At 62.2% G+C, this 112,278-nt stretch carries 106 protein-coding genes and 9 pseudogenes (1 of these 115 only partly in view); 58 read left to right on the forward strand and 57 right to left on the reverse strand.

Going from position 1 to position 112,278, the window contains the following annotated elements; genetic code table 11:
- From BKK79_RS37635 to BKK79_RS37660, 6 genes are all read right to left on the reverse strand, one after another.
- Positions 1 to 3,079 carry the 5' portion of a CusA/CzcA family heavy metal efflux RND transporter gene (locus tag BKK79_RS37635; protein ID WP_024570393.1) on the reverse strand. It extends 152 nt beyond the left edge of the window, so the window shows 3,079 of its 3,231 coding nt (coding positions 1–3,079); it begins with the start codon at positions 3,077 to 3,079; its stop codon lies beyond the left edge, outside the window.
- Positions 3,076 to 4,263, reverse strand: a complete 1,188-nt coding sequence (gene czcB, locus BKK79_RS37640; RefSeq protein ID WP_024570394.1) for a CzcB/NccB family metal efflux transporter periplasmic adaptor subunit — start codon at positions 4,261 to 4,263, stop codon at positions 3,076 to 3,078. Before czcB ends, BKK79_RS37635 begins: the two co-directional genes overlap by 4 nt.
- Positions 4,260 to 5,516, reverse strand: a complete 1,257-nt coding sequence (locus BKK79_RS37645; RefSeq protein WP_024570395.1) for a TolC family protein — start codon at positions 5,514 to 5,516, stop codon at positions 4,260 to 4,262. The genes czcB and BKK79_RS37645 overlap by 4 nt, the downstream gene beginning before the upstream one ends.
- Before the next feature lie 73 nt (positions 5,517 to 5,589).
- On the reverse strand, positions 5,590 to 6,165 hold the full coding sequence (locus BKK79_RS37650) for an RNA polymerase sigma factor (RefSeq protein ID WP_017514986.1): 576 nt from the start codon (positions 6,163 to 6,165) through the stop codon (positions 5,590 to 5,592).
- Entirely contained in the window at positions 6,162 to 6,608 is a 447-nt protein-coding gene (locus tag BKK79_RS37655) for a periplasmic heavy metal sensor (RefSeq protein WP_024570396.1), read from the reverse strand. The genes BKK79_RS37650 and BKK79_RS37655 overlap by 4 nt, the downstream gene beginning before the upstream one ends.
- On the reverse strand, positions 6,605 to 6,892 hold the full coding sequence (locus tag BKK79_RS37660) for a CnrY/NccY family anti-sigma factor (protein WP_017514988.1): 288 nt from the start codon (positions 6,890 to 6,892) through the stop codon (positions 6,605 to 6,607). The genes BKK79_RS37655 and BKK79_RS37660 overlap by 4 nt, the downstream gene beginning before the upstream one ends.
- Positions 6,893 to 7,025: 133 nt before the next feature.
- Between BKK79_RS37660 and BKK79_RS37665 the strand changes: the two genes are divergently transcribed.
- From BKK79_RS37665 to BKK79_RS37685, 6 genes are read left to right on the forward strand one after another with little or no spacing between them, the layout of a single operon-like run.
- Complete coding sequence (locus BKK79_RS37665) at positions 7,026 to 8,000, forward strand: chromate resistance protein ChrB domain-containing protein (protein WP_017514989.1); 975 nt, start codon at positions 7,026 to 7,028, stop codon at positions 7,998 to 8,000.
- 39 nt (positions 8,001 to 8,039) lie between these two features.
- The gene (locus BKK79_RS37670; protein WP_024570397.1) at positions 8,040 to 9,245 is read left to right on the forward strand and encodes a chromate transporter; all 1,206 of its coding nucleotides are present in this window, start codon (positions 8,040 to 8,042) and stop codon (positions 9,243 to 9,245) included.
- An 18-nt stretch (positions 9,246 to 9,263) separates the two neighbouring features.
- A complete protein-coding gene (locus tag BKK79_RS37675; protein WP_017515809.1) occupies positions 9,264 to 9,857 on the forward strand; it encodes a superoxide dismutase in 594 nt (197 codons plus the stop codon).
- Between the two features lie 17 nt (positions 9,858 to 9,874).
- Positions 9,875 to 10,213: a rhodanese family chromate resistance protein ChrE gene (gene chrE / locus BKK79_RS39835; RefSeq protein ID WP_017515810.1), complete on the forward strand. Its 339-nt coding sequence runs from the start codon at positions 9,875 to 9,877 to the stop codon at positions 10,211 to 10,213.
- A complete protein-coding gene (locus tag BKK79_RS37680; RefSeq protein ID WP_024570398.1) occupies positions 10,210 to 10,671 on the forward strand; it encodes a chromate resistance protein ChrB domain-containing protein in 462 nt (153 codons plus the stop codon). The genes chrE and BKK79_RS37680 overlap by 4 nt, the downstream gene beginning before the upstream one ends.
- A gap of 17 nt (positions 10,672 to 10,688) precedes the next feature.
- Positions 10,689 to 11,315 carry a hypothetical protein gene (locus BKK79_RS37685; protein ID WP_017515956.1) on the forward strand — a complete coding sequence of 209 codons (627 nt, stop codon included), beginning with the start codon at positions 10,689 to 10,691 and terminating at the stop codon, positions 11,313 to 11,315.
- Positions 11,316 to 11,569: 254 nt separating this feature from the next.
- Here BKK79_RS37685 and BKK79_RS37690 read toward each other — a convergent pair whose 3' ends face one another.
- On the reverse strand, positions 11,570 to 11,854 hold the full coding sequence (locus tag BKK79_RS37690; protein ID WP_017515957.1) for an H-NS family nucleoid-associated regulatory protein: 285 nt from the start codon (positions 11,852 to 11,854) through the stop codon (positions 11,570 to 11,572).
- A gap of 232 nt (positions 11,855 to 12,086) precedes the next feature.
- Between BKK79_RS37690 and BKK79_RS37695 the strand changes: the two genes are divergently transcribed.
- Positions 12,087 to 13,760 (forward strand): site-specific integrase, encoded by a 1,674-nt coding sequence (locus BKK79_RS37695; protein ID WP_029306638.1) that lies wholly within the window; start codon positions 12,087 to 12,089, stop codon positions 13,758 to 13,760.
- Between the two features lie 521 nt (positions 13,761 to 14,281).
- Here BKK79_RS37695 and BKK79_RS37700 read toward each other — a convergent pair.
- The 7 genes and pseudogenes from BKK79_RS37700 to BKK79_RS37730 form a co-directional block, all read right to left on the reverse strand.
- Entirely contained in the window at positions 14,282 to 15,148 is an 867-nt protein-coding gene (locus BKK79_RS37700) for a LysR family transcriptional regulator (protein ID WP_071040760.1), read from the reverse strand.
- Positions 15,145 to 16,155, reverse strand: a complete 1,011-nt coding sequence (locus BKK79_RS37705) for a phosphonate dehydrogenase (protein ID WP_071040761.1) — start codon at positions 16,153 to 16,155, stop codon at positions 15,145 to 15,147. The genes BKK79_RS37700 and BKK79_RS37705 overlap by 4 nt, the downstream gene beginning before the upstream one ends.
- 38 nt (positions 16,156 to 16,193) lie before the next feature.
- Positions 16,194 to 16,994, reverse strand: a complete 801-nt coding sequence (locus BKK79_RS37710; RefSeq protein ID WP_137884915.1) for a phosphonate ABC transporter ATP-binding protein — start codon at positions 16,992 to 16,994, stop codon at positions 16,194 to 16,196.
- 30 nt (positions 16,995 to 17,024) lie between these two features.
- Positions 17,025 to 17,876 carry a phosphonate ABC transporter, permease protein PhnE gene (gene phnE / locus BKK79_RS37715; protein WP_232346502.1) on the reverse strand — a complete coding sequence of 284 codons (852 nt, stop codon included), beginning with the start codon at positions 17,874 to 17,876 and terminating at the stop codon, positions 17,025 to 17,027.
- Positions 17,877 to 17,997: 121 nt separating this feature from the next.
- Positions 17,998 to 18,888, reverse strand: coding sequence for a phosphate/phosphite/phosphonate ABC transporter substrate-binding protein (locus BKK79_RS37720; protein WP_071040763.1), 891 nt, complete (start codon positions 18,886 to 18,888; stop codon positions 17,998 to 18,000).
- 14 nt (positions 18,889 to 18,902) lie between these two features.
- Positions 18,903 to 19,763, reverse strand: a complete 861-nt coding sequence (locus tag BKK79_RS37725) for a phytanoyl-CoA dioxygenase family protein (protein WP_071040764.1) — start codon at positions 19,761 to 19,763, stop codon at positions 18,903 to 18,905.
- Between the two features lie 253 nt (positions 19,764 to 20,016).
- Positions 20,017 to 20,505, reverse strand: a pseudogene (locus tag BKK79_RS37730) (Tn3 family transposase); the annotation flags it as partial.
- Between BKK79_RS37730 and BKK79_RS37735 the strand changes: the two are divergent.
- Positions 20,487 to 21,086: pseudogene (locus tag BKK79_RS37735) on the forward strand (Tn3 family transposase); the annotation flags it as partial. The pseudogenes BKK79_RS37730 and BKK79_RS37735 sit on opposite strands and share 19 nt — an antisense overlap.
- Before the next feature lie 182 nt (positions 21,087 to 21,268).
- Here the strand turns inward: BKK79_RS37735 and BKK79_RS39845 are convergent.
- Positions 21,269 to 21,544, reverse strand: coding sequence for a type II toxin-antitoxin system RelE/ParE family toxin (locus BKK79_RS39845; RefSeq protein WP_084085819.1), 276 nt, complete (start codon positions 21,542 to 21,544; stop codon positions 21,269 to 21,271).
- The gene (locus BKK79_RS37740; RefSeq protein ID WP_071040767.1) at positions 21,534 to 22,199 is read right to left on the reverse strand and encodes a hypothetical protein; all 666 of its coding nucleotides are present in this window, start codon (positions 22,197 to 22,199) and stop codon (positions 21,534 to 21,536) included. The genes BKK79_RS39845 and BKK79_RS37740 overlap by 11 nt, the downstream gene beginning before the upstream one ends.
- Positions 22,200 to 22,362: 163 nt before the next feature.
- Between BKK79_RS37740 and BKK79_RS41850 the strand changes: the two are divergent.
- From BKK79_RS41850 to BKK79_RS37755, 6 genes and pseudogenes are all read left to right on the forward strand, one after another.
- Positions 22,363 to 22,512 (forward strand): annotated as a pseudogene (locus BKK79_RS41850) (site-specific integrase); the annotation flags it as partial.
- A 284-nt stretch (positions 22,513 to 22,796) separates the two neighbouring features.
- On the forward strand, positions 22,797 to 22,970 hold the full coding sequence (locus BKK79_RS39855; protein ID WP_232346527.1) for a DUF3330 domain-containing protein: 174 nt from the start codon (positions 22,797 to 22,799) through the stop codon (positions 22,968 to 22,970).
- 23 nt (positions 22,971 to 22,993) lie between these two features.
- Positions 22,994 to 23,215, forward strand: a pseudogene (locus BKK79_RS37745) (DNA-binding protein); the annotation flags it as partial.
- A 44-nt stretch (positions 23,216 to 23,259) separates the two neighbouring features.
- Positions 23,260 to 23,461 (forward strand): annotated as a pseudogene (locus BKK79_RS39860) (tyrosine-type recombinase/integrase); the annotation flags it as partial.
- A gap of 273 nt (positions 23,462 to 23,734) precedes the next feature.
- Positions 23,735 to 26,831 (forward strand): annotated as a pseudogene (locus tag BKK79_RS37750) (transglycosylase domain-containing protein).
- A gap of 327 nt (positions 26,832 to 27,158) precedes the next feature.
- Positions 27,159 to 28,067, forward strand: coding sequence for a LysR family transcriptional regulator (locus BKK79_RS37755; protein WP_071040768.1), 909 nt, complete (start codon positions 27,159 to 27,161; stop codon positions 28,065 to 28,067).
- Here the strand turns inward: BKK79_RS37755 and BKK79_RS37760 are convergent.
- Both BKK79_RS37760 and BKK79_RS37765 read right to left on the reverse strand, forming a co-directional pair.
- Positions 28,064 to 30,370, reverse strand: coding sequence for a xanthine dehydrogenase family protein molybdopterin-binding subunit (locus BKK79_RS37760; RefSeq protein WP_071040769.1), 2,307 nt, complete (start codon positions 30,368 to 30,370; stop codon positions 28,064 to 28,066). The genes BKK79_RS37755 and BKK79_RS37760 overlap by 4 nt on opposite strands.
- Complete coding sequence (locus tag BKK79_RS37765) at positions 30,367 to 30,849, reverse strand: (2Fe-2S)-binding protein (RefSeq protein ID WP_071040770.1); 483 nt, start codon at positions 30,847 to 30,849, stop codon at positions 30,367 to 30,369. Before BKK79_RS37765 ends, BKK79_RS37760 begins: the two co-directional genes overlap by 4 nt.
- A gap of 371 nt (positions 30,850 to 31,220) precedes the next feature.
- Here BKK79_RS37765 and BKK79_RS37770 point away from each other — a divergent pair, with 371 nt between their 5' ends.
- The 3 genes and pseudogenes from BKK79_RS37770 (at position 31,221) to BKK79_RS37775 (ending at position 34,523) form a co-directional block, all read left to right on the forward strand.
- Positions 31,221 to 32,354, forward strand: coding sequence for an MFS transporter (locus tag BKK79_RS37770; protein ID WP_071040771.1), 1,134 nt, complete (start codon positions 31,221 to 31,223; stop codon positions 32,352 to 32,354).
- Between the two features lie 50 nt (positions 32,355 to 32,404).
- Positions 32,405 to 32,875, forward strand: a pseudogene (locus BKK79_RS39865) (cupin domain-containing protein).
- A gap of 439 nt (positions 32,876 to 33,314) precedes the next feature.
- Entirely contained in the window at positions 33,315 to 34,523 is a 1,209-nt protein-coding gene (locus BKK79_RS37775; RefSeq protein ID WP_011517431.1) for an IS4-like element ISBvi1 family transposase, read from the forward strand.
- A gap of 269 nt (positions 34,524 to 34,792) precedes the next feature.
- Here BKK79_RS37775 and BKK79_RS37780 read toward each other — a convergent pair whose 3' ends face one another.
- The 4 genes from BKK79_RS37780 to BKK79_RS37795 form a co-directional block, all read right to left on the reverse strand.
- Positions 34,793 to 35,017 carry a hypothetical protein gene (locus tag BKK79_RS37780; protein WP_071040772.1) on the reverse strand — a complete coding sequence of 75 codons (225 nt, stop codon included), beginning with the start codon at positions 35,015 to 35,017 and terminating at the stop codon, positions 34,793 to 34,795.
- The gene (locus BKK79_RS37785) at positions 34,998 to 35,561 is read right to left on the reverse strand and encodes a hypothetical protein (protein WP_071040773.1); all 564 of its coding nucleotides are present in this window, start codon (positions 35,559 to 35,561) and stop codon (positions 34,998 to 35,000) included. Before BKK79_RS37785 ends, BKK79_RS37780 begins: the two co-directional genes overlap by 20 nt.
- A gap of 768 nt (positions 35,562 to 36,329) precedes the next feature.
- Positions 36,330 to 36,731, reverse strand: a complete 402-nt coding sequence (locus BKK79_RS37790) for a type II toxin-antitoxin system VapC family toxin (protein WP_071040774.1) — start codon at positions 36,729 to 36,731, stop codon at positions 36,330 to 36,332.
- Positions 36,728 to 36,970, reverse strand: a complete 243-nt coding sequence (locus BKK79_RS37795) for an antitoxin (protein ID WP_071040775.1) — start codon at positions 36,968 to 36,970, stop codon at positions 36,728 to 36,730. The genes BKK79_RS37790 and BKK79_RS37795 overlap by 4 nt, the downstream gene beginning before the upstream one ends.
- Before the next feature lie 534 nt (positions 36,971 to 37,504).
- On the opposite strand from BKK79_RS37795, the gene BKK79_RS37800 reads away from it, so the two are divergent.
- Both BKK79_RS37800 and BKK79_RS37805 read left to right on the forward strand, forming a co-directional pair.
- Positions 37,505 to 38,590, forward strand: a complete 1,086-nt coding sequence (locus tag BKK79_RS37800) for an HNH endonuclease (RefSeq protein WP_071040776.1) — start codon at positions 37,505 to 37,507, stop codon at positions 38,588 to 38,590.
- A 68-nt stretch (positions 38,591 to 38,658) separates the two neighbouring features.
- Positions 38,659 to 40,833: a phage integrase family protein gene (locus BKK79_RS37805; protein WP_071040777.1), complete on the forward strand. Its 2,175-nt coding sequence runs from the start codon at positions 38,659 to 38,661 to the stop codon at positions 40,831 to 40,833.
- Positions 40,834 to 41,124: 291 nt separating this feature from the next.
- Here the strand turns inward: BKK79_RS37805 and BKK79_RS37810 are convergent, their stop codons facing one another.
- From BKK79_RS37810 to BKK79_RS37830, 7 genes are all read right to left on the reverse strand, one after another.
- Positions 41,125 to 41,790: an RES family NAD+ phosphorylase gene (locus BKK79_RS37810; RefSeq protein WP_232346504.1), complete on the reverse strand. Its 666-nt coding sequence runs from the start codon at positions 41,788 to 41,790 to the stop codon at positions 41,125 to 41,127.
- Entirely contained in the window at positions 41,787 to 42,809 is a 1,023-nt protein-coding gene (locus BKK79_RS39870) for a hypothetical protein (RefSeq protein WP_157128706.1), read from the reverse strand. Before BKK79_RS39870 ends, BKK79_RS37810 begins: the two co-directional genes overlap by 4 nt.
- 207 nt (positions 42,810 to 43,016) lie before the next feature.
- On the reverse strand, positions 43,017 to 44,354 hold the full coding sequence (locus BKK79_RS40980) for a DNA-binding protein (protein WP_198173433.1): 1,338 nt from the start codon (positions 44,352 to 44,354) through the stop codon (positions 43,017 to 43,019).
- Between the two features lie 163 nt (positions 44,355 to 44,517).
- On the reverse strand, positions 44,518 to 45,069 hold the full coding sequence (locus tag BKK79_RS40985) for a hypothetical protein (RefSeq protein ID WP_157128708.1): 552 nt from the start codon (positions 45,067 to 45,069) through the stop codon (positions 44,518 to 44,520).
- Positions 45,069 to 45,959 carry a ParB/RepB/Spo0J family partition protein gene (locus BKK79_RS37820; RefSeq protein ID WP_071040778.1) on the reverse strand — a complete coding sequence of 297 codons (891 nt, stop codon included), beginning with the start codon at positions 45,957 to 45,959 and terminating at the stop codon, positions 45,069 to 45,071. Before BKK79_RS37820 ends, BKK79_RS40985 begins: the two co-directional genes overlap by 1 nt.
- Positions 45,960 to 46,210: 251 nt before the next feature.
- Complete coding sequence (locus tag BKK79_RS37825) at positions 46,211 to 47,350, reverse strand: AAA family ATPase (protein WP_232346505.1); 1,140 nt, start codon at positions 47,348 to 47,350, stop codon at positions 46,211 to 46,213.
- A gap of 193 nt (positions 47,351 to 47,543) precedes the next feature.
- Positions 47,544 to 50,192, reverse strand: coding sequence for a DEAD/DEAH box helicase (locus BKK79_RS37830; protein ID WP_071040779.1), 2,649 nt, complete (start codon positions 50,190 to 50,192; stop codon positions 47,544 to 47,546).
- Positions 50,193 to 50,317: 125 nt separating this feature from the next.
- On the opposite strand from BKK79_RS37830, the gene BKK79_RS37840 reads away from it, so the two are divergent.
- A protein-coding gene (locus BKK79_RS37840) for an IS3-like element ISRme13 family transposase (protein ID WP_085960481.1) occupies positions 50,318 to 51,504 on the forward strand; the annotation gives its coding sequence in 2 pieces (ribosomal slippage) (positions 50,318 to 50,573 and positions 50,573 to 51,504; 1,188 coding nt in all).
- A 37-nt stretch (positions 51,505 to 51,541) separates the two neighbouring features.
- Here BKK79_RS37840 and BKK79_RS37845 read toward each other — a convergent pair.
- From BKK79_RS37845 to BKK79_RS37905, 12 genes are all read right to left on the reverse strand, one after another.
- Positions 51,542 to 53,248, reverse strand: a complete 1,707-nt coding sequence (locus BKK79_RS37845; RefSeq protein WP_071040780.1) for an ATP-dependent helicase — start codon at positions 53,246 to 53,248, stop codon at positions 51,542 to 51,544.
- Positions 53,249 to 53,299: 51 nt separating this feature from the next.
- Positions 53,300 to 54,175 carry an ATPase gene (locus BKK79_RS37850; protein WP_071040781.1) on the reverse strand — a complete coding sequence of 292 codons (876 nt, stop codon included), beginning with the start codon at positions 54,173 to 54,175 and terminating at the stop codon, positions 53,300 to 53,302.
- Between the two features lie 29 nt (positions 54,176 to 54,204).
- Positions 54,205 to 54,822: a DUF4400 domain-containing protein gene (locus BKK79_RS37855; RefSeq protein ID WP_071040782.1), complete on the reverse strand. Its 618-nt coding sequence runs from the start codon at positions 54,820 to 54,822 to the stop codon at positions 54,205 to 54,207.
- Positions 54,823 to 55,041: 219 nt separating this feature from the next.
- Positions 55,042 to 55,554 carry a hypothetical protein gene (locus BKK79_RS37865; RefSeq protein ID WP_071040783.1) on the reverse strand — a complete coding sequence of 171 codons (513 nt, stop codon included), beginning with the start codon at positions 55,552 to 55,554 and terminating at the stop codon, positions 55,042 to 55,044.
- A gap of 6 nt (positions 55,555 to 55,560) precedes the next feature.
- On the reverse strand, positions 55,561 to 57,417 hold the full coding sequence (gene traD / locus BKK79_RS37870) for a conjugative transfer system coupling protein TraD (protein WP_071040784.1): 1,857 nt from the start codon (positions 57,415 to 57,417) through the stop codon (positions 55,561 to 55,563).
- Between the two features lie 3 nt (positions 57,418 to 57,420).
- Positions 57,421 to 58,704 carry a TraI domain-containing protein gene (locus BKK79_RS37875; protein ID WP_232346506.1) on the reverse strand — a complete coding sequence of 428 codons (1,284 nt, stop codon included), beginning with the start codon at positions 58,702 to 58,704 and terminating at the stop codon, positions 57,421 to 57,423.
- Complete coding sequence (locus BKK79_RS37880) at positions 58,701 to 59,750, reverse strand: type IV secretion system protein (protein ID WP_083384857.1); 1,050 nt, start codon at positions 59,748 to 59,750, stop codon at positions 58,701 to 58,703. The genes BKK79_RS37875 and BKK79_RS37880 overlap by 4 nt, the downstream gene beginning before the upstream one ends.
- A 12-nt stretch (positions 59,751 to 59,762) precedes the next feature.
- A complete protein-coding gene (locus BKK79_RS37885; RefSeq protein WP_071040785.1) occupies positions 59,763 to 60,515 on the reverse strand; it encodes a conjugal transfer protein TrbJ in 753 nt (250 codons plus the stop codon).
- Between the two features lie 45 nt (positions 60,516 to 60,560).
- Positions 60,561 to 63,011: a VirB4 family type IV secretion system protein gene (locus BKK79_RS37890; RefSeq protein ID WP_071023120.1), complete on the reverse strand. Its 2,451-nt coding sequence runs from the start codon at positions 63,009 to 63,011 to the stop codon at positions 60,561 to 60,563.
- Positions 63,005 to 63,334 carry a conjugal transfer protein gene (locus tag BKK79_RS37895; RefSeq protein ID WP_071023117.1) on the reverse strand — a complete coding sequence of 110 codons (330 nt, stop codon included), beginning with the start codon at positions 63,332 to 63,334 and terminating at the stop codon, positions 63,005 to 63,007. The genes BKK79_RS37890 and BKK79_RS37895 overlap by 7 nt, the downstream gene beginning before the upstream one ends.
- Before the next feature lie 5 nt (positions 63,335 to 63,339).
- Entirely contained in the window at positions 63,340 to 63,693 is a 354-nt protein-coding gene (locus BKK79_RS37900) for a hypothetical protein (protein WP_071023114.1), read from the reverse strand.
- A 17-nt stretch (positions 63,694 to 63,710) separates the two neighbouring features.
- On the reverse strand, positions 63,711 to 64,763 hold the full coding sequence (locus BKK79_RS37905; RefSeq protein ID WP_071040786.1) for a CpaF family protein: 1,053 nt from the start codon (positions 64,761 to 64,763) through the stop codon (positions 63,711 to 63,713).
- Between the two features lie 410 nt (positions 64,764 to 65,173).
- On the opposite strand from BKK79_RS37905, the gene BKK79_RS37910 reads away from it, so the two are divergent.
- The 14 genes from BKK79_RS37910 (at position 65,174) to BKK79_RS39880 (ending at position 80,280) form a co-directional block, all read left to right on the forward strand.
- Complete coding sequence (locus tag BKK79_RS37910) at positions 65,174 to 65,881, forward strand: type IV secretion system protein (RefSeq protein WP_071023109.1); 708 nt, start codon at positions 65,174 to 65,176, stop codon at positions 65,879 to 65,881.
- Between the two features lie 3 nt (positions 65,882 to 65,884).
- A complete protein-coding gene (locus tag BKK79_RS37915) occupies positions 65,885 to 66,781 on the forward strand; it encodes a TrbG/VirB9 family P-type conjugative transfer protein (protein WP_071040787.1) in 897 nt (298 codons plus the stop codon).
- A 12-nt stretch (positions 66,782 to 66,793) separates the two neighbouring features.
- Positions 66,794 to 67,996, forward strand: coding sequence for a TrbI/VirB10 family protein (locus BKK79_RS37920; RefSeq protein ID WP_071040788.1), 1,203 nt, complete (start codon positions 66,794 to 66,796; stop codon positions 67,994 to 67,996).
- Positions 67,986 to 68,798, forward strand: a complete 813-nt coding sequence (locus tag BKK79_RS37925; protein WP_071040789.1) for a transglycosylase SLT domain-containing protein — start codon at positions 67,986 to 67,988, stop codon at positions 68,796 to 68,798. The genes BKK79_RS37920 and BKK79_RS37925 overlap by 11 nt, the downstream gene beginning before the upstream one ends.
- Complete coding sequence (locus BKK79_RS37930) at positions 68,795 to 70,069, forward strand: pilus assembly protein PilL (RefSeq protein ID WP_071040790.1); 1,275 nt, start codon at positions 68,795 to 68,797, stop codon at positions 70,067 to 70,069. Before BKK79_RS37925 ends, BKK79_RS37930 begins: the two co-directional genes overlap by 4 nt.
- The gene (locus BKK79_RS37935) at positions 70,069 to 70,491 is read left to right on the forward strand and encodes a lytic transglycosylase domain-containing protein (protein WP_071040791.1); all 423 of its coding nucleotides are present in this window, start codon (positions 70,069 to 70,071) and stop codon (positions 70,489 to 70,491) included. The genes BKK79_RS37930 and BKK79_RS37935 overlap by 1 nt, the downstream gene beginning before the upstream one ends.
- A gap of 17 nt (positions 70,492 to 70,508) precedes the next feature.
- Positions 70,509 to 71,150 carry a TcpQ domain-containing protein gene (locus BKK79_RS39875; RefSeq protein ID WP_083384855.1) on the forward strand — a complete coding sequence of 214 codons (642 nt, stop codon included), beginning with the start codon at positions 70,509 to 70,511 and terminating at the stop codon, positions 71,148 to 71,150.
- Between the two features lie 10 nt (positions 71,151 to 71,160).
- On the forward strand, positions 71,161 to 72,960 hold the full coding sequence (locus BKK79_RS37945) for a protein PilN (protein WP_232346507.1): 1,800 nt from the start codon (positions 71,161 to 71,163) through the stop codon (positions 72,958 to 72,960).
- The gene (locus BKK79_RS37950) at positions 72,957 to 74,306 is read left to right on the forward strand and encodes a type 4b pilus protein PilO2 (RefSeq protein WP_071040794.1); all 1,350 of its coding nucleotides are present in this window, start codon (positions 72,957 to 72,959) and stop codon (positions 74,304 to 74,306) included. Before BKK79_RS37945 ends, BKK79_RS37950 begins: the two co-directional genes overlap by 4 nt.
- Before the next feature lie 15 nt (positions 74,307 to 74,321).
- Positions 74,322 to 75,017, forward strand: coding sequence for a hypothetical protein (locus BKK79_RS37955; RefSeq protein ID WP_071040795.1), 696 nt, complete (start codon positions 74,322 to 74,324; stop codon positions 75,015 to 75,017).
- An 8-nt stretch (positions 75,018 to 75,025) separates the two neighbouring features.
- Complete coding sequence (locus BKK79_RS37960; protein ID WP_071040796.1) at positions 75,026 to 76,840, forward strand: ATPase, T2SS/T4P/T4SS family; 1,815 nt, start codon at positions 75,026 to 75,028, stop codon at positions 76,838 to 76,840.
- Between the two features lie 157 nt (positions 76,841 to 76,997).
- Positions 76,998 to 78,206, forward strand: coding sequence for a pilus assembly protein TadE (locus BKK79_RS37965; RefSeq protein WP_157128709.1), 1,209 nt, complete (start codon positions 76,998 to 77,000; stop codon positions 78,204 to 78,206).
- 63 nt (positions 78,207 to 78,269) lie between these two features.
- Positions 78,270 to 78,932, forward strand: a complete 663-nt coding sequence (locus tag BKK79_RS37970; protein ID WP_071040798.1) for a type 4 pilus major pilin — start codon at positions 78,270 to 78,272, stop codon at positions 78,930 to 78,932.
- 127 nt (positions 78,933 to 79,059) lie between these two features.
- Entirely contained in the window at positions 79,060 to 80,280 is a 1,221-nt protein-coding gene (locus BKK79_RS39880; protein WP_084085828.1) for an adhesin, read from the forward strand.
- Between the two features lie 77 nt (positions 80,281 to 80,357).
- On the opposite strand, the gene BKK79_RS39885 is transcribed toward BKK79_RS39880, so the two are convergent.
- The 3 genes from BKK79_RS39885 to BKK79_RS37985 form a co-directional block, all read right to left on the reverse strand.
- Positions 80,358 to 81,191: a hypothetical protein gene (locus BKK79_RS39885; RefSeq protein WP_198173434.1), complete on the reverse strand. Its 834-nt coding sequence runs from the start codon at positions 81,189 to 81,191 to the stop codon at positions 80,358 to 80,360.
- A gap of 640 nt (positions 81,192 to 81,831) precedes the next feature.
- A complete protein-coding gene (locus tag BKK79_RS37980) occupies positions 81,832 to 83,100 on the reverse strand; it encodes a FlhC family transcriptional regulator (protein ID WP_198173435.1) in 1,269 nt (422 codons plus the stop codon).
- 175 nt (positions 83,101 to 83,275) lie between these two features.
- Positions 83,276 to 84,418, reverse strand: a complete 1,143-nt coding sequence (locus tag BKK79_RS37985; protein ID WP_157128710.1) for a hypothetical protein — start codon at positions 84,416 to 84,418, stop codon at positions 83,276 to 83,278.
- Between the two features lie 644 nt (positions 84,419 to 85,062).
- On the opposite strand from BKK79_RS37985, the gene BKK79_RS37990 reads away from it, so the two are divergent.
- The 8 genes from BKK79_RS37990 to BKK79_RS38025 all read left to right on the forward strand — a co-directional run bounded on the left by BKK79_RS37990 (position 85,063) and on the right by BKK79_RS38025 (position 89,692).
- Complete coding sequence (locus BKK79_RS37990; protein ID WP_071040802.1) at positions 85,063 to 85,404, forward strand: hypothetical protein; 342 nt, start codon at positions 85,063 to 85,065, stop codon at positions 85,402 to 85,404.
- Positions 85,405 to 85,510: 106 nt separating this feature from the next.
- Positions 85,511 to 85,939 carry a hypothetical protein gene (locus tag BKK79_RS37995; RefSeq protein ID WP_071023058.1) on the forward strand — a complete coding sequence of 143 codons (429 nt, stop codon included), beginning with the start codon at positions 85,511 to 85,513 and terminating at the stop codon, positions 85,937 to 85,939.
- A gap of 10 nt (positions 85,940 to 85,949) precedes the next feature.
- Positions 85,950 to 86,747, forward strand: coding sequence for a hypothetical protein (locus tag BKK79_RS38000; protein ID WP_071040803.1), 798 nt, complete (start codon positions 85,950 to 85,952; stop codon positions 86,745 to 86,747).
- A gap of 19 nt (positions 86,748 to 86,766) precedes the next feature.
- Entirely contained in the window at positions 86,767 to 87,297 is a 531-nt protein-coding gene (locus BKK79_RS38005) for a single-stranded DNA-binding protein (RefSeq protein WP_071023052.1), read from the forward strand.
- Between the two features lie 260 nt (positions 87,298 to 87,557).
- Positions 87,558 to 88,622: a primase-helicase zinc-binding domain-containing protein gene (locus tag BKK79_RS38010; protein WP_071023049.1), complete on the forward strand. Its 1,065-nt coding sequence runs from the start codon at positions 87,558 to 87,560 to the stop codon at positions 88,620 to 88,622.
- Between the two features lie 105 nt (positions 88,623 to 88,727).
- The gene (locus tag BKK79_RS38015) at positions 88,728 to 88,946 is read left to right on the forward strand and encodes a hypothetical protein (RefSeq protein ID WP_071023047.1); all 219 of its coding nucleotides are present in this window, start codon (positions 88,728 to 88,730) and stop codon (positions 88,944 to 88,946) included.
- A 72-nt stretch (positions 88,947 to 89,018) separates the two neighbouring features.
- Positions 89,019 to 89,360 (forward strand): type II toxin-antitoxin system RelE/ParE family toxin, encoded by a 342-nt coding sequence (locus tag BKK79_RS38020; RefSeq protein ID WP_071023044.1) that lies wholly within the window; start codon positions 89,019 to 89,021, stop codon positions 89,358 to 89,360.
- Entirely contained in the window at positions 89,357 to 89,692 is a 336-nt protein-coding gene (locus tag BKK79_RS38025; protein WP_071040804.1) for a helix-turn-helix domain-containing protein, read from the forward strand. The genes BKK79_RS38020 and BKK79_RS38025 overlap by 4 nt, the downstream gene beginning before the upstream one ends.
- Before the next feature lie 74 nt (positions 89,693 to 89,766).
- Here the strand turns inward: BKK79_RS38025 and BKK79_RS38030 are convergent, their stop codons facing one another.
- Together BKK79_RS38030 and BKK79_RS38035 are read right to left on the reverse strand one after the other, a co-directional pair.
- The gene (locus BKK79_RS38030; RefSeq protein WP_071040805.1) at positions 89,767 to 90,201 is read right to left on the reverse strand and encodes a hypothetical protein; all 435 of its coding nucleotides are present in this window, start codon (positions 90,199 to 90,201) and stop codon (positions 89,767 to 89,769) included.
- Between the two features lie 14 nt (positions 90,202 to 90,215).
- The gene (locus BKK79_RS38035; RefSeq protein ID WP_071040806.1) at positions 90,216 to 91,220 is read right to left on the reverse strand and encodes a PRTRC system protein D; all 1,005 of its coding nucleotides are present in this window, start codon (positions 91,218 to 91,220) and stop codon (positions 90,216 to 90,218) included.
- Positions 91,221 to 92,449: 1,229 nt separating this feature from the next.
- Here BKK79_RS38035 and BKK79_RS38040 point away from each other — a divergent pair.
- Both BKK79_RS38040 and BKK79_RS38045 read left to right on the forward strand, forming a co-directional pair.
- A complete protein-coding gene (locus BKK79_RS38040) occupies positions 92,450 to 93,583 on the forward strand; it encodes an integrase domain-containing protein (protein ID WP_071040807.1) in 1,134 nt (377 codons plus the stop codon).
- A gap of 13 nt (positions 93,584 to 93,596) precedes the next feature.
- Complete coding sequence (locus BKK79_RS38045; protein WP_157128711.1) at positions 93,597 to 94,271, forward strand: hypothetical protein; 675 nt, start codon at positions 93,597 to 93,599, stop codon at positions 94,269 to 94,271.
- Here the strand turns inward: BKK79_RS38045 and BKK79_RS38050 are convergent.
- Positions 94,248 to 95,156, reverse strand: a complete 909-nt coding sequence (locus BKK79_RS38050; RefSeq protein ID WP_084085852.1) for a DNA/RNA non-specific endonuclease — start codon at positions 95,154 to 95,156, stop codon at positions 94,248 to 94,250. The genes BKK79_RS38045 and BKK79_RS38050 overlap by 24 nt on opposite strands.
- A gap of 421 nt (positions 95,157 to 95,577) precedes the next feature.
- Between BKK79_RS38050 and BKK79_RS38055 the strand changes: the two genes are divergently transcribed.
- Both BKK79_RS38055 and BKK79_RS38060 read left to right on the forward strand, forming a co-directional pair.
- Positions 95,578 to 96,006: an antitoxin Xre/MbcA/ParS toxin-binding domain-containing protein gene (locus BKK79_RS38055; RefSeq protein WP_071040871.1), complete on the forward strand. Its 429-nt coding sequence runs from the start codon at positions 95,578 to 95,580 to the stop codon at positions 96,004 to 96,006.
- Positions 96,006 to 96,485, forward strand: coding sequence for an RES family NAD+ phosphorylase (locus BKK79_RS38060; RefSeq protein WP_071040810.1), 480 nt, complete (start codon positions 96,006 to 96,008; stop codon positions 96,483 to 96,485). Before BKK79_RS38055 ends, BKK79_RS38060 begins: the two co-directional genes overlap by 1 nt.
- Here BKK79_RS38060 and BKK79_RS39895 read toward each other — a convergent pair.
- From BKK79_RS39895 to BKK79_RS38100, 8 genes are all read right to left on the reverse strand, one after another.
- On the reverse strand, positions 96,482 to 96,739 hold the full coding sequence (locus tag BKK79_RS39895; RefSeq protein WP_083384843.1) for a hypothetical protein: 258 nt from the start codon (positions 96,737 to 96,739) through the stop codon (positions 96,482 to 96,484). The genes BKK79_RS38060 and BKK79_RS39895 overlap by 4 nt on opposite strands.
- Positions 96,740 to 96,741: 2 nt before the next feature.
- On the reverse strand, positions 96,742 to 97,065 hold the full coding sequence (locus tag BKK79_RS38065) for a hypothetical protein (RefSeq protein ID WP_071023004.1): 324 nt from the start codon (positions 97,063 to 97,065) through the stop codon (positions 96,742 to 96,744).
- Positions 97,066 to 97,080: 15 nt separating this feature from the next.
- Positions 97,081 to 97,620 carry a hypothetical protein gene (locus BKK79_RS38070; RefSeq protein ID WP_071023001.1) on the reverse strand — a complete coding sequence of 180 codons (540 nt, stop codon included), beginning with the start codon at positions 97,618 to 97,620 and terminating at the stop codon, positions 97,081 to 97,083.
- Positions 97,621 to 97,876: 256 nt separating this feature from the next.
- Positions 97,877 to 98,332: a hypothetical protein gene (locus tag BKK79_RS38080; protein WP_071040812.1), complete on the reverse strand. Its 456-nt coding sequence runs from the start codon at positions 98,330 to 98,332 to the stop codon at positions 97,877 to 97,879.
- Positions 98,333 to 98,518: 186 nt separating this feature from the next.
- Positions 98,519 to 99,289 (reverse strand): hypothetical protein, encoded by a 771-nt coding sequence (locus BKK79_RS38085; protein ID WP_157128712.1) that lies wholly within the window; start codon positions 99,287 to 99,289, stop codon positions 98,519 to 98,521.
- Positions 99,290 to 99,301: 12 nt separating this feature from the next.
- Positions 99,302 to 100,225 carry a hypothetical protein gene (locus tag BKK79_RS38090; protein WP_071040814.1) on the reverse strand — a complete coding sequence of 308 codons (924 nt, stop codon included), beginning with the start codon at positions 100,223 to 100,225 and terminating at the stop codon, positions 99,302 to 99,304.
- Positions 100,222 to 100,659 carry a hypothetical protein gene (locus BKK79_RS38095; RefSeq protein ID WP_071022989.1) on the reverse strand — a complete coding sequence of 146 codons (438 nt, stop codon included), beginning with the start codon at positions 100,657 to 100,659 and terminating at the stop codon, positions 100,222 to 100,224. The genes BKK79_RS38090 and BKK79_RS38095 overlap by 4 nt, the downstream gene beginning before the upstream one ends.
- Positions 100,660 to 101,034: 375 nt before the next feature.
- Positions 101,035 to 101,265, reverse strand: coding sequence for a hypothetical protein (locus tag BKK79_RS38100; RefSeq protein ID WP_071022987.1), 231 nt, complete (start codon positions 101,263 to 101,265; stop codon positions 101,035 to 101,037).
- A gap of 108 nt (positions 101,266 to 101,373) precedes the next feature.
- Between BKK79_RS38100 and BKK79_RS40990 the strand changes: the two genes are divergently transcribed.
- Positions 101,374 to 102,306, forward strand: coding sequence for a hypothetical protein (locus tag BKK79_RS40990; RefSeq protein WP_156811582.1), 933 nt, complete (start codon positions 101,374 to 101,376; stop codon positions 102,304 to 102,306).
- A gap of 80 nt (positions 102,307 to 102,386) precedes the next feature.
- Here the strand turns inward: BKK79_RS40990 and BKK79_RS38105 are convergent.
- Positions 102,387 to 102,904: pseudogene (locus BKK79_RS38105) on the reverse strand (IS5 family transposase); the annotation flags it as partial.
- Positions 102,905 to 103,254: 350 nt separating this feature from the next.
- Between BKK79_RS38105 and BKK79_RS40995 the strand changes: the two are divergent.
- Positions 103,255 to 103,953, forward strand: a complete 699-nt coding sequence (locus tag BKK79_RS40995) for a hypothetical protein (RefSeq protein WP_157128713.1) — start codon at positions 103,255 to 103,257, stop codon at positions 103,951 to 103,953.
- Here BKK79_RS40995 and BKK79_RS39900 read toward each other — a convergent pair.
- Positions 103,947 to 104,117: pseudogene (locus tag BKK79_RS39900) on the reverse strand (IS30 family transposase); the annotation flags it as partial. The gene BKK79_RS40995 and the pseudogene BKK79_RS39900 sit on opposite strands and share 7 nt — an antisense overlap.
- A gap of 31 nt (positions 104,118 to 104,148) precedes the next feature.
- On the opposite strand from BKK79_RS39900, the gene BKK79_RS41855 reads away from it, so the two are divergent.
- The 10 genes from BKK79_RS41855 (at position 104,149) to BKK79_RS39910 (ending at position 112,026) form a co-directional block, all read left to right on the forward strand.
- On the forward strand, positions 104,149 to 104,436 hold the full coding sequence (locus tag BKK79_RS41855) for a hypothetical protein (RefSeq protein WP_231908281.1): 288 nt from the start codon (positions 104,149 to 104,151) through the stop codon (positions 104,434 to 104,436).
- Positions 104,437 to 104,773: 337 nt separating this feature from the next.
- Positions 104,774 to 106,453, forward strand: coding sequence for a PRTRC system ParB family protein (locus BKK79_RS38115; RefSeq protein WP_071022984.1), 1,680 nt, complete (start codon positions 104,774 to 104,776; stop codon positions 106,451 to 106,453).
- A gap of 79 nt (positions 106,454 to 106,532) precedes the next feature.
- A complete protein-coding gene (locus BKK79_RS38120) occupies positions 106,533 to 106,988 on the forward strand; it encodes a PRTRC system protein E (protein ID WP_071022982.1) in 456 nt (151 codons plus the stop codon).
- A 10-nt stretch (positions 106,989 to 106,998) separates the two neighbouring features.
- Positions 106,999 to 107,208: a PRTRC system protein C gene (locus BKK79_RS38125; protein WP_071022979.1), complete on the forward strand. Its 210-nt coding sequence runs from the start codon at positions 106,999 to 107,001 to the stop codon at positions 107,206 to 107,208.
- Positions 107,209 to 107,316: 108 nt separating this feature from the next.
- Positions 107,317 to 108,450, forward strand: a complete 1,134-nt coding sequence (locus tag BKK79_RS38130; protein ID WP_071022978.1) for a PRTRC system protein F — start codon at positions 107,317 to 107,319, stop codon at positions 108,448 to 108,450.
- 10 nt (positions 108,451 to 108,460) lie between these two features.
- Entirely contained in the window at positions 108,461 to 109,183 is a 723-nt protein-coding gene (locus tag BKK79_RS38135) for a PRTRC system protein B (RefSeq protein ID WP_071040815.1), read from the forward strand.
- 2 nt (positions 109,184 to 109,185) lie between these two features.
- Positions 109,186 to 109,845: a PRTRC system protein A gene (locus BKK79_RS38140; RefSeq protein ID WP_071040816.1), complete on the forward strand. Its 660-nt coding sequence runs from the start codon at positions 109,186 to 109,188 to the stop codon at positions 109,843 to 109,845.
- Entirely contained in the window at positions 109,842 to 110,642 is an 801-nt protein-coding gene (locus BKK79_RS38145) for a PRTRC system ThiF family protein (RefSeq protein WP_071040817.1), read from the forward strand. Before BKK79_RS38140 ends, BKK79_RS38145 begins: the two co-directional genes overlap by 4 nt.
- Before the next feature lie 208 nt (positions 110,643 to 110,850).
- A complete protein-coding gene (locus tag BKK79_RS38150) occupies positions 110,851 to 111,147 on the forward strand; it encodes a hypothetical protein (RefSeq protein WP_071040818.1) in 297 nt (98 codons plus the stop codon).
- 67 nt (positions 111,148 to 111,214) lie between these two features.
- Positions 111,215 to 112,026, forward strand: a protein-coding gene (locus tag BKK79_RS39910) for an IS5 family transposase (RefSeq protein ID WP_198173305.1) whose coding sequence is annotated in 2 segments (ribosomal slippage) — positions 111,215 to 111,563 and positions 111,563 to 112,026 — 813 coding nt in all. Because the reading frame shifts where the segments join, the coding sequence is not laid out codon by codon here.
- Positions 112,027 to 112,278 lie beyond the last annotated feature (252 nt).

Consider the following 112,278-nt stretch of genomic DNA (forward strand, 5'->3'; position numbering starts at 1 on the left):
CACCGGTGCCGGTGGCAATGGCCATCGGAACAAAACCGAGCGATGCCACTGCGGCAGTCATCAGCACCGGCCGGACCCGTTCCATGGCACCGTCGATCACCGCACTGTGCGGTGTCATGCCATCTTCAAGCCGCTTCCGGATAGCTGAAATCAGTACCAGTCCGTTCAGCACAGCCACACCCGACACCGCAATGAAACCGACGGCCGCCGAGATCGAGAACGGGATGCCGCGCAGGAGCAGTGCGAACACGCCGCCAGCCAGCGCCAGGGGCACTGCCGTCAGTACGGTCGCCGTCAGTGCGGCGCTGCCGATCGCCATGTACAGTGTCGCGGCGATCAGGATGAAGCACAGCGGTACGATGATGGCCAGGCGCTTGGTTGCCGCCTGCAGATTCTGGAATTGGCCGCCCCACTCGATATACATGCCTGGCGGTAGCTTGACTTCCTTGGCGATGCGATCCGCGGCATCGTCCACGAAGCTGCCCAGATCGCGGCTGCCCACATTGGTTTCCACGTACACACGACGCTTGCCATTGTCGCGGCTGACTTCATTGAGACCCTGCGTGAACCGGAACTGCACGAGTTGGCGTAGCGGTACCGAGGCACGAGGCTGACCGTCAACCGCTGGCAGCATGACCGGAAGCGCGCCGAGGACGTCGAGGTTCCCACGCTGCTCGCCCGGCAGGCGAACCACGATGTCGAAACGGCGATCGCCATCGAAGATCTGCCCGGATTGCCGACCCGCCATAGCCGCGGACACCGTATCAGCCACTTCCTTGACCGTCAGGCCATAGCGGGCGATTGCGGCGCGATCGAAGACGATGTCGAAGGTCGGGAAACCGCTGGTTAGTGGCACGCGAACGTCGGTGGCTCCCGGGGTTTTTCTCAGCACGCCCGCGATGCGCTGAGCCGTGGCCGCCAGTTCGTCCAGGTTTTCGCCATAGACCTTCACGGCGACGTCGCTACGCACGCCGCCGATCAGTTCGTTGAACCGCATCTCGATCGGCTGCGTCACATCATAGTTATTGCCGACCATCGGCGCGGTCTTCTCGCGAATGCGCTCGATAACCTGTTCCTTGCTCGTGACCCCCTCCGGCCACTCGTCCTTCGGTTTCAGGATGATGTAGTTGTCCGAAGCGTTCGGCGGCATCGGGTCGGCCGCCAGGCTGGCCGTGCCCGCCTTCGAATACACCGTTTGGACTTCCGGCAGCGACAGCACAGCGCGTTCAAGTGGCAGATCGATGGCGACCGACTGGTCGATCGACGTCGACGGAATACGCACCGACGACAGGTTCAAGTTCTGCTCGTCGAGCGTCGGCATGAATTCGCGTCCGACAAACGTGAAGGCCGCCGCCGCGATCGCCAGCGTCGCAACACCGGTGCCAATGAACGGCATTGGGCGCGCCACGGCAAGCTCAAGCCACGGCCGGTAGCGCTGCTTGGTTGCCGCGATGATGCGCACCTCCTTCTCAGCCACCTTCTTGCGCAGCAGCACTGCCACCATGGCGGGCACGAAGGTCAGCGACAGCACAAAGGCCGACGCGAGTGCCAGCATCAGCGTAATCACCATCGGGGAGAACATCTTGCCTTCCACTCCCTGGAAGGTCAGGCATGGCAGGAAGACCATGAAGATCACGAGCTGGCCGTAGACCGTCGGACGGACCATTTCGCGGGAGGACTGGATAACTTCTTCCAGCCGCTCATTGAGTGTCAGCACACGCCCCTCGTGGTGCTGCCGCTCAGCCAGCCTCCTGAGCGAGTTCTCCACGATGATGACCGCCCCGTCAATGATCAGGCCGAAGTCCAACGCCCCCAGGCTCATCAGGTTGCCGGAAATATTGAGCTGATTCATGCCGATCGCGCTGACCAGCATGGACAGCGGAATGACCAGGGCGGCAATGGCCGCCGCACGCCAGTTGCCCAGCAGGGCGAACAGGATTGCCACCACCAGCAGCGCTCCTTCCACCAGGTTCTTCGCCACCGTTTCGATGGTCGCAATCACCAGTTGGGAGCGATTGAGAGTAGGAACGATCAGCACGCCTGGCGGCAGCGTCTTCGAGATCTGGTCCAGTTTGTCGCCCACGGCTTGCGCCACGGTGCGGCTGTTGGCCCCAACGAGCATCAGCGCGCTGCCCACCACGGTTTCGTTGCCATTGCGGCTGGCGGCACCGGACCGCAGTTCTCCGCCAATCTTGACCGCTGCGACGTGTCCCACCGTGATCGGCACACCCTGTCGTTGGGCAATCACAGCCCGGGATATTTCGTCGGCCGATTTGATCCGGGCATCGGCGCGCACCAGGTATGACTCTCCGGAGCGCCGGATAAAGTTCGCGCCGACTGACAGATTGGCATCCTCAAGTGCCTGCGCAAGCTCGCCATAGGAAATGCCGTAGGCTGCCAATTTGGCGGTGTCAGGCTCGACGACAAACTGCTTGACGTAACCGCCGAGTGAATCGACGTCGGCCACGCCAGGCGTCGTGCGCAACTGCGGCCGGATGATCCAATCCTGCACCGTGCGCAGATAGGCGAGCCTTGAGACGCGATCATCGAGACGCTCGCCACGCTCGGTCAGAAAGCTGCCGTCGCTCTGCCAGCCCGGCTCGCTGTCCTTGATGGGGGCGCCGGTGCCGTCCGGATACTGGTACTCGACGCTGTAGTGAAAGACCTCACCCAGCCCCGTCGATACCGGTCCCATCTGCGGCTCGACATTTCCCGGCAGGTTCGGACGCGCCTGGGCCAGCCGTTCGGTTACCTGCTGGCGCATGAAGTACAGGTTCGCGCTCTCTTTGAAGATCACGGTCACCTGGCTGAAGCCGTTACGCGACATCGAGCGCGTGCTCTCGACACCGTTCAGACCGGAAATAGCCGTCTCGATCGGATACGTGACGCGCTTTTCCACTTCCACCGGGCTCATCGTCGGCACCACGGTGTTGATCTGGACCTGCTTGTTCGTGATGTCAGGCGTGACATCGATCGGCAGCAGGTTGAGTTGCCAGGCGCCAATGATCGCGACGATTGCCGTGAGGAACAGAACCAGCCAGCGATAGCGGACCGAGCCGCTGAGGATACGCTCGATCATTCCTCGTCCCCGCCGCCCTTGTTCATTTCCGCCTTGACCAGGAAGGCATTGCGGGTGGCCACCTGTTCGCCGGGCTGTACACCGGAGAGGATTTGCGCCGAACCACCGCTACGGGTACCCACCAGCACGGGACGTGGACGGAAGCCTTCCTGCGTGCGGACGAAGAGGACGTCGCGGCCGTCGAGGTTCTGCACCGCGTCTTCCGGCACAGAAAGGGAAGCGGCATCGCTCGCCGCCGTGCGCAGGCGCACCTGGACGCCTTCGCCCACCACGAGCCGATCAGTCGGCTGCGCCGGCACCACGACCACCGTCGCGGCACGCGCGCTACCTGTCACAGTCGGCGTGACCGCCTGCACGCGCGCCGGCAGCGGCGAGCCGTTGGCCAGCACAATGGTGGCGTCGCTACCGGTGGCAATGCGGTTCGTATCGGCGGCGGTCACGGCGGCCTCCACCTGCACGGCACCGGTGCCGGCCACGCGGAAGAGTTCCGCCTGGGGGGCCACGAAAGCGCCCAGCGTGACGGACTGGGCCGTGATCTTGCCCGCAATCGGGCTGACGACGGCCACCGAGCGCCCGTCGCTGGCCAGATGCGCGGACTGGGCCACCGTGGCAGCGCGCTGCGCTTCGGCCTGCGCAACTTCGAGCGCGGATTTCGCTGCTTCCATTTCCTGACGGGGCGTGACGCCCTGCTGGAATAAGCTTGCCTCGCGCTCGTAGGTCTTGCGCGCGAGATCGGCCTTCGCCTGCGCGACCTTGCGCTCGGCAGCCATGGCGGCTGCATCGGGGCTATCGACCACGGCCAGCACATCACCCGCCCGCACGGAATCGCCAAGCCGGCGCTGAATACGCTGCACGGCGCCGGCGGCGCGCGACACGATAACCGCCTCGCTGCCGAGCACTGCTGCCACCGTGGCCGGCGCCAGGATTTCCGCGCCGACTGCTGCGCTCGCTACCGGCTCCACCGCGATGTTGGCGGCCGCAAGGTAGGCGGCCGGAATTTTGACCTCTTGTGGGCCAGCTTTTTCCGCCGTGACTCCCGGCTTCTTCGCTTCTGCAGCCTGTGACGATGCGGGCAACTTCTCCGGCCCAGACAGTCTCGCCGCGCCGAAACCCACCGCCGCCGCCACTGCGGCCACCCCAGCTACCATTGGCCAGTTCACAGACCGACGCTCGTTCTTCATCATCGTGATTCCTCAAATGCCAGACGGCCGTCTGCCTGAGCCAGCGCCGCCAAGGCGCGCACGCGCGCCAGGCGCGCGTCAATCGTCAGTTGCCGGGCTTCGATCAGTGCACGTCGCACGACCAGCAGTTCCATCAGCGGCGTCTTGCCTGATTCATAACCAATGCGCCCCATGCGATAGGCTTCCGTAGCCGCCTGTTCTCCCTCGCTAGCCGCGGCGAGTTGCTTTTCCGTCGTGGCCACTTGGGAGATGGCGGACTGGCGTACGGCATTCGCCTCAAGCCGAATGCTGTCGAGCCGCGCCTGCGCAGCCGCGACGCGTTCGACGGCAGCGTTGATGCCATTGCGGTTCTGGTCAAACAACGGAAGGGAAGCCGTCACGCCCACCACGTAGCCACTGGCATTGGTCCAGCCATAGCGGCGTACCCCCGCGCTGACGCCGACATCGGGGATCCAGCGCTTTCTTTCGACGTCCACCTGGGCGTCCAATGCATTGCGTTCGGCTTCGGCAGCGCGCACCGAGGGGGACTCGCCAAGCGCGGTGGGAGCATTCAGGATGGCCGGCTGGGCCGTCAGCAAGGAACTCGTGACCGCCGTATAGGGCTCCGAGGCGCCAGACAGCGCGGACAACCTTGCCAATGCTTGCGTGGCGTCGTTGGTGGCTGCCGCCTCGGCAGCCTGCGCCGCCGACACACTGGCTCTTGCCTGCGCGCTGCGCAAACTGGCCTCTTTCCCGGAATCGACGAGGGCACGCGCCGCCGCCAGCTCCTCATTGGCGCGTGCCAGATTTTCGGTCGCCAGCGCCTGGCGCCCCAGCATCGCTTCTGCGGTTGCGTAGACCACAGCGAGTTCCGCGGCATAGGCCACCTGAGCCTGCCGCTCTCGCGCCTGTGCTGCGGCGAAGTTGCGTTCTCCGACCTCGATGCGCGCGCCCCGCTTGCCCCCAATTTCAAAAGGCTGCGTGATCGAATAGGTATTCTGGCGCTGGCTTACGCCTTCGCTTGCCGGGGCGCCCAAGTTCTCCAGCACGGTATCGATCCGCGGGTTGAGCCAGGCACGGGACTGAGCGGCGTCGGCGCCGGCGGCGCGAACATTGGCCGCCTGCGCGACCATTGCCGGGGCAAGTGCCAGTGACTGCTGCAACAGGTTCTGATAGGGAGGCGCCTCGGCGGCATGGCTCAATGCGGCAGGCAGGCACCACAACGCCACGCTGAGGTAGCGAGGCCGGCAAAGCAACGAAAAAATCACCTGTTTCATCGAAGAGAGAAGGTTGACTACTATTCCTCTCTATACGAATCCAGGTGGTGCTTCCCCTCGTCGGATTGGGTCTTTATTTTTGGGAGCCCGCCTCGAGTACGGCGGCAAGTTTGGCCCGCGCACGCGCAATGCGCCCCTCGATGGCTTTCACGCTCATGCCAAGCACGGCTGCTGCTTCCGGCTGGGACATTCCCACGATTGCCGTCAATACAATCGCTTCGCGCGAGCCCTTGTCCAGCTTGTCCAGGGTCTTGACTACGCGTGCCAGGTCCCGGCGCGCTGCCACGTGCTGTTCCGGGCCCGGCTCATCGTGTGCGACCCCGCCGGCCAGTTCCATGTCGCCAAGGTCCTCAGCGCCGAAAAGGAATTGTCTGACGCGCCGGAAGCGATACAGGTCCCGCATCTTGTTGAGTCCAATGCGGAAAAGCCACGCGCGAAACGGCCTGTCTCGATCAAAATCATCCAGCGCGTGCCATGCGGCGACAAAGGTGTCCTGTACGACGTCGTCAACGTCGGTCTCGGGAATACCAAAGCTGCGCGCAGCCTGAGCCAGCGCGATGCCATGCCGTTCCACAAGCTGACCGAACGCGCGCTGGTTGCCTTCGGCCGCCTGGCGGGCGAGCAATTTGTCCGCGTCGTCGGGATTCACTGCGATCCACGGCGAAGCGCATCGACAAGGACGCGGTCGTAGGCAGGCCGATGCTCGGGCTTGAGACCGGCACGCATCTCGAACACATGGACCAGCGTGGCGCGCTGCAGGTCGCCGGCGGCGCGCTCGACCTCCTGGGTTGCGGCCTCGACCTCGGGCGACCAGTTTGGATTTCTGGCGATGGCGTTCGCCAGCTTTCCGTTCGCCGCCCGCAACCGCATCTCGATCTCCCGACGGCGCTGGGCAAATGCCTCTTCTTTCAGTTCGAGAATTTCGCGCTCGTTGGCGTCGAGCGGCACGGCTTCGTGCAGCATTTCATGCAAGTCGGTGTGCCGTTCATGCGAGGAACGCGTGACATAGACACCTGCAATCGCCACGGAAATGCCGACTAGCGCGCCAACCAGCGTGGAAATGGACAGGCGTCGGGTTCGCGGCGTCATCATTCGCCGATCAGCAGGCCGAACGGCGATGCGGCAGACGGCGTTGCCACCCAGGTCGGTCCAGTCCTGACCACCAGGCTCGTGGCCACTCGGTCCATTGCCGCGTACGCCACCAGCGCCGCCACAGCGGCACAGAGGACGGCTCGCCACACATCGTGGCGCGCGACAAGGACTTCTTGCGTCGGTTCTGCCGCGATCCGCCTCTGAATTTCCGCGATGTCCGTTTCGGAAGACGCCTTTCGTATGATCCTTGAGGCGCTATTTAGCCATTCGTCGATGTCAGCCATTGCTGATCTCCAAGCTGTTGACCTAGCTAATACGGCGCTAAGCGGCAGACACCCTCGCATCCGTATCGAATATTTGAATTGTAGAGATCTCTACAACATTGAAGAGGCGACTACGGCCAGCTACGCTTGGCGCATGAATCCTCTCCCATCCAGCCCCCAAGCCACCTGGCTGCTGCTGATCGTCAGCCTGCCGACATCGGCTGCGACCCCGCGTATGCGACTGTGGCGCGGCATCAAGTCGCTCGGCGGCGCGTCGTTGCGGGACGGCGCTTACCTTCTGCCCGACCAGCCGGGATTGCGCGGCCAGCTCGAAAAGCTCGCTGCCGACGCGACCAGCGAAGACGGCAAGGTTTGGATCCTCTCGGTCCACACGAACGATGCGCGAGAGGATGCCGAGTATCGCGCATTGTTCGACCGGTCGGCCGAATACGCGGCCTGGGCGGCCGAACTCTCCGGTGCGCGCGCAACGTTGGGCGACACGGACGAAGCGGAATTGCTGCGCCTCGTGCGCCGCCACGGCCGGGGATTCGACGCGATTCGCCATATCGACTTCTTCCCCAACGACGCTTCGGCCCGGGCCGAAGCGCAATGGCGCGACTTCAACGCGGCCGTTGACATTCTCCTGTCGCCGGGCGAACCACATGGGGTAGCCGGCAGCATCCCACGACGTGATCCCACCCAGTATCAGGGGCGGCACTGGGCGACACGCCGGCACCTCTGGGTGGACCGCGTCGCCTGTGCCTGGCTGATCCGGCGCTTCATCGATCCCCACGCCACCTTCCTCTGGCTCGCCGACATGCACGAATGCCCGGACGACGCGTTGGGATTCGACTTCGATGGCGCGACGTTCACGCATATCGGCGACCGCGTTTCCTTTGAAGTGTTGCTCGCCAGCTTTGGGCTCGACGAGGACAAGGGGCTGGCGCGCCTTGGCCAGATGATTCATGTACTCGACATCGGCGGCATGCCCGTCGCGGAAGCGAGCGGCTTTGAAGCCGTGCTGACCGGTGCCCGTGAGCGGCTGTCCGACGATGATGCCCTGCTGGACGAGATGAGCCATGTCCTCGATTCGCTCCATCTGCACTTCTCCAGTAGCCGCAAGCGCTAATCCAAATTCGCCAATCAATTTCACACCTCAAGACTAACGATGAACTCGCCCCAACCAGCCGATACCGCATCGGACCAGTCAACCCATAAGCGCCCCGGCTACACGCTACGGCAACTGGTGCTTTACTTCCTGCGACTCGGCACCTTCGGCTTTGGTGGCCCGGTGGCCCTGGCCGGCTACATGCACCGTGATCTGGTGGACGCGCGCCAGTGGATCACCGACGCCGACTACAAGGAAGGCATCGCGCTGGCACAACTGGCGCCAGGGCCCATGGCGGCCCAACTGGCGATCTACCTTGGCTATGTGCATTACCGCATCCTGGGCGCGACGCTCGTCGGCATCGCCTTTGTGTTGCCCTCTTTCCTGATGGTGTTGGCACTCGGCTGGGCATACACGCGCTTCGGTGGACTGACGTGGATGCAGTCCGTGTTCTACGGGGTGGGTGCCGCCGTCATCGGCATCATTGCGATCAGTGCCTACAAGCTGACCAAGAAGAGTGTTGGTAAGGACAAACTGCTGTGGTGCATCTACCTGGTGCTCGCAGCAGTGACGGTCATCACCGAATCGGAGGTGGCTTGGCTATTTCTGGCGGCTGGCGTTCTGGTCTGGTTCTGGCGTGCACCGCCCAAATGGTTCCGCCAAGGCAAGCTCAATGCGATGGCGGCAGCACCGTTGCCGGCGGCAAGTGGTCTGCTAAGTACCGTGGACTGGCCACTGCTCTCGCAGATCGGTGTGTTCTTCGCCAAGGCCGGTGCGTTCGTCTTCGGCTCGGGGCTCGCCATCGTGCCGTTCCTGTATGGCGGCGTGGTGACCGAACACCACTGGTTGAACGACAAGCAGTTTGTGGACGCCGTGGCCGTGGCCATGATTACGCCTGGCCCGGTAGTCATCACCGTCGGCTTCATCGGCTATCTGGTCGCAGGACTGCCGGGGGCCTGCATGGCAGCGGCGGCAACGTTCCTGCCCTGCTACCTGTTCACGATCCTACCGGCACCGTACTTCAAGAAATACGGGAAGCTGCCCGCCATCCTGGCGTTCGTGGATGGTGTCACGGCAGCCGCCATCGGCGCGATCACGGGCGCGGTCATCGTGCTGGCCAAGCGCTCGATCATCGATATCCCCACGGTGTTGCTGGCACTGGTCACCGTTGCACTGCTGCTGAAGTTCAAGAAACTGTCCGAGCCCATGATTGTTGCAGGTGCCGCCGCGATCGGCCTGCTCGCCTATCCGCTGCTGCACCACTGAATCGCCACAGGAGACACGATGACTTACCAGATGAAGCCGCTCTCATGCGATCCGGCGGGGTTGCCAGGCCTGTCCGAGAAACTAATCTTCAGCCACTACGAGAACAACTACGGTGGCGCAGTCAAGCGACTGAATGCCATTACGGCGGAGCTTGTCGCATTGGATGTCGCGACCGCACCTGTGTTCGTACTCAATGGGCTGAAACGTGAGGAACTCATCGCCACGAATTCGATGATCTTGCACGAGGTGTACTTCGACAGCCTTGGCGATGGCGGGCCGCTGGAAGGCAACCTGAAAGCCGCTATCGAGCGCGATTTTGGCTCGGTCTCGCGCTGGCAGGCCGAATTCACGGCAATGGGCAAGGCGCTTGGCGGTGGCTCGGGCTGGGTGTTGCTCACCTATTCGCCGCGCGACGGGCGGCTCGTCAACCAGTGGGCGTCGGATCACGCCCATACGCTCGCAGGCGCCACACCCATCCTGGCGCTCGACATGTATGAGCACTCCTACCACATGGATTACGGCGCCAAGGCGGCCGCGTATGTCGATGCGTTCCTGCCGAACATCAGTTGGCAACGCGTGGCAACCCGCTTTGCTGCCACAGCTCAGCAATAACCGACGCAGGATTGCCCATGCCGAATGCTACCACCTCCCGTGAACTCGCCGCGGCTTTGCAAGCCCTCGACTCACCGCAATTGATCGACGTCAGACGCAAGGCAGCGTTCGATGCGAGTGACCAAATTATCACGGGGGCCATCTGGCGCAACCCCGATGACCTTGGCCACTGGATTTCCACTCTCGACGCAAACCGCCCGGTCATCGTCTATTGCGTTCGCGGCCACCAAGTTGGCCAAGACTGCGCAGCGCTGCTGGAAGCCGCTGGCTTTGATGCGTCGTATCTGGTCGGCGGTCTCGAAGAATGGGCCGCCGGTAGTCATCCCACGGTTAGCAAACCACGGACTGCGCCATGAAATGGATCACGCGTGAACGCCCCAAGATCGATCGCATCGCCTGCCCGTGGCTGATCGCACGCTTCATCGACGAGACGCCGGACTTCCTGTACGTGCCGGCCGCAGACGTCGTGCGCATCGCCAACGAATCCGGTGCCATTCCTTATGACATCCCTGGTGTTGAGCTGACGCATGTGGGCGAGCTTTGCAGCTTCGATGCGTTTCTTGATAGGTACAAGCTCGGCGGTGATCCGGCCCTGCAGCAACTGGCCGGCATTGTGCGCGGCGCGGATACATCACGGTTGGACCTGACACCGCAGTCGAGCGGACTCTATGCGATTTCACTGGGGCTGTCTCACGTCTTCACCGACGACCATGAAATGCTTGAACGCGGCATGGTGATGTACGACGCGCTGTATGCATGGTGTCAGAGTTGCCAGGCGGAAACGCATCAGTGGCCACCAAAAATGCCTGCGTGAACGCACCGGGGGGCCGGATGAAGCGGATCTTACTCACTCCACTACTTTTACTGATGACCCTGCCCACATTGGGGGAGACCGTCATGTTCAGTCAAGACAAGCAAGGGGCGTTGCCCGCAGGGTGGCTGGCTGGCGTCACCGGACGTGGCCAGCCGAAATGGACCATTGAGGCCGACCCGACCGCGCCAAATGGGGCCAATGTGCTCAAGCAGTCTGGCTCCGGCGATTTTCCGTGGTGCGTGAAGCAGGACGCCTCTATTACTGACGGGTATGTCGAGGTGAAGTTCAAGCCGATCGCTGGTCGGGATGATCAGGCCGGTGGGGTGGTTTGGCGCTGGAAGGACGGTAACCAGTACTACGTCGCGAGAGCAAACGCATTGGAGAACAACGTCTCTCTGTATTACACGATCGGCGGACGCAGGCACACGATCAAGTATCAGGAAACACCAGTCGCCGCCCGGGTCTGGCACACATTGCGCGTGGAATTCGCCGGGAGTCATATCCAGGTTTCCCTGGACGGCAAACGACAGATTGACGTAACGGACGAGCACATCAGTGGCGCCGGCGCAGTTGGCGTCTGGACGAAGGCGGACAGCGTGACTGTGTTCGATGCCTTCTCGTTCAGCGCCGCCGTATCGAAGTAGCGCAAAAAATGGGAACAAGCATGATCACCCGGGTACTGGCATGGAAGGAAACTCGCGGTACGCGATTGCAATTGGGACGCTTTTTACCGGCTGCGACAGCTTCTGAATTTCGATCCTGTGTCGCGATATGCGTCGGTGTCGCCATTGGTTGCTTCACCACAACGGCATTGGACGGCCGCTTCCACTCAACAAGTGGTCGTTGACATGCTGTGTGATCAGCGGCGGTAACGGGTCGGGTACGGCCCTCCGCCAAGCTATACCTTTTGCTCTGCGCGGAAATGCTCGATCGACTGCCCCGCATTGACCGCGCGCTGCAACCAATCCGGCAGGTCGCCCACGCCATTCCAGGCGTGGCCAGCGGCGTCCCGAAATTTGATGACGCCTGAGGCAGAGCCTCCGGCTACGCCGGGCGCCGCGAAACAGCCTGCCGCCAGGAGTTGCTCATAGCTCAGCCCGAGCCGGGCCATCTGTGACTTGATCCACAGGACTGCGTCGGCGCGCTCGCGCAAGGATTGGGCCCCAGGATAGGCGATTGGCATGGCGGGGGAAGATAACGGCGGGCAGTCTGCTCGGCCCCGCCCACGGTTCGTGACGGGCGTTGTAGCCCACAGCCGATTCTAGCCCATGCCCGCCGACCCTCCCCCCAATGCCGCCTCGCGCGCCCCAGGGACAGGTGTGCCCATGCCTCGGCAACGTTTCGAATCATGGGTACAGAGATAAGAGTTATTATCTCTGTACCAATATCTTGGTACGTAACTTGCTCCACACAAAATGCCCCGACGCCTAACTGTTCCCGATGGCCTGCCCGACCCCGCCGCTCTTGCCACGCTGCGCGCCTGGTACGAGGGCGCTTCCTCGCGTGAGTCGGCCGACCGCTACCTGCGTGATCGGATTGGCGATGGCCAATCGGCAAGAGGCATCATCGGAGCGATCCGGCGCCAACTCGTTCAGTATGCCCGGCAGCGCCAGCGCCCCGACCTGGCGGAAGTCTTCGTGTGCTCTGCCACCGAGCGCGTGGGCTACGCCCGGGCAGCTGCGGCGGCCATCGAGCAACTGCGTGTAACCCCCGCGCCTTCGCCACAGATCAGCGATGCCGTGGCACAGTGGCTGCCAGCGCGCGCCGTACGCGCGCTGCAGGCCGCTGGCATCAACACTCTGGCCGACCTAACCGTTCGAATCCCCCGCCGGCGACAGTGGTGGACCGCCGTGCCGGGGCTCGGAGTCACCAGCGCCCGCCAGATCGAGGCATTCTTTGCCGCACACCCGGTGCTAACCGAACGTGCCCGCGCTTTGATCGTCGCCGACCGACGGTCCATCGTGACGCCGTGGGAACACCTGCGGCTGCCCCACGAGGTCGACGGCTCCGCCGGCGCCTTCCGCGCTCCGCTGTCGACCTGCATTCTGGGTGTGGACAATGATTACGAGGCCATCCAGGCTTGGCTGGCCCTGCACGAATCGCCGGCCACGCAGCGCGCCTACCGCAAGGAAGCCGAACGGCTGATCCTGTGGGCCATCGTAGCGCGAGGGAAGGCCCTTTCATCCTTGACGACCAAGGATGCGACCGACTATCGGGCATTTTTGCGCAGACCCACGCCGCGCGAGCGCTGGGTCGGACCACCACGGCCACGCACGTCGCCGGACTGGCGCCCGTTTGTCGATAACCTCTCGGCGCGCTCGGTCGCACATGCGCTGGCCGTACTCAGCGCCTTGTTCCGCTGGCTGGTGGAACAACGCTATGTGCTTGCCAACCCATTTGCGGGTATCAAGGTGCGCGGCAGCCAGCGTGCCATGGCCGTGGAAACCACGCACGCGTTCACCGAAGGCGAATGGCTGCTGGTACGGACCATCGCCAACGGCCTCGAGTGGTCGTACGGCTGGCAAGCTGCGGCCGCACAACGGCTTCGCTTCCTGCTGGATTTCGGATACGCGACCGGGCTGCGGATCAGCGAACTGGCCAATGCCGCGTTGCGTCACCTCGACGCCGACGCCTTGGGCGATCACTGGCTGCACCTGGTCGGCAAAGGTGGCAAGCCCGCTAGGGTCGCATTGACGCCCTTGGCGCGGGCAGCGCTGGAACGCTACCTGCTGGAGCGCGAGCTCCCTGTCAGCCGCGCTCGCTGGAACCCCACTACGCCCTTAATCGGTAGCCTGGATGGTGGTGAAACCGGCATCACGCCCCTGCGCCTGTGGGAAGTCATGCGCCGATTCTTCAGGCTCGCAGCGGACATCATCGAAGGCGATCATCCAGCGTTGGCAGAGAAGCTCCGCCGGGCGACACCACACTGGATGCGGCACACCCACGCGACCCACGCGCTGGCCAAGGGTGTCGAACTGAGCGCTGTGCGCGACAACCTGCGCCACGCCTCAATTTCGACCACGTCCATCTACTTACATACCGATGATGTCAAGCGGGCCCGGCAGTTCGGCGAGGCATTCGCTGCCTGAAACCATTTTTTAAGCACGTGCCGTGAGTACGGGGCGCGAGGAGATAGCAGCGCTGGCCTGAAATGCGCCAGATTTTGCACCGGAAGGAACAGCAACCGGGAAATGCGCTGCCGCACAAGGCATTGATCTATAAGAGAAATTCAAACCAAACCGCCAGATTTAGCACCAAAAGTACGATCACCCCTAATTTAGCAACAGACAGTCCCAAACGCTCTCCCTATGATGTCCGGGTAGCCAACGTCGTGCTTCCATCTGGAGAGAGAAGGTTATGAGCGTGCAACATACCGAACGTCGAGCCCCTGCATCTACGACTAGCGAGGGCGAAAGCCTCAGTGGGATCATCCGTCGCGCCTTACTCATCAAGTGCAGAACAGGCGTAGTAAGCGCAATCGAATACTTGAAAACTTGTTCGATAAATGCCGCGCTCATTGAGCGCGTTATGACCGACAACGGCATACGAGCAGAAGACAAGATCGCTCTTGAGACGTGCACGTTGCCTCTGTCGTTTTGACTGTGTACGCCTAGAACGTTTCTGTCTCCAATGTCTTGAGGAAAGACGAAAGCGGTGCGCGTTGTTCAGTGCCTTCGCGGTAGACGATGTAGAGTTCCTTTCTTGGAGGCTCTCCTGCGAAGGGAACGATCGAGAACAACTTAAGGCCGGCTTCGTTTGTAACCGACGCTTTCATTACGACCGAAATCCCCAACCCAGCCTGTACCGCTTGCTTGACTGCAGCCGTGCTACCAAGTTGTAGGGACACTCCGATTCGGTCCGCTGTCCCGCCGAGATAGCGTCGCAGCGTGCGTCCGGTACCAGATCCCGCCTCACCGCCGATCAACACTTGGTCTTCCAGCTGCTCTGGCCTTACGAAGTCCAGGCTTGCCCACGGATGGTCATTTGGAACGATCAGTACAAGCTCTTCGGTACGCCAAAGCTTGGCAGTAAAGCCTGGGCGCGAGTCCCAGGTTTCGACGACCGCGACATCGATATCGAAGGACTCCAGCGAACGAGCCACGGCATCGTTGTTGGCAATCGAAATGTTCAGCGGGAATCGGCAACTCTCCCTGTACTTTTTGATATACGGTTGAAGCAGATAGATCCCTGTGTTCGAGCTTGCACCAACGCCAAGCTCTTCCCTTTCAAAGAGGGTACTGGCCTTGTTTGCAAGGCGAACAAGGTCTTCGGCAACAGGGAAGAAGATGCGGCCTTCGGGCGTGAGCGAGCAACCGGCATTGCTGCGCTCGATCAACTTGGCATGCAAGTCCTCTTCGAGCTGCTTGACGTGCTGGGTTATGGCGGACTGAGATATGCCTATCCGCTTGGTGGCTTCTCGGAAGCCGCCAGCCTCTACCACGGCGAGGAAGCTCTGTACGCGCTCGATGCTGATCAATCCGTGCTCCTGGCGCCGAGGACGTCGTTGACCGCACCTTGCGGGCGGAAGCCTTCCAGCGCCTGCAAAATGTTGGTTGCAGCTTCGCGTTCGATTTTCATTCTGACGCTTTTTACGGCCGATCCAAGGTGTGGAGTGAACAGTGTAGGTAGCGTTGGGTCAAGTAGAGCAGCAGGAATCGATTGCGGCCGGTCTTGGCGTGTCCATTCTTCCATTTCGTAAACGTCGGCAGCGTATCCCGCCAAGTGGCCAGTGCGTAAGGCTTCAACCACAGCCAGTTCGTCGGCCACTGAGCCCCTGCACGTATTGATGAGGTAGGAACCCGACTTCATCTGCGCTAGCGTATTTTTATTGATTGTATGAAATGTCTCTGCCGTCATCGGCAGCATCGGTACTACATAGTCGCTGCTCGACAAAAGCTCGTCCAGGTCGACCTTGCGTGCATTGTAAGCGGACTCCAAATCTGCGGGCAGAGCGGTCTTGTCGGTGTACAGGACGTTGATGTCGAACGACGCAAGGCGCTTGGCGATAGCGCGGCCGACGGCGCCCATACCAATGATGCCGAGTGTTTTGTCGGTGAGGCCGCTACCGTAAAAGTCCGGCACCCAGCCCTTGTATTGTCCGGAGCGGATGTAGCGATCGCCAGGCAGGACATGGCGGGTTATTCCAAGCAGCAGACCAATCGTTAGCTCTGCAGTTGGAATGGTCAACAAGTCGGGGACGATCGTGAACCATATACCGCGCCGCGTGCATGCCTGAACGTCGAAGTTGTCGTAGCCTTTGAGTGCCGCTCCGACTACGCGAAGCTCAGGACAGGCTGCGAGAAACGCGTCGTCGATACTGTCCGGCATGAACACCATAATCCCTTGAGCATCCTTTGCCCTATCAAGGATCTCGGCGCGTGGGAGCGTGTCTTTCGTTAGGTTCGGGACGACCTCGGCAACCGATTCTAGTAGTTCAATGGTTTCCGGATGGGCCCAGTGGGTCAGTACGATCTTTGGTTTCAAGATTGGTTCCTTTTATAAATTTTCTAAGGCAGTAGGAACTAGGCGATATGTCGCCTTGCGGCCAGGTCGTCTATGTGCGTTGTTTCCGTGGTTTGGTATATCGCCCGGATCTTGTTGGCGATACCTCGATCGTTGGGATCATTGACGACATTGAGACTGATTCGTCCTTCCTTCAGCCCCACGATCCGATCGGCGACCTCGATGGCCAAGTCCACCTGATGAAGGCTGCAGAGGACGGCAACGTCGTCTTCCGCCGCTGCAGTTTTGAGGGCCTGTAAAGCCGCTAGCCCGGTTACCGGATCAAGGCTTGAAATCGGCTCATCGGCAATGATAATTTTGGGCTTCTGAGCCAATGCGCGAGCGATTGCGACGCGCTGTTGCTGGCCACCGGACAAGAGCTGTACAGGTACGTTGGCGAACTCCAACATGCCTACCTTCTCCAGGCATTCCAACGCAAGAAGTTTGTCCTCATGGCTAAAAGACCGGATGGCCACGCGCCAGGCCGGCGCGTCGGTCAAACGGGCTCCTAGCACGTTCTCGAACGCCGAAAAGCGCTTCACAAGATGCAGCTGCTGGAACACGTATCCGATCTTTTTGCGGATAAAGCGCAGCCGGTTGCCAGATGAATGATTGATGGGTTCACCCAGGGCGATGATAGAGCCGTCATCGATTGGTTCAAGGCCCGTAAGGCAGCGAAACAGTGTTGACTTGCCGGCGCCGCTTGTCCCGAGCAGGGCAACCATCGAGCCGCTTCGTACTTCGAAGTCGACGCTTCGGAGCACAGGCGACTTCCCGTACGTTTTGCTGACGTTTGCAATTTTTAGAGCGATGTCTTTCACGACACATACCTTTCAAACCCAGCTTGTAGGCTAGATTCCGTTAGCAGAAAGAGGAGTGTCAGAGCGCTTCACATGAAGGGCCATACTCCGTAATTTGTCGCTGATGTAATCGATGACGGCCACCATGATCAGGATCACGGCGAGTACAGTGATCATCTTGTTGAAGTTCAACAGATCCACAGTGTCTTTCAGCGTTTGGCCAATGCCGCCGGCACCGACAACACCCAGCACCGTTGAGGTACGCACGCTGAATTCCCATATGTAGAGCACGGCGGCGATAAGGTGGGGCATGACATCCGGGATCAGGCCGTAACGGATGATCTTGAGCTTGCCCGCACCGGTCAAAGCCAATGCGTCCAAGGGGCCTTGGTCAACCGGTTCGATCGCCTCAGCGAATAGTTTGCCGAGCGCACCAATCATGTGTGCGGCGATGGCCAGGACACCCGAGAACGGTCCAAAACCGACAGCCGCAACAAAAATTAGCGCGAAAACGAAGGTTTCGGTTCCTCGACTGGCATTGAGCATCATGCGCGCGAACCAGTAAACTACCGGACTTGGGGATGTGTTTCGGGCAGCTAAAAAGGCCAATGGCAGTGCGATCACGGCTGCAAAAATTGTGCCGATCGTCGCCATAGCGAGGGTTTCGCCTGCGGTCCGCAAAACAGTCGGCATGTCGCTCAGGTCGGGTGGGAACATTTGCAAGACGAATGACCAAAGACGGGGCGCACCTGCCACAAGGCGGTGCGGCTCAACGTGGCTCGCGTTCCACGCCAACCATATGCCGACCATAAGAACTACCGCCAGCGGTAGAGAGCGCTTGCGCTTCTGCAGGTCGCGCAGCTCGTGTGCGTCCAGCACGCTTTCCACTCGTTGATTCATCATTTCCTTTTTGCGCGCGAGAGTGTCATTGGATGGGCTCGTTGCGCGTGGCCCGAGAGGCATAACAACTGCCCCGCCAGGGCGGGGAAGTCTGCTCGCTTCAGTGTTAGTACGACGCATTGAGTCAGAGCTTGCCGACCGAACGGCCGGCGTCCTCGATGGTCTTATAGTCGCTGTCCTGCGACTTGACGAAGCCGTTGTAGCCCTTACCCATCATCGATTGCGCCTGGTCCTCGGACATCGACGTCAAGATGTCAACGATTCGCTTCTTCAGGGCTGGGTCAAAGTTCTTCGGCACGCAGATCGCGTCGTTCGGCAGCGGCTGCGATTCCCAAACGATCTTGGATTTGGCCGGGTTGATTTCGCCGGCCTCGATCATGCCGTTGCGGCCACGGTCCATGTCGGACGCCAGGTCGATGAGACCCTGTTGAATCTGCGCCTCGTTCTGGCCGAAGGTCGCGCCTTCACGGAACTGGAAATATGTCGTCGGATCGATGCCCACGCTCTTGAAGTACGACATCGGGATCAGCCAACCGGACGTATTGCCCTGGTCACTTAGCGAGAGCTTCATGCCCTTGGCGTCTTGGGGAAAGTTCTTGACCGGTAGGTCAGCGCGGGCAACGATCAGAGCCTTGTAGAAGGGCTTGCCCTTGTATTTCGCGGTAGCGATTACTTCGGTACCAGCCTTCTTGTGGGACAGCACATAGCCCCAGGGGCCGAGCCAGCCGACATCGACGTGCCCATTGGACATGGCCACCGAAATCGCTGCCCAACTTTCGGGAGAGACGATCTCATACGTGGCATTCAGCTGTCCGGCCAAGTACTTGAACATCGGCTCAAATTCCTTGATCGTCTCGGTGGCCGTAGGCCGCAGCGGAGCGATCGCAAAGCGCAGATGCAGCTTGCCGTTGATGACCTCGGCTGCATTAGCTGAGAGGGTTGCGCCCATCAGCGAGACGAGAAAAGCCGACGCGACGAGAGCGCGGCGCTTGTTGAACATGGCTAGCGGATTCATGTGCAGTCCTTTGGTTAGTAGTACTTCTGGGTAAGGGCGCGCTGGCTTTCGAAAATGCGATCGCCGTACTTCGAGAGCGGGTAAGGAACCGTGAGCGGAAGCCTTTCCATGCGGGGAAACACGGTCGACTGTCCGCTAACCATGAGGTTTTCGTAGTCCTGATAATTGCCGCATCCCAGGAGTGGCCAAGCGTCTGCAGCTGCGTATCCAATTAGGAGGAAGCGGCGCCGGATCACCGAGTGATTTGGACCTGAGCCGTGGAGCGTGCGGACATGGTGGAGGGTGACTGAACCGACCGGGCCGGTAAGAAGTTCAGCGTGCGTCGGATCGAGTCCGTCGTCCCAATTCGACCGTGAGATCGCGTGGCAGAATTCGCCGCTTTCGACGTTGCGATGATCGTAGATCTTGCCCTTGTGGGATCCCGGCAGACATGCCATGGCGCCGTTTTGTTCACTTGCCTCGTCCAGGAAGATGCCCAGGGTCAGGAAATTATCGTTGGTGTGGGGGTAGAACGCCCAGTCTTGGTGCCATTGGACCGGGGCGCCAGACGGCGGCTTGACGTTGATTTTGCTGTTGTGCAGGCGGATGTCGTCGCCCATAAATTCACGGAGGAGATCGACTACCTTCTTCGAGCGTACCAGGTCATTGATCGACTCGAAGTGCAAATGTGGATTCTCGACACGGCGCAAGAGCTGCGTAGTCTTACCGTCCTTCTTCTCGAACTGGAAAACGTCGTCGTCACCGTCGCGCGAAGCGGACATCTCTTCGATCTGCCTGACGTCTTTCAAAATCTGGTTCATCTCGTCCTGCGAGAAGAAACTGTCGATTTTGGTGTATCCCTTTTCGAGATACTCGTTTCGTTGTGCACTGAACATGGTGTCGCCTTGTAAAGATCGCTTGAGGGAGCAACGCCACGATGGTCGCCCCGTTGGTGATCGCATTTTCATATCATTCTCGATGTTTGATATGAAAAACTAATCATGCAAGGGATATTAGTTGCCTTTTATGACGCGGCGATGACAGATCATTTGCGATTGAGGAGGGTTGGCCGAGATTCAGGAAATTTCCTCCAAAAAATAGGCTAAGTGCCTGACCGTCAACGACTTTTGAGCATCAAAACTTCTCGCGTTACGCCGCCTCTTCCTTCTTCTTGAACGGGAAGCGGATGCGCGTGTTCATCGGCTCGACCGCTCGTTCGAGGTCCATCAGGTAGTCGCCGAAGCGGTTGATGTGGACCGTGCGGTACGGCGCGAGGCCCGCCAGCACCTCGGCAGTGATCTCGAACTCGCCCCGGTCGTGCATGTCTTTGGGTACCTTTGACATGCGGTGCACCGTGTTCAGGATGATCATGTTGGCCACCAGGTGGTTGTACTTGACCACCTTGCGCTGCTCGTGGCGCACGTTCTCGGCCATGATCCCCTCGCCGCCAAAGAAGGCCCAGCTGGCGAACTCGTGGAACTCCTCGGCCTTGTTGGTCTCCGCGTGGATGGTGCGGCGCAGTTCAGGGTCGTTGATGTAGCGCAGTAGGAACATCGTGCGAATCACGCGGCCCAACTCCCGGAACGCGAAGTACAGCTTGTTCTTGCGGCTGGCGCTGCCAGAACGTCCAACCGCTGTTCACAGGCCCGGCCATCGACTGGGACCTGATCGCCCGGCATTACGAGGACATGTTGCGGGTGGCGGTGTCGATCAAGGCCGGCATGGTCACGCCGTCGACGCTGCTGCGGCGCTTGGGAAGTGCGAGTCGCAAGAACAAGCTGTATTTCGCGTTCCGCGAGCTGGGACGCGTGATGCGCACGATGTTCCTGCTGCGCTACATCAACGACCCGGAGCTGCGTCGCACGATCCATGCCGAGACCAACAAGGCCGAGGAGTTCCACCAGTTCGCCGGCTGGGCGTTCTTCGGCGGGGAGGGGATCATGGCCGAGAACGTCCGTCACGAGCAGCGCAAGGTGGTCAAGTACAACCACCTGGTGGCCAACATGATCATCCTGAACAACGTGCACCGGATGTCAAAGGTGCTCAAGGACATGCAGGACAAGGGCTCCTTCGAGATCACGCAGGAGGTGCTCGCCGGACTGTCGCCGTACCGCACGATCCACATCAACCGCTTTGGCGACTACCTGATGGATCTGGAGCGAGCCGTCGAGCCCATGAACACGCGGATTCGCTTCGGGTTCAAGAAGACAGCCGCATAGCGAGCGAACTTTGAGGTCAAAAAGTCCCTGTCTCACAAGCACTTAGGTCGTTTTTTGGAGGAAATTTCCTGAATCTCGGCCAACCCTCCATTACACCTTCCAGAGCGACGGCAAGATGATCGACCTGGACGCGCTCGTGGCGGGGCTGGAGTTGGGATGACGGAAATTTCGGCGGTTCCGGCTTACAACCCCTGATAATCAACCAACTCCACGTCCGTCCCGACAAAGCGGAACGTGACGCGCCAATTGCCATTCACCCAGATTGACCAGTGACCGTTCAAATCGCCCCTGAGCTGGTGAAGCTTATAGCCTGGGTGATTAAGGTCGCTAGCCGAACTGGCGGCATCTAGCGCGGCGAGGAGTCGCTTTAACCGAGCGGCGTGAGAGGCGAGAATGCCTCGGGCGGACCCGGTTCGATAGAGGGTTTCTAACCCCTTGTGGCGGAAGCTAACTATCATGCAGTAGTGTAGCGTGTATCGCTACACGCATCAAGTCTCTTCGAGTGCCGCATTGTCGACTCCCGATCACAGCGAGTTCAGACGCTGCAGGTCGCCAAGGGACATCTTGCCGTTGCAGAACAGCGACTCGTGAGAGCTGCTTGTAGAGATCACGCCCAGTGTTCTCGATGCCCAAGCTGCGGGTGATTTCCTGCGCGAGACCGAACGACGCGGCGTTGATGTAGTGCTCGTACAGGCGGCCAAAGTTCATCCGGTTCACTGTCGCCATGCCGTCCATGATCGCTTCGGCCCGCACGCCGTTTGCATCTACCGGCATGCGTTCGTCCGGCCAGATTTCAACGATGACGCCTTTGCCGCCGTGAAAGTCGGTGCGCTTGGCACCGTCCCGCGGGAAGTGGTGGTGCTCGATCACGAACTCCAGGCGCCATTCGTCGATCGGCGTCTGACGATAGAGCAGCCGGATAGGCTTATTCGCATTGCCCGTGTGGTGGCCGACGACCTGCAGAGCCTCCCGCACCAGTGCCGTGAAACGAGGAGTGACCTGCAGGTCCTCTCCGCGCTTACGGCGCAGACTGTTGTAGGTATCGAGAATCTCCTGGTAGAACCGCCGGCGACCCCGGTCGTACTTGAGGATCTGCGCTTGGAGTCTGACCAAGATAAGGCCGATTTCCTATCATAAGCCTTTCAGTTATATAGATTCTAATCTATAGATCTGATTGTCATAAAAGGCTGAGCCCTCTGTCGAGCGACTCTTCCGCTACACTGGCCGGCGCATTGGAGATCTCAGTCCGGCATGGCCACCGTAGAACGTACTGCCTACCCATGCAACGCACGCGCTGGCCAAGGGCGTCGAGCTGAGCGCCGTGCGCGATAACCTGCGCCATGCGTCGATCTCGACCACGTCGATCTATCTCCACAGCGACGACGTCAAGCGGGCAAGGCAGTTTGGGCAGGCGTTCACGGCCTGAACTGCTTATTCCATCTCAGAATAAGAGGGCGCGTTTTCATAACCACAAGGCTTATGATAGGAAATTGGCCTTATCTTGGTCAGACCCGAAAGAGGATGCTTGATATGGAATACAGTTCACTGATCGATAGCGACTCTGTCTTTGCACAGCCTGGATTCGCCGGCTTGCCATTTGGCCGTCGACGTCAATGCGCCGTTGCCGTGAAATATCTCCGCCGCGGCGCCGGGAGTAGCGCCATGAGCAAGCCTGACCCACCCATAGAACTCGTCCCCTGCGAGATCTGCATGAAGGAGGTACCGAAGTCCGAGGCGATCGTCCCTGAGGCATGCGACTACGTCGCCTACTTCTGCGGGCTGGAATGCTATGCACAGTGGCGCCATCAGCTCCCAGAGAAAGTCGCGCAGCCCGAGAGTGCGTCATCGCCCGTTGAGCCGGCAGCGTCAAAAACTCCAGGGTGACTTCTGGACACGCCGCATGATCGATGCCGACCGGCGGCCTGGATCTGACCGACGCTGCGCTGCAGGCCGAGCTGCGCGGGCGGTTCCCCGACACCCGCGCGCTGTACCGCGAGGTCTGCTGCCCCCTGTCCTGCCGCGACGGTGTCACGCCTACCGCCAATAGGCTCTACGGTCTGGTGCGCAAAGGCAGCATGAGCACGCCCGCGGAGGTCTTGCAGCAGTTCTGGCAGCAGCTGCGCGGTAAGGGGCATTCGTACTTTGCGTGCGCGGTACAGTTGTGAAATATTTTCTGAATCAAGCCTCCGCGCACTCGCTGCGCCACACCGCCGGCTCGCACATGACCGACCAGGAGGTCGACCTGCGTCTTGTGTGCGACAACTTTGGTCATGCCTCGATCGCCACCACCTGCGCGTACCTGCCCAGCGAAGAAGATGCGCGGCATGAGGCCACCCAGGGAGCGGCACCGCATCGGTTGGACCAGCAAGACCTAGGATGAGCCAGTATCGGCAAACCGCACAGGGCAAAGCCATCTATGGTCACGGCACCATCGTGGCAAGCTACCTGCCTTGCTACCTTCCCTCCAGCTACCACCACGCTATCTAGCAACCGTGTTTGCACTTGCACGCTTATCTCATAACAGCGACCCCTGCCTGCTACTATATAAAAAGAGCGGCGCGCGCCGGCCCCCGGCGCGCTTCGCTCGCGCTTGGAGCCGGCGGCATGACCACCCCGGCAGCGGGGCTCGGCATGATGGGGTTGCCGACGTGTCACGACGTGGATGGATTTTCGCTGGATTGGCGGCCGCCCTTTGTGGGGGCGGGTATGTCGTTTACAGCCTCGTTGCCAGTGAAGTACGCAATTCGCAATGGCAGGCGTACTACTTCGGCCGCTTCACCAGAGCGCTGACGTTCGAGGTCCAGCCAGGCGCCAGCGACAGCATTCGCTTCCCGCATTCCGCCCCTTACGACGCACGCCTCGGCTACGGACGCCTGCCCGCCTTCGCGCAACGGCTCGAGCGGCACGGCTACGTGCCGGCCGAACAGGCGCGCATGTCGCCCGAGTTGGTCCAGCTGATGGACCATGGCATTTTTCCCCCGTACCGCGAGAAGAACCAGGCCGGCCTCGCCCTGCGCGACTGCAATGGCCTGACACTGGTGCTGGAGCGCTACCCGCAGCGGCAATACGAGGACTTTGCCGCAGTGCCGCCGTTGCTGGTCAGCTCGCTGCTGTTCGTGGAGAACCAGGGGCTGCTCAACCCCGAGTACCCGAACCTGAACCCGGCGCTCGATTGGAAGCGCTTGTCGCGCGCGGTGATGGACCATGCCGTCCGGCTGGTCGACAAGGCCTATGAATCCCCAGGCGGCAGCACGCTGGCTACCCAGATCGAAAAATACCGGCATTCGCCTGAGGGCCGAACGCAATCTATCTCCGAGAAATTCCGACAGATGGCGTCGGCCTCGCTTCGCGCCTATCTGGACGGGCCGGATACGCGGCGCGCGCGCGAACGCATCGTGGTCGACTACCTCAACACGGTGCCGCTGTCCGCGCGCGTGGGTTTCGGCGAGGTCAACGGCATCGGCGATGCACTGTGGGTATGGTACGGCGAAGACTTCGACGAGGCCAACCGGCTGATGAAGGAGATGGACCTGCGCGCGCCCACCGGCCGCGAGGCCCAGGCCTTCAAGCGCGCGCTGTCGCTGATCATCTCGCAGCGCCGCCCCTCGTACCACCTGCGCCGCGACGACACCAACCTGGAGACGCTCACCGGCAGTTACCTGCGCCTGCTGGCAGCCAACGGCGTCATCACGCCCGAGCTGCGCGACGCCGCGCTGACGCAGTCGCTGGACAAGGCTGCGCCACCAGAGAAGCCCGCGCAGGAGCCCTTCGTCACCCGCAAGGCGGTCAACCGCGTGCGCGCCGACGTTGGCGGGCTCACCGGGGTCGACAGTCGCTACGACATGGACCGCCTGGACCTGACCGCGGACAGCACCATCAACCGCGAAGCCCAGCGCATTGCCACCGACGTGCTGATGCGCATCCATGACAAGACCGACGCGCACACCATGGAGCTGTATGGCCACAACCTGCTGCGCGAGCAGGACGATCCTTCGCACCTGATCGTCAGCTTCACGCTGTACGAGCGCGTGGGCAATGCAAGTGTCGTGCGGGTGCAGGCGGACAACATCGAACAGCCTTTCGACATCAACAGCGGTGGTCGGCTCAACCTGGGGTCCACCGCCAAGCTGCGCACGCTGGTGACCTACCTGGAGATCATCACCGAACTGCACGCGCGCTATGCCGGCATGAGCCGCGCCGAACTGGCCGATCTGCAGCTGGCGAAGCAGGATGTGCTCAGCCGTTGGGCCATCGACTACCTCGTCAAGACCGGCACGCCGGCCGAGCGCGAGCTGACGCCCATGCTGGAAGCGGCGATGGAGCGCAAGTATTCCGGCAGCACAGGTGAAGGCTTCTTCACCGGGGGCGGGATGCAGAGCTTCTCCAATTTCGAGCGCTGGGAGGGCGAGCGCAACATGACCGTGCGCGAGGGCTTCCAGCACTCGGTCAACCTGGTCTTCATCCGCATCATGCGCGACATCGTGCGCTACGAGATCTTCCATGCCCGGCCGGACGTCAGAAATATCTTCGAGGACCGGGGCTCGCCCGAGCGCCGCGCCTACCTGGAGCGCTTTGCGGACCAGGAAAGCAGCGCCTACATGATCGGCTTCTACCAGCGCTACCGCGGAAGGGATTCGGAACAGAGGCTGGCCACTCTGCTGGGCCGCGTGAAAATGAGTTCGCCTCACCTGAGCGCGGTGCGCATGTCGGTGACGCTGCTCAGCGCCCGCCCGGAACTGGATGAGGAAAGCTTTATCCGGATCATGCGCTCGCGCCTGTCGGACAAGCAACTCGCGGGTGAAGACCTGTCAGCGCTCTATCGCAAGTATGGCCACGACAAGTTCAACCTCAACGACCGCGGCTACCTTTCGCGCATCCACCCGTTGGAACTGTGGATGGTGCAATACCTGGGCAAGCACCCGGATGCCACCTTGTCGCAGATCCTACACGACAGCTCCGCCGCAGTACGTGTACCGTTGGCTGTTCCGCTCGCACAGCAAGTTCGGGCAGGACAACCGCATCCGCACGCTGCTGGAACAGGACGCATTCCAGCACATTGCCAAGCGCTGGCAGCGGCTGGGCTATCCCTTCGATTCGTTGACGCCGTCTTACGCGACCGCCATCGGCGCCTCTGGCGACCGGCCTGCGGCGCTGGCGGAGTTGGCCAGCATCATCCTGAATGGCGGCGTCACCACGCAATCGGCCAGCGTGCGCAGCCTCGATCTTGCCGCCAACACGCCGTATTCGACGCGCTACGTGCTGCAGCCTGGTCCGGGCAAGCGCCTCCTGCCGCCAGAGCTGACCACGGTGGTGCGGCGCTCGATGCTTGATGTGGTAGAGCGCGGCACCGCCACGTCCATCCTGGGTGCCTTCGTGGTACCGGGCAAGGGCGCGGCGCCGCTTCCGGTGGCCGGCAAGACCGGCACAGGTGACCAGCGCTTGCAGGTGTACGGGCCGGGCGGACGGTTGATCGCCTCGCGTTCGGTCGCACGTTCAGCCACCTTCGTGTTCACGCTGGGCGAGCGTTACTTCGGCACCGTGACGGTTCATGCGCGCGAGCCTTATGCGGCGCGCTACAGTTTTACCAGCGCGCTCGCGGTCAGGGTGTTGCGCTACCTTGCGCCGCAGGTGACGGCCATGGCCACGCCGGGCAGCGAACAGGCGTTGCTACGCTGCCGCGACAGCCAGCCCGAGGCCAGCCTTCCGCGTGCAACCAGGGGGGATCGTCCCTTTGCCGGCGATTGATACGGTGACCGTCCGGCAAGCCGCTCGTAGCAAGGCGGATCAGTCACTCGACCTCGCGCCGGCAGGCAGTGACAGCGACCGGGGGCGCTCGCGCGCAGCCATCCCGATACGGTCGAAATGGCCTCTGATCGCATATAGGCCGCGGTCTTTATGACTTCCTGGCTTATGTGTCAATTCCGGCTTCATCCCGGCGCAATCCCATGAAAACGCTTGCGCTTCGCGCGGTCTAGATTGAACAATAGCCAAAACATTCATGAAATGCCCTCATAGCGCCATTTAGGCTAGGAGCTCTTCGCTCCCCGGTCTCAGGTCCCGAAAAAATCGCCCATGCCCCGTCATAACCTCAACGACTTACTCGCATTGATCACGGTCGCTAAGGAACGCAGCTTCACACGCGCCGCGGCTCGGCTAGACGTCACACAATCTGCGTTAAGCCACACAATCCGCAATCTGGAAGACAGGCTGGGCGTGCGGCTGCTGACACGGACCACGCGCAGCGTATCCACGACCGACGCGGGGGAATGGCTGATTCGCTCCCTGGGCCCGAAGCTCGAAGAGATCGAGGCCGACCTGTCCGCAGTGGCGGAACTCGGCGAACGGCCAGCCGGCACGATCCGCATCACGGCGGTCGACCATCCGATCGACGCCATCATCTGGCCGCGCCTGGCCAAGGTGCTGCCGCAATACCCCGAGTTGAACGTCGAACTGACCGTCGACTATGGGCTCACCAATATCGTCGGCGAACGCTATGACATTGGCGTGCGCTTCGGCGACCAGATCGAGAAGGACATGATCGCGGTCCGCATCAGCCCCGATGTGAAGATGGCCATCATTGGCGCGCCCGCATACTTCAAGGACCGCGACAAGCCTGCCACGCCGCGCGACCTGTTGGACCAGCGCTGCATCAACCTGCGACTTGCGACAAGCGGCGGCCTTTATGCCTGGGAACTGGCAAAGGGCGCGAAGAAGCTCCAGGCACGCGTCGAGGGCCAACTCGTTTGCAACAGCGTCAACCAGATGCTGAACGCCGCCCTGGACGGATTTGGACTGACATTCCTGCCCTATCCGCTGGTCCAGCCGTATGTGGAGGCCGGCCGCCTGGTCCGTGTCATGGACGACTGGTGCCCGACCTTCCCTGGCTATCACGCGTTCTATCCAAGCCGCCGTCAGTCTTCGCGCGCCTTGAAGATTGTCATCGACGCGATCCGATACCGCCCGGAGAGCGCACGCCGCTAGGCCTGCGCCAGCTGGTCGCGGATCGGCAGCGAGCGGATCCGCTTGCCCGTGGCCGCAAAAATTGCATTGCACAACGCAGGTGCCACTGGCGGCACGGGTGGCTCGCCAACGCCGCCTGGCGGCACGTCGAAATCACCGCCGACCAGCCACGTGTGGATGGCGCGCGGGGCCATATGGGAGCGCAGGAACTCGAAGTCGTGAAAATTGCTCTGCTGCACGCGGCCATGCTGGAACGAGATCTCGCCAAGCATGGCAAGGCTTACGCCCATCATGCAACCGCCCTCCACTTGCGATCGAATGCGCTCCGGGTTGACCTGTGGACCACAGTCGATCGCCATATCGACACGCGGGATCGAGATCTGGCCTTTGGCATCGACTGCAACTTCGACGACGGTCGCCACATACGTGACGAAGCTGTATGCCATGGCGATACCCAGGCCATGGCCTTTCGGCAGCTTGCGGCCCCAGCCAGCCCGCCGCGCGGCTTCCTCGATCACCCGCCGCATGCGCCCGGTGTCGAGTGGGTACAGGTCCGGCGATTCACTGTAGTTCCAACTGTCAGACAGCGTCGCGGGATCGATCTTCCGCGGCGGGCCGATCAACTCCAGCAGGTAGTCTTTGGGGTCCCTTCCGGCCTGGTGCGCGAGTTCGGCGACAAAGCTCTGCACGGCAAAGGCGTGTGGAATGTTTGAGACCGAGCGGAACCAGCCGATACGCGTGTGCGCCGGCACATCGGCCGACTCCAGCCGGATCGACGGGATCTGGAACGGGATGTTGATGGCGGTCATTCCCGCCTCAAACGCGGCCTTGCCTTGCGCGCCGACCTTGAACGTGGAGGCGATGGTTGGGGCGGCGGAGCGGTGAAGCCATGCTGCAGGCTTGCCGCTTGCATCCAGCACCGACTCCATGCGCTCGACCGATACCGTGTGGTAGTAGTCGTGACGGATATCGTCGTCACGCGTCCATTGCAGCTTGACCGGGGTACCACCCATCGCCTTGGAAACAAGCGCCGCTTCGGAGATGAAGTCTGCCATCGACTTGCGGCCAAACCCGCCGCCCAGCAACGTCAGGTGCAACGTCACGTCCTTTGCCTCAAGCCCGACATGCTTGGCCACGCTTTCCAGCGCGCCCTGTGGCGCCTGCGACGGCGCCCAGATCTCGCATTTGCCATCGACGAAACGCGCCGTGGCCACCGGTGTTTCCATCGACGCGTGGGCAAGATGGGGGATGTAGTACTCGGCCGAAATGTTGCGCTGGCCCTTGGCAGACGATAGCGCTGCCACGGCATCGCCATCGTTGCGCAACGCCTTGCCGGGCTGGCGCGCCGCCGTCTCGAGAGTACGGCGGAACGCGACCGATTCGTAGCCTGCGTTCGCGCCATCCGCCCATTCGAGCTTGAGGGCCGCGCGCCCCTGCATTGCCGCCCAGGTATTCGTCGCCACCACGGCAACGCCACCGACAGGGTTGAACAGTGGCGGACCGTCGTAGCCCTTCAATTCGACGACGCGCAATACGCCTGGCACTTTCATGGCGTCAGTGCTATCGACCTTGCGCAGCTTGCCACCGTACACGGGCGGCCGCGCCATAACAGCGTAAACCATCCCGGGGAGCCGTACGTCGATGCCGTAGGTGGCCTTGCCCTGAGCAATATCGCGGCTGTCGGTCGGTAGGATCTTGCCCTTGCCGATATAGCGGAATGTGTCGGACTGCTTGAGCCGGAGCTGGCTGTGCTGCGGCAGCGGCTGCCGCATGGCGGCTTCCGCCAATTCACCATAGCTGAGCCGGCGGCCCGTTGACAGATGTATGACTTCGTGGTTACGCGCCTGCACCTCGGCCGCCGGCACTTTCCATTGCGCGGCGGCGGCGGCTTCGAGCATCTGGCGCGCCGACGCGCCCACGCGGCGCATCGGCGCCAGGAAATGCCGCATGCTGCGAGAACCGTCCACGTTCTGGCTGCCATAGCGAGCCTCGTTCGCATCGGCCTGCACGATCTTCACGCGGCTCCAGTCGGCTTCCATCTCGTCGGCCACCACCATCGGCAAGCTGGTCCGCACGCCGGTGCCCATCTCGGCGCGATGCGCAACAATCGTCACGGTGCCATCGCGCGCGAGCGACACGAAGACCAGCGGGTTATCCACCACGCCGCCCGGCATCGACGCGGCGCCGTACTTCTTCTCCCCTACAGCGGCATCGGCCTTTGCGATCAGGCCGCCGAACTGGACGGACAATGCAAACGCCACGCCGGCCTGCAAAAGACGGCGGCGAGCCGGTTGCGCCGACGGCTGAATATCGGTGCGCGTCATGCCCTGGCCCCCGTCTTGTTGCCCTGAAGCCGTGACGATGCCAGCCGCACAGCGGCATTGATGCGGGTATAGGTACCGCATCGGCAAAGATTGCCGCTCATCGCGGCGACGATCTGCGCGTCGGTCGGCTTCGGATTGCTTTTCAGTAGCGCCGTGGCCGTCATGATCTGCCCCGCCTGGCAGTAGCCGCACTGCGCGACGCCGAGTTCCACCCAAGCATCCTGCACGGCCTTGCCGACGCGATCCGCATCCATCGCTTCGATCGTGCGAACGGTCTTCCCGCCCACCGCGGAAATCGGCGTCACACATGAGCGCACCGCCTGTCCGTCGACGTGGACGGTACAGGCGCCGCACAGCGCCATGCCACAGCCGAATTTCGTGCCCGTGAAGCCCAATGCATCACGGAGCGTCCACAGCAATGGGGTATCGGGGAGCAGGTCGACATGATGAACCTGACCATTGATCTTGAGCGATGTCATCGGCAATTAGGTGGCTGGAGTTCGCGCGATAGTAGCGGAAAAGCACGCCCCGATTAATGTGCTGTTCCTGCATGCGCTTATGAGAAATCTTCATGAATGCGCACCTCCGGCACGTCGATGGAGCCGGAGTCTGTCATAGGGGGTTCATGAGCAAATTTCATAAAGACTGTGAGTATTCATGATCTAGTCAGGTGCGCCATTCGTTAGCAAGATGTCGCATTATGAAAAAATCAGTTCTTCATCAAACCAACGCCACCCCCCGCCATACCGGCCTGGACGCAGTTGCTGCTCGCTCTATCGGTCGCCGCGGTTCCCGCGCATCCGCAGAGCAGACCTTTTCTCGTCCGGCGTACTGGGGTGGGGTCTTCGCAATGACGCTCTGCGTCTTTGCATTGATCGCCTCCGAATTCATGCCGGTCAGCCTGCTGACCCCAATGGCCGCCGACCTGCACGTCACGGAAGGGATGGCAGGCCAGGGCATCGCGATCTCTGGGGTCTTTGCCGTCGTCACGAGCCTTTTCATTTCTTCCCTTGCCGGCAGCATGAATCGGAAGACCCTGCTGCTCGGCTTCACAGGCGTGATGGCATTGTCCGGCGCCATCATCGCGATGGCACCGACGTACCTCGTGTACATGACCGGCCGCGCGTTGATCGGTGTAGTCGTGGGCGGGTTCTGGTCGATGTCGGCTGCCACAGCCATGCGGCTGGTGCCACCTCCCCAGGTGGCACATGCGCTGGCCGTGTTCAATGGCGGTAATGCACTGGCCACCGTCGTTGCCGCGCCGCTGGGCAGTTATCTCGGGGCGGTCGTTGGCTGGCGCGGGGCCTTCTACTGTCTCGTACCCGTTGCGTTGCTCACGCTCGCCTGGCAATGGGTCAGCCTGCCTGCCATGCCGGTGGAATCTCGTCACGCCAGCCAAGGCAACCCGTTCGCACACCTGCGGAGGCCGGTTGTGGCGTTGGGCATGCTCGCGGCTGGCGTGTTTTTCATGGGCCAGTTCACGCTGTTTACCTATATCAGGCCATTCCTCGAAACGGTGACGCGGGTCGATGCTGCGACGCTCTCGCTGATCCTGCTTGCAATAGGCGTGGCGGGCTTCGTCGGTACCTCTCTGATCGGCACCGTGCTCAGACGCGGGTTCTACGCCACGCTGATTGCCATCCCTTTATTGATGGCGGTCATTGTGCTCGCGCTAATCGCTTTTGGCCATCAAGCGAGTGCCGTCATCGCGCTGCTGGCGCTCTGGGGGCTGGTCGCGACAGCTGCACCCGTCGGATGGTGGGGCTGGATCACCCGGACGTTCCCCCACCACGCCGAGGTCGGTGGAGGGCTCATGGTTGCCGTCGTCCAGTTCTCGATTGCGATCGGCTCCACAGTCGGCGGCTTGCTGTTTGACACGCTCGGTTATCAAAGCACGCTTGAAGTGAGCGCGGCAATGTTACTCATTGCCGCCGGACTGACCCATCTGACTTCCCGCTCTGAAGCGCGCTCACCTCACCAGTAAATTTCCGCAAGCTTCATGCGGCATCTCACATTAAGGACGAAGCAACATCCATGGAACTCAAGCGTGCAGGTTCTCAGCCTTCCCTCAAAGGCCCTGCGGAGTGGTTCACGGGCGCCGTCCACATCGACCCGCTGAACAACCCGCCAGCACCGGCCCGAGCGTCATGCGCCGCGGTCACTTTCGAGCCGGGCGCGCGCACGGCATGGCACACCCATCCGCTGGGGCAGACGCTGATTGTCACTGCCGGCTGAGGCTGGACGCAGTGCGAAGGTGCCTGGCATACGCATCCTGCAGGTCAGCGGTTGGTGGTGACGTCCGGCGTGGGACTGACGCAGGAATGGGGCAAACCCGTGCAGGTCATCCGTCCTGGTGATGTGGTCTGGTGCCCGCCCGGCGTCAAGCACTGACATGGCGCCGCGCCCGGCAATGCCTTGACACACCTGGCTGTCACCGGCACGCTGGACGGAAAGAATGTCACATGGATGGAGCAAGTCACCGATGCGCAATACAACGCTCGCTGAGCCCCGCAAAACGCATCTTTGCTCTGTTGCGCTGGCCATGACCCTGAGTCTAGCCGTTACATGGAGCTGTCGTGCGCCATTTCACGCGAGAGGAACGTCACGGTTTTCAGAGTTTTAGGCAGCCTTCGCAGCAAATTCTGAGCGTTTACCCTAGTGTTGGGTAGAGACGTCTAACTTTGACTAGCCTAGGAAGATCACTGGTGGCTTAGTGGCGTGAAGAGTATCAATGAAAAGATTGCTGATGTCGGGATTCTCGCCTTCATGTTCCACCTCCCCTGCCGGCCAACGGTCGGCACGAATGGACCGGGCCCAGGAGAAGATGGCTAGTTCACGGGCATTCTTGCTTGGTTGAGTCATTTGCTCTCTTGCACGGCTAGACACAATACTGTTCAGATAGTATTTTTAAAGCCATAATCCTCATCCATCGAAGCTTCAATGGATGAGGGTGATGGCCAGAACACGCAAGACGCTGCCGTCGAGAGTTGACGTTGCGCATTTGATCAGCGCCGGGGTGCTGGCCAGCGTGTGTCCACGGACGTTGATCGAAGAAGTGTTGGCCGAGACCGGCAAGGCCAGCCAGCGGGAGCGGCTGCTGCCCGCGCCGGCAGTGGTGTATTACGTGATGGCGCTGGCGCTGTGGCGCGAAGCGCCGCTGGAGGAAGTGCTGCGCGTGGTGTGCGAAGGCCTGCAATGGCTCGGCGGCGGCCACACTGAGGCGGTGCAGGCCAGCAAGTCCGCGATCTCGCAGGCGCGCAGCCGGCTGGGCCCCGAGGTCATGCGCCAATTGGCCGATCGGGTGCTGCGCCCGCTGGCCGCGCCGGGGGCGCCAGGGGCGTGGTACCGGGGATTGCGCGTGATGGCCCTGGACGGCAGCTGCATGGACGTGGCCGACGAGGCGGCCAACGCCAAGTTCTTCGGCTACCCGGGCGCCTCGCGCGGCCAAAGCGCCTTCCCGCAGGCGCGCGTTCTGGGCCTGGTGGAATGCGGCACGCACGCGGTGGTGGCAGCCGGCATCGCACCCTACGGCCACAGCGAGCAGGTCATGGCCGCCCAGTTGCTGCCCGCCAAGCTCACGCCCGAGATGCTGGTGCTGGCCGACCGCAACTTCTACGGCTTCAAGCTCTGGCAGACCGCCTGCGCTACGGGCGCCAAGCTGGCCTGGCGGGTCAAATCCAACCTCAAGCTGCCGGTAGAGCAGATGTTGCCCGATGGCTCGTACCTGAGCCGCGTGTTCGACAGCGACGACCGCGCGCGGCGCGCAGGGCAAACGGTGCGTGTGATCGACTACGCGCTCGAGGGCTCGGCCACGCCGGCGCAGGGCAGCTACCGGCTGCTGACCAACCTCCTGGACCCCGATGCGGCGCCGGCCCTGGAGCTGGCCGCGCTGTACCACGAGCGCTGGGAGATCGAGGGGGTGTTCGATGAGTTCAAGACGCATTTGCGCGCCAACAGCACGGTGCTGCGCAGCAAGACGCCCGAGCTGGTGCAGCAGGAGCTGTGGGGGCTGCTGCTGGCGCACTTTGCGATTCGCCAGTTGATGGCGCAGGCGGCCTGGGCGCGCGAACTCGATCCGGATCGCCTGAGCTTCATGCACGCCGTGCGCGTGATCAAGCGCAAGATGCCGCAAGCTGCGGCCGTTTCCCCCTGAGCGTTTGCCTGCCTGGCGCGAGGCCCTGCTGGCCGAGATCGCGCGCGGGCGCTGCGTGAGCAGTCGTGGGCGCCTGAACCCGCGCGGCGTCAAGCGCAAGATGAGCAACTTCAATGTTCGGCATCGCGGCGCAGCGCTCCATTTGCGGCATCAGCCAGTGCCGGTGCTTCGTATCTGAACAGTATTTCGGCTAGACACGAGCTTTCAGCCACCGCGCCCCAACAATGAAAAAGCCTCCCGAAGGAGGCTTGTCCGTTAGCGGCGCAGAACTATTCAGTGACCGAGTGCAGGTCGGATAGTGCAACGCGCAGCTTCCCACTATAGGCGCTGCGCGCGGGCATGCGCGCTTTCACGCTGTCCGACTTTTCAACTCGCGACAGCAACACTTGGACGCCACGCTTCTGCATGGTCACGACTTCCGCCCGCAGCCGCTTGCTCGGCTTGCGCGCGGTCATCAGACCGACGACTGTCGACTTACCTGCGTTCAAAGCCATAGAAACCTCCTGTGTCTGCATTCGGGCGCGTTACGCATTCGAACTTGGGGCCATATGCACCAGTCTCGAAACACCTTCCAAGTCTAATGTAAAGTAGATCGAGTTGGCTCGACTGCGTCATATAGAAATACTGGGGGACCTGGGGGAAGAACCGCGCGTGGATCGATAGTGACCTAGCCAGCACCTCACAGAACTGCCAGATCAGCCGCGGATGGGGCAGTGGCCAAGCCTCCGGATCGAACATCGTATCGGCATCGGAATCGGCTCGCATGAACTTGACCAGGCGAGCGTTCGGTGCAGGCTGAAATCCGTTCGCCCATTCGTCTGCCGTCTCCTCCACCCACTCCGGGTCACCCTGCGCATAGACGAGCACATCCGCAAAGAACACGACGAACCGCAGGCCTGCGAACGAGATCCCAATCACCTCGATGCCCTCGGCCAATGCCAGCGGCTCGGTAATGTCGATTGCATCGGGCTGAAGACCTGCCGGTGGCTGGCCCGCAAACAGATCCTCAAGAACGTCCGGGGTAATGTAGTGATACATGGTTGGTCGGCGGTGGGAATGTGCCTATTGTATCTCCCGGCTATGGACGTCAAGGCGCCCATTCGTCGGCTAGGAGAACGCTCCCCGGCGACGCCGATGCCGCCGACAACGGGCGACGCTGAACAGCAGTAGCGAAAAAAATGCCCCTCCTGGCTCGATACGTCCGGGGCCGACGATTCGTTGTCGGCGCGGCGACGGAGTGCGATCTGAGCACTGGATCGTTATGCCGGCGTGCGCGTCGCGGAACTAGCCCTGAGGCCGCACGGTCCCGACGGGAGGCCGAGACACCCGGGAGATAGACACTCTATGACTGCGGCAAGGGGCACAAGGCGTGGGCCATCCGTAGACCGCATTAAATCTGTCACCATTGCGACAGTAAATGTGTCAACACACCGCGCGAGACGGGTCCAGTTCCCGCCAGCCCATGCCAGACAAGCGTTCGCGAGCTGCGAAGTAAATTTGTCACCAGCAAGTGCTGAAGGTGGACAAGGTTCCTGTCGGCACCCCGACGGAAGGTGGAGATCGGCCAGAAGCGTGTCCTTGCCTGAATCCGTCACGCGCGCTGGCGGCTTACGTCAAGCACTCGGATGGAGACATAGATACGGGTCACGTCTGGCCATTCCACGCGCACTTTGGTCGGGCTCACCACACGGGTAACGTCAGGCGCTTCGGTTGGCAAACTCCAACACGATCGACGGATACGCTGAAGCTCAGCGGAGCCGACCCTGGACTCTATGGCCGATTGAGGTGATCGAAATCCGCCACACGTCAGTGAGCCTCGCCATGCCAGTCTTCGACGCGCAGTTGGGGCACGCGGGCAAACTCGCGCACGTTGTGGGTTACCAGTACCAAGTTGCGCGCCCTCGCCTGCCCAGCAATCAGCACGTCGTAGGGGCCGATCGGCGTGCCAGCGCCTGCCAACTGTGCGCGAATCTCACTGGCGTGCTGGGCGTCCTCCGCATCAAACGGTATCACTTCAAACTGCAGCGCCTCGATGCGGCCCAGGTTGGCGGCCGCGCGCTGGCTCTTGTAGGCGCCATAGTAAAGCTCGTGGGCGACGATCGCCGGTAAGCCAAAATCGGTCGGCAAGTGTGCACGCAGGTGCTCGAGAAAGGTGGGCTCGCCCTTGAGCAGCGCGATCACCGCGTTGGCGTCGAGCAGGTATTTCATTCGAACACGTCCAGGCCGGGGCGCTCCTGTGCGTCGGGCTGGGCAAGCGCGGCGGCCTCAAAGTCGGCATCGAGCGGGCCGACCAGCGGCGCGAGCCACGCCCAGTCCTGCGGCACGGGTTCGAGGATGACGGCGGCGCCGTGCCGGCGGATGCGCACCTCGGTGCTGTCAAAACGGAAGTCCTTGGGCAGGCGCACGGCCTGCGAGCCCCCGTGGCGAAAGATCTTGGCCGTTTCCATTGGCACCCCTTTTTTTATATCTACAAAATATAGATATATTGGGGGATGAGGGGCGGCGGCGCAATGGCTGGCGGCATCCGGCACCCGCCGGCCTGCGCGGCCGATGCGCGAGCGCAGAACGTTCCGAGTGACGTGACTCCCCTTCAGAGATCCCAACTCTGCGCCCATATATAGCAGCGGGCGCCGGCGTCCCCCCATCCGGCCCCGCTCTCCGAGTGCGGGCGCCATGCGGGCCACCGCGTTGGCAAATCGTCCGTACACGCGCCGGCTGGCCAGGCCCGCCCCACCTCGGCGACATCGGGCGCCTGAAAACTGGCGCCACATGGCGCTTGCGGCATTTTTGGCTCCAGCGCCTAAGTAAATTCAAGATTTCTTAGTACATGATAACCATACTTATCAAGCACTCATAAAATAAGGTACGCATGGGGTACCTCACCGCCGGCCCCTGGGGCTACAATGTGACGCATCCGCGCGGGCCTCGCGCCGGCATGGGGCTGGCGGCTCGCCGGACCACCTCAACGACCGCCTCCCCTTATGGCCATTCGTCAGCGTCCCCTGCCGCAGCACATCACGTCGGAGCACGTCCTCGCGGCTGCCGCCCACCTGCGCCAGCAGAACATGACGTTTTCCAATTTCCATGGATCCCCCAAGTTTGAAGTCTGGGTGAACGGCCAACCATTTCCGGCCCGCATGCTGATCGCCTGCGCCTGGACTCAATGGCCGCAGTGGGCCGCCGAACTGCCGCGCTCGGAGGATTTTGCCGGCGACATGGACGAGAGATGGCAAGGCCATATGGAAGCGCTCGGCTTCCGCGTGCGGCCGGCCAGTTATAGGCAAATTGCCGGAACACGGTCCCAAGAGGGCATGCCCAAGCCCGACGTGCTCACCGAGGAAGCCGTCCGTGCAGCAGCAGCTCTCTGGAGCGAACAATCCGCGGCATTTCGGCAGCGCCGCGCCGCGCGCCGCTACGAGGTCGGGATCGGCGGAGCGCACTACCCGATCAAGGCGATCTGCATTCTGGCCTGTGAATGGTTGGGTTACGGCCGTTGGGAAGACTGGACCATTGGTCACGCGCGCCGGGCATGGATCACTCGCCTGCAGCATCTCGGCTTCGCGGTACGCGAGGGCGTGACGGTCGGTCCTGGCTTGCCCCCGGAGTCGCCGTCGTCCCTACCCGGCGACTTGGCCGACATCGATGCGCGGCGCACCTTGGATGGCACGACCCGGACGCGCCTGATTGATGCGCGGCTGGGCCAAGGCCAATTCCGCCAAGACGTCGAGGCCGCATGGCATCACCGGTGCGCGGTCACCGAAATTGGCGCACGCGCGGTGCTGCGTGCGAGCCACATTCAGCCTTGGGCCCGGAGCAACGACACCCAACGTCTGGATCCGCACAACGGTCTACTGCTATGCGCCAATCTAGATGCCCTATTCGACCGAGGGTTGATCAGCTTTGCCGATGACGGGACCCTGCTCATCCACGCCAGATTGAGGGGGGAACCCGTCGAAGAGTTGGGCCTGGAGGAACTAACAGGGCTCGTGAGGACGCCCAGCTTCCGCCAACAGCAGTACTTGGCCATTCACCGACGCGCCTACGGATTCGATGCTGAGTCCGCCTGATTTGTAAAAAGGCAATCGTGCTCAGACGCTAAGTCCAGATCCTTGTTGATCCATAACGGCTCACCGCCATGCCCCTGCCCCACGACACGAGCAACAGCCCTCGGGAACTCCCGTCAGCCGCTGCGCGTCGCCGGCGCCGGTCGGTCACGCGCCGGCAGCTGCACCGCGGCCACTTCGGCTTCTTGCGGGCCATCATCCAGGGCCTGCATGCACGCCCAATGTGGGAACGCTACCTGGCGGAGGAAGGCGAAATCGAGGCGGATGCCGAGCTCGTGGCCAGCCTGCCGGCCACCGCCGACGACCAGGCGGTGCAGACTGACGGCGACCGCCTCGAAGTGCGGGCCGCACGGGCGTTCGCCGGCCATCCGAAGGTACGCCGCGTCACGGCCTGGCTGCGGGACGAGCTCGCCGCGGCGGCCGGCCGCGCGGACCGCCCGGGTACCGCGCGGCGCCTGCGGCTGGATCTGAGGGATTTCCGCCAGATCGGTCGCCCGGGTCTGGGCCTGCCCTCGCTGGAGGAGTTCGTCGCCGAGGCCGGCCTGGACGGCTTTGGCGAGTCCGAGCAGCTGGCGGCCTACACCGAGCGCTACGGCAGCGCCCTCAAGCGCGAAGCCAAGCGGGCGGCCTTGATGCGCCGTCAGCTGGCGGCAATCGACTGGCTCGAAGAGAAGTACGTCCAACCGGTGCTGGCCGGCGACGCCTGCCGCGCGTGGCTGGCGGAGCCGCTCGCCGCCCGGCTGGAGGTGGCCGGGGTCAGCACGCTGGCAGACCTGCTAGACCGCATCAATGGGCTGGGCGCCGGCTGGGCGCGCGGGATTGCGGCCATCGGTGCCGGCAAGGCCCGCGCCATCGAGGCGTTCCTGAGGGTCCATGCCGAATCGCTGGGCCGCGGGATCGGCGGTCACGTGGCGGTGCCGCGACGCCAGCGCTATGCGCACGAGCTTGACCGTGTGGTCCCGCGTGGCGCGCCGGACAATGCCCTGGTGCCGTTGGACAAACTCGTGCTGCCGGCGGCGCTCGACGGCCGGGACGGCGCCTATCGGCTACCGCAGGCACGCTGCCTGATCAGCGCCCACAACGACTATGAAGCAGTCCTGTCCTGGCTGCGGTCCAAGCCGGGGCTGCCGCCGGAGCAGGTCCTGCGACTGCGCGAGCGTCGCCGGGATGTGAGCACGGCGCCCGGCCCGTATGACTGGCTGCAATACCTATCCAACACGCAGCGCGCCTACCGCAAGGAGGCAGAACGCTTCCTGCTGTGGGCGATGCTCGCCCGGCGCAAGCCGCTGTCCTCGATGGACACCGACGACTGCCTGGCCTACCGGGATTTCCTCGCCGCGCCGCCGGCCGACTGGTGCGCGCCGCGCTCCCGCGAGCGCTGGACGCCCCTGTGGCGCCCCTTCGAGGGGCCGCTCAATCCGCGCGCGCAGGCCTACGCCATCGGCGTGCTGACCAATCTGTACGGCTATCTGAACGCCAAGAATTACCTGGCCGGCAATCCATGGCAGGGTATCCACGTGCCCAGGAGCGCCAAGCCCGAGCTCGATGTCGGGCGCAGCCTGACCGAGGACCAGTGGACCTTTGTCAGCGGCTGCCTCGCGCGCCTGCCAGCCACCTCGATCCACCAGCGCCTGCAGGTGGCGCTGCCGCTGCTGTACGCGACCGGGCTGCGGCTGTCCGAGGTGATCTCGGTCACCACCGACGACCTGGAGTGGGTCAGCCTCGCGAAGCCGGGGACGAGCGAGCGAGAGGAGGGCTGGTGGCTCACCGTGGTCGGCAAGGGAAACAAGTTGCGCCGCGTGCCGGTGCCGGACACTGCCGTCACCGCCCTGGGCCGCTATCTCGAAGCGCGCGGGTTCGCCGCGGATCCGACCGCCAGCCGGGGGGTCGCGCTGCTGGGCCATGCCACCGACCAGGCAGAGCGTGCGCCCTGGGCCAAGCGGCACAGCGCCGGCGCGGCGTCCGGGCTGGCCGCGGCCACGTTGTATCGCCAGATCAAGCGGTTCTTTCAGGCATGCGCGGCCGAGCTCGCCCCGGTGGATGCGCGCGGCGCCGAGCGGTTGGCGTCGGCCAGCACGCACTGGATGCGCCATACGCACATCTCGCACGCCCTCGCCGCCGGCGCGCCGCTGGAGGCGGTCAAGCAGAACGCCGGCCATGCTTCGTTGGATACCACCACGCGCTACGTCACGACCGAGGACGCCCGCCGAATGGCTGCAATGCGACGCCTATGGGCGAAAACTTGACGGTCTCGCGAGTTGACCAGGGGCCCTACTCCGCCTGCACTACATGAGGCTGCGCATTTCCGATCGAATCCACTGTGCTACCGTCGAAGCTCCCTAACCATATGTGTGCCTGCGGACATACGGAGCCGGGCGATCAGGCATCGGCTCGCGTGGTGCTCAACTGAGCGCTCGGTGGCCCCGCATCAGACCAAGGGGTAAGCGCGTCGAGAGCCGGCTTGGCAAGCAACGGCTTGGGAAACCCCACCCGATCACCACGCGGCTTGGATGGGGTATTTTTGCTTCAAAGCCGCATCAATCCGCCCATGAGTCCGCCGGCGGGCCAATGCCAACGTCGTACTTCGCCAGAAAGCCGCGAAGCTGGTGGAATTTAACGAGTGGTATCGGGTCGCCCCTTGCGATGAGTGGCGCCCGGTCGAAGATGGCGACGCTCGCCTCGTTGGCAAAACGCGAAGTGAAATAGATGCCATCGATGTTCGGGTAGGCATCGTGGATGGCCACACTCCACAAGTTGGGACCACGATAGTTATGCGCCGTCGTAGACAGCACCCGATTATCCATCCCGAGGTGGAAATGCGGCCGGGTCAAGTCGGCCAGCCGTAACGGTCGCCCCAAGGTCGTCCCAAGGTCGCTGATGCAGCGTCGATTCAGTTCATCCTCATCCAGCAGCAACGGGCACGATTTGCCTTGGAAACGATCACGAATCACCGCCTCAGCCATGCACGCCTCGAAACTCGGGGATGCGTACAGGACACCAAACTGGTCGTCAGGTGCGTCGAAGCGATAAGGTGTTCCGCCGGTAGACGTCCGGTTGTAGTGGATAGGCCCAAAGGTAGACCGGTGAATTCGCCACAGTGACGTCGCAGCTAGATCCAATTCCATCACTGGCATGTCGCGAGACGCCAGATCATCCGGTGGCAGCGGACAGCCCATGTCCATCGCGGTCAATGCTGGCATCATGCGGCCCCCTGATCGCCGGCAAACCGGTTCACGGCTGCCGCAATAAGCGGTGCTAAAGGCCTGGTGCTATCGAGGATCCATTCCAATGGCCGGATATCGCTAATTGCCTCAAGCGGGCGCTGCATGAAGTTATGGACGACCCAGCAGCTTGCGTGGTTCTGGACAAATGGCTCAAGGACCGCGCTGAGCCGATTCGGCTCGGCGTCAAATTGCCACTGCGGATAGCGCAGCCCGCGCTGCTTGCCAGGTTGTACCAGTGCATAGAGGCGCCCCTTCAAGCGGTCCTCGTTGATGGCACGATCCGAGCGCCCCGCATAGGTAGCGGCCTCGCGCAATGGCAAATTCTCGGGCTTGGCCCATTCGTCCAACGCGAACTGCCGCCCGCGCTCCCTCGCCGCGCGCAACGGGTCACTGTCACTGGCAGGTGCCGAAATGGTAGACACTGCAGTAGGCGGATCTTCGTTCGCCAATGCCTTCGCGGCAGCCAAGAGCAATTCGTCGATCTGCGTCTTGGGGTCCGCTAGCAGGCGCGGTGGTGGGAGCCGACCGCCCAATAGCTCCCGAACGCGGGCAAGAAGGCCCACACCAAGCACATCGGGCAACGGGGTCGTCGTCGGTACGCGAACGTCAGCTTCGGGCTTTGAAATGACAACATAGACCTTGTCACTCTTGCCATGAATCTTGCGGGAGAACGATTCATGGCGAAGCTTGCCGCTCGCAGCTTCTATCTCCCGTTTTGTGAAGGAGCCAAAGATTTTCACATCGCGGAGAGCGTCAGCCAGCGGGTTTCCTAGGTCAGCCTGGCTAGGAATTGGCCATCCAAGCCTGAACCGCGTCCCGCCAGCAATGAAGTTTCCGTATTGCTTCAGGCCAGACCAATGCTGGGTTGGGTAGAGATACGACTCATCATGTGCATGCTCCACTGCTTCGGGCTTTCTCGCAGGGAGCATTAAGCTGTAAAAGGGCTTACGCGAAGTGCCCGCCACAATACCGGGCTTGAGAGAACGCTTGTCTTTCATTGGACCCTCACATTCATGAACTTCATGAATATGATGGCAGGTTTTTGGAGATTGTCAAAGCCAACTCTAACAGAGTGCGCTATTCGACTGTTGCTGTAGATTCCGATTGCCGCGCGCCTCGTCAAGGTCGAGTCCGGACCCGAAGTCAGGCCCTCCTCTGCTTAACAGAAGGCCGCTTCGCGGCCAATGCGCACGAAAAGCCATTTTTCAGTATATATCCGATGCCATGCTCGGTCGACGGGCACCAACGAGCGCTCGGGCGCGCTCCAGGTGGTCACCAATCGCACCGCGGAGGGTCCGCGGGGTGACTTGGGATGGACTGCCAGGGGCTGATGCAGTCCGACCGGCCACCAGCTGGGCAAGGAATTCCAGCTGGGGAAGCGCAACGTGGAGTGGCCAGGCGCTGGTCACCGCTGCACGACCGGCGCCGCGGCGTACCGTCACTGATGCCTCGTCCACGCACCAGGAACCGCCGTCGGAATCGGCGATTACACGGCCACGAAGGCTCGCGGCGAGCGTGGTAATTCGCATGCGCTGCTCCGCTTGGGCGCCCTCTTCCGCCTGTCGCTGTGCCCGTTCGGCGCGGGCAGCGTTGGCTACAAAGGCGAAGTCAACGGGCTTATTGATGAGTGCGGCGAGGTAAGCAAAAAGGTCTCTGCCACGAAGTTGGGCGATGGCTTGCTGAGCCGTCAACACGACGTCGGAGAGGCGTGTCGATGCTTTGCGAGCGCGCTTCATTAAGCCAAACAGACCAGGCAAGGAGAGGGACCGGTCTTCGACCAACCAAGCCAAGTCGGAGGGTACTGCTTTGCCTTCTATTCGTCGAAAGGCGGCCGGCTCGGCCGGTTGTTTCTTCAAAGAAGACTGTGGTTTACCGTGGTTTACGTCACGCACCGGTGCAACAGCTTGACCGTAACTATTTGATTTTCCTGCAGTATCTTCACCCTCTGAGTGGCGAGTGATCAGTGGGTCACATTCGCGTGCTGGCGTGCTAGGTATTCTGCTTGCTGCTGGCTGCGAGTGAACTACATGCGCTGGTAAGGCTTGCTGGATGCCGATGACGTGCAACAGCTTAGATGTGAATTGAATTCTCCCAATTACCTCTAGCTTCATTCGAGTTCGCTTTTGCTTCTCGCGAAGAATTAGTCCTTCCTCTTCCAGCGTCGTGAGCGATCGATAGACAGTAGCTTCGCTAATATTCAAACGATGGGCGATGGTTGCCTTCTTAACGAAAGACAGTTGCTCGGGGCGTTCGATATTCAAAGAGAAGCGAACTAACGTTGCCAACACTTGCCTCACCGTAATATGGAGATGAGTGAGATAGCTAGACTCGTAAGTGAGCGCGATCGCTTTCATTACCTTTGTTGGAAGAAAGCCAACATCGGAATCGTCCGAGGGATAATCGGATTGCACAACGTCTAGCGTTGAAGTTGTGCTGGAGGTAGCAGGCTCTATTTTTGTTGAGCGCGTATGTTTCGGGATTTGGGGAACGAAATGCTTCCGTTCGACAAATAGCTCCCCAGCGACTGCGATAGAAGTCGTCATCAATGTACTCATCATCAAGTTTTTGTGACGAGCATTGACAGTGGACTTAAGTCTTCCTAGACTCAGGTTGTCTGTTGAGTTTTGGAATTTGGTCCAGCGTCAATGTCTCACCGAAGAAGCCCGGAGTTGCCGCTCCGGGCTTTTTCTTTATGTCATGTAGTGGCTAGGGGGGCATGACGCGCTCCTCTCGGTTGATGCATTTCGGACGCACCAAATGAAAACGCCCCGGGGATTCCGGGGCGTTTTCATTTGGTTGCCTGAGGGGGGGCGGGACCGCGTTTAACCGGTTAAACCGAGGCGGTGGGCGCAGCCGTCCGCTAGGAAAGCGGCCGCCGTTTAACCGGTTAAACAAGATCGGGCTGGCTGGGGCGCCGGCGACGGCATGGCTGCCGCCGTTTAACCGGTTAAACGAGATCGGGCTGACCGGGGCGCCGGCGACGGTATGGCTGCCGCCGTTTAACCGGTTAAACGAGATCGGGCTGACCGGGGCGCCGGCGATGGTATGGCTGCCGCCGTTTAACCGGTTGAACGAGATCAGGCTGACCGGGGTGCAGGTGACGGCAAGGCTAACGCCGTTTAACCGGTTAAACGGCGCGGCACCGTTGACTTGCAGGTTCTGCTTCGCAGAGGCCATCTCACAAATACGAACTGCCTCACTCAGTGCTAAAACACTGAACGCGGTCGAGTTCGGTTGGTGAGAAATATACAAGTGCATTATAGGTCGCTTCTATGCGTGCTGATTCGCTCAAGCAAAGCCTTCTGGATGTTCACGTCACCACTATTCAACGCATCCACCGTCGCTTCGAGAATTTCAAGCAGGGCTTGCTTCGTTTCAGGAGCAAGGCTCGCCGACGGCTGGAGCTTGAGCTCAATCTGCCCGTTCCCATATTCCCGCAACGTGCCCACCTGCGCGTCACCCCGCTTGATGGTCTTATTCACGACCGCGGCCTTACGCTCGCGCTTCGTGCCTGGCGCCTTGACGAACTGCCGAACCAGCGCCTCAATGCCTCGCCGCGAAACGTTGTCTTCGGCGATCTTCCTTACGAGCGCCAGCAGATCCGATTCCGGAAGCCTCTCCGTGTCCCCGAGATGTCGAGCCAACTCGGCAGCGACAGAGTAGGGGAAGGACTCACCGTTCTCCGCCATGAAGTCCGTGACTTTGGCGGGGAACCGCGCATACGACAGCATCATGCTGATCGTCGCCTTGCTCCTGTCCAGCCGTTCGGCGAGCCATTCGAGACTCGCGTGCCCTTCCGACACGAGTTGAGCCCAGCGAAGGCCCTGATCGATCTGCGAGATGGGCTCAGTGGAGTCTGTTCGCTCGAACGAAACCGCGTAGAACTCTTTCGGGTCATTCGGATTGACCGCACGTTCTAGCGCCCACATCTCGGCCCAGCCGAGCTTCTGCGCACCTTTATAGCGGGTCTCACCGTCCACGATGAACCAGTTCCCCGGCCTTGACGGATCCTTCGTAACAAGGATCGGCGCCTCCTGCCCATCGGTGGACAACTGAAGGCTCATCTCCTTGATGCGAGCGGCAGACCGATGAATGCGGGCGTTCCAGGGGTGTGGCTGGAGGCGATCAAGGGATACAACGAACCCCATATCCTTACCGGCCACGCGATCGACTATCGGACCAATGCTGGGAGCAGTCGCAATGGACGAGCCGGTTGAGGCTACATCCGTCTGCAATTGCTCCTGGTGTGCACCGTCCAGCGGAGCAGCGGAGGTATCCGAGGGCACACTAGCCTTCGGGAAACGAGCAATCTTGAACCCGCCTCCCGGTACCGGTGCATTCGCCGGCTCCGAAGACACAGGGATGGGTGGAGGTTGATAGGAGCGCTTTCTCATGCTCATCAGCTACTCGCCCTCCGTGTACCTTGGGGTTCCTCGAAGAGTCCTGGCGTCTCACCCCGTGTAAATGTGTCTTCAGCGACGTTCATCACAAACTTACATACATTGCGAATCTCGTCGTGCTGACGCTCAAGTGCACGCGTCCAACCTTCGAACGTCACAGGAAGAACCTCTTCCAGTTCATGGCCAATATCGTGCATCAACGATCGCGGGAAGCGTTCGGATTCGCCGACGTGCGGGGCAATTGGAACGTCGTCTCCGAATGACCGCTGCAAGGCTGCCATCACGCGGGCCGAACGACTGTTGTTCGCCTTGAAGAAGTTTGGGACAGCGATGACCTGAGGGACCGGCAACTGCGCTTCGGCCAAATTCGTGAGCTCGTTTGCAAGAAAGCTCAGGGACTTCACCGTCAGGGCATCCAATCGGACCGGGATGAGCAATAAGTCAGCAGCAACGATTGAGGCACGTGACACAACAGATGTCGACGGCGCATTGTCGATCAAGACGATATCGACATCCTTGAGGTCGCTGTCGGAGTGCGCTGTCAGCCAATTCCGTAGAAACTTCTCCCGGTTCGGTTGCATCGCGAGGCGGTACCCTAGCTCTCCAAGGGTAATGTCGGCGGGCACGAGCTTCGGACCATGCTCGCCGTAAGGCTTGACTATGATCTCGGACAGCGGCACCGTCGCCTTCTCGCCACTTGCCGGGTAAAGCGCGTTCAGAAAGGTATGACGAACGACCCAGTCATTCGGCTTCGAAGGATCCGGCACTTCGTCGGGCTGGAACCCGTTCATCACCGTCAGCGATGCTTGATCGTCCAAATCAACGGCGAGCACGTTATACCCTTGAAGGGTAAATTCCGCGGCAAACTCGTTGGTCAGCGTGGACTTTCCCACACCGCCCTTCGGAACGTACACGGCAATCACCAGCGGGCGCTTGAACTTCGCCTTGCCTCGATGCCGTTTCGCCTTGGCCAGCTGCAATACCTGCCCAAGAGAATAGACAGGGCGGGTTGAACTGCCCGCAGGAATTCTCTCAGGCACAATGCTGTGCTCTTCGATCATCCTTCGAACGGTCGCCTCGCTCACGTCGAGCATAGGGACGATGTCCGCCAGACGGTACTTATTGATCTTGATTGGCACTTGGCAATCCTGAAAGGGTTTTTCTGCGGTTTGGCGCGATTTCCCTATCATAGCAAAAATGCGCGAACGTACACGAAATTTTGTGCTAGTAGCGTTGGTGCGCTGCACATCAGAAAACAGCCTGAGATGCGGGCTTGCGCATTAGATGGCGTCGCAATCTGCGACGCGTGAGTTTTCGCGCATGATGAGGGCATCATAGATCACAAATGGATGGATTGGCCTTCATATCGGCTGTGACCACCCGGCGAATCTCTCCCTGGCTCGCGGCGAGCGGTCTCGGAAGCGTTAGAACCCCGGTGCGGACCAAATCCACAATCCGTCCTTCCTTGAGCTTTCCCTCACGATAAGTCCTACGCTGATGGTCGACCCAGCCCCCTAAGTGGAAGCCGTCGGCACATCGAGTGGTTTGGGGCGGAACCCGGCCATCGTTCTCTTGCTGCCAGACCAATAGCTTCTCCAAGCCTCGCGACCAGGCCGCATCATGGCGAACGTGCTTTGTCGACCATTGCATACCTAGGCCATCAAGCCTTCCAATGCGCGTGTCGGGTAGCGTTCCATTGGCGAAATGTCGACGTTGAGTCGACAACCAGGTGCCCAGGGGAAAGCCTGCTGCCGAACCGTCCGGGCTGACTTCGCGCTTTGGGGCGTTGCAGTGACCATGGATTGCTGCGTACGCCCTCGCTGCATCAAAGCCAACCTCCCATTGGTCCGTCCTCACGTCCCAGGACAAGCCGAGCGCATCTAAGGCACCCTTGCGATCGGTCGCCAGCTGCCCCTTCGATAATGCGGACCGCTGCACCGACAACCACTTCCCAAGCTTGAATCCGCACTTCAAGACTGTGGTTTGCGGAACGTTGCAATGCCCAAAATCGGAAAGCCACCGGGTGAGGTGAGCCAGTCCCTGTTGGAACGCGTCGTCGAGTGGGCTCCACGCAAATCCGGAGCTGGTCAGCTTCTCGACCTTATCTGGAGCGAGTAGTCCATTCCGGTGGTGCCGGCGCTGAACTGATGCCCAAAGGCCAAGATCGAGCGACCTGGTGCCATCGCGCCACGCGGTACCCACAGGCACGTGTCCGCTTCCGTTCGCAGCGATCCAGGCGACTACGGCATCGCACGCTGCATGCCACTTGGCGTCCGTGACTCGCCATTGGATGCCAAGACTGTTTAGTCGCGCCTCGCGCCCAGCGGAGAGCTGACCCCTTTTCCGTGCATCTCGCTGAGCTATAAGCCAACGGCCCAGCGGAAAGCCGGTGGCGTCCTTCTGAGGCCAGCGCTCGCCCGCGCTTGCGTTGCAGTCGCCGAGAAGGGCGAACCTCTCTTGGGCAATTGCAAAGCCGACCTCCCAGGGATCAGACAACTCTTGAACAACGACGGGCCTGATTGCCTCGGCGATCTCTGCAGCATGTTGGCCGCCCCAGAACGTCATGTTTGCGAAGGGATTGAAGGCGCTGCTAGCCTTTCCAGTTAGCGCATCCGAGCGAGCTGCCACAAAGCGAGCGGTGAGTTCTTCGTCATGCGATCGCAAGGCGTTCAGTACCTTCCAGATCGAGCGGAAGTCTGTGCTCTGTAGCACCTCCGACGGCGTATCGCCTTCCCCTAACAACACGGGAAGAACAATCGTTCCGAGCGCTTTGCCGTCCGATTTCCGCAGAGCACGGCCGATAGCTTGAGCGATATCGATCTCGCTCGCCTTGGGATCAATGAACGCGATCCCATCGATGCTCGGAACGTCGACACCTTCGGTTAGACACCGAGCATTGGTCAGGACCTTATGCTGAAGACCGGTGGAGCTGGCGAACTGCTTCAAGACGCCGCGGCGCTCTTTGCTGGACATGGCGCCGGAGACGAAGTCTGCAGAGACAAGGACACCGCCCCTGCCCGCAGCCTCAATTGCTCTGGCAACGTCATTCACTTCTTTGGCGAACCCGGACGCTCTCGCCAACGTGTGGTGGAAGGTAATGACTCTTCGGAGCGAAAACGCCTCCATGGCCTTCAGCAGTGAGACAGCAGCGATCTCTCCTGTTTGATGGAGAGGCCGCGGGCTGGCCGACGGACCAGTGGCGCACTTCGCATCAGCGCCTTGTCCAAGAGAGCGGAGCTCGTCATTCGACGAGAGGAGGACTATCACTTGATAGTCGCAAAGTAGTCCCAGGTCGATCGCTTTCCGGAAGGGGAGCGTATGGAAACGCGGACCGAAGACACGCTCGTTCTCCATGTCGACGTAGCGGGAACTCTGCGATTCACCGCGGCGAGCCCCGAACACTCTAGGCGTAGCCGTGACAAACAATCGCTTCTTCGCACGAATGCGATGCTCGTCGAGCACCACAGCAAACGGGGAGAGCATGTCGCCGGCGCAACGGTGGGCCTCGTCTGCGATGACCAAGTCGAACACCGGGCCGCCGAAATCGCGTTGTGCTGCCTCGATCTGAGGGGAGGACTGGTAGGTCGAGAACACCACAGCGTTCCCACCGGATCGCAGGAACATCGCGATATCCTCCGGGCTCGACTCGACTCGGAAACCCGCATCCTTCAAGTCATCCGAAGTGATAGCGGGCCCATCGACTCCTCCCGACAGGCTAGCATCGGAGCATACGCAAAGCGCGGAATACCCCTTATCAGCTGCGGCATTCTCCCGCCACGCGCGAGCCATTTGCTCTAGAAGCGCGATCGATGGCACAAAGACTAAGGTCAGCCGGGCCGACATCTCCTCAGTGATCCACCGGGTCGTCAGAGTCTTACCGGTACCGCATGCGGAGATAAGCTGTCCGCGGTCGAACACCGAGAACATCCCGACCACATCCCGAATGGCTTCCTTCTGGTGGTCTCTTGGGGCGTATTTCATTGGACTAGGACAGCAATGGGCGAGATCGTAACGTGCCATATGACGCACGAAGTCAAGCTAGCTTTGAGCTTGCCCCCGCAAAACGAATCCCTTGCTGAGGTTAAACTGAAGCAAGGAGAGATGTGATGACAAGCAAGACAAAGCGGGCGCAGTACACGCTGGAATTCAAGCTGGAAGCGGTACGGCTGGTGAAGAGCGGGCAGAGCATGGCAGTGGTTAGCGCGACCCTGGGCATCAGAGCGCAGACGCTGCATAACTGGGTCAAGGCGGAGCGGGAAGGCAAGCTGACTGGTGCGGGTATGAAGCCGGTCAGCCCGGAGCAGATGGAGCTGGCCCGGCTTCGGGCGGAGGTGGCGCGCTTGAAGATGGAGCGCGATATTTTAAAAAAAGCCGCAGCATACTTTGCGAAGGAGTCGGTGTGAGGTATGCGTTCATCGAGCGAAACCGACGTTACTGGCCGGTCTCGGTCCTGTGTGAGCTGTTAGGGGTCAGCCCCAGCGGCTATCACCAGCGCAAGCAACGCACAGTAAGCACCGACAGGCCAGATAGAGGCCGACTCAGTGACGATGCCTTGTTGGCCCACATCAAGGCGATTCACGCCGGGGTCAAGGGGGAGTACGGCTGGCCGCGCATGTGGAAGGAACTGCTGGCGCGTGGGGTGCGGGTGGGCAAGGAGCGTGTTCGCAAGCTGATGGCGCTGCACGGCATCCGTGCCCGCCACAAGCGCAAGTACATCGCGACAACCAACTCGAACCACGATTTGCCGGTGGCCCCCAATCTGCTGCAACGCGACTTTAGCCCAGCAGCACCCAATCAAGTCTGGACGAGCGACATAACCTATGTGGCGACCGCCGAAGGCTGGCTCTACCTGGTGGTCATCATCGACCTGTTCAGCCGGCAGGTGGTTGGCTGGTCGATGCAACCACACATGAAGGCCGAATTGGTCACGGACGCGCTGCGCATGGCCTGGTTCCGGCGCCGCCCGGAAGCCGGTGTGATTGTGCACACCGACCGGGGAAGCCAGTATTGCAGCCATCTGTTTCAAGACGCCCTGAAGGCGTATGGCATGCGCTCGTCAATGAGCCGCAGGGGCGATTGCTGGGACAACGCGCCGACTGAGAGTCTGTGGGGGTCGTTGAAGGTCGCTCGCCTGCACGGTCGCCAGTTCGCTACCCGCCGCGCCGCAATGGACGAGGTAATTGACTGGCTTGGCTTTTATAATGCCAGCCGACTCCACTCGACGCTGGGCTACGTCAGCCCCATGACGTTCGAGAAAAACTGGTCCGCAGCTCAGCAACACCGGGCTGCCTAATTCCCTCGGTTATGGGATTCGTGGAACAGGGGCAAGGTCACCCAGCCTCGATGACAAATCGAGACGTGGGGTTGATCTTTGCCGTGCTCAGCGTCAGTGAGTCGCGTGCGCGCGTCATACCAACGTAGAAGAGCCGCCGCTCCTCGGCCTCGGTACTCTTCTCATCGGGTATAACGGCCTCTTCGGCACGGATGATATGAACGGCCGTCCACTCCAAACCTTTAGAGCTATGCATCGTCGTGAGAACCAGGGCATCCTCCGCAGGCTCATTGTTGTCACGACGAAGAAACTCCAACCGTTCAGAGAACGGCCCGTTCAGGCGAGTGAGGACCTCATACGTGGTCCGTATCGCGCGCTTTGCCGCGTCAGATCTCGCGAACAGCATCATCCACTCGTGGACTCCGTCAAGGACCAGAGCATAGAGATGCCTGTCGCATAGACCCCGCCACTCCAGCAGCCGCTTGAGAAGCTCACGGTACCGGTCGGCACTGAGCTCGGATAGACCCATCTCAATCAGGTCCCGCTTTTGCCGCTGATCCATGGATCGTCCGATCTTCGAATGGATGAGGCGCAGTTCGTGCCCGCCAATGCCAGCGAATCCAAGGAGCGCATCGAGCCCGCCAGACTTCGATTTCTGAATTAGCTCTAGCAGGTTGCCCATCAGGGCACCTTCAGGCCGGTCAAGGATGGACCTGCCGGATGCTCGGTAGTAGCGGACGCCATGTGACCGGCAAACGGCCTCGATAGGATCGAGGATACGATTGGTGCGGGCCAGAACAGCAGCTGTTTTTCCTGCGCGGAGCACAGCGGAAAGTGCTTCGACAGCGGAAACCGCTTCGGCGTACTCATCGTCGAAGCGCTGAAATGCCACGCTACCGCCCGGACCGCGCGCCGCCACCAACTCCTTTGGAATGCGGTCCTTGTTGCATTGGATCACCTTGTCGGCGGCGGCCAAGATCTCCGCTCGACATCGGTAGTTCTGGCCGAGGACAACTGGAGTCGCGTCAAACTCGCGGATGAAAGCTTCTATGCTCTTGTACCCGCCGGCGTCTCTCCAGCCATAGATGCTTTGATCATCATCAGCAACGAGAGAGACCACCGCGCCTGCCGCGGCATGCAGCGCGATCCAGCGGCTCTGGATGGTATCGGTATCCTGGAACTCATCAACCAGGAGCTCCGTGAAGGGATAGGGCTTGATGGTACCGCGTTGCATTCCAGCGACCGCGAGGCGCAGCATGTCCTGAAAGTCGATCTTGCCATTGCGCGCCAGCGCGTCCTGATAAGCCTCGAACAGCAGCGCTTCCGGTGTGCCGGCCGGTGGTGCGTCCATGCCTGTCTTCGCGCGCTCAATTGCCGCCACCGCGTCGTCGACCCTCCACTCCACTCCAGTCTCGTCTAGTACCTGGGCGACCAATGCAAGTCGGTCACCGTCCGACGCAATCCCGGGGCGTTTGCCCCCCGATCCCAGTTGCCTGAAGGCCAACGAATGGAAGGTGCCGGCGAGCAGCCGCTTCTTGGCGCCAGGCCCAGCAAGTGCCAAGATGCGGTCCCGCAACTCGACTGCCGCATCCTTGCTGAACGTGACCGCTCCGACCCGCGCATTCTCGTTGGCCAAGAGCAAAGCAGCCTTGGTCGCGATGGTCTTGGTTTTCCCCGCACCGGGCACGGCGACGGCGACGCAGTGCCGGCGCAGAAGCGCAACCTCGCGCTGTGAAGGGTTGAGTTCGTCGATGAGTTGCTGCATTTCCGAGCCTCTGCGGAAGCGGTGGCGTGCGATTCGGCTGGCGCTGACGACTTATAGGCCGCGAATCGTCGTCATCAGCTTCAGGTGGGTCATGTACGAGCGAAGGCCCAGCGGCTGGAACTTGCGCAGGAAGCGCTGCACCTCGGCATTCACATCCGTCTGGTCACGCAGCCCGTTCCACACCATGAAGTCGAACTGGGTCATCGTCTTGTCGAACTTAGAGATGACGCTGAGCGCGCGCATGGCGAACCGCGAGTAGACCTCGACGTCCATCTCCAGCGAGGGGCGCGTAACGGTGGGCTGAAAGACGATGTCGTTGCGGGCGCGCATGTCGGCTTCGGAACGTTCCCGGAACGCTTCGGCCACGCGCAATTGCTCGTCGACATACTCCTCCAGACGGGAAACCTCTGCTTCCAGATAGGCTTCCACCTTGCCTAGATCGCCCTTGCCGAACGTGCTCTCGCCGAAGCGCTGCAGGTTCACGCTCATGCGATTCAGGTACGGCCACCACTGCTCGAACAGCGGGCGAAGCCGCGTGTGATCGAGCTTCACGTTGACCGAGACGACCGCGGCGCCGGCCAACTGGCGGCTCAGCATTTGAACGCCCAGTTCACGACGACGCCTGACGATCTCGGCGCGCGCCTCGGGTGCCAGGTCTCGGAACACCTTGCGGGTGCGCTCGACCTCAGCTTTCTTACTGTCGGCTTCGGAGCTGGAAATGAGACCTTCCTTGCGCAACGCATCGGCGGCATTCTCCATCTCGTCCAGTTCGGCTTCGATGGCGCCTTCGCCGCCGGTCAACGATGTCGCCACATCGGTCGAGATCGGCGCCGCCGGGGTGGATGGCAGGGCCGCCGAGCTGTCGGCGCCAGCAATGGTTTCGTCGGCGAGTTCGAGGGCTGCGGTTTCGGAGATTGCAGTGGTCATACGGACTCCTTGGGAGTGGGTGTTGAGGACTATCGTCCGACGTGGAAAGACGACGCCATGCGCCAGCAGAGCAGGCCAGCGCCCACCAGGGCGGCGGTGCACCATTCGGCGGACAGCGAAATAGGTAGAAGAAGGGCGCTGGCACCCACCCCGGCGAGCGCGAGAACGCCGTGAGCTGCCAGGTGAAACGCCACAGGATTCGCGAAGCCTGCTGCTGCGGCACGGATGCTCCGGTGCACGGCGCCGTCGTTCAGCATGGCGCCGAGGAATACCAGGCCGCCGGCCAGCCAAGCCAAGCCTGCACCGGCGCGGTACAAGGCGCGATAGACGTTCATCCAGAAATGCCGGATCCAACCGGCTGCTAAGGATGTGGCGCCAGCATCAGGGATCGCCCCCGCCGCGTTGTTCACGCTCATCGTGGCACGCATGGCGCCCGTATCGACAAACCAGCGTTGAAAGCGGTCATTGGTCACCCGGGACAGCCGGGCAGCGCCGTCCTCGCCCAGAGCGCGTTCGACGGACTGCTGTTCCTCGCGACCGATCTCGAACGCGGCATCATCGGGGATCGCCGGCGCGAGGACGCCAAGAAGCAGCGGCGCGGCCAACAGCCACAAGCGCAGGTGTGAGACGAAGCGGCTGTGGGCCATCAGCGCACCCAGCGGAGGACGAGCAAGGCAGGAATCGCGACGACAGCCAGTCCAGCGCCCCAGAACAGCCCAGGCCGCGAGAACGCGAGGCTGAAGAGGGCATAGCAAAGCGCCGGACGGCCGGCGGCAAACTCGGCTGGCGCCGGCGACTCGTCTCGCAGTTCCGCTAACACGGCCGCGCGGACGGCGGCTGCCGTCTCAAGTGTCACGCCGGATAGCCTAGCAATCAGCGAAGTGGTCGGCGACATGGTAGTCCTCGAAATAGAGGTGGAAGGTGTGTCCATTCATGACGCGTGCGGCAAGCTGGAACGCCACGCTGCGCTGGGAAACAACATCAGGGCAGGCCTCGGCGACATTGCGGCAGACATAGCCAGGCTTCTGTCGCTCCTCAAACGCGGGGATGGACTCCAAGAACGGCGCCCAGACCTCGTACTTCTCCCCTTTGAAGGCGGCGTAACGGCTTGCGTAAAGCTCGTGCGAGCGAGCCAGCAAGCCCTGGAGAAATGCAATGTTGGGCGGGCGATTCGCCTTACGTGCCGCGCGATAGCCTGCGATCGCGTCGACTAGCATTTCCTTGGCCAGCGGCTCCACGCGGATGCGGAAGTTCACGCCGGTGAAGTCCACGATCTGCGTGCAGACGTCGCTCAGCTCCGGATAGGCGCCGAACATGGGCGCCAGCTTGGGGGACAGCTTGTACTCCTTGACGAGTTGTCGGAACAGACTAATGGGCATTGAGACTCAACCTTCGATGATGGGAATGCGGCCCTGATAGACGGCGCCGCCCGAGATGCGCATGAAGTACTGCAGGTTCGGCAAGCCGGTGATCAGTTGGACTGGGATGAGAGGGACCTTCTCCAACTGGGCCGAGCGCGACACCGAGCCGGAAAACTCGCCGATGTGCGCCTCCGATGCCGTTGCCGCACTGCTGGTGGTAACCAGGTTGCGGATGGCCGTCTCGCCGACTTTCTTGGAGAACCACTCCGCGGTGTCGGTATCCTCCAGGCGCAGCACGATCTGGTTATTCATGTTGCCAAGCACCTGGAGCATCTTGGCGGCGCTGCCCAGCTTCGCTTCCAAGTCCGAACGGCTCTGGAACGCGGCGAAGACCTTGAAACCGGCGCCACGGGACTTGTTGAGCAGTTGCAGAGTGTTTTCCGTCAGGCATTCCGCGATCTCGTCGATCATCAGGACTACCTCGGGCGGCTTGTCATAGAAGTTGTAGATCGCGCCGGCGACCGCGGCGACGTCTGCGGTCAGCATCGAGGCAATGGCCTTGGCGACGATGCTGTTCGACAGAGAGTCGAGGCCGATGTACAGCACGGCCTTCTGGCGGATCACCTTCTGGATGTCCCAGATCTCCCGGTCGTCGCTGAAGTCATCGGCCTTCGGCGCCAACATCAGGCCGGTCTCGCCGGTGGCCAGCATCTGGAGCAACGGCAGCGCCGAGGCGATGATGCGCCCGTAGTGGTCGCGATCGTGGTGGAACGTCGACACCAGTCCGTCAATCGTCTCGTGGCCGCGGCCCTTGTTGGCAAAGCGGTCCATGTAGAGGCAGACCATCGCGTCGAGCAACGTGCCTCCTGCCTTTTGACCAACCTTCTGCATCATTGGGGTGGCTTCATCCTCCCAGTCCGCCAAGCCTGCCTCGGGAAAGAAGCTGCGCAACGCGCGATCGAGCAGCTCGTTGATGCCGCCCTGGGCATAGCGCAGGATCGAGCGGAGATTCGGCTTGTCCCCGACATAGAGTTCGCCCTTGACGGCGCGATCGATGAACAGGAAGGCAAAGTCGCGGAAGGGACCCTCCTCCATCAGCTGCGCAATACGGCTCGCGATCTCGGACGGCTGTGACCAGTTCTCCAGGGGATTGAGCCGAATTGACTGTGATGGCGTGGCCTGCTTCCAGTACAGGAACTTGCGTCCCGTGCGCTCACATTCCTTCCTGGTGCGCTCCTTGAACTCGGCATCGTTCTTCGGATCAATGATGATGAGCACATCATTGGGGTTGTGGATCACCTGAGTGGCGATCACCTCATAAGTGCGAGTCTTCCCCGCGCCGGTTGTGCCCGCAATGGCTGTATGGCCACCGAGCGCCTTGTAATGCAGCGGCACCGACACCTTGATTGGCTCCATGCCTTGAATCCAGGCCTTGCCCTGCGGCGCCGGATCGGGAAAGCTGTTTGCTGGTGCGAAGAACGACTCGATCCGCTTCGCGGCGCTTGCCGGAACCCAATCCGGTATCCCCGGAATGTCGGAGCTCGGCATGCGCATGATGTCGTGGGCGATTTGGCAGTGCTTCTGCGTCCACTCAAAGCCGGTGCCGAGGAACATGGCGTCCTGCTGCGCGCGTAGCGCAGCGCTTGTGCGCAGGAGCACCTCGATGCGGATCTTCGTGAGCCATTTCGTCGAGATCCCCATGCGAAAGCGCAGAGCAGCCCATACCTGTGTACCCCGCACCGCCAGCATCAGAAGGCAGACCAGCGCGAGGTAGCCGCCGTGCGGCATTCCCGACAGCGGAAGGACGACGCAGGCCAGCAGCCAGCCTGCCACGGCGCGGGCCTCGAACAGGGGCCGGAAGTGATTCGTGTAGGCAGCCATGGCTTAGCGCGGGCTCACGAGTCCGCCGACGCGTTCGACAAGCACGATCTCACTACCCTGCACGCTGGCGAGGAGATTCAGCTTGCGCAAATGCTCGATCAGGGTCTCGCTGGTGATGCCGTAGCTGGCCAGGCTGCGCTTGGAAAGCGTCAGGCCCCGGTCGCCCCAGGCCACCTGCACCTTGCCTGCCGCGACGTCCTGAGTTAGCGCTCGGAAGAAGTCGCGCATCAGGTTGGACGCGCCGCTCAGCACTTCGGCAAACGGGTCGGCGGCGCGATCGGGAGCCTCCCGTCGGGGCGAGCGAAGGGTGTCCAGCGGTACCGACGGGGTTACATTCGCCTTAGGCGAGGGCGCCGGAGCCGGTGCCTCCGCAGTTGCCCCGTTGCCAGTGTCCTGGCGCGGTTCCGTCGCCGCGAACATGGCGGTCAGGCCAGCAGCTGCGTTAGGTGCGGCCGGCAGTTCCGAGGTCGGTGGCTTCGCCGTAGCTGCTGGCGCAGGGGCGGGGGCCTCGCGGCGCGCGACTTCGCTGGTGGCGGTCGCCTCCACCTGGCTGGCCGGCGGTGCGGGCGTGGTGTCCAGGGCAAACGCTGCCCGGCGTGCTTTGCGCTCGAAGTCGCCCGTGACTTCCACTGCTTGGCGGACGAGCCTGTGCAGCAACGATTCGTTGCCGATCGGCCGGCCTTCGGGCTGGATAGCGCCGAAGAGATCGTTTTGGACGATGGGGTCCAGCCAGCCTAGACGATCATTGCCGAGAATGGCGTGGGCGAGCAGGGCCGTGCGCATCCGCTGCACCGGCGCGGAAGCCTCACGTCGGATGACACGGTAGGTGGTGTCGCCAAGCCACACGTTGAAGGCACCGTGTGCGGCAGGGTTCCATGCTTCGCCGTCCGGTTCCCGGTGGAAATGGAAATGCCGACACGGCTCATCCAGCCAAGTGCAACATGCCGCCAAGAAGAGCGCATAGAGATACTGCGGCTCCAGCAGACGGCGTCGCTCGGAGGACTCGTTTGCGGCGAATTTCTGGCCGCCGGACAGCCGCATCGCATAGTACGCGGTTTCCACCGATGCCCGGAACGCTCCGCCCGACTCCGCGTGTTCGTCAGGCCGCAGCGGCATCGTCGAGAACCACTGCGCGCAGCCCCTGAGCACCGATTGCCACTTGCGCTCAAAGTCAGTCGCGTCGGCCTCATTGGCATATTGCCGGATCAGATCCAGGCGACCCGCATGCTGGGCGAGCATCGCGTCGGCCGAGGCCGAAGGGTGGCTGTCGTGCATGAAGACCGTCATGACTTGTTGCCCATGAACTTCTTGAGTGCCTTGCCGGCAAGGCCGCCACTTTTCCCGATAACGCTCAGACCACCGCCGCCGTCAACGCCACCGCCAGTGCCGAAGATACTTCCGGCGATCGAAGGGATCTGCATGGCGACGAAACACAGGTAGAGCGCCATACACATCGCGTAGCAGGCCGCGTAAAGGGTATCCGTGCCGATGCCGTTGACGCCGTCCGCCTTGGGTTGGATGACGCCAAGCACCAGATTCGAGATGATCCCCGCCACCACGATGTACATGCATCCGGTGATCATGTAATGCAGCCAGGAGAAGAAGTACTTCCGGGTGAAGCTGGCAAAGCCAAGTGCCACGGCGATCTGCCCGACGACGATCCCAATGGCAACTTGGAGGTCCCCTAGATTGACGTAGAAGATATAGATGATCGTGGCGACGTACAGCAACAGGAAGGCGACCCCAAGGGGCAGAGCACTGATAAAGGCGGCGATCTTTGACAAGCCGGAAGCGTCGCCTAGCGCGCGAGCCCAGGCGTCCCACAGTTTGCTACCCAAGTTGAACATGGATTGCGGCGTGGCATACACGGGTGTGCCACCGTTGACTTGCGTGCCAACTTGCTGGAACCAATTCCAAAGGCCCGTGACCGCGTCGGTGTACCCAAGATACAGGGCAATGAAAATGCCAAGCATCATGAATTCCTCGAGCAGCGTGGTCCAAGCCGAGATCGGGTGATGGGAGCCGGAGAAAGCCAGGCACGCGCGGATGATCGTGATGACCGCCAGGGCGTAGGCGAACTTGTTGGCGTCCGAGGACAGCGTCTTGCTCAACTGGGTTGCTGATGGAATCAGCTTGCCGCGAAGTTCCGTCATTAGATTGCTGAAGCCGCTGAGGGCCTTGCCCGCGTCACCAGCTTTCCCGATCGCTGTTGGTGCGGTGGAGCTGGCGTCGGCAGCCGATGCGGAAGCGCTTTGTGCGAGAGCATCGGCAGAGGTGACGACGAGAAGCAGCGATAAGAGCGAAGCCAGAAGCGCCAAAGCGACACGGGACATGATGGAGTTCCCTTACTGGACGTTGGTCAGATCCAGCAGCTTTTGGCGCTGGGTGTCCCGGTCGTTTTGGAGCTGCTGCGCGGCGTCGTTGCCCGCCGTCGCCGCAGCGTTGGCCTTCTGGTCTTTGATCGCATCCGATTGCAGTTTCGCGCCGATCAGTTGCAGCATGTCCGAGTTCTGCCCGGCTACCAGATCGAGCAGGCGGTTGGTGGTCTGCGCGGTGGCTTGGGCGGTCGGGTTGCCCTGCATGTCTTGCTGGATTTGCTGACGACGCTGGGCGTTGGCCTGATTGGCTTTGACGATATCCGTGCCTAGGCTGAACAGCCGCTTCGCAGTCTGGTCGCCGTTGTTGAGCAGGGTGCGCTGGTCCGCGAACCATTGCGATGGCGTTTTGCCGGACTGCGCAATCAGGCCATTGACCTGCTGGAGGAAGTCGACGTTCTGGCTCAGGCTGCCGTACAGTTGATCCAGTGCCTGACCATAGTTCTGCTGCTTCTTGATGTCCGACTGCACCGAACTGAGCTGCTGGATCAGCGTGACCGGGTCGAGGCCGGTGGCTTGCTTCAGTTGGTTCGCCAGCATCTGGTACTGGTAAATGATGTTGCTGTTCTGGTAGGCCTCGGTCTTGACGGCTTGCTCGGCGGTGATGGTGTTCTTCAGGAAGTTGGCAGCGTCGAAAACGGGCCACCCGCTGGCATGCGCGAGCATGGGGACGGCGAGGGCAAGACCGGCGAGGGCCGGCACGAATCGGGGAAAGCGAGTCATTTCTGGAGTCTCCAGCGATGGGCGGGGGTGCAGGGCAGCACGCAGCTATGCCGCGCGCGCGAGGATCTCGCGGACGTAGCGGTCCTGCCAGTCAGGCTCGCCCGAGGCGAAGTGACGATCGAGAACTGCTTGTGCGTAACCGTCGGACCGAAGCGACGCGACCATTTCCGGCGTGAAGTTCGTCTGCAGCATGCGGGTCTGCGCTTTGGTGATCCACAGGTAGTCGCGATTCGGGACGGCATCGTTGACCATTTGCACCTGGTCTTCAGTCAGGCCGAACACGTCGCAGTAGAGATCCTTGCTCGTCGCCGCCTGGTTGTTCGGCAGGTAGATCAGGTTGGCGATGTTGTCCTTCAAAATCTCGAAGTTCTTGACGCGTGCGACTTGCCGCAGCGATTGGGTGGCCATCCAGATGACGCCGTTGAGCTTGCGGATAGTGGTGATCCACATCTCCAGGCGCGCGTAGAACCGCTCGTTCTGGAAGAAGAAGCCGGCTTCCTCCACCTCGATGATCGTGAAGCGCACGCCGTCCATCGCCTTGCTGATGCGGTAGAACGCATAATCCATGAAAAGCGCAGCGACGCGCGGGTAGTGCAGAAACAGGTCGCCCATCTCTATGGAAAGGTCGTCGCTGACCTCGAAGGCATCGTCGACGTGATCAAAGAAGTGGCCGTACTGGCCGCCGGCGGTCCAAATCTGCAGGCGCTCGCGGAGTTCCGCGTGCAAGAGCGTGATCAGGTTGCCGAGCGTCCACCGCTCGCGGGGATAGCCCGCGAGTATCTGCACCGCCTCAAACAGGCCTGTGCGCTGCGCGGGGGAGGCCCGGAAGCCTTCGTCTTCGAGCGCCAGGATCAGCCAATCCGTCAGGTAGGTATGACTGCCCGAGTCGCCAAGGAGCGACAGCGGGTTGCAGCGAGTCGCGGCTTGGAACTTGCCCGTGATGTCGATGAACGTGCCGCCGCCCAAGACCGTAGTGATGCGTGTCGACCGGTCCTTGTCGAAGCGGATACGGCGCGGGTGATGGCGCCCGGCCTGAGAGACCAGGAAGTTCAGGAACACCGATTTCCCGGCGCCGATGGGACCGAGGATCAGCACATGCCCGTTGCCACCGGGCTCGTGCATGTCGACGCGTTGCAGGGTCCGGTGGCGAGTTGGCAGACAGGTCAGCGGGGGCGTGAGTACCCCGGACTTGTCGGTGAGCCATGCATTGTGGGTCGGTCCCTCCAGGACCGAGCGCAGCGGAGCGATATCCGAGACCGCCGGCGTTTCGACGAACTGCAGGCGGCGCTGTTTGTCCCACCGACCGGGCATGGTGCTGTTCCATGCGGCCATCAGGTTCGCCTTCTCGACGATGGTGCCGAACCCCGCGTTGGTCATGGCGCCGACGACCTCGCTGACGGCATCCGCGCACTCGGTTTCGGTGGCGCCATAGACGATGATCGAGATATTGGCAAAGCCGTGCTGCTGGCCGGTTGCTGTCAAGCGCTTGAGTGCTTCGCCCGCCTCGTCGGCCAGTTGCTGCCGGCCTTCGTCGGGCTCCTGTTCCTGCTGGGATACGTAGGTGCGAATGATCGCCCACAGGTTGAAGCTGGCCATCTTGAAGAAGCGACGGATCTTCTCGATGTACTTGGCCGCGTCCGCATTGCCGAGGAACCGGTACAACACGCAGACGTCGAGTTCCGCGTCGAGCTGCAGCAACGAGTCCAGCGCGGCTTCCTGAAAGCCGAGCCACTCCTTGACGGCCACAATGGCCGCGTACCGCTTGCCGTGGGCGGACTCGAATAGGAGTTGCTCCGCGCCGACGCTCACCTCCGATTCGGTCAGGTGCGAATCGAGCAGGGTCATCGGGAAGCGAATGCGCCGCGGAGGAACGGAAGGGTTCGCGGTTTGATGGAGCGCCGCGAAGCCGTCTTGCATGGTGAGGCGGCGCAGGCCGATGCGGGTGACCCCGCCCGTGAAGGCATCCAGCATTCCCTCAAATCGCTTGATGTCGGAGTTGGTCTTCTCGAGATCAAACACGAAGGCACTGCGGGCCAGTAGGGTGTCCTTGAGCGTCTCCCAGATGGCCTGGCCGATGTTCTTGCCACCCACCATCATGTGGTACGAGACTTTGTCGAAGATCTTGTTGATGCCACTCTCCGGCGTATAGGAGAGCGAAAGCGAGTGGGTATTCCGAAAGAACTTCCCGGTTGTGGAGTTGGCGCGGTTGAGCGCGTCCAAGCGAGCGTCGGAGGGGGAATCGAAGTCGCCCCCGATGTAGCCGATCGTGCGGCGGTGCCGCACACGCCACCACGCCGTGATTCGGCCGTCCAGGCTGCGGCATGCCTGGTCGAGTTGGTCGCGGGCGGATGTGATGTCGTTCGTGTTCGCGCTGTCGGCATCGACTCCGGAGAAGTCGAAGTTCGCCAGAAGCGATCCGTCTTTGTCGAGGACGAGGCCAGGGGTGACCGGCGTCAACCAGGGCACAATCTCCTGCAGGGGGCGGCGCTTCAGCATGGCAGGTCGCTATCGAAACCGTAGGGGCGGCGGAATCGGGCATGCAGACGCCCGTGCCAGGGCATGGACTCGTACAGATCCCCGTAGTGGTTGTAGACCGTCAGCAGTTGGTTCCACCACGGGTCCTTGTTGGTCAACCAGCGCAGCAGCGCGTGGAAGCCCATCCCCAACAGGAGGAAGCCGCAGAAGATCTGCCAGCCACCGTCGTGCGTCGCGTAGCAGAGCAGGGCCGTGATGGTGCCGTTCGCTAGCGCGTAGCCGCGAACTGCCCCGCCCATCATGCGGGGCAGCGAGAGGGAGCGGCTGACGTGATGGGACCGCATGGCGCTTACCAGTTGCAGGCCGGAACGATGCCCCATTTCTGGAGCATCGGCACGCCGACGGCCGCCAGGCCGATACCAATGCCGGCGCCTGACAGGAACTTCATGATCGTCGACTCGGACGAGGCAATGGCGATGCTGCTGATCACGATGATGATCAGTCCCGCGCAGAACAGGAACGTCGTGTTGAAGAAGCCGGCGACCGTGCAGAAGAACAGGGGCAATTGGCCCAGCATCGACAGGTCTGGTACCGCGTAGGCGTTGGAGATACCGCCAATGCTCGCGAGCGCTGCAGCGAGCAGGGCATTGCGCCGCGCGCGGCGCGCCTGCTTGGCCAGGATGGGGGGAAGTGGGTGACGCATGAGGATGACTCCGGTGGTTAGAAGACGCGACGGGTGACGTAGTCGCCGTCCTTGAAGCCTTGGATCTCCAGGACTTCGGAGACATGACGCATCTCGCCGGAACGGCGAAGATGGATGACGTAGTGGAAGCACTCGGCGATGAGCTTGCGCATATCGTCGAGTTCCCAGCGGGAGCCCAACGGGATACCGAGCATGGCGAGGCTTTCCAGTCGGGAGAGCGCCGAGCGCGCACTGTTGGCGTGCAAGGAACCCATGCCGCCGTCGTGGCCCGTGTTCAGTGCTTGTAGAAAGTCGAAGGCCTCGCCGCCGCGGACTTCGCCGACCAGGATGCGGTCGGGCCGGAATCGCAGGCAGAGGGCGACCAACTGCTGAGTCGTGACCTGCGTGTCCGGATTCGAGAGCAGCCGTACCTTGTTCAGGACCGACAGCTTCAGTTCCATCGTGTCCTCGATGGAGATGACACGCTCGCTGTCGGGGATACGGCCGACCAGCGAGTTCAAGAACGTGGTCTTGCCGGAGGACGTGCCGCCGGCCACCAGCACGTTCTTGCGCTGCTGAACCATCTCAGTCAAGGCATCGCGCAAGGCCTCGTCTTCCACGGGCCCGGAGAAGATCGGGCGATCCTCCGCCGGGTTGCGGGCCACGCGGGCCGAGAAGGCGCCCATGGCCACGTAGTCGTCGAGGGTGAGGTTCTTTTCGCGATGGCGGCGGATGCTCAAGGCATGACCGTCGATGGCCGTGGGACGCATCACGGCGGCAATTCGCAGTCCCTGGTAGCCGGCGTTGATGATGCCTTGTTGGGTACCCCGGACGGCGGATTTATCGACGGAGGAGGCCAACGCGCGGATCGCGCCCTCCAGCATCGTCGGATTCAGCTGGAGGTCGATCTGGACAAGCTGTCCGTGACGCTCGACCCAGATGCTATGCGCGTGGTTGACCATGACCTCGGCCACCTCCGGCGCATCCAGGTAGGCGCGCAGCGGGGCCAGCGACTCGAAGAACATCGATACCGCGCTCGATTCAAGTTGGCTGACCTGCAGAAACAGGTTGTCTGGGGCATGTTCGGACATGCCCTTATTGTTAGGGATATTGCGGCGGTCCTAACTCTCGAAAGCTCACGAGTTTTGGGTAGCTTTCCGCGCTTCAGCGTCCAACATGCTGAACGCTGAATGCTGAACGGTCCCTTGCCGGCGTCTCGCCGACCGCTCCCTGGCCGCTCCCTAGCCTCTCTCCTGCCTCGCGCCCGTTTCTCGCAGCCCTCTCGTCGGTCGCTTCGGTGCCTGGCCTTACCGCCGAGCTACTCACTGCGAACGTCGGCGGCCAGCACTGCGTCCGCGCGCGGAACGTTGGGTGGGGTCGAGCGAGAAATGTCGAGAAACAGGGGGGAGCACCCGAAAGGCTCACGAAACTCGTGAGCTTTCGAGGGATGCGCTCCCGCCTTTTGCTGTTCCAATTGTGGGTATCAAATTCAGGTGCCCTCATGCGGCTATTCCAACGCAAAACCGATCAGCAGAAAGCGCTTTCGCCCTTGCCAGGCATGTACGCCGGTGAGGACCCAGCGCAGCTGATCTTTGATCGCGGCGCGCGGATCACGGTCGAGAAGAACCACTGGAAGCTGGCGACATTGATTGCCGGCGTGGTCGCACTCGCCGCCGTCATCACGCGCGAGCCACCGCCGCCGCAGATTCGCGCCTACGGCGTCTCCGCGGATGCGCAGGGCAAGCCAGTGGTGCGTGAACTCCAGGCCTATGAGCCGAAGGCCCTTGAGATCGGGGTGGCGGTCAAGGAGTTGGTCAAACGGATGTTCACCATCGAGCCGGTGCTGACCACGCATGTCGAGGAGTCGCGGCTGTACAAGAACGTCTCGTCTGCCAAGAAGCAGATGGTGGGCGCTGCGCGCGATCAGTTCGAGAAGTGGTTCGACGAGGACGCACCGTTCAAGGCGATCACCGCCAGCCCGACGCTCGCGCGGGAAGCGCAGTTCACCAACATCGCACTGCTGCCCGACAACACGGTCGCCGTCGAGTTTGTCACGACCACGACGGAAGAAGGGATGAAGCCCGTGAAGATGCGCTACGCGATGACGATCCGGTACGAGATCAAGCCGCCCGACAACGACGCCGTGCTATCCGACAACCCGTTTGGCGTGCACCCCGTCTTCTTCACCCTTCAGAAGTCTCCAGCCTAACGTATGCGTGTTCCTCAACTCTCCCGCCGCACACTCGTGTGTGCGCTGCTTGCTGCGTCGGTTGCCTCGGTATCGGCAGCGGCGCCGGCCAAGCTGTCACCGAAGGCGGACTCGTCGCTGCCGCGCCTCGGGCTTGGGGATATGGCCGATGCGATGAATCCGGCGAACCCGTTCAATATGGGAGCAGACCCGGTAGCGATGCCCGGTGACTCCCGACTGGTCGTCTTCACGTTCAGCCGCGACCAGATCTTCCGGGTGTTGTGCGCACCGTTGAAGGGCACGACCATCGAGCTTGGCGACGACGAGCAGTTGGTGACGGAGCCCGTCATGGGCGATACCGTCCGCTGGGAGATGACCAACGACGGGGCGAACCACATCTATCTCAAGCCGCATGCGCCGGGCTTGGTCAATACCCTGTCCCTCTCCACGAATAAGCGTAGCTACGAGTTCACGCTGGTGTCGTCGCCGCTGGGCGGAATCTACTACCAAAAGGTGCGTTTTCGCTTCCCAGATCCGGGGCTGGCCAAGATCAAGCCCCGAGCAGCGGGGCCGGGTGCGGTCGAGGCTGGCGGCGCCGAGTCAGCCAGGCCTGGTGGCGATCGCGTGGGTGTGGCGCCGGACAAGCTTAACTTCGATTACCGCGTGTCGGGCAACGCCGAGTTCAAGCCCGAAGCGGTCTTCGACGATGGCAAGTTCCTCTGGATGCGTATGCCGAGCGGGGCCAGCGAGTGGCCGGTCGCTCTGATCAAGGATGGCAGCGACTATGTCGTGGCGAACTTCATTCGTCGCGGGGGCTACCTGGTGCTGCAGCGCCTCGCGGACGAGGTTGCCCTGCGATCCGGCGATACCGAAGTGCTGGTGCGTCGCGGCAAGGGCGGCATCTTCGGCGGACTCTTCTGAAAGGGCGGCCACGTGCGGAATGTCGAGGACGTCACTGACGCGCAGTCGCGCTTCTTCAAGGGGAAGCTGCCGCGCAATATCGTCTATATCCTGGGCGGGGTCGCCGCGTTCCTGATTGCGGGGCTGGGCTACTACTACCAAAGCCGCACCCAGCTGGAGATGAAGGAACAGGCGGAGCAGAGGAAGGCGGAAGAGCTCAAGGCCCGCACGTCCGCCCCGGACAACGCCAGGACGCTAGCGCGGACCATCCGCGAGCAGCAGGAAGCCGCGCGCGCTGAAGCGGCGCGACAGCAGGCTTCCGCGGTGCCGGCGGAGCCGGCAAAGAGTCCCGTGATGACGGCCAAGGACTTCTCGCCGGCCGGGGCTGCCACGACGCCGCAACTGGCTGAGCAAAACAAGGAGGACAACCTCTTCACCGCACCGCTGACCAAGGGGGGAGGCGGAAAGCTCCAGGCGCCCCAACGTCCCGCGCTCAGCGGCATTCCGGATCCGACTCAATTGCGGGCGGCGCAGGAGGCCGCCGTGGCGGCCGCCAACGCACGCAGCACGCCGGTGCAGGAAGCGGCGGCGGTTTCCAGCGACAAGCAGTTCCTGCGCGAGGCGGAAGCGACCACGTTCCAGCGCACGGGCATCGTCGGGAAGCTTCCGGACTGCACCGTGAGCAAGGGGTTCGTGATTCCGGCGACGTTCGTCGGTGGCAACAACTCGGATAAGCCGGGCGAATTCCGCGCCATGGTGTCGCAGAACGTCTACGACACCATCAAGGGAACTTGCCTGGCCGTCCCGGTGGGGTCGGTGCTCGTTGGCACCTACAGTCCCGACATCGCCATCGGCCAGGAGCGTCTGCTGGTCGCGTTCACACGCCTTCAGCTGCCGAACGGGAACTGGGTTCCGCTGCTTGGCAGCCAGGGTACCGACCCGAATGGCGAATCTGGCGTCAGCGGTAACGTCAACAACCACTGGCTGAAGATCTTTGGTGGTGCTTTCGTGATCGCGGTGCTGGAACAGCGCTTCAACAACCAGTCGATTGCAACCACGCCGGGTCCGACCGGCCTGACGACCTACGGAAATGCTGCCGGCCAGGTGGCTACCCAGACGGCACAGACCATCCTGAATCGCAACCAGTCGATTCGTCCGACGATCACCACCAAGCCCGGGGACCGACTCCTGATGCAGGTGAAGCACGACATTGTGATGGAGCCTTATGTTGAGTAAGCAGCTTCTCCCTCTTGCGCTCGGCGTGCTCGCCGTCACCGGGTACGCGGCGTCCATCGAGGCCGTCGTCAGCCCCACGGCCCTGGTCGTGCGTGAGCATGGCACCCTGCAACTGCAGGCGCTGGAGGGAAAGCCAGTCCTGTACTGCGGCCTGGAGCGCTTCGCCGGCTGGGCCGCGCGCTGGATTGGCACGGCGGTGACGCTGGGCGGGGCGAGCGGCCCGCAGGTTGAGGTAGACGGCCGCAAACAGCCGCTGCGAGCCGTCTTCGCGTCGGCCGGCTGGTTGCGGCCCCCGACCTTGGATGACGGTGCGCAAGCCGCGATGGCGGAGCGCCGTGGCGGTTGGGCTTGTGCGTCGAAGGTAGAGCCCTTCGCGCAAATGCGCGAGCGGGTCGATCCGGCCGTGCTGGCGAGCATCGCCATGAACGAATCGTCGTATCGTGGCCAGCCCTGGCCGTGGACGCTCAATGTGGCGGGACAGGGATTCTTCTTTGCCTCGCGCGAGGACGCCTATGCCGCAATTCAGGCGCTGCTTTCTGCCAAGCGGTGCGATTTCGATGTGGGCCTCATGCAGGTCAACTGGTGCTTTCATGGGAAGCGCTTTGGCTCGGCCTGGGATGCACTCGCCCCCGCTACGAACATTCGGGCGGCCGAGTCCATCCTGCTCGACAACCGGCAGCGGAGCGGCTCGTCGATGCAAGCCGTCGCCTGGTACCACAGCGCCAACCCTAGCCGCGGCGGGCCGTATCTTGCGCGCTTCCTGAATCATCTGAAACGCTTCGAAGCGCAATCATCCCTATGAGCAACCGATTGCTACTTGCAGCCGCCGTGCTGCTGGCCGCCGGGCCGGCCGTGGCTGCGGAGACCGACCCACTGGACTTCGACTATTTGGTGGTCGCCCGGGCCGCCGATCGCCCGGCGATGGTCTTCAACGACGGGGCCAGCACCTATATCCAACCGCGGTTCGGACAGCGTGTGGAAGCCGAGGGGGGCCAGGAGAGCGGTCCATACATCGTGATCGCCGGCGTGCCGGATGTCGTGCACTACACGGTCAACGGGCAAGCGGTCACAGCGCGCTGGAAGCGGGCGACCACCTTCACGGCAGAGCCCGCCAACCCAAGTGGTGATCTGCCCAGCGGATTCCAGGGCTTTACCGGGCGGATCGCACTTGTCGGGAGCCACGGGAACCTGGCGGTCGTGCGCGCTGGCACCTCCACGCTACCGCTCGCGCAGCTGGTTCGCTCGATCGCGCCGGCCGGCTGGACGGGATCCGCGCAGAAGGAGATCGCGCTGACCGAAAGCTCCACGCTGCGACTGACCGCCGGCGAGAACTGGCTGCAGGCGCTGGGGCAGGTGCTGGAGGACAAGGGCCTCTATGCGGAGGTCGACTTCAACCGTCGGCACATCGCATTGCGGGCGACGGCGCCGAAGTCCCTTGCCATCGGTGGGAGCGCTGGCAGTCGCGCCACGGCACCGGCGCTCGCGCCGACGGGGGCGGAGGCCGCTCAGCCAGTGGCCACACCGACCATTTCGGCAGCTATCACTGGCTCGTCGCCGGCGCCCGCTGCCGAGCCCGATTCGCTCCTCGCCGGAGCCTTCGACGCCGTGGGCATTCGGGACAACAAGGCCGGGCGGATCGAGATTCGTTTCGGGGCGAAGCCCGATGACCTGGCAGTGAAGGACAGTGCCGGGAAGCGGCTCAACACCGAGTGGCGCGAGGTCGATCACATCCTGTCGTTCCCGACCGTCGATCGCTTCACCGTGACCAGCGGCGGCAAGGCAGTCGAGGTGGCACGCGTGCCCGGCATCCACTACGCCTTCCCGGCGAACAATGAGGCGGGCCTGGAACGGGTGTTCGAGAAAGACAACGCCACGTATCTGAGCTTCCGCCATTCGTTGGCGAACGTCTCGGTCTTCAACGAGCAGCGCGAAGGGAGCGGCGAACTCAAGGATCGCTTCTACAAGTTCAACGGCATTGCGGCTCGCCTGACGGTGATTGCCGACGGCAGCGTGTTGAACGTCGAGCGCTCGCCCGAGGTGCGCTTCTACGAGCGTCATGGGAGCGCGAATTGATGTGGGGGCATGGGATCGTGTTGGCGGCCGCTGTCCTCGTTTCGGCCGCTGCCCGAGCGGACTGCCTCGACGACGCTGCGAAGTTCCACGGTGTCAGCCCGCTGCTGCTGCGCGGCGTCGCGCAGTGGGAATCACGCATGAATCCCACCGCCGTACATCGGAACAAGGATGGCAGCGAGGACATCGGGCTCATGCAGATCAATTCGAGCCATCTGCCTCAGCTGGCCCGATGGGGGATCTCCCGGGCGATGCTCTTTGACGCTTGTGTGAGCGCCTACGTGGGCGCGTGGATCCTGCGCGACAACATCGACCGACACGGGGCGACCTGGACAGCGGTCGGTGCCTATAACGCGCGCTCCGACGTCAAGCGGATGGAATACGCGCGCCACATCTACGACACGCTCCAAAGCATATCGCGTTGAACTGAGAGGTCATTTTTATGCGCTGCAAGAATAGTCGTACCTACATCTTCTTCCCCTTGGCTGTGCTGCTTCTCGGTGTCGCGGCAGGGGCCCGTGCGACAGCCGGTCCGGCGCCCTTCGGGCCCGACAGTTTTGGTGGCTTCGAGCCGACTAAGCCACTGGCCGGCGATGGCTGGCAGCTGCTGTCAGCGAACGGCAGGCCGCGCACAGCCGGGACGCAGGTCGTGTCTGCGCAGTCCGTTTCTGCTCCGGTCATGGCGACAGCGCCGGTCGCGCCGGCGGCGCAAGCGGCACCCGCGCCGGCCGATCTTGCGCCAACCGTGCTGCCGAGCGCGGCCGTCGCCTCCCTGGGTCCGGTAGTCGGCACGCCGTCTCCGACAGCGGACATCCAAGACTGGGCGATCAGCCCAAGCGACGGCAACTACCGCCGGTTGATCGAGATCTGGGCCGCCCGCGCCGGGTGGCAAGCCTCCGCGTGGGAGCTGGAGAAGGATGTGCCCGTCGAAGCGGTCGATACCGCGCATGGCGACTTCAAGGCGGCCGTGCGCTACGCGCTGTCGGCGACCGAGTTGACCGACTACGTCCTGAAGCCCTGCTTTTACTCGAATCGTGTCGTGCGGGTTGTGAAGGTCACGACCAAGTGCGATATCTCGCAATAAGGAGTCAGCTGTGCGAACCCCGACCCTCATGAGGCCGATTGCCGGCGCCGTTCTGGCAGCGCTGTCGCTCGCCGGTTGCGTGTCCCCGGAACTGTTACGCGACACCAAGCAGGCGGCCGACGATGCCGGCACGAAGGCCGACGCGATGACCGCAGCGCTGTACGCGCGCATGCACCGAGACCGCGCCGCGGTGGAGCGGGAACAGGAAGTGGCAAAGCCATTCCTGGCGGGACGGGCCGTGCCGATCTCGCGTAATGTCACCCTGCCGGTGGCGCTGCGCAAGGATGTCGATACGTTCGTGATCTTCCCGGAGCGGACGATGCCGCTGGCGGTGGCCGCGCAGCGCATCTTCATGGCGACGGGAATTCCGGTGAAGGTCGAGTCCGACGTCTACTTGCCGGCGGCCATGCTGATGCCGCGATCGATGCTGCGCACGCCGACACAGGGCGCCGCCAGCGCAATGAACGCCGTTGGGGCGGCCACCATGCCGACGCCGAACGGGATCGGGGCTGCGCCGACGCCACAAGGACCACTGCCGGCCGGGCTGGCCGGCCCCACTTCGAATGCCGCGGCGCAAGCGGTTCCGCTGGCCGACACGGCGATGAATGTCGAGTTCAAGCAAAGCGAGAAGATGCCGCTGGCGAACATGCTGGACCTGATCGCCACGCGCTTGTCCATCAACTGGGAGTATGTGCCGAGCAAGGGCGTCATCCGCTTCTACCGCCTGAAGACCAAGATGTGGAGCTTGCCGTTCCGGGGCAAGGAGTCCTTCTCGACGGACTTCCTGCCCCCCGCACTGATGACCAGCAGTGCGGGTAGCGGCAACACGGGCCTGCAGGCCGCGGCGTCGAGCTCCAAGTCCGACGACAGCGCGACCGTGGAGATGGACGGCATTCGAGACAGCATTGCGCCGGTGATGACGATGGCGGGGTCGGTCTCGCTCAACGCTAATAGCGGGCTGCTGACGCTGACCGACACGCGAGAGGCCGTGGAGCGCGCGGACGAGATCGTGCGAGCGCAGATCGCGCAGGCATCGCGCCGGATCTACGTGAAGATGCAGACCATCGACTTCACGCTCAACGACAACAGCGAAGCGGGCGTGGACTGGAGCGCGGCGCTGTCGAAGGCGCTGGCGCATATCCCTGGCTTCGCATTCAGCGCGCTCTCTCCCGCAACACTGACCGATAGCCTCGCCGGCAGCTTCGGCCTGAGTTTGACCTCGGGCGACGGTACCGGCACTTCCGCTATCGTGAATGCGCTGCGGGAGTTCGGCACGGCTACCACGGCGGTGTCGATTCCATTCAACCTCCGCAACCGGCACGCCTCCGAGGTGGACAACCGCCACACGTTCAACTACGTGGCGAGTACCACGCCAGCCACCTCGACTGTGGGGGGGACCGGTGGCGTCCCGGGGATCACTACGGCGACCGACGCCGTTGGCCTGCGCGTCAAAGTCTATGCGGATGCCACCTCGCGTGACGATGTCTCGCTGACGCTGGCATTCGAGCAATCGGTGCTCGACGGCCCGATCGAGAAGTTCACCTCTGGGTCGGGTTCGAATCAACAGTCGGTGCAGCTGCCGAAGAAGATCGTTCGCAGCATTCCGCAGCACGACTTCCAGGTCCGTAACGGCCAGACGTTGATCGTGACCGCCATCGACCAGACCGATACTGCGATGACGCGGCGCACGCTGGCCGACCACCTCCCGCTGCTCGCCGGAGGCTCCCAGGTCGCGAGCAAGAGCCGCACCGTCACCCTGGTGGTGGCGACGGTCATGGTGCAGGATCAAGGCACGGGCGGCGCCGAATGATCCTGGATATCCAAGGCAAGAAGCTGGTCTTCGGCATGCAGTGGCGCACCTTGACGGGCAGCGACGCGCCGCCGGCATTGGCGGCGCGGATCGCGCGAGAGGCCAAGGCCGAGCGCATCTGGCATGAGGACCAGGCGCTACACATGGGCTATCCGGACGCCGCTGACGCGCAGGCCAAGGTCAAGGACCGACTCTATTCGGCGGCGGCGGCGCTGTCGCGCGTGACGCAATGTATCCCGAATGCGCTCTTTGTCTACCGGCTGGAGCATGGTGGCCAGCACATTGCCTACCTGGTCTGCGGCATCGCGAAGGGTCGCCCTCGGGTCGGCTTTGACCAGATCGTCAGCGATGAAAAGGCGCTCGCCGCGCTTGTCGCCGACTTTCCCAATCGGTGTGATGGCGAGTTCAAACTGGTCGGCAACCTTCCGGATCTGCTGAACCTGATGCCTGAGGACCGAAAGGTCCAGTATGTCCCGTACACGCTCGAGATGCTGGTGGCGGAGGTCGGGCCCTACGCGCTGCTCAGACGGCCCAGCGCGGCTAGCCGCCACAAGCGGCTGGTGGTCCTGGCGGCCCTGGCGGTCCTGGCTGTGGCCGCCGGCAAGTACGGCAAGGCCGAATATGACGCGTATCAAAGACGCCTCCATCCGCCACCGCCGGAAAAGACGCCTGCGCAGCGCTATGCAGAGGACCTGGCGAGCCGCGCGCAGGCCGGCGTCGCGCCCGCTGGCCCGGCAGTGGCCGGTTTCTATCAATGGTTTGCGGAGCAGGTGGACATCACGCTGGGGGGATGGTCGCTTTCGTCGGTGACCTGCGAGGCCGTGAAGACGCCGGAGACACCGTGCAAGCTCCTGTACAGGCTCGCGAAGGACACGCGCGGGGCAACCAATCAGACCTTTCTGGAGGCCCTCCCGGACTACTTCTCGGCACCCAACTTCCTGAGCATCGGTGATGAGTCGTCTGCGGAGGTAGTGGCCAAGGTTCCGATGGGGAGAGCGACAAAGCTGGGCGATCTGCTGCCGGGGCTACCCACACCGATGGCTGTGCGGACGCAGTTCGGGTCCGAGTTGCAGACGCTGCGCCCCGTCCTCGCTTCGGTGTCTCTGAAGGCCTTCCAGCCGTTCGGCGCGGTGGTGCCGGAGGCCATCGCGATGATTCCGCATCTGGTGAGCGCCGCGCAGTGGTCGACGGTAGGCCCGTTGCGCAATGCCACGGAACTGTCGCGGTTCTCGGCTGGGGTGACAGTGGATCGCATCGAACTGGCTGTGAGCCTTGATACAGCCCCGGATGCCAAGCAATCGAAATTCAAGCTGACGCTCGGCGGTGACGCCTACGCGCGCGACTGATCTTTGGAGAAAAATATGCGTACCCATTTCTGCGTTGGTCGGTATGTGGCGATGGCTGCTGCCGTGGTCGTGCTCCTGCCGGCGGCGCATGCCGAGGATGACCGCTCGATGACCCGCAAGTTGATTGACGCCGATGCGAAGCTTGCTCTGCAGAAGCTGGAGGCCGACCTCAACAAGAACGTGCCGACGCAGAATGTATCGGCGGCCCCGGCGGGCGTCGGCGTGCGCTCCGGTGGGGGCGAGGGCGGCCCGCAAACGATCGCCCTTTACGGCGTGGACGGCAGCGCAGCCGGATTGCCCTCGAACCTGCGCGCGTACGTGAAATGGGGGGAACAAGTCTATCCCGCCAGGGTCGGCGCGAAATGGCGTGGCTATACAGTCGCGTCGATCAACGAAGACGGAACCGTTCTCAAGCGCGGCAAGCACGTCGTGCTCGCGCCGTTGGACAAGGACGACGCGGCGGTGTTCGAGCGGCCGTCAGCACGGGCCGGCGATGCCGCAGGCGGCGCGCGCCCGGCGGGGCCGATGCCGGGCGGTGCGGGGGGCGGGCAACCTGGTGGCACGTTCGGCCAGGGCAGCCCGGGCCTGCTTGGCGCCAACAGCCCTCAAACTGCGGCGCCTTTCCCGGCGCCTATGCCGGCGCCTATGCCGGCGCCGATGCCCGCCCCCATGCAGGCGCCGGTGACGCCGGCGACGCCGGTGGCGCAATGAGGGTGGCCATGCGACTCTTTCCCAAGCGATCGAACGACGAGCGGGGGCTTACGGTCGGTGGCGTGACCGTGGTGTCGGGTGGTTCCATGCCGTTCGCTCCGCCGGCGCCCGCGGTGGCGGCGACGGCGGAGGCGCCCGACCTGCCCGATGGCGGCGAGATCGGCACCGTCGATGACCTGCCAACGTTCGAGCGCACGCTGTACGACGACCTCTCGCTCGCACCGTCGCTCCGCCATCAAATCTGCCCAGTCCTGGAGTCGGTAGCCTCGGGCCCGGCGGCGACCACGCGCGGACGGTATGCGCTGATTCTCACGCGCGACATGGCCACGTCCGATGTCACGGAAGAGATCCAGCGCCAACTGAGGCTGCGCTTCGACCCGGCCGACACGCCGATCTACTTCGCTGCGGCCCCGGTCATGGTGGCGCTGGCACGCGGCAGCTTCGATATTGCCGGCGCCAGCGGCGATGGCGCCAAAGGGGCCGGACGTCGCTCGTCCAGCGCGTTGTGGCAGAACTTCGAAGCGGCGGGGGGCTTCGCCCTGGCAGAGGCCGCGTCCGACTTGCACTGGGAGGTCGAGGACAACGGCGGCTACTCGCAGCTGCGCTTTGCGATCGACGGTCACCTGGTGGCGCCGCCGCAGTTCCGAATGGAGACGGGGGTGATGCTCGATACCCTGTCGCACATCTGGCAGAAGGGAAAGGGCGGCTCGCAGGGCGTGTTCAGTCGCGTATTGCCCCAGCAGACTTCTATCCGTGCCAGGATCGGCGGTGAGCCGGTGGTGTTCCGCTGGGCGTCGATGCAGAGTGCGACCGGCCATGTGACCGTAATGCGGATGCACCGCGAGGAGGCGCAGACGACCGAGGTCGACTTCGTTCACGACCTGGGCTATTTCCCCCAGCAGGCCGAGTTGCTCGACCGCAATACGATGCATCTGGGTGGTGGCACGGTGCTGGTGGGTGTCGTGGGCTCGGGCAAGACCACGACGGCCCACGCGATCATGCAGCGGCTTCCGGACTGGATGCACAAGATGGCGATTGAGGATCCGGTGGAGCTGCTGGCCAAGGGCACGCACCACTTCTCGGTTGCGCGGACCTTGGACGGTGCGAATCGCCAGGAAGACCCGTTCATCGTGGCCAAGCGCCAGATCAAGCGGATGAACCCCCATTTCGTCATGATCGGCGAAGTGCGGGACTTCGAATCGGCTGGCCTGTTCCGCGACGTCGCTGGCGCGGGGCTGCGCGCGCTGACCACGGTGCACGCGCCCAGCGCGCTGGCCGCGCCGGACCGGCTCGCAGATGGCGAGCTGCAGATTCCGCGCAGTGTGCTGGCCACCCCGGGCTTCGTGAATCTCTACTCCTACCAGGCGCTGCTCCCGAAGACGTGTAGCTGCGGCCATACGGGCGCCGAAATGAAGCAGATCTTGGGCGCAGACAAGCTGAGCCAGATCGAGCGCCTGTTCCGCTTCGACATCGAGGGCATCCGCGTGCGCCGGCTCGACGGGTGCGACCTCTGCCGGCGCCCGAATCTGCCGGCGCTCAACGGGGCGCGCGGCCGGACGGTGGCCGCGGAGATGGTCGAACCCGATGAACAGGATCTGCTGTTCATCCGCGATGCGAAGAACATCGAGCTGGCGGCCTATCAGCGTAGCAAACGGGTACACGGCTTCGAAGTGCCCGACAGCACTGGTAAGACCGTGTTCGAGGTGGCTATGTACAAGGTGTTTGCCGGCATTGTGGACCCACGCGAGGCAGAGCGAATCATCTCGCTCGACGCCTATGAGGCGAAGCTGCTGCGCCAGCGCGCGCGAGAGGCGGGCCAATGAATCGATACCCACCCGCGGGCCGAGGGGAACCGTGCGCAGAGCTGTGTTTTCGACCCGGTGACGTGGCGTGGCGGCAGCGCGTCGGTCTTCTAATCGTCGACTCCGCGGACGCGATCGGGCAGTGCGCGGCGCCTATTTCCTCTACCGGAAAAGAACTGTGCAATTTCTGAAACAAATGGCGCGGCGCATGCTTCGCGTGTCCTCTCGCCTGGGCGGTGGCCGCGCGATCTTCGAAGACAAACTGTTCTGGGCAAAGTATCGCTTCCGCTCCGAACGAGCCACCTACTACCACGACCTGGCACAACGCATCGAGCACATGCCGGGTGAGCCCCTTTCGAACCACTTTGCCAAGGACGCCGCACGCCGCGCCGGCGAGCCCATTGGGATGCTGGCCGCGCATTGGCTGGCGCGATGGGAGGGTGCCGACGGCGAGATCCAGCGGTCGCGTCTGACCGACATCTTCCGGGGCACGGTGCCGAACGAGGATCTACCGATTCTCGCGGTCGCGGAAGAGGGCGGCGACATCAAGGAGGGCCTGCTCTCGCTGGCGAAAAACCTCAAGGCCCTGGAAGGAACGAAGGTCAAGATTTTCCTGACGATGGCCAGCCTGATTGCCACGTTGGTGATTCTGCATGTGTATATTGCAGTGATGGCGTTGATCGTGGCGCCCCAGATCGACAACGCCTTTAGCCACGTGCTTTCCGTGAAGGACTATGGACCGATCGCGTCCGCCTATCACAACGGCTCCGTGTTCGTGCGGCATTGGGGTTGGCTCGTCGTCGCGGTCGAACTAGCAGCCGCCGCATGGATTGCAGTCGCGCTGCCGGGCTATGTGGGCCGATGGCGCGGATGGCTCGACCGAAAGACGTTGATCTTTGATTTCTTCCGTCGCTTCCAGGCCGCGCAGTTCTTCGCCGGGATGGCGTCCGTGACGAAGCGATTCGGTGGCGACGCCAAGAACCTGGCGAACGGGCTGGCGCTGATGCGAGTCAACGCCTACCCGTACCTGGCCTACCACATTGAGCGCATTGAGCTGAACCTTGAGTACAACCCGAACCTCGGTGGAAAGGTGTTCGATACCGGGCTGCTTGACCGTGAAACGGCCTATCGGATCGAGGATATCGCGGAGTATGAAGGTGACTTGTCGGCGATGCTGTCGAAGGTCTCCGAGCACATGCTTGAGTCCGCTCCAGCGGAGATGCTCGAACGCGCGACGAAGTTCAATCGGCACATGACGATCCTGCTGATTATTGTCATCACCGGATTGGCGTACCTGCCTGCCTTCATGGCGCAGGAACTCAAAGCCAGGGCCCAGTTCGCGGCCATGGCCAGGCAAGCCGGCGCAGCGACGCCGGCCGGGCACTAGTTTTAATTCGCAGTCTTTCAACGTTACGCATTTCAACCGAAGGGAGTGACCATGACCGCATGTATGAACGAATCGAACGCAAGCCTCCAGATCGCCGAGGGCGCTGACCAAGGGCACGTCGAAACCCAGGGAAACGGCGCGCTCGAGGGCAATACGCTCCACTGTCGGATGCTGGACACGGCGAACCGCATGCGCACTCGACGGGCGAGCGGTCAGCGAGGCGGGATTCTGGACGAGTTCGGCTTCTACCTGATCATCGCCGGGCTCATGCTGGTGGCGGTCCTCGTCCTGTTCGGCAGCAATTCGTCGGACACGGCAACGCAGCAACTGACCGTGGAGCTGAACACCGTGATCGGTAAGACGACGACCAGCTACCGGGGCCAATTCAACAAGGTGTCGATCAGCGCCCTGGTCGCCAACGGGATGTTCAAGAACATGACGGCGATGACCGCGAGCACCGGTAGCTCGTCGAACGTGACCTTGCAGCCTGGCGGTGGCGCGCTGACCGTGGCGGCGGCGACGCTGCTGGTCGCCAATGACGCGCTGGATTGGACCATCAGCAACCAGCCGGATTCGGCATGCACGACGATCGTGTCGGCCTACCAAAGCAGTGCCAGCAAGATTCTCGTAAACGGCACCACTGTGAAGGCGGTCGGCGGGACCGTGGACCCGAGCAAGGTGTCGTGCTCGGGGAATGCCAACACGATCGATCTGTTCACGGCGTAACGGCGGGGGCACTCGCGCTGGCGGGGCTGCAAGCGGGGCGCGGTACGCCGCGTGTCAGAGAAAGCAAAACGGATAGTCGACGGGGGCGTAGGCCCCCGGGACTATTTTAAAAGTTGAGGAATTGTCCATGATAGCGAGTGCAGAGTTGGCCTTCACACTGATCGCGGCGACGGGGGCGGTCACGATGTCGATCTTTCAGACCAACAATCTGATCGACAGTGCGTTGACGATGGGCACTGGCCAGTACATGGCGAAGCTGGCCAGCGCTGTAGACACATACGTGTTCGACAACTTCACGACACTGGCGGGTAGTCCTAGCGGGCCGACCACTTTGGTTGCCGGCAGTGTTTCGGCCACGGTAAGCAATCCCTTGCAGCCGACCGTGCAGGACCTCATCAACCTGAAACTGCTACCCCTTGGAACGATGTCGACGGCGCCGATGGGAATGTCCTTCGCTGTGAACCTGACGCCGACGAATTGCAGTGCGGGTCTCACGAACTGCACGATTCCGGGCCTGATGTACTCGACGACGGCGTACCGTGACGGCTCAGGCAATGTCAGGACCGACCTGCTCACGGCAGTCGTGGCGGCAGCTGGTTACGATGCCGGCGTATCGTACGCAGAGAGCCCAGCGCTGATTACTGGCATGGCTGCTAAATGGTCCACAGCCAATCCCGTGGCTGGTAATCAGGCAGGGGTGCTGGCTATGCAGGTCGGAAGCACGTCGCTGCTGGCGCAATCGCTGAACCAGTTCTACAAGCGCGACGGATCACTGAACCTGACCGGTCCGATGGATGCCAACAACCAAGCCATGAACCGGGTTGGGAATCTCCAATCGAATGGCTCAGTGTCGGCGAATGGGAATGTTTCGGGTAACGGGGTGTATGGGAACTACGTGCAGTCGAACGGAGCCGTTGCGGCTGCCGGCAACGTGACCGGGAATGTCCTATCCGGCAACGCCGTCGCGGCAGGTGGTTCAGTGACTGCCGGCGGCTACGTAACCGCGGCCGGGGCCCTTGTACCAACTTCGGATTGGGGCCAGAAGGTCTGGGCCGGTTGGGGATGTGGTGATCCGCAGGGCGCGATTCGAAGCGACCCGAACGGTGTATCGCTTTCTTGCCAGAACGGGGTCTGGCGGCCAGCTTCGGGGACACCTGATGGCAGCGTTGTGAGCGGCGCCGCATACTGCGACGGGTATGCGGGCGCGCCGTGCCACACCGGCATTTGTGTCCAACAGACTGGCGCTGGTGGTCTGTACAACTGGGCCTATGGCTGGGTGTGCGCGCCGGGAAGCAACTTTGTACGGACTGCGCCAGACTACACGCCCAGCACGGATTCTGCTGGTTGAGAGTAGGCTGGAGGGCTGGCGGCACCGGGAAGCAAAAGAGCCGGCTGAATGCCGGCTCTTTCGCAACGGTGCACCTGCTAGCTGCACTGGAGGACGACGACGCCGCTGACGTCACCGCTCGACGGCGACGGAATCGTGTAGCCGATTCCGAGAAGCGGCTTTGTTTGGTTCGTACCAAGAGTTTCGATTTGGAACGTTCCTGTTGCTGAGGGCGCAGCGCCAGTGATAGGGCCACCGGTGAACGTCGCTGTTGCGTGGGTGTCCGATCCAATTGAAACATCGAGGTTGATGGATTGAACAAGTGGCCCGTTCAAATCGATGACAGCCGAGGCCGAATTGACCTTGCCGGGCGCAAAGTTGCCAGACACCGCGGTCGGCTGCGTACTACTAATCAAGGAGCACGCAAGTGTCTGGCCTGGGCCGAGCACCCGCTGAACGGTTAGCGGTACTCCGACCACGTAATGGGCGCCTTGATTGACGCTGATGTTGCCGAGACTCGACGTGCCATTCGTCCACCGGCCGATCGCGTATGCCCCGTTACCCGCGACGTCGGAGACGGAGCCGCTGGTTAGGGATACAGCGGAGGCCACGTTGCCGCCCAGTGCCTTGTAGCCGCCGTTATCGGTCGCCACCTGGAGGGATGCGGGCGCCGTTGCTGTCACGCCCGCATGCGACGAGAGGCCATGCGAGGTGGCGTCCGTGGGGACATAGATAACCGCCAACGGATCACCGCTAACCGGCGTGGCGCTGCCCGACACGGTGATGGTCGGAGCCGGCGCCGGGGAAGGTGCCGGGGTGGCCGCCGCCGGCGAACTGCTGGAGCCACCGTCGCCACCACCACCGCAGGCGGACAGAGTGAGAGCTGCGGCGGCGATTGCGCCGAGGAGGAGCTTGTTATTGGTGTTTTGCAATTTGATTTCCTTGCTGGAAGTTCTGCGGCTCGCCACTCGATCCGCTTAGTTCCAGATTACCGACGCCTGCGCGAAGTCAAGTCGCGCAGGCATCCCAATAGAAGCGGCAATGAAACGGCCGCTTAACTGTCTCTAGACGGCAGGGTAGTCAGAAATTGAATGCCCCACTCAAGTAGGGGAGGGGCGCCGTTACAGTGGTCAGCTGTTGTAGAGATGCGCGCCACAATGGTTGCAAAGATGCCGCTGTTGGGCTCCAACAATCCAAATGCGGATGCTGCGCGAGCCGCAGTGGGCACATGCTATGCCATTCTTAGTCCTGCAATGCGGGTGCTTGGTCAAGTACGCGTCCAGCCGGTCCACCGGGTCGCGGAGCAGTAGGATCACAGGTATGACGAAAAGCTGAAAGAAAAATCCGATAATCCCCCAAAGCCAGAAACGCCTAGATTTTCGTTTGGCAATGACGGCGCATATGATTGGACAAACAAAAATGAAAGGAAAAACTAGGAGCGCGGTAAAGAAAAACTCAATGGGAGCCAACAGAAAATGAAGCATGTTTAGTTATTTCCGGTGGGTGCAGCGACCGCAATGGACGTTGCCGTTCGACTGGCGTGTCGTCGGACGATCGAGAGGGGCGGCGCGCCTACGCGGCATGCTGTCCCGCGGCAGCGAGGCCCGGCGATCGCGCGGCCGCGTGCTGCGCCGATGGTGGAGGCGCGCTTTCGCTGCCTGCGGCGCGCGCCGCCCGCCCGCGTCGCCGCACTGATTGCGTGCCCAGCAGCCCGCCGCAGCTTGGGCAAGCGAAAGCGCCACTGAACTCAACCTTCTTGCCGTTGTTGGCGATGAGGTAGTGCGTCCCGCAGGCGCGACATGGCGCCGTGGCAATGCCTGCTGCGCCGCCAGAGACGCGCACCAGGTGATAGGCGCGGTCGGCCTCCAGCTTTAAGCTTTGGCCAAAGAGGGTCTGGGTGAAGTCGTAGGCGGAGATCAAGGCCTCCGGAACGTTGCTGCCGCCGGCGAGAGCTGCCTTGTAGAGCCAGAGGAATACGGTGGATTGGACGCGCACGGCCGCGGGTCTGAGATGCCAGCCCAAGGAGCTAGGTGCCTGCCCGCAGGGAGACGACACGCCGTGAATCTCTTGGTACATGGCGCGGGCGCGGTGCGAGGTGATGCCAAGGAGCGCGACTACGCTGGCTGCCCGACAACGGAACCCGATCAGCTGGGCGGCGTAGGTGTCGATGAGATTGCGTAATCCGCGGTCGTGCCTCGATTCCTTCGCCTGTAGGTTGCCGAGGCGGATCGGAGAGCTTTGCATGAAGAAATGCGCGACGCTCTCGATTCCCACTCGGTGGGCGCCATACTCCAGCAAGAAGCTTGGATGAGCAACGCGCCAACGGAAGATGGGAAATCCGAGGTCGGAGATAGCCAGATCAAGCGTGTGCTGCGGAATGGTCGCGAGGTAGGCCGCCAAGTCTGTGCTGATACCCAATACCGGGGCAGCGAGTGCGCAGGTATTCAGAATCTCCACTAGCAACCAGATATACGTCCGGTTGTTGAGGTAGATGAGATGCCTTTCGTTGGGCGTGAGTTGCGGGGTGACACGCGCCAGGTTGTCGACTGCGACGGTCGTCGTTGACCGATGAATGAGGGCTTGCCAGTCCGCGATCTCGGTGAGCGATGGTGCGACCACCAGAAACGGCGTACCCATCAGCACGCGGTAGGCTTTCTCCTGCGCCCGCACCATCGCGACATCGTCGCGCGAGATGCCAAACGCATCGGACATTTCGGGTCTGATGCGCAGCGCCTCCGCCACATAGTCGAGAAGGTAGTAGTTGGCGGAGCGAATTCGATCTCTCGAAAAGGGCGAGAGGACGAGATTGTCCGTATTACGTGCAGAGATGGGTTCGGTCATTTTTCTTCTTAGCAGGAACCCGTGCGTTTGGAAGCACGGTCGGGATAGCGCGACGCGGCAGGGTGCCAGTTCCCGCTTCCCCATTATTAGTGGCTATCCGAATCCAGTGTGGATCTTATGCTCACGGTGCAATGTTCACCGGAGTGGATAATTATCAGTACGGCAAGAAATCCGGCTAGACGCGTTTTAGCTCCAGGTCGAGCTTGTTGGAGAAATCGGCGACAGCAGCTGCGAAGGACGCGATGGCCAGACGGCCACCTCCTTCCAGCTTTTTGAAGGCAGGGGAGGCATGGAGTTTCTCGAAGCGCTCGGCCATCGCTGAAAAACTCTCAGTGATCCTGGAGAATTCCTCGGTGGCGGTCTTGATGAGCGTAAGACCTTGGGTCTCCTCTTGAACCTGCCTGCGCAGGTCGCGAAGGCGCTGCTCCTCGGCGGCGAGCTCGGCTTCGACTTCACGCTGTCGGCCCGCCAGGGCTGCGAGCTGTTGTTCCGCAGCCGCAGCATCGACGGTGGCCGCGGCCGCGGAAGATGCTGGAGCGGTCGACGCTGCGAGCAGAGCTGCCTTGAGGCTTTCACGCTCTTTGCTCAGCGTATCGATGGTCATGTTGAGCTGGCTCACCGCGCCATTTCGACGGGACAGTTCTTCCGTCGTATCGGCCAGTGCTGTCCGGTGCCGGTCCACCGCGCTGTTCAGATCAGCCACCTGGGCGCGAAGTTGTTTGGTCTCATACTCGGCATCCATCTGTTTTGCCAAGCTATTGGCGAGATCTTCGCGCGCAGCTTCCAACTGGTGATTGACCGTCTGGAGGCCCTCGTCTTGCTCGCGCAAATGCTTCGCCAACGCCTTGAACTCGGACCGTTTGAGGCCAGGATTCTGGCGTTTTGCCTCGGCGAGTATGGCGACATGCTCATCCGTGATCTCAGAATGCACGATGACCTGTAATTCGCCAATATTAAACGGCGTGATCGCGTCGTAGTTGTTCATGAACTTCGCGTGGGCTTTCAGATAAAGCCACACATAAGATCGGCTAATCTTCAGTACATTCTGGCAGTACTTGAACAGAACCGTGGAGGCGCGCTTGCGCGCCTGCGGCACGTCTCCCATCGCCCGTTTCATATGCGAGTGAATCGTTCGATCAATATGGGCGATATTTGAGCCGATCGACGCGATCTCCATCTGGATCCGATCCTGCGACTCCAGAATTTCTTCTGAGGCCTGTACGATCTTCCCAAGGGCGGCTTCATCGAGGACTGGCATCAGTTCGTGACGCGCAAGGGAGTAGAGTGCCTCCGGCGCGTTGCCGGCGGTGTCGATCAAGGGAAAGTCGTCTTGCATATTGCTGAGGTACCGGGAATTGATGCGGTGGGAGGCGACAGCACGATGATGTTGTCGCTCCAGCGTAGCGCGTCATCGGCGAAGTCAAGGGGCGACATGGCGGATGACGGGGTGGAGAGAGGCATGTTGCGTTGCTGCTTTCAAATTCTTCTATCGGCATGCACAGCCATCGTTGAATCACCCTCCGTGGGAGGGGCTGAGTGCGTCGATAATCGAACACGCCTTAGGCGCAATCGGAGCGCCGAAAAGACGTAACAAAGCAGCACGCTTTCCGGTGGAGAGCGTCCAGCATGTTGTACGCTGGGCCGCCCAGGCGCGCCGTTGGCAATGCTTGCGTGCAAGGCCCCAGTGCGATAAAGTCCAGTCACCTCCGCGTCTCTGACGCATCGACCTAGCGCAAGACGGACTCTCCCGTCCACTCCTCTCGCCCAACGGCGGCGGACATTTCAGCGCCCCCCCCCCCATTTTTCTAGTTCACACGGCCTCCGCGGCCAGCACGTTTGCCTGATGCATTGCGTATGAGGCAAGCGCGTTGACGCTTGAAGGATTCCTTGCTCACTCGAGCATCGAATGGTCCCGGGTATCCGCCTGGGCATCTCATCTCTACGTTTTCCGGAGTGAAAACCATGGAATCCTTGATGCGCCTTCTGGGCCTTTTCCTTTCCTTTGCCGTTCGTCACCCCCGCGGCTTTCTGTTGCTGTGCTTGGCCGTCATGCTGTCGGGCCAGTTCTACTTGCTGCCGCCGCTGATGGTGTATGCCACGGCCGCAGTCGTCTTTGCCTTCGTGGGATGGGTACGCCGTGCGTTCAAGACGGCTGTGCCCGCCGCGCCTGATGCAGTCATGCCGCATCCCACGGCTGCCGCTCAACCGGCGCCGGCGCGCCATGCCGTTCGCGGCGCCAACCGGACGGTCTACGCGAAGTCCGCTGTGATGGTGCCGATGCCTCGATCGACCTCGGCGAAATAGCCGTCGATCCAATCCGCCTTTCGCTGAAAGGCGGCCCCCAACCCCTGTCGTGGGACTCGCGCCCACCGACAGGTGGTGCTGCGGGTTCTCGCGAGGAGAGCCCAAGATGAATACCCAAGTCCGCGGGTGGCAACTCGACATCTTCGGTGATGCTGCGCCGGTCGTGACCGCGCCACCGAGAGTCGATCCGTTGCCTGACCCGAAATTCTGGAGCGATGCCATACGCTCGAAGATGGTTGACGCCCTGATCAGCCTGGCGTGTGATAGCCGACGCGGCGACAAAATGCCGGAGTCCTTGATCGATTGCGCGGAGATGCTGCGCGCGCGTATGCAAGGGAAGACGGTGGATCCCGAGGACTACGCGATGACGCTCGGATGGATCTTCCACTACTGGGAAGGTGCCGTGAGCTACGAGTACGTCTGTCGCGTGAACGGTGTCGATCCGGAAGTGCTGCAGGACGTCATCCTCAACCACCAGCGCCTGCGCCGTGATCTGGAAGAAGTACGCCGGATGGCCTGCGGGTCGCTGCTGTAGGAGCTGCGCCATGAGCTGGATGAACAAGCTATGGAAGGGCGCTTGCGCTGCTGCTGACGTCGTCTGCGCGCTCGCGACAACACCGAGCCCTCCTGTGGTCGTTGGCCGCGGCTCGGCGAACGAGGTGCAGGTGATGATTGGGGAGCTGCCGCACCTGTTCCGAGACGAAGGGGACAGCGTGGTCCACTTTGTCGCCGCATTCGAGAAGCGCCTGACGTCGACCCGGTTCGGACACAAGCTGCTGCCTTCGGTCGCGCCCCATTGGGAGGCGGTGGAGACCATCAGCGGCCGCACGATATCCGATGCCGTGTCCGATGCTGTTCGCGCCCATGAGGCGACCCAGGGCTGTGCTGCACCGCTCAAGACCTCCGTCGCTCCGGCGGACACGCCGGCGTCCACCGCCGGAAATACACGGCAGGCGGTGGCAACGCCGGATGGGCAGGCGCCTCGTGGTGAGCCAGCCAGCCGGCGCAGTGGCGGCGCCAGGCAGCATTCGCTGCATGTCTATCACGGTAAGGCCGTCTGGTGGGGAGAGGACGATTTCCCTGACCGCAAGCGTCCTGGAAAGACCTACCGGTCCTTTGCGTTGCGCCTGGATGGCCCGAGTGGTCAGCAGATCCTGCAGGGCGAAGGCCTCAAGGACGCGATCACTGATGCGGGTTGCCGGCTCGGCGACATGGTGGAAGTGACGCGCCTACGAAAGGTGAAGGTACCTGCCTTCACCACCTCTGGTGAACCCAAGCGAGACGAACACGGCAACCAGGTTCTCTGGGAAAAGTGGCTGTGGTCGATCTCTCGTGCCCATTGAATAGAAGGAGTAACGAAGCATGGCTTCAGTGAACAAGGTGATCCTCGTCGGAAATCTCGGCGCGGACCCGGAAACGCGGTATATGCCGAGCGGAGATGCGGTGACGAATATCCGGCTGGCGACAACGGATCGCTATCGTGACAAGGCGAGCGGCGACATGAAGGAGCTGACGGAATGGCACCGGGTCTCGTTCTTCGGCAAGCTGGCTGAAATTGCTGGCCAGTACCTCCGCAAAGGCTCTCAGGTGTACATCGAAGGGCGCATCCGCACCCGGAAATGGCAGGACCAGAGCGGCCAGGACAAGTACTCGACCGAGATCGTCGCGGACCAGATGCAGATGCTGGGTTCGCGGCAGGGCGGCCGTGACGATGGCGCGGGCCAGACGGGCGGATATGACACGACGGGAGACAGTGATGACTCCCGGGGTCCGATACTCAGTCGTCCGCAACGCGAGCAACGTGCTAGCGGCAGCGGTGGCGGCGGCCAGCGACGCCAGCCGCAGGCGCCATCGAATGGCTTTGAGGACATGGATGATGACATTCCTTTTTAGCGGTTCGAAAGCTTGCTTCGCGCCTTGTCGACGTGAGGCCAGCAGCGGCTTTTCCCTAGCATGACCTTCGCGATCGTTCTCCGGCTGAGTGCCGGAGGACGATCGCGTCTCCTCTTCCGCCCTGAGTTCTCAGGGCGACTCTCCCTCGCACGTTTCGCGCCATGCTGAAAAGGCCCCCTGCCTCGCGGGGTGCCTTTTGAGCAAAGCGTTTCCCTGTCTGATTCAGGCATCGAACCCACCCTCCAGAAGGAGACAATCCCATGAAGTTGCGTGACATCGTTGGTACCTGGACGCCCTCTCAGTGGGATGCCATGGTGCTGAAGTATGTGGACGAGCGCTACCTTTCGGGGCGTCCGTGCCCGTGCCCCATCTGTGGCGGCACGGATCGCTTCACCTATGACAACAAGCATGGCCGCGGCGACTGGGTCTGCCGGAAATGCAACAACGGCGCCCCAAAGGCTGGTGACGGCTTGGAGCTGATTCGCCTGGTAACAGGCAAGTCCTTTCACGAATTGGCATGCGAAATCGAGGGCGGGCGAGTCCCCGAACCACGTCTCGCCTGCGAACGTCCGAACCGTGCGGGCACGGCGAGCAAGACTTGTGACGCAAAGTGGAAGGCGCGTCGATTGGCAAGCATCCGAGCCGCCGCAGTGCCAGTGGTGCGAGGCGACCACGGCATGGCGTACTTGGCCGGCCGCGTTCCTGGACTGGATGTGGCGCCCTCGCCGGCGCTGCATCTGGCGCAACTCGACTTCTGGCACGGGAAGCAAGCTTTGGGACGTTACCCGGCGATTCTGGCCGAGTTCACCTTGCCCGATGGCCGACTGGCAACGTTGCATCGCACGTTTCTCGACCGTGACCGTCCGTGCAAGGCGACCATCGTCTGCCCGGAAGGCGAGATATTGCCGTGCAAGCGGAATGAGGTGTCGGCGTTGCCGCTCGCCGGCGGTGCTGTGAGGTTGATGCAGCCCGTCGGCGGCGTGATCGGCGTCGCGGAGGGCATGGAAACCGCATATGCGGCGCACATGCTATTTGGGGTGCCGACCTGGTCGTGCCTGAATCGCGTGCTTCTCAAGGCGTTTGAGGTGCCAGAAGGATTGGGCATCCACACCGTGCACATCTTTGCGGACTTCGACAAGGTTGATCCGAAGACCGGAAAGTCGCCGGGAATGGCCGACGCGCTTGCGCTGGAGAAGCGCCTGCGTGCCTCCGGCTTCAAAGTCGTGCTCCACCGACCCAAGGTGCGTGGCACGGACTTCTGCGATGAGTGGCTGACAGTTTGCCGCTTGCGCGGGATCACGCAGGCCTTGCCCGTCACCGCATAGCACCTTCACTCGAAACGGCTTCTCGCCGATCCTCACCATCCTCGCCCTGTGGGTTCGACCCACGGGGCGAACTCCATGGGCGATCTCTTCGAAAGGAGACTCACCATGTCGTTCAAAGGATTCACTGCCATCGTCAATAAGCTGCACATCCACGCGATGCGCAGCGCTGGAGCGCGGGTCATCGAAGCCGGCCAGTCAGATGCGCAGTTTTTCGAGGTCTATCGTCGCGGCCCATCCGGTGTGCTGCTGTTCCTGCAGCGCGAAGCGTCGTTCGATGCGGCGTTCGAGTTCTGCTTCGATCGCAAACCGGTTCAGGTTCATTGAGATTTGTGGCACGGCGCCCTATCCGGTGTGTCGATTGGGACACGTCGCGAACGTACAAAATTTGATACACTTATGTCAACTGAAAAGGAAATCCGCTGGGTCGGGACAGCCTTGGCGGATCTGCTTAGCTTCCCCGCCGCCATTCGACGTGAAGCCGGCTTCCAGTTGAGCAAGGTCCAGGCGGGTCTGGACCCGGACGACTGGAGGCCATTCGGCGAGGTTGGGGCTGGAGCGCGAGAGATCCGGATTCGCGAGAGCGAAGGGACGTTCCGCGTTTTGTATGTGGCGAAGTTTGAGGAGGCGATCTATGTGCTGCACTGTTTCCATAAGAAGACCCAGGCGACAACGCGGCACGATAAGGACGTAGCCGAGGCTCGCTACCGAGCCGTTGTGAAATCTAGGAGTGCGACATGAGCGCGATTGATACGGAGATCAAGCACGTCACAAAGTCTGGGGCCAATCTATTCGCGGAACTCGGCTTTGCGCCGGAGGAAGCAAAGCGCTACCAGGTGGAATCGAAGAAGCGGATTGCGGAAACATTGGCGCTCAAGGAACAACTGATGGGAGAGTTAGCCGCTTGGATTCGGGACAATCACCTTAAGCAGGAAGAGGCTGCTGCGATTCTGCACGTTACCCGTCCGCGTGTGTCCGACGTGGTCAATAAGAAGGCTGGAAAATTCACCTTGGATGCATTGGTCGACATGCTGACTCGCGCTGGCAAGTCGGTGAGGATGGCCGTTTGCTGATGGATCGGGCGAGGCTCGCCCGCAATATATTTGAGCAAGAAGCCCGGCATATGCCGGGCTTTTTTGTTTTCTGCCTACTCGAAGCGTGCCATTGCCGCATTCAGCGCGCCGATATCGAGGCTTCCAAAGCCCTCGCTCAATGCTTCCTGCGCTGGTGCCTTATCACCTGCGGCTGCCGGTTCCGCTGGTGCCGGGCCGGGCGCCAACACTGCGCCGGAGCCGGGCGGAGTGTCTTGGGCCGGCTCCGCGGGAGCGGCAACTGGCGTGGCTGCTTCGAACGTGTGCGCCGGCGAATCGCCGAGGTCATGGCGAGGGGGCTGTCCGACAGGGGACGGAGCAGGAAGCGCGACCCTATCCAGCCCGCCCGATCCAAGGCCCGCAAGCCCTCGCTGGGCGAGGCGCTTGAGGATGTAAGCGCGCTCGCGCGCGCTCGGGATGCCGCGCAGGTAGGCCAGCAACTCCGGGTTGGAGTCGGCTGTCAGCGTCAGCTTGATCTCCAGCTTGTCCATCAGCGCATCACTCCTTACGCGGCTGCTTTCACGGGTTGCCGTGCAGCGCCGATCGTGTAGAAGCCCCGAACGTTGGCGAAGCAGGGTGCGTCCATGACGTGGATGATGTTCCGCGGGAATGCGGCGCGGATGGTTGGCGCATACAGGCTCGCGCCGCCGCCGGTCAGTATGATCGCGCGGATGTCTTCGGTACGGCCCACTCGGGTCTGCACTTCCTTGATCGACTGGTGAGTGACGGCCATCGCCTCGGCCAGGAAGGGGCGGACATCCAGATCCTTGCCATAGAAGAGCAGCGGCTTGGCGTCGCGGATCGCCTTGTCGATCCGTTCGAGGCTGTCGACGGCCTCGCCCTCGGCTTCGGAGAGCAGTTTGGCGACCTGTTGATAGACCCGCGCCGCGCCACCGGGGACACCGCCGCTGCGGGTATCGTCCATCGCGTATCCCCGCGCGACGACCCAGTCGGTGGTGAAGTAGCCGACGTCGATCACCAGGTAGGAGTTGTCCGGGTCATATTGCTGTCCGCTCTGCTGCATGAAAGAGACGAGGGAGCCCAGAGGCTGGGGCAGCGGCAGGACGCTCCGCACGCGCACGAGCTTGTCACCGAAGTCCAGGTCGCCACTAAAGCGGTCGCGGAGGAAGTCTGCGTACTTCTGGGTGTTATGAACCGGGAGGCCGAGAACCAGGCGGTCGATCTCGGATGCATTGGCGTAGTGCAAGGCACCGGCCAGCAGCGCGGCGTAGTTGGGCGTGGTGACGAAATCCTCGGACAGGACCCGGCCGGTATTGCCGTAGGCGGCGCTGATCGAAACGTCCGGGCCGACCTCGTAGCGGGCGCCGTCCACCATGACGTTCACGACGTTACGTGCGCGGAAGAAACTGCCGCTGTGGGACGCGAGGGAGTGGACAGACGTCGGGGGCGCGAGGGAGGGAAACATCTGGGTTGAGATTTCCGCGCCCATACCGAAGGCGGATTTCGTGTTGCCGTAACCAACGTCCACTGCGACGGTCGAGATCTTCATGGTGCTCTCCAGGTTGACTGCTCTGATGTGAGGGAAGTGACACCATCTGACAGTTGCTCACCGTATCTCACCGGGAGGGTGAGGACGTGGCACTTGATGTCGGTCCCGGTGAGCAACTGTCAGTAGCTCACCGCAACTGACCGATGAGCAACTGCCAGCTGCTCACCGAATCTCACCGTACGGGTGACCAAGTGCCACTTGGTGACAGCTTGCTCCGGGGGAAATCTGACAGGTGCTCACCGAACGGGGGATCAAGTGTCAGTTGATGACAGATTCGGAGACCAACTGACAGTTGCTCACCGTAACTCACCGACGCGGTGATCATCTGACACTTGCTCACCGAGACTCACCGAAGGGGTGACTTCCTTGTGACCCACTCTACCGACAAAACGACGAAGTCAAGGCCGCAAAAGCTCGCGAGTTGCGGGGGGCTTTCGCTGCGCCTTGCACTGCTGCTCGCTGGTGCTATATGCTGGAGGCTCTTCTCGCGTCCCCGACGCATCGACCTTGCCGCCCGAGCGCGGCTCATCTCAAGCATCAGCGGCCACCCCCTAGGGTGGGTTCTGATCGTCCGCTGTCCAAGCCGCACAATGTCGCGGCATTTTTTTCAATCGGCTCAGATACATGCTGGCCAACACTGAGGACACCGGACACCGCGATACCAATTGGCTTTGCGGGTAGTCTGGAAGAATCGGACGCACTGAGGACATGTGCAAGCCGGACACACCGGACACATTTTGTCCTCCACACCCACCATACGCCCGACAGCGAAACGCGGGGTAGGCGAACGCTGGAACCCGACACACTGCGGTTCAGATGTCGCTACTCGAGGGGCGGGACGTCGGTTGCGCAAGGCAGCTGGACGGTCTGAATCCATACGACACGGTAGGCGCGACCGTCACAGAACAGCGCAACAAGAGTTACGCGGGCGGCGTAGGTTGGTGCTTCGCACTGACAAACGTTCATGCCGGGAGCGATTCCCCGGCAACCGGGTAGCCCGACGAGCCGGCAGATCGGTCAGCACGACGATGTGTTGGATTGTTCGGGACAGTCATGCACGTTCTTCCACGTGCCGGCTGACCAGCCAAGGGGATCGCTAAAGGTCTGGAAGGCAGGACCATGGCCGATGGATAAACGGCAAGAGGTGGGCGCTGGGTGTCGAGGCGCATGTCAACGGGGGGGGCATGCAAGTCGGCAGAACGCGCAGTGCGTTTGAATAGGGGTATTGGATGCGACAGTCAGCAGTGTTTGACGTGCGCGGGTTGCTGGCGCGGTATGACCTTCCGGTGCGGATGAAGGCGGAGATGGAAGCCGTCCTGACAGAGAACCTGAAGCGAATTCTGAGCCGGACCCGGTCGAGCTCGAAGAGCGCGTCGATCAAGACGCAGGAGCGACGGATGTACACCGTGTGCCGGTCGTTCGTGGAACTGCGGGAGGTTGGCTTCATGATCGAGAGCCCACACTCGCTGCGGCACAAGCATGTGCAGGCGCTTGTGACGAGGTGGGTGTCGGCTGGCCAGACCGGCGGGACGATCGAGAACAAGCTTAGCCATCTGAAGGCGTTCTGCCAGTGGTTGGGTAAGCACGATCTCATCCGAGCGCTTGGGGATTACACCGACCGTGCCGCACACGGTTTGATTCGCTCCTACGTGACGACGCGGGATAAGTCGTGGGAAGGCAACGGCGTGGATGCGGTTGCCTTGATCGCGAAGATCGCCGAAGCAGATGCGCGGGTGGCGGTGCAACTGAAGCTGCAGGCGGCGTTCGGGCTGCGCATCGAGGAGAGCTTCTCTCTGAAGATTGGGACGGCCCTGCGCAACCTGGACACGCTGCGGGTGGTAGACGGAACGAAAGGGGGGCGGGCGCGGGAAGTTCCGGTGCGGATGCGACTCGGCGTTCTGGAAGAGGCCGCCACGCTTGTCGATCCGAATAGCGGATCGACCACGCCGTCGACGTATTCGATAGCACGGTGGCGGAGCCACTACAACGCCGTTCTTCGCAAGTTCGGCGTTTGCAAAGCTGAGCTTGGCATCACCAGCCACGGGCTACGACATGAGTGGATGCAGGCGCTGTACAAGGAGGCCACTGGCGTAGACGCTCCGGTCAAGGGAGGCCGCCCGGGGGATCTGGAGGTACATCGGCAGGCGATACAGGAGATCATCCTCAGCGCAGGCCATAGTAAGGCAGCCAAATCTGGCGCCTATCTGAGCACCGTGACCGCGATGGAACGTGACCAACGCCCGCGCGTGACTCGCGAGCAGGCGGAGGCCCAGTTGATTGCGCAGAACGGGAATAAGGCCCAGGCAGCAAGGCTGTTGGGTATCAGTCGGTCAGCCCTCTATCGGCTGATCGGTGCCATGTAGCAGGAGGAAGGCCTTGAAGAAAAAGCGATACTCACGAAGCGACCTGGAAAGGACGCTTAGCCAGGGAATCGGACAAGAGCTACAGAGAAGTTGGCCTCAGCTACTGCGACCTCAATGTGTGGTCGCCGTGGCGAGAGCCAGGCTGATCGAGGCCGAAGCGGACCCGTATGCGGAGGAGCAGCTTTCGGAGGCGTTGCGGCAGCGTCCAGCCCTGCAGACGGATTGGGGGCTCGTCTACGTCGAGATCAGCGCCGGGGAAGCCGATGACCCCGATGTGGCGACGGTCGAAGCATGCCTCGCGGACGATCCATTTCTGGAACTGCCTCATCTCAGGCGAGACGGCGATACGGTCGGGGCCCACTTGAGCGACCTCGTGGGTGCGGTGCTGGAATACCAGGCCGACGAGGCACTATTCGACGCGGGCTTATCCTGGGCCGACAACGACGACACCGCACAGGTCTTCCGGTTGGTGGCTTACAGCGAACCAGGGCAGCCTTTAGACCTCAATGGTTTGGGTCGGGCTGTTGGTCGCTGGCTGGGACGCCTAGATGTCGATGCCATGATCGAGGCGTGCAGGCAACCGGAGTCGCTCGCAACGATCTCGAGGATACTGGGCTGCCTCTCATCCGCGGAAGGACGCACTGACGAACGGGGCGGGGCGGCATCATCGCCGATGGGTATCGGCTGAGCGCACCATGCGCACGACGTCGGCTAGCGCGAACGCTGGCACGCGCGCCGGCGGCTCGGCAGTGGTCTGGCCAGGCGCAGCGTCTGCGAGTTGTCCCAGCGGCACATGGCGCTCGACCTTTTCGCCCGGATGCGGCGTCGGCCCAGGTAGCGACATTGCTGTGTCGCGCCAATGGGCAGGTAGGTCAGGGAACGGGTCGACACCGGTGAAGCGCGCGAACTCGCTTATGCTGATGGTGGCATAGACTGGCTCGGGCGTATTCGGCGCGACGTAGGCAGCCGCGCCGATGCCTTCTATATAGATGGCCTTCCAGATATGGCTCGGAATGCGCACGCGGCCATTGAGCAACTGTGACGCACCCACAAAGGCCGGTCCGGTGACGACGTAGGCCGCACCATACTGGCGAACGAGACGCCGGGTTGATGTCTCGAGATGGCTCCAGGTCTGGCGATTCGAGGTCGGGTTCTGCGGCACCACGTTGGCCAAACTGAAGGTCTCGGCCTGGGAGGCTTGGTCGGCTTCATCTCCGCTCGGTGTGAGGTGGCCGCGATCGTATCCGGACCGGCGGAAGTCGGCCAGATTGGCGCGTGCGGCAGCCGGCAACGAGGGCTCCTCGTAGAACTCGCTGTCGCGGGGCAGCGCGCGAGCTTGCTGGACCGCCATTGCGGTCAGGTGTTCGGCGGACCAAAGGGGGGTCCGGGTACGAACGGAGTCGAGCACGGCGTAGCCGCGGAAGCATAGAAGGCGGGAGTCGGCGGCGGCCGCGGGATCGGCTATCCGGGGAGCGGTCCGCTGTGCGAAGTGCGCGCTGCAGTCCGGGGGCGAGGCATGCGCGACTTGGGTGGCGGCGAGAAGAAGAGCGAAGGCGAACGCGGAACGGAGCATAGGATAGGCTAGCCGGTTGAACATACAACCAGCTTGCCAGTCCCCGCGGGAAGTCAAGTGAGGCCGGGCCGTTGGCGCTGCGGACCTGGCATGCAGGGGCCGGTGGAGCGTGGCAAGATCAGCGGGGCCTTGGCGCTGGGCCCCTTCGGTGCCGGCAGTAAGAGAACCATTGGCGCTGAGCCGCGGGCCTTTGGGCGCAAAGCCGGGCGCCACTTGCCAACATGGCCAGCGGGGCAGGTAAAGCGGCGCCGGAGGCCGGCTTCAGCATGCCTCCGGCGGTTCTCAAGGCGCCGGGCCATCCTTTGCCGATGTTGGTACTGGGGCCTCCAGAGCCTCTCGTACCGCAGGGTCGATGCCCGCGTGCGTGGCGGTATCAAATGATCTATAATTGTATGATCAAATGATGCTCGCGGAGTTTCTCATGACCACAGTCTCGCCAGAGCGCATCAGTGCTGTAATGGCGCTCCAGCCCGTCGCGCAGAGTTTCGCCGAATTGGAAGACCGCGTACGCAAAGGGCTTCCCAAGGCCGCTCTGCAGGCGAGTGTCACGCATGTGGCTCGTACGCCAGATGAAAAAAGGGGGCTACTGTTCCGCATCGTGCCGGAAGCGACGTTCAAGCGCCGCCGGGATCGGCTGAGTCCGGATGAATCGGAGAAGACTGAGCGGCTGGCGCGCGTGTTTGCGACGGCGCTGTATGTCTGGGATGACGAGGTCGACGCTCGTGATTTTCTCAACACACCGCACCCGTTGCTCGAGGGGCGTCGGCCCCTGGACGTCGCCATGACAGAGCTTGGAGCGCGGCGCGTCGAGGAGTTGCTGGCGAAGCTGTTCTATGGGCTGCCGGCGTGATGCGGATTTTCCGAATCGCCGACCGCAGGCACCCGGTCTGGGATGGCACTGGCGCAATGCTTGTCGGGGGACGGTTCAACAGTGCGGGCAAGCCCGTTATCTATGGTGCCTTGACATATGCCGGCGCCATGCTGGAAATCCTTGTACACGCGCGGATCGGCAAGGTTCCGACCACACAGGTGTCGGTGATGGCCGAAGTCCCGGATGGAGTCTCGGTGGAACAGGCGCCTGCCGAGGCATTGCCTGACGGGTGGGATCGGCCTGACTCAGCCGCAGCGCGCCAATTCGGAGATCTGTGGCTAAGTGAGGCACGAAGCGCGGTGCTGCTGGTGCCGTCGGTCGTCGCTAGGTCGGAGTGGAATGCTCTCGTCAATCCCAACCACCCGGAAAGCGCTCGCATTACCTCGTCGTCTCCGACGCCGGTCATTTGGGATCAGCGCTTGTTTCTTGCCGCCTCGTCGGCACCCGATAGCGATTAATCTGGCCGGCGCGCCGGCGCTGTGTGACCCAGTTCCAGATGGCACCGGGTGATAGCGAGCATGCAATCGCATGCGTGAGCCATATAGCCGGCGACCGATTCGGCCGCCTCACCGGCTGCACGGCCAATATGCCAGAACTCGTTGAGCCAGTTACCAGGCGGCCCAACTGGCCCGTTCTTGCGACCCAGAGCGATGGCGCCACGGATGGCCAGGACGGTTTCGGGCTGCGGAAATTCTCGATCGTCGTCGAACATTTTTAGGTTGGGGATCGTGAGCTGGGTTGGGCGTCGTCGGAAAACATGTCGATGGTCCGATCGTCGCGTGGGTGCATGGGCGGGATGCAGCGGAGGAGTTGCTCGAGCGAGGTCCGGCCGTCGCCGCCATACGGAATCTCGTGCGCGCGCCAGCCTCCCGGCAGCTCACTTAGCCCGGCCACAGGCCCGTCGACGCGGATGTCCAGTTGGGCCGCATCGCTCAAGATGGCGGCTTGGCAGCGGCGGGCCGCGTGCTCGGCGGAGGCATTGTCGGCGGCCATGATGACGGCGACGGCGCTGAGACGAACGATGTACGGTCTTTGCATGGTTGCCTCCGGAAACTAGATGGAGCCGGCGTGTTGTAGGGCAAGAATGGCATGCGCGAAGGCCCGCGCACGGCGTCGGACTTGGCTGTCTATGCCGGTGAGAAGGCCATGGGTCTCCATCGTCTGCACAATGGCGCGGATCGCGTCACCCGTCGGCGCCGGAGCGATGGCGCCGAACTCAGCGGTGGCCAGCGTTGCGAGGACCGTGCCGGCCTGGTTTGCGGCCAGTAGCCACGGCCCGGCTTCGGCCGGGGAGCCGGATCGCTCGATGCGGCAGAAGGCCATGCCCGCGAGCTCTGCCGGTGGCAGCATTTCCGCCGAGATTTCGACGTCCTGCACACTCGCCGACGATTCTCGGGCGCGCGGCACCGGTGTGGCGCGCTGGAGGCGGGTACTGAGTGTGTTTGCCGCGTCTAGCAGTGAGAAGAGCGCGCTGGTGGGGACGCTGGTCCTCTCGTCGACGGTCGGCGAGGTGGCGTGCAGGAATGCGGAGATGGCATCCAGTGCGGCCTGAGCGACCTTGTCGGCGGTGTCGGGCTGACTGATGGCCGTCATGACGCGCTCCCCCCGGCGCCTGCGTTAGGCAGATCCTTTTGCTCCAGGGCGTGGGCGGTATGCCGAGCGTAGGTTGCCACAGCGCGCCAGTAGGCCGCCATTGGAGCCTTGCGGCGTCCCCATGCCTTCTCGGCTTCCGTATTGGACTGCGTGCGCAGCTCCCGAAGCAGCTTCACCAGGGGCGCGCGTACCTCGGGCGGGAGCGCTCGCAGGGCTCGGCCAGCTGGGAGGGCGAGCAACGGGTTCAGGTAGCCCATTACGCCGCCTCCTGGCCCTGGGTGGCCGGCGTGGCAATACCGTGAGCGCTGGCGCGAAGCGGCAACGGCGACGGCTGTCCCTGATGGCTGGCGACCAGCCATGCGCCAAACGCCGTGATGCCGTAGCGGTTCCAGCCTAAGGAGCGCAAGGCACCAAGTTCGATCATGCGACGCATGGTTGCCTTGGGGATCGTGTGACCATCCGCTTCGAAGTCCTCGCACTGCGCGTTGAAAAGCGCCAGGTCCTGGAGATCATCGGAATCGAGAAAGCGAAATGCATCCAAGGGTGGGCTCCGTGATTGCTCGACACCCGCCGGGAGCGCTTCCGCGGCAATGGACAAGCGCAAGGCGGCGCGAAGCGCATGGAGCGGCATACGCGGTGACTCGGTGACAGCGTCGAGCGAAGCGACCGCGACCAGGTGGGTAGGCTCTTGGGTGTCGGCAAAGCCGACCATCAGGTTGGCCAGCAGGTCGCGGGCTCGCTCCCATGAGAGCTGGTGGGTAGCAGGGGCGGGCGTGGAACAAGAAGGCATCGTGGCGTCCGTTCGGTTGGGAAGTGCGGACACGTAGCCAGCGGCAAGCGCTTGACCCGGTCCGATAGATCCAGCCTACCGACCGCCAAGAGAAGTCAAGCCATCGCGCTACGAGAAGCGGCCGAGAGAGTCGTCGATGGCGATTCCCAGTGCCGCCGGCGCGACCAACGCATCCGCATCGGGCGTTGGGGAGGCAATGGCCTGCGCGGTCGAGGCGCCCTCGTCCCGATGATGGTGATGTGTGACCGCGGACAGCAGCATGGTCCGGAAGCTCGTTGGCAAGTCCGTGAGCAAGTACAACCAGAAGTCGAAATCATCGGAAGTGCCCACCGAGGCCACAGGTCTCGATGTTGGCGGGCGCAAGGCGGTGCCGGCCGTGGCCAGCCGGTTGAGGTATGGGCGGGCGGCTTCCGGGATCGTGCCGTTCTGCCGGGCGGCTTCGACCGCCGGCAGAAGTGCAGCGGCGCCGGCGCGGGCGTGGTCCACCTGCGCCAACTCACTCTTCAGCCGCTCAACCTCCGCATTGAGGCTTGGCAACTCTCCGTGTCCGGCTTGCTCAAGATGGGCGGCCAGACGTGTTTGGAGAATGGCCAGTACTTGCTGGGAGCCCGAAAGCGGTATGACGCCGAGCAGCTTGTAATTGTCGGCGAAGGCCTGCACGACAGTCGGGTCGACGAATTGCGGCAAGAATGCGCGCAGGTTGTCGAGAACCTTTCGGGAGATGGCTGGCAACAGCGTGCGCACGATGTCCGCCAGGTAGTCTCTCCTCGTGCGCTGAGCGGCAGCGAGCAGGCCCTCCAGGTGCTGCGAGCGGCGTTCCAAAGAAGCGACGGCCGTCGCGACAGCGTCCCGGGCATCAGTGATGGTTTGTTGGTCCATGCTGGTGAGCAATTAGCTGGCCACGCCGTCTTCCTGGCGGCTGGCGAAGTAGTTAGAAAAATACTTGCGCAGCTCCGGTTTGTCCATGGACTTGGTCCATTCGAGGGGGTGCCCGGGCAGCGCTCTTAGGTCCGTCCAGGGGTCAAAGCCGAGATCGGTGATCTCGTGCATCCGGAGGAAGTAGCGGCGGTTGGTCGCATCACCATGCCAGAGATGGCGAATGCGGCCCGGGACGACACCGAGGCTGCCGTTGGCCATCCGATGGAAGCGGTCGGACCACGCCCGTAGGTGCGCGATTTGCCGGGCATCGTGCTTGAGCGCGTTCTCGATACAGAATCCGTGGTGTCCGTAGACCGCATGGGCCATGAAGTGGTCGGCGCTGCCGGAGACGGCGGCCTCATATAGCCCGACCGCATCGAAGATCTCTCGCCGCATTGCCCATCCGTAGCCGGTGTGCCCGTGGGCATCGTAGCGGCCGGCCTCGAGGCTATGGGGATGACGGCCCATGACGGCGGCGAACGATTCGGCGACGTCCAGACTGGATGCAACGCCGCCGGCAGGTCCGAGGCGCAAGCAGGTCTCGAAGACCTGGGCGATTTGGTGCGTGCGCATGACGCGAAGCAGTTCCTCCGGCCAGTTCTCGTTGTCGAACAGGATGTCGCAATCGAGCCACGCAACAACCTTGCATTGGCGCGGAAGCCACGAAGCGGCGAGATTGAGCAGGCGCTCCTTTTGCCAAAGGAGAGAGCCGGCACGAACCTGGACGAGGTCGAGCGCCGGGGGCAACTCGAACGGCGCATCGCCAAACGCGCATTCGACGGTGATGCACGGTACACCGGCATCGCGTATGCCTTGCCGGAATCGGTCGTAGTTGGTGCGCCGCGTCCGGTACCGGCAAGGATTGAAATAGGTCGTGACTACGTAGAGGTCGCTCATTTTGGTCTGCTCTGGTGATCGCTGATCGCGGCGGCCTTCCGATAGCACGTTACGGGGAAAGAGAAGAGTGTCGCGCAACTGCAGGTCTCGCTGCACGGGCCGGCGGCCCGGATCTCGTGGAGTAAGCCGTGCTCAACCGCGAGATCGTGGAGCGTGCCGGCCGCAAGATCGGCATGCGGCCATGACGCCATCACGGCGCGAGCGAAGCCGCGCAAGGCGGCAAGTTCGATGGCCATGGAAGGCGGGAGATAGTCGAAGAGGCCGCTTTCCAGTTCCCGCACAAAGGTGCCGTCCCGAGTCATCCGCTGCAGCAGCGCTTGTGCATAGGCGGGCTCGAAGTTGAGTTGGCGCTGCAGCAGGGCGACTGAGGCAGCCCGGTGGCGGTGCACCACGTCGACGGCGCGGTCGTAGTCCGATTCAGTGCAGAGGTCCATGTTACGTTCTTGAGGCGATGACCTTTCAAGCGTATCGGCCATCTGGCAAAGTCAAGCGGCTGCGGATCTCCGCATGGCCGGGAGCAGCACGGATGTCACCGGCGTCTCGGTGGGAATCCACCTGACCAAGGGAATGCCCTTTGCGCGGTAATAGGCCTGCTTCTCAGTCTTGCGTTGGTCGTATTCGGGTCACCTGTCATCCCTTACACCCCGATCGCGGTCGGTGGGTGGGTGTCGTGGAGGACGAAAGGGTGCACCTTGGCGCGTTCCGTGTGGCGGAGGCGCCGTCGGTGGCAATACCGATGCCTCGCAGTGCATCACGGCAGAAGCGTGGTTGCCCCCACCGACAGGCATAGGGTGTGCTGCCCGAACGACCTAGCCAGCGCGGACATGGCCGACGCCGCCTCGCGTCCGCAGCGAGGTGCCCAGCGGCAGCATCGAGGGCGCAAGCGCGTGCGCGGACGGCACGATGTACCTGGCGGCGCGGAGGGCCAGCTGGCGGCGACCGGTGTTGACGAAGTGATTGATTCTTTCCTGGTAGACCGCGTGGTCGCCGCCGGGATATGTGACCACCTTGGTGCATTCGAGATAGGCGACCGAAGTCAATCAGTGTGACATGCGTCCTCTTGTCTGCACCACCGCAACGCGCATGCATCTTTGGTTGCGGCCCATCGGCAATGTAGGCAATTCAGTTGACTGATATGAGATACATATATGTTAGTTATGATTGTAATGTATTGCAATGTATGGAACAATCAATGCAATCGCATCGCCGATCGCTGGTGTTTGTACAGCTTCCCTGCAGCGCATGCGAATTCCGGAGTCACTGAACTGGTATGGCTCAGGCAGCTGGGCCAGACAACGAAGCACTCTTACCGAGGGTACGCAATGCATTCAGCTTTGAAAGTTCTCGTTGGAATCACGATTGCAGCAGCTGGCGTTAATGTCGCATACGCGCAGCAAGCTCCAGACAATGCCGTACGGAATGCCGATGGCTCACGCACGATACTGCGATCACAGCAGCTACCGGATGCGAATGCGCGGCATGCGCAGTGGTGTAAGGAACGCGGAGGGGTGGACATCACGAACGAAGGAGACCTGACGCTCGATCCCCAAACGACTGACGCGATCATTTGTCGCCGAGTGGATTCCTCCCCTGGATTCACTGGCGCATACGTTCCAAAAGAAGGCGGCGGAGCCGTGATCGCCCCGGGCATAAAGATGGAGAAGTCTCCGTCGATCATGCCATCGACGCCGCCAGCTTGGACGCCTCAGCAATTGCGCGAGCAAGGGGGAAAGTCCGGTGCGGCACCAAGTCCGCGAGCAGCAATCGCAGCAATTCCCACGATCAGTGTTCATCCGAACAATGGCTACGCTGTTAAGGTCGGCGAGCTGTTTCACGCTGCGTCCTATGCAGTCTTCAGCAACTTTACCGGGAATCCGACCGGACGGGTATCGTCGAGAATCCCCGCTCTAAATTGCGGTTGGACCTGGAACGGCGTGATCGATCTGAATCCCAAACAGGTGGATGGCTTTGTTGGTTGTACTGCAACTTGGCCGGGGGTGATCGGTACAACTATGCAAGCTTGCGTCGGGATGACTTGCGCCAACGGCGAAGGCTCATTTGTCGTAGAGCCCAAGAGATAGTCTGCTCGAAGGTTGGTCATCAATGGGGCGTTGTTGCATAAATCGAATTTGAAGGCGGAGCTACCCCCTTGAGTTGGAATTCAGGTAACGCGGACGGACTGCGGGCGAGCGAGCTCAGACATGCGGTTGAGTACGCCCACACGGATTGCTACCTCGGTCGCCTAGGAACCGACCTCGCGCGCCCACAGCGAATGGCCAGTGAGCGTCTTGAGCCGATACATCAGGTTCTCGACCAGCGAGCGGCGGTGATAGCCGCTGGCCTTTTTCCATTCGCGCCTGCTGCTCTTTGCGATGACGTCGATGGCTGCATTGCGCCACGCCGCGCCGGGCGTGGCGTCCGGCCAAGGCATCGCGCCCTCGCGCGGTGGAATCGACGGCTGAGCACCTCTGGCAGCAATTGCCGCGTGGCACGATTTGCTGTCGTACGCGCCATCACCGCCGACAATGTCCACAGGCGTCTCAGGCGGCAACTGGTCGAGCAAGTCAGGCAGGACATCGGCATCCCCGACATCCTGATGGGTCATCAGGGCGGCACATATCAGGCCGTCTTGGCGTCCATCGCCAGATGGACCTTGCGCCAAGTGCGGCGCTTGGAATAGCTGCTGCAACAGGGCAGGCATTCGAACAAGGGCAACTGGTACGACGCCTGTCAGTTCGTGCGTTCGACCAAGATGGCAACTTGATGAAGGGGCGTACCGTTCTAGATGTATTTGGAACCAGAACAGATACGGGGGAACTTGGGGCGCTCGAATTTAAGCTTTCGAAAAATGCACCCTATACTGAGCGTCAGATTCAGCACTTCCAAAATCTATAGAGCTACGGAGGGGTATTGGTTGGAAATAATGGCAGAGTAATTGGTCTTCCTGCGGGATCTATTCTGGACCCATTTCCGGTTCGTCGAGTCAACGGTCCGAATCTTCCCATAGCTGGTGAATGGTGGAAATAGGTATGCACGCTGTTGAAAAGATGCTTGTAAAGGCGCTTTGTCCTGATCTGGAAAGACTTGGCTTCAGTTGGATCAATGCGCGAGAGATGTCTGTCCGAAGGTGGGATGGGGGGTTCGATTCCTTTACTTGGGCTGCACATCCGACACATGATGATGGCGGGCGGCTGGAGTTAATCCCGCTTGTCGGTGTCCGTCATGACGTCGTGGATGATGTCGTGAATCAACTTGGCCTGGTGTTTGGGGCAGGCAATCAGATGTTTACGACAACCGTTGAGCGCGGCCTTGGCTATTTTCCCTTTTCGCCAAGTCGTAATTATGTTCAATATATCCGCTTTGCAGCAGCAGAAGGTGATGTTTTGAGAGTATCTGCCAATATGCTCGCTATTCTGAAAGGTGAGGGTGGAGATTTTTATGAGAAATATTCAAGTCTGCTTAATTGTTCGGTCGGTCTGAATGAGCCAGTTGAAACCAAGGTTCATCCGCTTTGCAATAATTTTCCGCGGCGCGCATATTATGGGATTGCTTGCTCAGCAATTGCTGAGTCGGACCGCCTAAAGTCGCTGGTTGATCAATATAAGAGCTACGTAGCAAAGATCGCTCCGGCCCAGCGTGAGAGGGTAGAGAAGAGGATTGACGATCTCATTTCGTTATTGGAGGGGGGGCGGTTTCAAGTGCGAAGTGCAACACCCCTCAGTTATTGAACAGGAAGCCGGTCCGTGGGATTGGCCAGAACCTGCGCGAGGACTTGTAGCGGGGAGTGCCAGTTCAGGGTTTTGCGCGGCCGGCCGTTGAGGCTGTCGGCGATGGCGTCAAGTTCTTCCTGCGAGTGGACGGACAGGTCGGTGCCCTTGGGTAAGCTCCTACGTTTGCTCCACTTGCCCGACAGAGGGAAATGAATGTCACTCAAGGAAAAGCTTGCAGACTTCGCCGGCGCTCTCACAAGCGCCACATATGCTCCCGACGAGTATCCACTGCCTGAGTACGTGAACTACCAAAGCAACATGGCGGATCTGCAGGGGCTCTGGTTGGAAATCCGGCAACAACTCACTCATGATGTAGAGGCCGCAGCTTTCATTGATGAAAAGCTGGCCGAGATGCTCAGGGAGTTTGAGGCCGGTCGCAAAGTCGAGGGGCGCAGGGCAGTCTTGGCAATCTACAATCTGAAAGTTGAGCGACTTAGATAGCAAGCGCGTGGGTCCGCTAAGGGTCGTTTTGCGCCCCTCACTCGCTGGTCGATCGGCGGAGCGTTGGCGGGCAGCGAGGGGCGAACTGCGGAATGACCGGCGCCGAGCCGTTACGACGTGCCAAAGCGTCGGGGCTGGCATCGGTAGCTGATTTCGGGTAACCTCTATGCGCTTTCGCGTCTCAGACGCATCGACCTAGCGCCTCCCCGGCGCACATTTTTTGGCTGTACCCCGGGCTATCCGTCTCTACGGAAAGTCTGGCGACCATTCTTCATCCCATCGGGAACTCGTTCCCGATGCGGTAGCGGGTTCCCTCATCCCTTGCGGAGAACCCATCATGTCTCAAGCGTCTTCTGTTGTAACCACTGTCAAGCTTGGCCGCATTCGTCCTGGCCTGAACCCCCGTACGTACTTCGACCCTAAGGAAATGTCGGAAATGCGAGCGTCAGTACGGGCTGACGGCATCCTGCAGTCGATTCTCGTCCGACCGCAGGAGCCGGGCTGGTATCAGCTCGTCGACGGCGAACGGCGCTACCGTGCAGCGACTGAAGAATTGGATTCGGACTACGACGTCCCTGTCGTGATCCGGGAAATGAGCGACGCGGAGGCAAAACGCTACGCGCTCGTTACCAACATTCAACGTGCGAACATGTCTGCAACTGAGGAGGCAGCCGCAGCGGCGGAGGTACTTGGCACCGTCAATGGCGATCGCGATGAAGCCGCAAGGGTGATCGGTTGGTCTCGCTCGACGCTGGACCGTCGCCTGGCGCTGATGGCCTGCAGCGTCGCGACGCGCGACGCGCTCAACACGCGGGCAATTCAGATTGGTCATGCTGAATTGCTGGCTACCCTCTCGAAGGACAAGCAGGACGTCATCTTGCCGGTCATCATCGCCGAGAAGAAGTCCGTCGCGGAACTGAGGAAGACCATCGAAGGGGCTGCCTGCAGCCTGGAGAAGGCCATCTTCGACAAAGGAGAGTGCGCGGCCTGCCCGCACAACTCCTCCCTACAAACGGAGTTGTTCGGCGAAGCGATTGCCTCTGGCAATTGCACCAACCGGGCTTGCTACGACAAGAAGGGTGAAGCCCAACTCGAGAGCGTTGCCTACACGCTGAAGGACGAGTACCCGGTCATCCGAATCGTGCGCGCGGGTGACAACCACACCCGTGTACAGCTGGTGGCCGAAGGGCCGACTGGCGTCGGTGAGGAGCAAGCCAAGGCCTGCCATGCTTGCGAGCGCTTCGGCGCGGCCGTCAGCGCGCTGCCGGACAGCATCGGAAAGGTGTTCCGCGGTCAATGCTTCGACCCATCCTGCAACACGAAGATGGTCGCGGCGCGGCTGAAGGCGGAGCGTGATGCGAAGTCTGCGGCACAGCAACCGAAGCAGCCTGCTGCGGCTGTCGCCAGTGCTGGGAAGGGCTCGTCGAAGGCTTCCGCCGACGAGAAGCCAGTCACCAAGATCAGCGAGTCCGAGAAGGTGAAAGCCTACAGGGTGGCGCTGTGGCGCAAGGCGTTGCGTCGCGAAGTCGCCGCGGCGCCCGAGGTGGCGAATCGCTACCTGTTGGCGCTAACCCTGTCGGGCCAGGCGCGCACGATCGGAGAGACCGCGATGGGGCAACTCTTCGCAAAGATCACCGAAGACAGCGCAAGCGTCCATGACCTGGCCAAGAACCTGGTCGCCATCGACAAGGTGGCGGAAGAAAAGCGCGTCACGCTGAGCACCGCCATGACCGTGGCGGCAATCGAAGGCGTTGATGTGCCGAACTTGGTCGCGCTCTGCAGGCATCACAAGCTGGATTTGCGCAAGCACTGGAACCTTCAGCATTCCAAGGATTTCCTCGAATTGCTCACGAAATCCGAGATGAAGGTCCTCGCCGACGAACTGGGTCTGCGCAAGCAGATCGGTGCCGGCTTTGCCAAGGTGTTTGGCAAGTCCAAGCCGGAGCTGATCGAAGCACTGATCACGGTGGACGGCTTCGAGTACGCCGGCAAGCTGCCGAAAGTCCTGCAGTACTGATTCTCAGCGGCCATTGGCCGCGTCCCATGCTGGCCGCCAGTTGGCGGCCGGCCCATCCGTTCATTCCGAGGTATTTCTCATGTTTCAAGAACTGGCCGCGCTCGTGCAAGCGAGCGAGAAGGTTGTGCTCACGCTCGCCATGCATGGCGAGCAAATGTCCGTGTTCGTAGCCCCTGTCGTCAAGAATCCGGCCCACGCGGCGCTGGCGACGCCCTTGGCGTTGTCAGCGACGCCGGCGGAACTCGATGCGGGGTTCGCGGAAGCCGTGGCCACGGTCGGCGTTGCGCATCGGTCGCTCGCGGAGCAGGCTGAGGCCACCGCCGCGGTCCTGAAGGCGGCGACGTCGCAACAGTCATCGAAGGCGACCAAGGCATTGGCCAAGGCCAATGCACCGGCCACACAGGCTGGCGCCCAGTCCGACTCCGATCCGGAGGGCGATGAAGGTGAGGGCGGAGCCAAGGTCACTGCTGCGACGGCGCCCGCTCTTGCGCCGGAGCCGAAGCCGGCGGGTACCGACCTCGCCTCGCTGCTGTAAGGGGACGGCTATGGCAATCACCATCACCCAACTGCTGCGCGAGTTCACCTACAACGGCATGACGCTGCTGGACCCTGGTCCGGCCTTCGCGCCGGACCAGGTGCGCGATATGTACACCGCCCAATACCCCGAGCTGACCACCGCCGCGGTGGAGGGCCCGGAGCACACGGGCGACAAGGCGCGCTACAAGTTCGTTCGTGCCGCCGGCGCGAAGGGCTGACATGCGCAAGCGCGATTTGATGCAGGCGTTGTCCACCGAAGACTTCCGCCTACCAAACGAGGAGCCGCCCGTAAGGGCGGTTTTTTTACATCTTGAGGAGATGAAGACGTGCTGTTCGATTCTCGAACCTTTGATGCGGCAATCGATCTCGGAGGATCGGACTGGTCGCCGGAACGACGTGCTCCCGCTGCCGCCAGTCGATCTTCCGATGGTTTTCTGACACTTCCCAGTCTCGCGGCGGATGTTCCGGCGCGTGGCCATGTCTCCTACCAGGACGAGCAGTCGTTTCGTCCGCTGGTCCAGGCGCATTTCAAGGCCGGACCACTATTGGCGCGCGATGTTCGGGCGCCAGGGAATGCTGGTGACGCTTTCGCTCAGGCTATGTTCGCGTGGCTTCGTCGACGTATGCCTAAATGTCGTCGCCTGAACTTCGGCTTCGCATTGTTGGACCAGAGCGCGGCGATGGCGGTGGTCGAGCAGTTCGGCTGGGAGGATCAGCTGACTGCGCCACTCTATCTCGCGATCGAGCTGCCTCAAGAGGAGGTCTATCAGCTGAAGGCGTCTATCGAGCCGCTCAACGCTGTCCACGGCTCGCTCCTCTGCACCGCGATGTCTCTGATCGATGAGGCCTCCGGCCATACCCTGTTCATCCGAACGCCGGGGGCCATGATCGAGATGTTCGCGCGCCGCTGGTGGGACTATGACGAGGGCATTTCTGACGACGATGCGCGTGAGCACCTGAAGGGGTGGTTCGACATGTCCGACGAAGACGCCGCGCACTATTTGCCGTCGGTCGTCCGTCCCGCGATTCGACCGGATGTGCTGATGTCGGAGATTGGACGCAAGCGCCGCGGCCAAGCCAAGCGTCGCGTCCTCAGTACGCGGGAGCTGCAAAGTCTCGCCGACGCGAGCCGTGGTTGGGGGCGCGAGGTCTGCCTCGCAGTGATCGGGCTGCAGGCCAGCATGCGCGGCCTGCGGCGACGAGGCCTGTTCTCCAATGCCCAATGGGCAGAGCCTGGCTACTCGGCCGCGACTGTCGTGGTCGACGCCGAAGAATGGGCGGTGGAGTTGCTCGACGACCACTTCCAAGACCTAAGCAACGGCGGGGATGCGACGGAGTACCAGATGCTCATTCCCTTGGAAACCGAACGGCGGGCGATCGTGCGGCAGTACGAGCGCCTCGCCCGCGCCTTCGAGATCATCGCTGCGCTCGACCGGCTTCTTTTCTTGATATCCAAATAGGAGGCCCGACATGGCCAGTATTTTGACCGCCAACCGGTCGCATGACGTGGCCCTGCAAGGGGCCATTTTGCTGTACGGGCCACAGCCCGGGAGCTTCACCTATGCGACGGCACACACGATTCTCACCGATGGCCCAAGCCAACGTCCGGTGATCGGCGCGGGTGTCCCACTGAACCGGCAGGCCCTGATCCATGCGGTCAAGGGGCTGGCGGCGGAAGCGCTTCCCAAGGGCGAGTTCCTGACCCCCAATGTCCTGTCGATCGGCGTGGAGGCCGTGACCTGGTGGCGCCCGCCGGCGGTGCGCCGCGTCTTCTTCGATTGCAAGGAGTTGGGCAAGCGTAGCGCCGTGGTGCCGCATCCTGGATTGGTATTCCAGGCCGGCGTGCGCGGCTTTCGCGTGTTCAGCCTGCAGGAAGACGGCCGGCCGCTGCCGGGGTCTGCCCTGTACGAGCCGCCGTACTTCAACACTTGGGATCAGGGACAGATCTGCATCGGTTCCGCTCAAGTGCCGAAGCAGATCGACGTGGCATCAGTTCCCGGCTGGGAAGAGGCCTTCTTCTCATCCGCATTCACCCATCCGAACGCCGGTGGCAAGCGTGTGGAGTACGAACGCGGGGCTTTTGCCTTCTGGCAAGACATGCTCGATGGGGTGTTCCCGACCTACCCCAAAGAGGTCCTTATTCCGATGGATATCACGCTTGGCGACCTGATCGCCGGCAAACGTGGAGTTTGACTATGCATGCAATGGACGCGACGCTGCAAGCGTCGATGCCGACCGTGATGGTGCCGCGCTTCGGCGCCCTGGTGCCGATGCCATCCGCCGGTGAGCGGCTGCTCATGGCGGCTAACGGTGTCTTTCTGGAGGTGTGCCGGCCATGGGTACGGCTGGTGCGTCGGATCGCGAGTTTCTCGGTGCCGACGGCGATTCCATACGGTGTCGTGGAGGAAGCCACCGATCTGTTGTGCGGGAAGGTACCGCCGGCGCTGGTCCGGGAGTTTGCGGAGATGGCGCGACGGGCGATGCCGAAGGAGGTCGGTGCTTGGATCGTGTGGCGTGCCGAGACAGGCGTGTTCCGACTGGTGCCTGTCCAGATCCTTGAGCATAGCGCTGTGCACCTGAAGTATGAGCGGCCTGAGTTACGGGCCGACGAGTACCTGGTTTTGGATTGCCATTCGCACGGGCGCATTCCTGCGTTTTTCTCTGCCGAAGACAATGCCGACGACCGGTTTGACGTGAAGCTCGCCCTGGTGGCGGGTAACTGCGACCGGCCGCATCCCTCGTTGGCGTTGCGGCTGTGTGCCAAGGGGGTGTTGGAAGAGGTGGAAAGGATCCCGACAGCGTGGCGCCTCGCCGCCGCATTAGGTGCGGCCGCGACGGTAGAGGAGGGCGTATGACAGCCTTTCTCCATCAGATGCCGGGCGACCTGGCGACGCGCGCTTGGCGCGTCGTGGTGGTGGGCGCCGGAGGCACCGGCAGTGCGCTGTTGCCGAACTTGGCCCGCCTGCACCACGCGATGGTCGAACTGGGCCACCCGGGCGGCATCGCATGCACGGTGTTCGATGACGACACGGTGAGCGAGTCCAACGTTGGTCGGCAGGGGTTCTACCCGAACGACGTTGGGCTGCACAAGGCGCCGCTGCTGGTCAACCGCCTCAATAACCTGATGGGCACGCGCTGGGAAGCGCAGGTGCGTCGTATCGGCTCGCGGGACCGCCTCGCGTGCGATCTGGTCATCGGCTGCGTCGACACGCGGGCCGCCCGCAAGGCGATCCTCAGCAGCATGGAGGGAAGTTACGGGGCCTGCTATTACTTGGACTGTGGCAATGAGACCGATCGCGGGCAAGTCATTCTTGGCCAGGTGGGTAAGAGAATGCCGCAGCGCCTGCCGCATGTCGGCGATCTGTTCCCGGAGCTGATGGACCCGAAAGGGGATGCGACCGACACGGCGCCGTCGTGTTCGATGGAAGAGGCCCTGCGCAAGCAGTCGCTCGTCATCAACCAGGCCATCGCCGTGCAAGCGTACAACCTGCTTTGGACCCTGTTCCGCACGGGCTCGCTGTCCTATAGCGGCGTGTTCGTCAACTTGTCCGCCGGACGGGTCAGCCCGCTGAACGTCGACCCAGAGGTATGGGCGCGGTTTGGCTATGACCCGAAGGCGAAGCGCAAGCGCAAGCTGGCCAGCGCAGCATGATGGCGCGCGGCTTCCGTGCCACCGCCCCCGATGATCTTGTCGGGGGCTCTTTCATTCACCGTCGGGTAATCCGGCGGCGGCCCTTCAGTCGGTGGCCCTAGCTGTCGCTAGTTTGTATCCGCGCGCAGGGACTTCTCCGCGCTCGGCTCTTCTCCCCCTAGTGGCAGATCGCCTCGGCGGTCGTGCCCCAAGCGATATAGGAGTGCAGATGCCCATTTCCATTCCCCAGCGATTCCAGCACAACGAAACCGGCGAGCACGTCGTGGTCGTTGGCGTCCAGTTCCAAGGAGAAAGCAGTAGCGCACCGCTGCAGTCGATGCCGCGGGCCAAGTTCGCGGCCTCGTTCTCGATCGCGGCGCGCGTGCCGTATGCTCCGCGGATGGTGACGGGAGAATGGCTGCCTGATTCGGTCGCCGTACTGGCCTACTGCGATGGCCAGACCTGGAACGGTTGGCTGATGCCGCTGTTCCCAATCGAGAGCGGCTTAAAAGCCCTAACAAAATGAATTTACAGGGCTGTTAACTTCGAGTGATCTTTGTTAATCTTTGCGTTGTTTCGTCAGCGCAAAGGACATGGCCAAACTCATACTCGACGACGACCTGTGGGCACTCATCGAGCCACTACTGCCGCCACCGAAAGCTCGGCGCACCCGCTATCCCGGGCGCAAGCCGCTAGACGATCGGGCCGTGCTCACCGGCATCCTTTTCGTCCTGCAGTCCGGCATTCCTTGGGAGATGCTTCCCAAGGAAATGGGCTGTGGCTCCGGAATGAGTTGCTGGCGACGACTGCACGCTTGGCAGGAGGCCGGTGTTTGGGACCGCCTGCACGAGGTGCTGTTGGCCAAGCTGCGTGCGGCCGACCGCATCGATTGGTCACGTGTCATCGTCGATTCCTCTTCCATTCGTGCTGTGGGGTCGGGTCAAAAACAGGACCCAACCCCACCGATCGCGCGCGACCCGGTTCAAAGCATCACCTCCTGACAGAGGCCCAAGGCATACCGTTGGCGCTGATACTGACCGGCGCCAATCGCAACGACGTCACTCAACTGCTGCCGCTGGTCGAAGCGATTCCGCCTATCCGCGGCAAACGCGGCCGTCCATTGTCCAAGCCCCGCATCGTCCAGGGTGATCGTGGGTACGACCACGACAAATATCGCAAGCCGCTTCACGCCGCCGGCATCGCCACCGAGATCGCCCGTCGTGGTGAACCGCACGGCAGTGGTCTTGGCAAAACCCGTTGGGTCGTCGAACGAACGATTGCCTGGCTGCACAACTTCAAGAGATTGCGCGTGCGCTTCGAGCGCCTCGCCACCATCCACGAAGCCTTCCTGAAAATCGCCTGTTGCATCATCTGCTGGCGTCATCTCAGGAATTCATTTTGTTAGGCCTTCTTAGCCCTCGCCGAGCAGATGCCTGGGCTGCAGTACGACGCAGCCGGCGACGCCTTTGTGCTGTGTGACAGCGAAAGCGACTACGGACCGTTGCGCATTGAATCCCAAGAGATCCTGTGCAACGGCACTCGGCTTAAGGTGTACGGCATCGGCGATGGGTTCTGCTGGGAGGCGAGCCCGCTGTGAGGTGCGGCCACTCTTCCCAGAGCAAGCCGGCGCCTGTATGATCAATACACCTTCCGCGTC

The sequence above is a fragment of the Cupriavidus sp. USMAA2-4 genome (genome assembly GCF_001854305.1).
Taxonomy (GTDB): domain Bacteria; phylum Pseudomonadota; class Gammaproteobacteria; order Burkholderiales; family Burkholderiaceae; genus Cupriavidus; species Cupriavidus malaysiensis.

What these genes read in the sequence shown, in the direction of transcription:
- czcB (WP_024570394.1), bottom strand. Translation starts at nt 4,263, where the DNA reads ATGATGAAGAACGAGCGTCGGTCTGTGAACTGGCCAATGGTAGCTGGG.
- BKK79_RS37645 (WP_024570395.1), bottom strand. Translation starts at nt 5,516, where the DNA reads ATGAAACAGGTGATTTTTTCGTTGCTTTGCCGGCCTCGCTACCTCAGC.
- BKK79_RS37655 (WP_024570396.1), bottom strand. Translation starts at nt 6,608, where the DNA reads ATGATGACGCCGCGAACCCGACGCCTGTCCATTTCCACGCTGGTTGGC.
- BKK79_RS37660 (WP_017514988.1), bottom strand. Translation starts at nt 6,892, where the DNA reads ATGGCTGACATCGACGAATGGCTAAATAGCGCCTCAAGGATCATACGA.
- BKK79_RS37665 (WP_017514989.1), top strand. Translation starts at nt 7,026, where the DNA reads ATGAATCCTCTCCCATCCAGCCCCCAAGCCACCTGGCTGCTGCTGATC.
- BKK79_RS37670 (WP_024570397.1), top strand. Translation starts at nt 8,040, where the DNA reads ATGAACTCGCCCCAACCAGCCGATACCGCATCGGACCAGTCAACCCAT.
- BKK79_RS37675 (WP_017515809.1), top strand. Translation starts at nt 9,264, where the DNA reads ATGACTTACCAGATGAAGCCGCTCTCATGCGATCCGGCGGGGTTGCCA.
- chrE (WP_017515810.1), top strand. Translation starts at nt 9,875, where the DNA reads ATGCCGAATGCTACCACCTCCCGTGAACTCGCCGCGGCTTTGCAAGCC.
- BKK79_RS37680 (WP_024570398.1), top strand. Translation starts at nt 10,210, where the DNA reads ATGAAATGGATCACGCGTGAACGCCCCAAGATCGATCGCATCGCCTGC.
- BKK79_RS37685 (WP_017515956.1), top strand. Translation starts at nt 10,689, where the DNA reads ATGAAGCGGATCTTACTCACTCCACTACTTTTACTGATGACCCTGCCC.
- BKK79_RS37690 (WP_017515957.1), bottom strand. Translation starts at nt 11,854, where the DNA reads ATGCCAATCGCCTATCCTGGGGCCCAATCCTTGCGCGAGCGCGCCGAC.
- BKK79_RS37695 (WP_029306638.1), top strand. Translation starts at nt 12,087, where the DNA reads ATGCCCCGACGCCTAACTGTTCCCGATGGCCTGCCCGACCCCGCCGCT.
- phnE (WP_232346502.1), bottom strand. Translation starts at nt 17,876, where the DNA reads ATGATGAATCAACGAGTGGAAAGCGTGCTGGACGCACACGAGCTGCGC.
- BKK79_RS37720 (WP_071040763.1), bottom strand. Translation starts at nt 18,888, where the DNA reads ATGAATCCGCTAGCCATGTTCAACAAGCGCCGCGCTCTCGTCGCGTCG.
- BKK79_RS37725 (WP_071040764.1), bottom strand. Translation starts at nt 19,763, where the DNA reads ATGTTCAGTGCACAACGAAACGAGTATCTCGAAAAGGGATACACCAAA.
- BKK79_RS39845 (WP_084085819.1), bottom strand. Translation starts at nt 21,544, where the DNA reads ATGATAGTTAGCTTCCGCCACAAGGGGTTAGAAACCCTCTATCGAACC.
- BKK79_RS39855 (WP_232346527.1), top strand. Translation starts at nt 22,797, where the DNA reads ATGAAGGAGGTACCGAAGTCCGAGGCGATCGTCCCTGAGGCATGCGAC.
- BKK79_RS37755 (WP_071040768.1), top strand. Translation starts at nt 27,159, where the DNA reads ATGCCCCGTCATAACCTCAACGACTTACTCGCATTGATCACGGTCGCT.
- BKK79_RS37760 (WP_071040769.1), bottom strand. Translation starts at nt 30,370, where the DNA reads ATGACGCGCACCGATATTCAGCCGTCGGCGCAACCGGCTCGCCGCCGT.
- BKK79_RS37765 (WP_071040770.1), bottom strand. Translation starts at nt 30,849, where the DNA reads ATGACATCGCTCAAGATCAATGGTCAGGTTCATCATGTCGACCTGCTC.
- BKK79_RS37770 (WP_071040771.1), top strand. Translation starts at nt 31,221, where the DNA reads ATGACGCTCTGCGTCTTTGCATTGATCGCCTCCGAATTCATGCCGGTC.
- BKK79_RS37775 (WP_011517431.1), top strand. Translation starts at nt 33,315, where the DNA reads ATGAGGGTGATGGCCAGAACACGCAAGACGCTGCCGTCGAGAGTTGAC.
- BKK79_RS37780 (WP_071040772.1), bottom strand. Translation starts at nt 35,017, where the DNA reads ATGGCTTTGAACGCAGGTAAGTCGACAGTCGTCGGTCTGATGACCGCG.
- BKK79_RS37785 (WP_071040773.1), bottom strand. Translation starts at nt 35,561, where the DNA reads ATGTATCACTACATTACCCCGGACGTTCTTGAGGATCTGTTTGCGGGC.
- BKK79_RS37790 (WP_071040774.1), bottom strand. Translation starts at nt 36,731, where the DNA reads ATGAAATACCTGCTCGACGCCAACGCGGTGATCGCGCTGCTCAAGGGC.
- BKK79_RS37795 (WP_071040775.1), bottom strand. Translation starts at nt 36,970, where the DNA reads ATGGAAACGGCCAAGATCTTTCGCCACGGGGGCTCGCAGGCCGTGCGC.
- BKK79_RS37800 (WP_071040776.1), top strand. Translation starts at nt 37,505, where the DNA reads ATGGCCATTCGTCAGCGTCCCCTGCCGCAGCACATCACGTCGGAGCAC.
- BKK79_RS37805 (WP_071040777.1), top strand. Translation starts at nt 38,659, where the DNA reads ATGCCCCTGCCCCACGACACGAGCAACAGCCCTCGGGAACTCCCGTCA.
- BKK79_RS37810 (WP_232346504.1), bottom strand. Translation starts at nt 41,790, where the DNA reads ATGATGCCAGCATTGACCGCGATGGACATGGGCTGTCCGCTGCCACCG.
- BKK79_RS39870 (WP_157128706.1), bottom strand. Translation starts at nt 42,809, where the DNA reads ATGAAAGACAAGCGTTCTCTCAAGCCCGGTATTGTGGCGGGCACTTCG.
- BKK79_RS40980 (WP_198173433.1), bottom strand. Translation starts at nt 44,354, where the DNA reads ATGACGACTTCTATCGCAGTCGCTGGGGAGCTATTTGTCGAACGGAAG.
- BKK79_RS40985 (WP_157128708.1), bottom strand. Translation starts at nt 45,069, where the DNA reads ATGCACTTGTATATTTCTCACCAACCGAACTCGACCGCGTTCAGTGTT.
- BKK79_RS37820 (WP_071040778.1), bottom strand. Translation starts at nt 45,959, where the DNA reads ATGGGGTTCGTTGTATCCCTTGATCGCCTCCAGCCACACCCCTGGAAC.
- BKK79_RS37830 (WP_071040779.1), bottom strand. Translation starts at nt 50,192, where the DNA reads ATGAAATACGCCCCAAGAGACCACCAGAAGGAAGCCATTCGGGATGTG.
- BKK79_RS37845 (WP_071040780.1), bottom strand. Translation starts at nt 53,248, where the DNA reads ATGCAGCAACTCATCGACGAACTCAACCCTTCACAGCGCGAGGTTGCG.
- BKK79_RS37850 (WP_071040781.1), bottom strand. Translation starts at nt 54,175, where the DNA reads ATGACCACTGCAATCTCCGAAACCGCAGCCCTCGAACTCGCCGACGAA.
- BKK79_RS37855 (WP_071040782.1), bottom strand. Translation starts at nt 54,822, where the DNA reads ATGGCCCACAGCCGCTTCGTCTCACACCTGCGCTTGTGGCTGTTGGCC.
- BKK79_RS37865 (WP_071040783.1), bottom strand. Translation starts at nt 55,554, where the DNA reads ATGCCCATTAGTCTGTTCCGACAACTCGTCAAGGAGTACAAGCTGTCC.
- traD (WP_071040784.1), bottom strand. Translation starts at nt 57,417, where the DNA reads ATGGCTGCCTACACGAATCACTTCCGGCCCCTGTTCGAGGCCCGCGCC.
- BKK79_RS37875 (WP_232346506.1), bottom strand. Translation starts at nt 58,704, where the DNA reads ATGACGGTCTTCATGCACGACAGCCACCCTTCGGCCTCGGCCGACGCG.
- BKK79_RS37880 (WP_083384857.1), bottom strand. Translation starts at nt 59,750, where the DNA reads ATGTCCCGTGTCGCTTTGGCGCTTCTGGCTTCGCTCTTATCGCTGCTT.
- BKK79_RS37885 (WP_071040785.1), bottom strand. Translation starts at nt 60,515, where the DNA reads ATGACTCGCTTTCCCCGATTCGTGCCGGCCCTCGCCGGTCTTGCCCTC.
- BKK79_RS37890 (WP_071023120.1), bottom strand. Translation starts at nt 63,011, where the DNA reads ATGCTGAAGCGCCGCCCCCTGCAGGAGATTGTGCCCTGGTTGACGCCG.
- BKK79_RS37895 (WP_071023117.1), bottom strand. Translation starts at nt 63,334, where the DNA reads ATGCGGTCCCATCACGTCAGCCGCTCCCTCTCGCTGCCCCGCATGATG.
- BKK79_RS37900 (WP_071023114.1), bottom strand. Translation starts at nt 63,693, where the DNA reads ATGCGTCACCCACTTCCCCCCATCCTGGCCAAGCAGGCGCGCCGCGCG.
- BKK79_RS37905 (WP_071040786.1), bottom strand. Translation starts at nt 64,763, where the DNA reads ATGTCCGAACATGCCCCAGACAACCTGTTTCTGCAGGTCAGCCAACTT.
- BKK79_RS37910 (WP_071023109.1), top strand. Translation starts at nt 65,174, where the DNA reads ATGCGGCTATTCCAACGCAAAACCGATCAGCAGAAAGCGCTTTCGCCC.
- BKK79_RS37915 (WP_071040787.1), top strand. Translation starts at nt 65,885, where the DNA reads ATGCGTGTTCCTCAACTCTCCCGCCGCACACTCGTGTGTGCGCTGCTT.
- BKK79_RS37925 (WP_071040789.1), top strand. Translation starts at nt 67,986, where the DNA reads ATGTTGAGTAAGCAGCTTCTCCCTCTTGCGCTCGGCGTGCTCGCCGTC.
- BKK79_RS37930 (WP_071040790.1), top strand. Translation starts at nt 68,795, where the DNA reads ATGAGCAACCGATTGCTACTTGCAGCCGCCGTGCTGCTGGCCGCCGGG.
- BKK79_RS37935 (WP_071040791.1), top strand. Translation starts at nt 70,069, where the DNA reads ATGTGGGGGCATGGGATCGTGTTGGCGGCCGCTGTCCTCGTTTCGGCC.
- BKK79_RS39875 (WP_083384855.1), top strand. Translation starts at nt 70,509, where the DNA reads ATGCGCTGCAAGAATAGTCGTACCTACATCTTCTTCCCCTTGGCTGTG.
- BKK79_RS37950 (WP_071040794.1), top strand. Translation starts at nt 72,957, where the DNA reads ATGATCCTGGATATCCAAGGCAAGAAGCTGGTCTTCGGCATGCAGTGG.
- BKK79_RS37955 (WP_071040795.1), top strand. Translation starts at nt 74,322, where the DNA reads ATGCGTACCCATTTCTGCGTTGGTCGGTATGTGGCGATGGCTGCTGCC.
- BKK79_RS37960 (WP_071040796.1), top strand. Translation starts at nt 75,026, where the DNA reads ATGCGACTCTTTCCCAAGCGATCGAACGACGAGCGGGGGCTTACGGTC.
- BKK79_RS37970 (WP_071040798.1), top strand. Translation starts at nt 78,270, where the DNA reads ATGAACGAATCGAACGCAAGCCTCCAGATCGCCGAGGGCGCTGACCAA.
- BKK79_RS39880 (WP_084085828.1), top strand. Translation starts at nt 79,060, where the DNA reads ATGATAGCGAGTGCAGAGTTGGCCTTCACACTGATCGCGGCGACGGGG.
- BKK79_RS37980 (WP_198173435.1), bottom strand. Translation starts at nt 83,100, where the DNA reads ATGACCGAACCCATCTCTGCACGTAATACGGACAATCTCGTCCTCTCG.
- BKK79_RS37990 (WP_071040802.1), top strand. Translation starts at nt 85,063, where the DNA reads ATGGAATCCTTGATGCGCCTTCTGGGCCTTTTCCTTTCCTTTGCCGTT.
- BKK79_RS37995 (WP_071023058.1), top strand. Translation starts at nt 85,511, where the DNA reads ATGAATACCCAAGTCCGCGGGTGGCAACTCGACATCTTCGGTGATGCT.
- BKK79_RS38000 (WP_071040803.1), top strand. Translation starts at nt 85,950, where the DNA reads ATGAGCTGGATGAACAAGCTATGGAAGGGCGCTTGCGCTGCTGCTGAC.
- BKK79_RS38005 (WP_071023052.1), top strand. Translation starts at nt 86,767, where the DNA reads ATGGCTTCAGTGAACAAGGTGATCCTCGTCGGAAATCTCGGCGCGGAC.
- BKK79_RS38010 (WP_071023049.1), top strand. Translation starts at nt 87,558, where the DNA reads ATGAAGTTGCGTGACATCGTTGGTACCTGGACGCCCTCTCAGTGGGAT.
- BKK79_RS38015 (WP_071023047.1), top strand. Translation starts at nt 88,728, where the DNA reads ATGTCGTTCAAAGGATTCACTGCCATCGTCAATAAGCTGCACATCCAC.
- BKK79_RS38020 (WP_071023044.1), top strand. Translation starts at nt 89,019, where the DNA reads ATGTCAACTGAAAAGGAAATCCGCTGGGTCGGGACAGCCTTGGCGGAT.
- BKK79_RS38025 (WP_071040804.1), top strand. Translation starts at nt 89,357, where the DNA reads ATGAGCGCGATTGATACGGAGATCAAGCACGTCACAAAGTCTGGGGCC.
- BKK79_RS38030 (WP_071040805.1), bottom strand. Translation starts at nt 90,201, where the DNA reads ATGGACAAGCTGGAGATCAAGCTGACGCTGACAGCCGACTCCAACCCG.
- BKK79_RS38035 (WP_071040806.1), bottom strand. Translation starts at nt 91,220, where the DNA reads ATGAAGATCTCGACCGTCGCAGTGGACGTTGGTTACGGCAACACGAAA.
- BKK79_RS38040 (WP_071040807.1), top strand. Translation starts at nt 92,450, where the DNA reads ATGCGACAGTCAGCAGTGTTTGACGTGCGCGGGTTGCTGGCGCGGTAT.
- BKK79_RS38050 (WP_084085852.1), bottom strand. Translation starts at nt 95,156, where the DNA reads ATGCTCCGTTCCGCGTTCGCCTTCGCTCTTCTTCTCGCCGCCACCCAA.
- BKK79_RS38055 (WP_071040871.1), top strand. Translation starts at nt 95,578, where the DNA reads ATGACCACAGTCTCGCCAGAGCGCATCAGTGCTGTAATGGCGCTCCAG.
- BKK79_RS38060 (WP_071040810.1), top strand. Translation starts at nt 96,006, where the DNA reads ATGCGGATTTTCCGAATCGCCGACCGCAGGCACCCGGTCTGGGATGGC.
- BKK79_RS39895 (WP_083384843.1), bottom strand. Translation starts at nt 96,739, where the DNA reads ATGTTCGACGACGATCGAGAATTTCCGCAGCCCGAAACCGTCCTGGCC.
- BKK79_RS38065 (WP_071023004.1), bottom strand. Translation starts at nt 97,065, where the DNA reads ATGCAAAGACCGTACATCGTTCGTCTCAGCGCCGTCGCCGTCATCATG.
- BKK79_RS38070 (WP_071023001.1), bottom strand. Translation starts at nt 97,620, where the DNA reads ATGACGGCCATCAGTCAGCCCGACACCGCCGACAAGGTCGCTCAGGCC.
- BKK79_RS38080 (WP_071040812.1), bottom strand. Translation starts at nt 98,332, where the DNA reads ATGGTCGGCTTTGCCGACACCCAAGAGCCTACCCACCTGGTCGCGGTC.
- BKK79_RS38085 (WP_157128712.1), bottom strand. Translation starts at nt 99,289, where the DNA reads ATGGACCAACAAACCATCACTGATGCCCGGGACGCTGTCGCGACGGCC.
- BKK79_RS38090 (WP_071040814.1), bottom strand. Translation starts at nt 100,225, where the DNA reads ATGAGCGACCTCTACGTAGTCACGACCTATTTCAATCCTTGCCGGTAC.
- BKK79_RS38095 (WP_071022989.1), bottom strand. Translation starts at nt 100,659, where the DNA reads ATGGACCTCTGCACTGAATCGGACTACGACCGCGCCGTCGACGTGGTG.
- BKK79_RS40990 (WP_156811582.1), top strand. Translation starts at nt 101,374, where the DNA reads ATGTTAGTTATGATTGTAATGTATTGCAATGTATGGAACAATCAATGC.
- BKK79_RS40995 (WP_157128713.1), top strand. Translation starts at nt 103,255, where the DNA reads ATGCACGCTGTTGAAAAGATGCTTGTAAAGGCGCTTTGTCCTGATCTG.
- BKK79_RS41855 (WP_231908281.1), top strand. Translation starts at nt 104,149, where the DNA reads ATGTCACTCAAGGAAAAGCTTGCAGACTTCGCCGGCGCTCTCACAAGC.
- BKK79_RS38115 (WP_071022984.1), top strand. Translation starts at nt 104,774, where the DNA reads ATGTCTCAAGCGTCTTCTGTTGTAACCACTGTCAAGCTTGGCCGCATT.
- BKK79_RS38120 (WP_071022982.1), top strand. Translation starts at nt 106,533, where the DNA reads ATGTTTCAAGAACTGGCCGCGCTCGTGCAAGCGAGCGAGAAGGTTGTG.
- BKK79_RS38125 (WP_071022979.1), top strand. Translation starts at nt 106,999, where the DNA reads ATGGCAATCACCATCACCCAACTGCTGCGCGAGTTCACCTACAACGGC.
- BKK79_RS38135 (WP_071040815.1), top strand. Translation starts at nt 108,461, where the DNA reads ATGGCCAGTATTTTGACCGCCAACCGGTCGCATGACGTGGCCCTGCAA.
- BKK79_RS38140 (WP_071040816.1), top strand. Translation starts at nt 109,186, where the DNA reads ATGCATGCAATGGACGCGACGCTGCAAGCGTCGATGCCGACCGTGATG.
- BKK79_RS38145 (WP_071040817.1), top strand. Translation starts at nt 109,842, where the DNA reads ATGACAGCCTTTCTCCATCAGATGCCGGGCGACCTGGCGACGCGCGCT.
- BKK79_RS38150 (WP_071040818.1), top strand. Translation starts at nt 110,851, where the DNA reads ATGCCCATTTCCATTCCCCAGCGATTCCAGCACAACGAAACCGGCGAG.